92 protein-coding genes, 4 tRNA genes, 2 pseudogenes and 2 other annotated features are annotated in these 95,535 nt (G+C 48.6%); of the genes and pseudogenes, 24 read left to right on the forward strand and 74 right to left on the reverse strand.

Translation table 11 applies throughout. The annotated features are described in order from the left end of the window. Nucleotides 1-90 precede the first annotated feature (90 nt). From tnpA to DW769_RS11825, 7 genes and pseudogenes are all read right to left on the reverse strand, one after another. Nucleotides 91-519 carry an IS200/IS605 family transposase gene (gene tnpA / locus DW769_RS11795; protein ID WP_055226077.1) on the reverse strand — a complete coding sequence of 143 codons (429 nt, stop codon included), beginning with the start codon at nt 517-519 and terminating at the stop codon, nt 91-93. Between the two features lie 92 nt (nt 520-611). Beyond that, the gene (locus tag DW769_RS11800) at nt 612-1,316 is read right to left on the reverse strand and encodes a protein kinase domain-containing protein (RefSeq protein WP_118750414.1); all 705 of its coding nucleotides are present in this window, start codon (nt 1,314-1,316) and stop codon (nt 612-614) included. Nucleotides 1,317-1,432: 116 nt separating this feature from the next. Continuing rightward, nucleotides 1,433-1,804: a TnpV protein gene (locus DW769_RS11805; RefSeq protein ID WP_117801909.1), complete on the reverse strand. Its 372-nt coding sequence runs from the start codon at nt 1,802-1,804 to the stop codon at nt 1,433-1,435. Nucleotides 1,805-1,835: 31 nt separating this feature from the next. After that, nucleotides 1,836-2,141 (reverse strand): annotated as a pseudogene (locus DW769_RS11810) (23S rRNA (uracil(1939)-C(5))-methyltransferase RlmD); the annotation flags it as partial. A 143-nt stretch (nt 2,142-2,284) separates the two neighbouring features. Further along, nucleotides 2,285-2,926: a hypothetical protein gene (locus DW769_RS11815; protein WP_117801908.1), complete on the reverse strand. Its 642-nt coding sequence runs from the start codon at nt 2,924-2,926 to the stop codon at nt 2,285-2,287. Nucleotides 2,927-3,023: 97 nt separating this feature from the next. After that, nucleotides 3,024-4,328, reverse strand: a complete 1,305-nt coding sequence (locus DW769_RS11820) for a sensor histidine kinase (protein WP_117801907.1) — start codon at nt 4,326-4,328, stop codon at nt 3,024-3,026. Between the two features lie 139 nt (nt 4,329-4,467). Next, complete coding sequence (locus tag DW769_RS11825) at nt 4,468-5,133, reverse strand: response regulator transcription factor (RefSeq protein ID WP_117801906.1); 666 nt, start codon at nt 5,131-5,133, stop codon at nt 4,468-4,470. 365 nt (nt 5,134-5,498) lie between these two features. Here DW769_RS11825 and DW769_RS11830 point away from each other — a divergent pair, with 365 nt between their 5' ends. Beyond that, on the forward strand, nt 5,499-5,855 hold the full coding sequence (locus DW769_RS11830; protein ID WP_117801905.1) for a helix-turn-helix domain-containing protein: 357 nt from the start codon (nt 5,499-5,501) through the stop codon (nt 5,853-5,855). Nucleotides 5,856-6,129: 274 nt separating this feature from the next. Here DW769_RS11830 and DW769_RS11840 read toward each other — a convergent pair whose 3' ends face one another. Continuing rightward, nucleotides 6,130-7,542, reverse strand: a complete 1,413-nt coding sequence (locus DW769_RS11840; protein ID WP_118750415.1) for a relaxase/mobilization nuclease domain-containing protein — start codon at nt 7,540-7,542, stop codon at nt 6,130-6,132. 114 nt (nt 7,543-7,656) lie between these two features. Between DW769_RS11840 and DW769_RS11845 the strand changes: the two genes are divergently transcribed. Further along, complete coding sequence (locus tag DW769_RS11845) at nt 7,657-9,069, forward strand: ATP-binding protein (RefSeq protein WP_118750416.1); 1,413 nt, start codon at nt 7,657-7,659, stop codon at nt 9,067-9,069. Between the two features lie 71 nt (nt 9,070-9,140). On the opposite strand, the gene DW769_RS11850 is transcribed toward DW769_RS11845, so the two are convergent. The 9 genes and pseudogenes from DW769_RS11850 to DW769_RS11895 form a co-directional block, all read right to left on the reverse strand. Beyond that, entirely contained in the window at nt 9,141-9,440 is a 300-nt protein-coding gene (locus tag DW769_RS11850; protein WP_117802621.1) for a CD1845 family protein, read from the reverse strand. A 169-nt stretch (nt 9,441-9,609) separates the two neighbouring features. Beyond that, nucleotides 9,610-9,951, reverse strand: a pseudogene (locus tag DW769_RS11855) (ParA family protein); the annotation flags it as partial. A 119-nt stretch (nt 9,952-10,070) separates the two neighbouring features. Continuing rightward, nucleotides 10,071-12,056: a recombinase family protein gene (locus tag DW769_RS11860; protein ID WP_118750433.1), complete on the reverse strand. Its 1,986-nt coding sequence runs from the start codon at nt 12,054-12,056 to the stop codon at nt 10,071-10,073. Further along, the gene (locus tag DW769_RS11865) at nt 12,037-12,267 is read right to left on the reverse strand and encodes a helix-turn-helix domain-containing protein (protein ID WP_055303625.1); all 231 of its coding nucleotides are present in this window, start codon (nt 12,265-12,267) and stop codon (nt 12,037-12,039) included. Before DW769_RS11865 ends, DW769_RS11860 begins: the two co-directional genes overlap by 20 nt. Nucleotides 12,268-12,357: 90 nt before the next feature. Then, nucleotides 12,358-12,543 carry a hypothetical protein gene (locus DW769_RS11870; RefSeq protein ID WP_117802622.1) on the reverse strand — a complete coding sequence of 62 codons (186 nt, stop codon included), beginning with the start codon at nt 12,541-12,543 and terminating at the stop codon, nt 12,358-12,360. A 16-nt stretch (nt 12,544-12,559) separates the two neighbouring features. Then, nucleotides 12,560-13,849, reverse strand: coding sequence for a plasmid recombination protein (locus tag DW769_RS11875; RefSeq protein ID WP_055303623.1), 1,290 nt, complete (start codon nt 13,847-13,849; stop codon nt 12,560-12,562). Nucleotides 13,850-14,197: 348 nt separating this feature from the next. Beyond that, nucleotides 14,198-14,413, reverse strand: a complete 216-nt coding sequence (locus DW769_RS11885; protein WP_031473406.1) for a hypothetical protein — start codon at nt 14,411-14,413, stop codon at nt 14,198-14,200. Between the two features lie 400 nt (nt 14,414-14,813). Next, nucleotides 14,814-16,187 (reverse strand): DNA primase family protein, encoded by a 1,374-nt coding sequence (locus tag DW769_RS11890; RefSeq protein ID WP_070100996.1) that lies wholly within the window; start codon nt 16,185-16,187, stop codon nt 14,814-14,816. After that, nucleotides 16,162-16,782 (reverse strand): CHC2 zinc finger domain-containing protein, encoded by a 621-nt coding sequence (locus DW769_RS11895; RefSeq protein ID WP_117767770.1) that lies wholly within the window; start codon nt 16,780-16,782, stop codon nt 16,162-16,164. Before DW769_RS11895 ends, DW769_RS11890 begins: the two co-directional genes overlap by 26 nt. 222 nt (nt 16,783-17,004) lie before the next feature. Here DW769_RS11895 and DW769_RS11900 point away from each other — a divergent pair, with 222 nt between their 5' ends. From DW769_RS11900 to DW769_RS11930, 7 genes are all read left to right on the forward strand, one after another. Further along, nucleotides 17,005-18,108 (forward strand): DUF6076 domain-containing protein, encoded by a 1,104-nt coding sequence (locus tag DW769_RS11900; protein ID WP_055303620.1) that lies wholly within the window; start codon nt 17,005-17,007, stop codon nt 18,106-18,108. A 125-nt stretch (nt 18,109-18,233) separates the two neighbouring features. Beyond that, entirely contained in the window at nt 18,234-19,409 is a 1,176-nt protein-coding gene (locus tag DW769_RS11905; protein ID WP_117767771.1) for a hypothetical protein, read from the forward strand. 23 nt (nt 19,410-19,432) lie between these two features. Beyond that, nucleotides 19,433-20,116: a response regulator transcription factor gene (locus DW769_RS11910; protein ID WP_118750417.1), complete on the forward strand. Its 684-nt coding sequence runs from the start codon at nt 19,433-19,435 to the stop codon at nt 20,114-20,116. 67 nt (nt 20,117-20,183) lie between these two features. Further along, on the forward strand, nt 20,184-21,098 hold the full coding sequence (locus tag DW769_RS11915; RefSeq protein ID WP_055303617.1) for an ABC transporter ATP-binding protein: 915 nt from the start codon (nt 20,184-20,186) through the stop codon (nt 21,096-21,098). Then, the gene (locus tag DW769_RS11920) at nt 21,091-21,927 is read left to right on the forward strand and encodes an ABC transporter permease subunit (protein WP_158557451.1); all 837 of its coding nucleotides are present in this window, start codon (nt 21,091-21,093) and stop codon (nt 21,925-21,927) included. The genes DW769_RS11915 and DW769_RS11920 overlap by 8 nt, the downstream gene beginning before the upstream one ends. Before the next feature lie 12 nt (nt 21,928-21,939). Continuing rightward, complete coding sequence (locus DW769_RS11925) at nt 21,940-22,821, forward strand: sensor histidine kinase (protein ID WP_055303615.1); 882 nt, start codon at nt 21,940-21,942, stop codon at nt 22,819-22,821. A 38-nt stretch (nt 22,822-22,859) separates the two neighbouring features. Then, nucleotides 22,860-23,186: a hypothetical protein gene (locus tag DW769_RS11930; RefSeq protein WP_055303614.1), complete on the forward strand. Its 327-nt coding sequence runs from the start codon at nt 22,860-22,862 to the stop codon at nt 23,184-23,186. 157 nt (nt 23,187-23,343) lie between these two features. Here DW769_RS11930 and DW769_RS11935 read toward each other — a convergent pair whose 3' ends face one another. From DW769_RS11935 to DW769_RS12045, 24 genes are all read right to left on the reverse strand, one after another. Continuing rightward, nucleotides 23,344-23,577 carry a DUF6061 family protein gene (locus DW769_RS11935; RefSeq protein ID WP_055303613.1) on the reverse strand — a complete coding sequence of 78 codons (234 nt, stop codon included), beginning with the start codon at nt 23,575-23,577 and terminating at the stop codon, nt 23,344-23,346. Nucleotides 23,578-23,601: 24 nt separating this feature from the next. Beyond that, nucleotides 23,602-25,272 carry a 23S rRNA (uracil(1939)-C(5))-methyltransferase RlmD gene (gene rlmD / locus DW769_RS11940; RefSeq protein ID WP_118750418.1) on the reverse strand — a complete coding sequence of 557 codons (1,671 nt, stop codon included), beginning with the start codon at nt 25,270-25,272 and terminating at the stop codon, nt 23,602-23,604. Between the two features lie 84 nt (nt 25,273-25,356). Beyond that, nucleotides 25,357-25,587 (reverse strand): hypothetical protein, encoded by a 231-nt coding sequence (locus tag DW769_RS11945; protein ID WP_055227097.1) that lies wholly within the window; start codon nt 25,585-25,587, stop codon nt 25,357-25,359. Nucleotides 25,588-25,867: 280 nt separating this feature from the next. Then, nucleotides 25,868-26,476: a YdcF family protein gene (locus DW769_RS11950; protein ID WP_118595604.1), complete on the reverse strand. Its 609-nt coding sequence runs from the start codon at nt 26,474-26,476 to the stop codon at nt 25,868-25,870. A gap of 6 nt (nt 26,477-26,482) precedes the next feature. Then, nucleotides 26,483-27,616, reverse strand: coding sequence for a dTDP-4-amino-4,6-dideoxygalactose transaminase (gene rffA, locus DW769_RS11955; protein ID WP_117760542.1), 1,134 nt, complete (start codon nt 27,614-27,616; stop codon nt 26,483-26,485). A 189-nt stretch (nt 27,617-27,805) separates the two neighbouring features. Next, nucleotides 27,806-27,879: transfer RNA gene (locus DW769_RS11960), tRNA-Met, on the reverse strand. Between the two features lie 33 nt (nt 27,880-27,912). Continuing rightward, nucleotides 27,913-27,985 (reverse strand) — tRNA-Val (locus DW769_RS11965). Between the two features lie 91 nt (nt 27,986-28,076). Beyond that, a complete protein-coding gene (locus tag DW769_RS16460) occupies nt 28,077-28,238 on the reverse strand; it encodes a hypothetical protein (protein WP_022462017.1) in 162 nt (53 codons plus the stop codon). Nucleotides 28,239-28,417: 179 nt separating this feature from the next. Then, the gene (gene purD, locus DW769_RS11975; protein ID WP_118750419.1) at nt 28,418-29,689 is read right to left on the reverse strand and encodes a phosphoribosylamine--glycine ligase; all 1,272 of its coding nucleotides are present in this window, start codon (nt 29,687-29,689) and stop codon (nt 28,418-28,420) included. A 5-nt stretch (nt 29,690-29,694) separates the two neighbouring features. After that, a complete protein-coding gene (gene purN / locus DW769_RS11980; RefSeq protein WP_118750420.1) occupies nt 29,695-30,321 on the reverse strand; it encodes a phosphoribosylglycinamide formyltransferase in 627 nt (208 codons plus the stop codon). Then, on the reverse strand, nt 30,315-31,340 hold the full coding sequence (gene purM / locus DW769_RS11985; protein WP_118750421.1) for a phosphoribosylformylglycinamidine cyclo-ligase: 1,026 nt from the start codon (nt 31,338-31,340) through the stop codon (nt 30,315-30,317). The genes purN and purM overlap by 7 nt, the downstream gene beginning before the upstream one ends. 25 nt (nt 31,341-31,365) lie before the next feature. Next, on the reverse strand, nt 31,366-31,872 hold the full coding sequence (purE, locus tag DW769_RS11990; RefSeq protein ID WP_022462013.1) for a 5-(carboxyamino)imidazole ribonucleotide mutase: 507 nt from the start codon (nt 31,870-31,872) through the stop codon (nt 31,366-31,368). A 122-nt stretch (nt 31,873-31,994) separates the two neighbouring features. Then, nucleotides 31,995-34,016: an aminopeptidase gene (locus DW769_RS11995; RefSeq protein ID WP_117813269.1), complete on the reverse strand. Its 2,022-nt coding sequence runs from the start codon at nt 34,014-34,016 to the stop codon at nt 31,995-31,997. Nucleotides 34,017-34,083: 67 nt separating this feature from the next. Beyond that, nucleotides 34,084-34,695, reverse strand: coding sequence for an HD domain-containing protein (locus DW769_RS12000; RefSeq protein ID WP_118750422.1), 612 nt, complete (start codon nt 34,693-34,695; stop codon nt 34,084-34,086). 66 nt (nt 34,696-34,761) lie between these two features. Beyond that, on the reverse strand, nt 34,762-35,079 hold the full coding sequence (locus DW769_RS12005) for a hypothetical protein (RefSeq protein WP_022462010.1): 318 nt from the start codon (nt 35,077-35,079) through the stop codon (nt 34,762-34,764). Continuing rightward, nucleotides 35,060-35,536, reverse strand: a complete 477-nt coding sequence (locus tag DW769_RS12010) for a VanZ family protein (protein ID WP_055227152.1) — start codon at nt 35,534-35,536, stop codon at nt 35,060-35,062. Before DW769_RS12010 ends, DW769_RS12005 begins: the two co-directional genes overlap by 20 nt. Before the next feature lie 84 nt (nt 35,537-35,620). Beyond that, nucleotides 35,621-35,773, reverse strand: coding sequence for a hypothetical protein (locus DW769_RS16630; RefSeq protein ID WP_022462008.1), 153 nt, complete (start codon nt 35,771-35,773; stop codon nt 35,621-35,623). 34 nt (nt 35,774-35,807) lie between these two features. Further along, nucleotides 35,808-36,485, reverse strand: a complete 678-nt coding sequence (pyrE, locus tag DW769_RS12015) for an orotate phosphoribosyltransferase (RefSeq protein WP_022462007.1) — start codon at nt 36,483-36,485, stop codon at nt 35,808-35,810. Nucleotides 36,486-36,702: 217 nt separating this feature from the next. Next, nucleotides 36,703-37,920, reverse strand: a complete 1,218-nt coding sequence (locus tag DW769_RS12020) for an iron-containing alcohol dehydrogenase (RefSeq protein WP_055227104.1) — start codon at nt 37,918-37,920, stop codon at nt 36,703-36,705. A gap of 274 nt (nt 37,921-38,194) precedes the next feature. Beyond that, nucleotides 38,195-39,091 carry a C40 family peptidase gene (locus DW769_RS12025; RefSeq protein ID WP_117509730.1) on the reverse strand — a complete coding sequence of 299 codons (897 nt, stop codon included), beginning with the start codon at nt 39,089-39,091 and terminating at the stop codon, nt 38,195-38,197. 295 nt (nt 39,092-39,386) lie between these two features. Beyond that, nucleotides 39,387-40,289, reverse strand: a complete 903-nt coding sequence (locus tag DW769_RS12030; RefSeq protein WP_118750423.1) for a dihydroorotate dehydrogenase — start codon at nt 40,287-40,289, stop codon at nt 39,387-39,389. Nucleotides 40,290-40,313: 24 nt separating this feature from the next. After that, the gene (locus tag DW769_RS12035) at nt 40,314-41,084 is read right to left on the reverse strand and encodes a dihydroorotate dehydrogenase electron transfer subunit (protein ID WP_022461999.1); all 771 of its coding nucleotides are present in this window, start codon (nt 41,082-41,084) and stop codon (nt 40,314-40,316) included. Between the two features lie 107 nt (nt 41,085-41,191). Continuing rightward, a complete protein-coding gene (pyrF, locus tag DW769_RS12040) occupies nt 41,192-42,121 on the reverse strand; it encodes an orotidine-5'-phosphate decarboxylase (RefSeq protein ID WP_118750424.1) in 930 nt (309 codons plus the stop codon). 37 nt (nt 42,122-42,158) lie between these two features. Beyond that, nucleotides 42,159-43,439, reverse strand: coding sequence for a dihydroorotase (locus tag DW769_RS12045; RefSeq protein WP_117509731.1), 1,281 nt, complete (start codon nt 43,437-43,439; stop codon nt 42,159-42,161). Nucleotides 43,440-43,753: 314 nt separating this feature from the next. Here DW769_RS12045 and DW769_RS12050 point away from each other — a divergent pair, with 314 nt between their 5' ends. Continuing rightward, on the forward strand, nt 43,754-43,954 hold the full coding sequence (locus DW769_RS12050; protein WP_022461996.1) for a cold-shock protein: 201 nt from the start codon (nt 43,754-43,756) through the stop codon (nt 43,952-43,954). Between the two features lie 388 nt (nt 43,955-44,342). On the opposite strand, the gene DW769_RS12060 is transcribed toward DW769_RS12050, so the two are convergent. Both DW769_RS12060 and DW769_RS12065 read right to left on the reverse strand, forming a co-directional pair. After that, nucleotides 44,343-44,714, reverse strand: a complete 372-nt coding sequence (locus tag DW769_RS12060; protein WP_117509733.1) for a hypothetical protein — start codon at nt 44,712-44,714, stop codon at nt 44,343-44,345. A 97-nt stretch (nt 44,715-44,811) separates the two neighbouring features. Then, the gene (locus DW769_RS12065; RefSeq protein ID WP_118750434.1) at nt 44,812-45,651 is read right to left on the reverse strand and encodes a DegV family protein; all 840 of its coding nucleotides are present in this window, start codon (nt 45,649-45,651) and stop codon (nt 44,812-44,814) included. A 326-nt stretch (nt 45,652-45,977) separates the two neighbouring features. Here DW769_RS12065 and DW769_RS12070 point away from each other — a divergent pair, with 326 nt between their 5' ends. From DW769_RS12070 to DW769_RS12080, 3 genes are read left to right on the forward strand one after another with little or no spacing between them, the layout of a single operon-like run. After that, nucleotides 45,978-46,859, forward strand: coding sequence for a magnesium transporter CorA family protein (locus tag DW769_RS12070; RefSeq protein ID WP_118700602.1), 882 nt, complete (start codon nt 45,978-45,980; stop codon nt 46,857-46,859). A gap of 6 nt (nt 46,860-46,865) precedes the next feature. Next, nucleotides 46,866-47,372 (forward strand): DUF5721 family protein, encoded by a 507-nt coding sequence (locus DW769_RS12075; protein ID WP_055221274.1) that lies wholly within the window; start codon nt 46,866-46,868, stop codon nt 47,370-47,372. A gap of 34 nt (nt 47,373-47,406) precedes the next feature. Then, the gene (locus tag DW769_RS12080; protein WP_118750426.1) at nt 47,407-48,474 is read left to right on the forward strand and encodes an ethanolamine utilization protein EutH; all 1,068 of its coding nucleotides are present in this window, start codon (nt 47,407-47,409) and stop codon (nt 48,472-48,474) included. 88 nt (nt 48,475-48,562) lie between these two features. On the opposite strand, the gene DW769_RS12085 is transcribed toward DW769_RS12080, so the two are convergent. Next, a complete protein-coding gene (locus tag DW769_RS12085) occupies nt 48,563-50,542 on the reverse strand; it encodes an oleate hydratase (RefSeq protein WP_117509736.1) in 1,980 nt (659 codons plus the stop codon). Between the two features lie 219 nt (nt 50,543-50,761). Then, nucleotides 50,762-51,328: a TetR-like C-terminal domain-containing protein gene (locus tag DW769_RS12090; protein WP_022461989.1), complete on the reverse strand. Its 567-nt coding sequence runs from the start codon at nt 51,326-51,328 to the stop codon at nt 50,762-50,764. Between the two features lie 343 nt (nt 51,329-51,671). On the opposite strand from DW769_RS12090, the gene htpG reads away from it, so the two are divergent. The 4 genes from htpG to DW769_RS12110 all read left to right on the forward strand — a co-directional run bounded on the left by htpG (nt 51,672) and on the right by DW769_RS12110 (nt 56,541). Continuing rightward, nucleotides 51,672-53,747, forward strand: a complete 2,076-nt coding sequence (gene htpG / locus DW769_RS12095) for a molecular chaperone HtpG (protein ID WP_118666971.1) — start codon at nt 51,672-51,674, stop codon at nt 53,745-53,747. Nucleotides 53,748-53,829: 82 nt separating this feature from the next. Continuing rightward, a complete protein-coding gene (locus DW769_RS12100; protein ID WP_279220835.1) occupies nt 53,830-55,257 on the forward strand; it encodes a Na+/H+ antiporter NhaC family protein in 1,428 nt (475 codons plus the stop codon). Nucleotides 55,258-55,480: 223 nt separating this feature from the next. Further along, a complete protein-coding gene (locus DW769_RS12105) occupies nt 55,481-55,852 on the forward strand; it encodes a CidA/LrgA family protein (RefSeq protein WP_055221279.1) in 372 nt (123 codons plus the stop codon). After that, complete coding sequence (locus tag DW769_RS12110; RefSeq protein WP_117760554.1) at nt 55,849-56,541, forward strand: LrgB family protein; 693 nt, start codon at nt 55,849-55,851, stop codon at nt 56,539-56,541. Before DW769_RS12105 ends, DW769_RS12110 begins: the two co-directional genes overlap by 4 nt. A gap of 125 nt (nt 56,542-56,666) precedes the next feature. On the opposite strand, the gene DW769_RS16635 is transcribed toward DW769_RS12110, so the two are convergent. Genes DW769_RS16635 through ilvB form a run of 3 tightly spaced genes read right to left on the reverse strand, consistent with a single transcriptional unit; the run spans nt 56,667 to nt 59,129 of the window. After that, nucleotides 56,667-56,870 (reverse strand): hypothetical protein, encoded by a 204-nt coding sequence (locus tag DW769_RS16635; RefSeq protein ID WP_055227113.1) that lies wholly within the window; start codon nt 56,868-56,870, stop codon nt 56,667-56,669. 18 nt (nt 56,871-56,888) lie between these two features. Then, nucleotides 56,889-57,398, reverse strand: coding sequence for an acetolactate synthase small subunit (gene ilvN, locus DW769_RS12120; protein ID WP_117509738.1), 510 nt, complete (start codon nt 57,396-57,398; stop codon nt 56,889-56,891). A 12-nt stretch (nt 57,399-57,410) separates the two neighbouring features. Further along, nucleotides 57,411-59,129 carry a biosynthetic-type acetolactate synthase large subunit gene (gene ilvB / locus DW769_RS12125; RefSeq protein ID WP_117760555.1) on the reverse strand — a complete coding sequence of 573 codons (1,719 nt, stop codon included), beginning with the start codon at nt 59,127-59,129 and terminating at the stop codon, nt 57,411-57,413. Nucleotides 59,130-59,200: 71 nt separating this feature from the next. After that, nucleotides 59,201-59,476 (reverse strand) — a binding site (T-box leader). 144 nt (nt 59,477-59,620) lie between these two features. Here ilvB and DW769_RS12130 point away from each other — a divergent pair. Next, nucleotides 59,621-60,742, forward strand: a complete 1,122-nt coding sequence (locus DW769_RS12130) for a phosphotransferase enzyme family protein (RefSeq protein WP_022463090.1) — start codon at nt 59,621-59,623, stop codon at nt 60,740-60,742. Nucleotides 60,743-60,846: 104 nt separating this feature from the next. Here DW769_RS12130 and DW769_RS12135 read toward each other — a convergent pair whose 3' ends face one another. Further along, the gene (locus DW769_RS12135) at nt 60,847-62,862 is read right to left on the reverse strand and encodes a beta-galactosidase (RefSeq protein WP_118750427.1); all 2,016 of its coding nucleotides are present in this window, start codon (nt 62,860-62,862) and stop codon (nt 60,847-60,849) included. A 161-nt stretch (nt 62,863-63,023) separates the two neighbouring features. On the opposite strand from DW769_RS12135, the gene DW769_RS12140 reads away from it, so the two are divergent. After that, complete coding sequence (locus DW769_RS12140; RefSeq protein WP_118750428.1) at nt 63,024-63,845, forward strand: helix-turn-helix transcriptional regulator; 822 nt, start codon at nt 63,024-63,026, stop codon at nt 63,843-63,845. Between the two features lie 78 nt (nt 63,846-63,923). Here the strand turns inward: DW769_RS12140 and DW769_RS12145 are convergent, their stop codons facing one another. From DW769_RS12145 to DW769_RS12155, 3 genes are read right to left on the reverse strand one after another with little or no spacing between them, the layout of a single operon-like run. Beyond that, nucleotides 63,924-65,318: an NAD(P)/FAD-dependent oxidoreductase gene (locus DW769_RS12145; protein WP_022463087.1), complete on the reverse strand. Its 1,395-nt coding sequence runs from the start codon at nt 65,316-65,318 to the stop codon at nt 63,924-63,926. Nucleotides 65,319-65,342: 24 nt separating this feature from the next. Then, the gene (locus tag DW769_RS12150) at nt 65,343-65,606 is read right to left on the reverse strand and encodes a hypothetical protein (RefSeq protein WP_055221292.1); all 264 of its coding nucleotides are present in this window, start codon (nt 65,604-65,606) and stop codon (nt 65,343-65,345) included. A 23-nt stretch (nt 65,607-65,629) separates the two neighbouring features. Next, nucleotides 65,630-66,298: an HAD family hydrolase gene (locus DW769_RS12155; protein WP_055221324.1), complete on the reverse strand. Its 669-nt coding sequence runs from the start codon at nt 66,296-66,298 to the stop codon at nt 65,630-65,632. 173 nt (nt 66,299-66,471) lie between these two features. Between DW769_RS12155 and DW769_RS12160 the strand changes: the two genes are divergently transcribed. The 3 genes from DW769_RS12160 to pepF all read left to right on the forward strand — a co-directional run bounded on the left by DW769_RS12160 (nt 66,472) and on the right by pepF (nt 69,678). Continuing rightward, on the forward strand, nt 66,472-67,293 hold the full coding sequence (locus DW769_RS12160; RefSeq protein ID WP_158579822.1) for a Cof-type HAD-IIB family hydrolase: 822 nt from the start codon (nt 66,472-66,474) through the stop codon (nt 67,291-67,293). A 143-nt stretch (nt 67,294-67,436) separates the two neighbouring features. Continuing rightward, nucleotides 67,437-67,793 carry a hypothetical protein gene (locus DW769_RS12165; RefSeq protein ID WP_118601413.1) on the forward strand — a complete coding sequence of 119 codons (357 nt, stop codon included), beginning with the start codon at nt 67,437-67,439 and terminating at the stop codon, nt 67,791-67,793. Nucleotides 67,794-67,875: 82 nt separating this feature from the next. Then, entirely contained in the window at nt 67,876-69,678 is a 1,803-nt protein-coding gene (pepF, locus tag DW769_RS12170; protein ID WP_199688482.1) for an oligoendopeptidase F, read from the forward strand. A 97-nt stretch (nt 69,679-69,775) separates the two neighbouring features. On the opposite strand, the gene pdxR is transcribed toward pepF, so the two are convergent. The 3 genes from pdxR to DW769_RS12185 form a co-directional block, all read right to left on the reverse strand. Beyond that, on the reverse strand, nt 69,776-71,182 hold the full coding sequence (pdxR, locus tag DW769_RS12175) for a MocR-like pyridoxine biosynthesis transcription factor PdxR (protein ID WP_118750435.1): 1,407 nt from the start codon (nt 71,180-71,182) through the stop codon (nt 69,776-69,778). An 86-nt stretch (nt 71,183-71,268) separates the two neighbouring features. Beyond that, nucleotides 71,269-72,942, reverse strand: a complete 1,674-nt coding sequence (locus DW769_RS12180; protein WP_022463080.1) for a glutamine--tRNA ligase/YqeY domain fusion protein — start codon at nt 72,940-72,942, stop codon at nt 71,269-71,271. Nucleotides 72,943-73,093: 151 nt separating this feature from the next. Then, nucleotides 73,094-73,582 carry an Lrp/AsnC family transcriptional regulator gene (locus DW769_RS12185; protein WP_243105454.1) on the reverse strand — a complete coding sequence of 163 codons (489 nt, stop codon included), beginning with the start codon at nt 73,580-73,582 and terminating at the stop codon, nt 73,094-73,096. Between the two features lie 290 nt (nt 73,583-73,872). On the opposite strand from DW769_RS12185, the gene DW769_RS12190 reads away from it, so the two are divergent. Further along, complete coding sequence (locus DW769_RS12190; protein WP_055221302.1) at nt 73,873-75,285, forward strand: aspartate ammonia-lyase; 1,413 nt, start codon at nt 73,873-73,875, stop codon at nt 75,283-75,285. Between the two features lie 113 nt (nt 75,286-75,398). Here DW769_RS12190 and DW769_RS12195 read toward each other — a convergent pair whose 3' ends face one another. The 14 genes from DW769_RS12195 to mutY form a co-directional block, all read right to left on the reverse strand. Further along, on the reverse strand, nt 75,399-76,571 hold the full coding sequence (locus DW769_RS12195) for an NAD(P)-dependent malic enzyme (protein ID WP_055267479.1): 1,173 nt from the start codon (nt 76,569-76,571) through the stop codon (nt 75,399-75,401). A gap of 347 nt (nt 76,572-76,918) precedes the next feature. Further along, a complete protein-coding gene (locus tag DW769_RS12200) occupies nt 76,919-78,307 on the reverse strand; it encodes an MATE family efflux transporter (protein ID WP_117804325.1) in 1,389 nt (462 codons plus the stop codon). A gap of 347 nt (nt 78,308-78,654) precedes the next feature. Beyond that, a complete protein-coding gene (locus DW769_RS12210; protein WP_117760565.1) occupies nt 78,655-78,948 on the reverse strand; it encodes an AAA family ATPase in 294 nt (97 codons plus the stop codon). Then, the gene (locus tag DW769_RS12215; RefSeq protein WP_118666966.1) at nt 78,927-79,523 is read right to left on the reverse strand and encodes a chromate transporter; all 597 of its coding nucleotides are present in this window, start codon (nt 79,521-79,523) and stop codon (nt 78,927-78,929) included. The genes DW769_RS12210 and DW769_RS12215 overlap by 22 nt, the downstream gene beginning before the upstream one ends. Continuing rightward, complete coding sequence (locus tag DW769_RS12220; protein ID WP_117804329.1) at nt 79,520-80,086, reverse strand: chromate transporter; 567 nt, start codon at nt 80,084-80,086, stop codon at nt 79,520-79,522. The genes DW769_RS12215 and DW769_RS12220 overlap by 4 nt, the downstream gene beginning before the upstream one ends. Before the next feature lie 85 nt (nt 80,087-80,171). Continuing rightward, nucleotides 80,172-80,244, reverse strand: a tRNA-Thr gene (locus DW769_RS12225). Between the two features lie 170 nt (nt 80,245-80,414). Then, a complete protein-coding gene (gene sigH, locus DW769_RS12230) occupies nt 80,415-81,020 on the reverse strand; it encodes an RNA polymerase sporulation sigma factor SigH (protein WP_226906387.1) in 606 nt (201 codons plus the stop codon). Nucleotides 81,021-81,059: 39 nt separating this feature from the next. Further along, entirely contained in the window at nt 81,060-81,782 is a 723-nt protein-coding gene (gene rlmB / locus DW769_RS12235) for a 23S rRNA (guanosine(2251)-2'-O)-methyltransferase RlmB (RefSeq protein WP_055221331.1), read from the reverse strand. 243 nt (nt 81,783-82,025) lie between these two features. Then, a complete protein-coding gene (locus DW769_RS12240; protein WP_055221333.1) occupies nt 82,026-82,385 on the reverse strand; it encodes a Mini-ribonuclease 3 in 360 nt (119 codons plus the stop codon). Nucleotides 82,386-82,492: 107 nt separating this feature from the next. Beyond that, nucleotides 82,493-83,176, reverse strand: a complete 684-nt coding sequence (gene epsC, locus DW769_RS12245) for a serine O-acetyltransferase EpsC (protein ID WP_055227154.1) — start codon at nt 83,174-83,176, stop codon at nt 82,493-82,495. 102 nt (nt 83,177-83,278) lie between these two features. After that, nucleotides 83,279-83,513, reverse strand: a binding site (T-box leader). 42 nt (nt 83,514-83,555) lie between these two features. Next, nucleotides 83,556-86,183, reverse strand: a complete 2,628-nt coding sequence (locus DW769_RS12250) for a cation-translocating P-type ATPase (protein WP_118750436.1) — start codon at nt 86,181-86,183, stop codon at nt 83,556-83,558. Nucleotides 86,184-86,445: 262 nt separating this feature from the next. Further along, entirely contained in the window at nt 86,446-86,994 is a 549-nt protein-coding gene (gene ispF, locus DW769_RS12255) for a 2-C-methyl-D-erythritol 2,4-cyclodiphosphate synthase (RefSeq protein ID WP_022463066.1), read from the reverse strand. A gap of 26 nt (nt 86,995-87,020) precedes the next feature. Then, nucleotides 87,021-88,037 (reverse strand): glycosyltransferase family 2 protein, encoded by a 1,017-nt coding sequence (locus DW769_RS12260; RefSeq protein WP_055227139.1) that lies wholly within the window; start codon nt 88,035-88,037, stop codon nt 87,021-87,023. Between the two features lie 38 nt (nt 88,038-88,075). Further along, complete coding sequence (gene mutY, locus DW769_RS12265; RefSeq protein ID WP_118659412.1) at nt 88,076-89,143, reverse strand: A/G-specific adenine glycosylase; 1,068 nt, start codon at nt 89,141-89,143, stop codon at nt 88,076-88,078. 148 nt (nt 89,144-89,291) lie between these two features. Here mutY and DW769_RS12270 point away from each other — a divergent pair, with 148 nt between their 5' ends. Next, entirely contained in the window at nt 89,292-89,924 is a 633-nt protein-coding gene (locus DW769_RS12270) for an HAD family hydrolase (protein ID WP_242991146.1), read from the forward strand. Between the two features lie 86 nt (nt 89,925-90,010). Here DW769_RS12270 and DW769_RS12275 read toward each other — a convergent pair whose 3' ends face one another. The 5 genes from DW769_RS12275 to DW769_RS12295 all read right to left on the reverse strand — a co-directional run bounded on the left by DW769_RS12275 (nt 90,011) and on the right by DW769_RS12295 (nt 95,399). Next, nucleotides 90,011-92,527, reverse strand: coding sequence for a L,D-transpeptidase family protein (locus DW769_RS12275; protein WP_118750431.1), 2,517 nt, complete (start codon nt 92,525-92,527; stop codon nt 90,011-90,013). A 358-nt stretch (nt 92,528-92,885) separates the two neighbouring features. Beyond that, entirely contained in the window at nt 92,886-93,332 is a 447-nt protein-coding gene (locus DW769_RS12280) for a threonine/serine exporter family protein (protein ID WP_022463061.1), read from the reverse strand. A gap of 41 nt (nt 93,333-93,373) precedes the next feature. Then, the gene (locus DW769_RS12285) at nt 93,374-94,135 is read right to left on the reverse strand and encodes a threonine/serine exporter family protein (protein WP_118750432.1); all 762 of its coding nucleotides are present in this window, start codon (nt 94,133-94,135) and stop codon (nt 93,374-93,376) included. 390 nt (nt 94,136-94,525) lie between these two features. Further along, nucleotides 94,526-95,125 carry a DUF4230 domain-containing protein gene (locus DW769_RS12290; RefSeq protein WP_055268449.1) on the reverse strand — a complete coding sequence of 200 codons (600 nt, stop codon included), beginning with the start codon at nt 95,123-95,125 and terminating at the stop codon, nt 94,526-94,528. A gap of 203 nt (nt 95,126-95,328) precedes the next feature. Next, nucleotides 95,329-95,399 (reverse strand) — tRNA-Trp (locus DW769_RS12295). Between the last annotated feature and the right edge of the window lie 136 nt (nt 95,400-95,535).

Consider the following 95,535-nt stretch of genomic DNA (forward strand, 5'->3'; position numbering starts at 1 on the left):
GTTCAACTGGTGGTTTATTATTAGCCCTCCAAAGGGCTATTGTTACTGCTCGCCCCAAAGGGCGGTATCGCAAGCACTTTTGCTGGCCCGCTATAAAGCGGTACTACTCGAATCTTCTCGTCTCGATTCTTCTGCTTGCTCTTTTATATACTTTTGAACTGCTTCATCTGTTATATTGCCAATCGTTTCAACATAATATCCTCTAGCCCAAAACGCTTTATCCCATTTACTTTGCAGCTCAGGATGCCTGTCATAAATCATTAATGTGCTTTTTCCTTTCAGATACCCCATAAAATCTGATACTCTGAGTTTTGGTGGAATTGCTACGCTTAAATGTACATGATCTATACATACCGCTCCTGCAATTATCTCTACATTTTTATACTGGCATAAAGTTGCTATTATCTCTCGGACATCTCTGCGTATTCTCCCATACAATACCTTCTTTCGGTATTTAGGAATAAACACAATGTGATACTGGCATTTCCAACGAGTATGTGATAAACTTTTATTGTCCATTTGGACCGCCTCCTTTGATTTTGAGTTTGGCTTGCGACACCATTCTCATTCTATCACAGGAGGCTTTATTTTGTTATCCTCACCACTTCCGACTACTCTATTCTCCCCAGCATAGCTGGGGGATTAGACTTTTCATTTAATACATCCTGAAACTGTACTGCTAATGGAGGTTGCTGACCGGTAAAAAGGAAATAAATTACCGCACCAAGCGAATATAAATCACTTTTTTCAGTTGCATTTTCACTATGTTGATGAACTTCAGGAGCTGAGTAGGCATTAGTCCCTAGTTTATATACTGTTGCTGAATTGATCATATCATTGATTTTACATATGCCAAAATCAATTAACTTGACCTGTTTATCGTCGGTAAGCATGATATTATTAGGATTAATATCTCTATGGATAATCCCATTGGAATGTGATATTTCAATGGCATCTAATAATTGTTTTATTATTGAAAATCGCTCTTTTGCAGAAAAATTTTCAATAGATGATTTTCCTAATTCTATTCCGTTTATATATTCTAAATAAATTACTCCAACCTTTTCCTTGGTTGTTGATATAACTAAATAATCATCTCCCAATATATTAACAATATTCGAACATTTATTCAGTTTATACAAAGCACGCATTTCCCTTGTGAATACAGCTTGATACAAAGGCTGTTCGATTCCATATATTATTTTCCTAACAATTAAATCCCCTGTGCTTTTATTTTTCAATACATCCACTACAGAATTTGTATCCGCTCGATTCTTTAATCTCTTATATGCTTCCCAATCTCTAAATGTACTCATCGTTACGCTCCTTAAAAGAAAAATTATGAACATATTATATCACTTTCACTTATAATATCATATATTATAAAAGCTGAACAAGTCAGATTAGTCTCTGCACCTGTTCAGCTCTTTGTTTACCTGTAAATCAATTCTTTTAACACAATCTCTTCTGCAGCATTCCGGATATTATTTACCGCTCTGACCCATTCCATCTGATCACGAGCTTTCGATTCTTCCGTAATGCCCTGCCGCTCCATCATCTGACGCACCAGAATATTCGTTCTCTCCTGTGCTTTATCATCCACAGCATTCAGATGTTCTGTTAATCTGTCTTCCAACATATACAGAGAATACATTGCCGGACGATGCTCTTTCAGATACGTTTTCCGAATCATTCCATATTTCCCATAATGCGGTTCTTCATCTGTACTGACAAGATTCGGATAGTAAATTCCGTCTGCTCCCAGTGTGTAGGTTCCACCCATTTTTTCAAATGTGCTTTTCATGCATTATTCCTCCTTGAAATCAGCGATGTTCTTAGATCATCGCAAAGTATTTCAGGGCAGCCTTGATAGCTTCTTCCTTCTCTTTCGGGCATTGTGGAACTCTTGCATTTTCTGATTTTGGAAGATTATAGTTTTCTCCCACTTCAATTCCACATTTGCGTTTTACCTGAGAAATATATAAACTTGAAACCTTCAAGCCAAATTCTTTCAGCACATAATCTTTGATTTCCTGATAGGTTGCTTTCAACTCGGCACTGGTGGCATCCAGCTCGTCCAGGTCTAAGTCGATCTCTATCGTGTCATCTGGTTTTTGTTGGGACAAAAGAACAACCGTCTCCCTGCAAGTCGTCATAGATTTGTGCAAACGCAAAGAAACGGCGGCTCTGAAATCAAAGCCGCCGTTTCAAATGGGCGTGTCAAATTGTCTGCTCTACGACGGCTTTTTTTCTTTTGCCGTCGTCCGGCAGAATGGCTTAGTTATTATTTCTGAACGGAGTCTGCTTCTTCTTGTGTGAGTTGACCATTTTTAACTGCATCAGAAATGGCTTTGTCTAATTCCTCAACTGTGGAATAATCCCCAATGTGTACTGTTTTTCCGTTATCTTTTGTTACATCAACACTATAAGAGGAAACTACATCTTCAGTAGGTGGAATCATGGAGTAGGTATCGCCGTCACCGTCGTCTTTGGAATACAATACTCCCTTTTTGATACTTTCCAGAGTTTCTTTATAGCTGTCCATCATAGCATCTACGCTTTCCTGCGTAAATTCGCGGAATACGCCTTGCCCATCATACCAACCATCTCCGGTTCCAGTCAAAGATTCCATCTCTTTTTTCTGTTCGTTCATCCACGCCTCGTATTCATCAGCTGTCCACCACTGCACATCCGGTGCCGCATTGTTCTTCTCATAATCTGCCTCGGCAACCCAATTTTTACCGTCAACGCTGATTTGTCCACCGTCTGTATCCTGATAGAGAATATCTGCGCCGGATGTGTTTCCCGTTTCAGATGTTGAAACCTTTGGTGTGTCCGAAGCCGATGCGCTTGCATAAGTAACCCCTGCAATGCTTAAACAGATTGCTCCGCACAAGCCTATTGCCAAAATTTTTTTGTTCTTCATAGATAAGACCTCGCTTTCTAAAAATTATAGCTGCCCTCTTGAGGACAGCTATAATATAACAAAGCAACTTGGATATAGTTTGCATGGATTATGGATTTTAGATGGAGTTGTCTACCGGCTGCTTACAAGGCAATTCAAACCAAAACAGTACACCATTGTTTATATTTGAAATGCCGTAATTTGCTCGGTGCATTTCCATGACTTTGCGAACAATATAAAGCCCTAATCCGGTTCCGCCTGTATTGCGGTTACGAGATGTATCTGCTCGATAGAAGGCTTCAAACAAATGTGGAATAGCATCGTCAGGCACACGGACACCTGTGTTTTCAATTTCACCGCGAATCGTACCATGCGTTTCGGACAAAGATATACGAATCAATTCACCACTTGGAGAATAGCGAATTGCGTTTACCAATATATTTTGAATTGCCCGTTCCATCTGTGCTTGTTCCACTTCACAATAAAGGCGGGTAGGAATATTTGCTTCAAGGTGCTGTTTCTTTTCTTCCAATAAATCTGCTACTGTGGCAATCTGTACCCGAAGTATTTCCGCAAAATCAACGGTTTTATATTCAGTTTTTTGAGTTCCCTCCGCTTTGGAAAGATACAGCAGTTCTTTTACCAACTTCTCCATCCTATCAACAACGGCAAGCGAACGCTCCATGTACTCTATGTGATTTTCATAGCCGCTGACTCCGTTCAGCATCCCCGCCAAATGTCCTTTCAAAATGGTTAGTGGTGTTTTCAGTTCATGGGATGCTGCCGAGAAAAAGTCTACCCGCTGTCTTTCTAACTCCTGTTCCTTTTCAATATCTGTTTTGAGCTGTTGGTTGGCAGCTTGAAGGTCGTTCAATGCAGTAGATAGCGAAGCAGATAATGAATTTAGATTTTGCGCCAAGCAACCTAATTCATCTTCTCGTCCTGTACTACATTGACCGGAAAAATCCAGTTCTGCCATTCGCTTTGAAATCTTGCTCAGTCGCACAATAGGTCGAGTGATGTACCGTGTATAGAGCCATGCACAAAGGAGAGAAAGCAGAAAGACCATTAGGATGACATACGGAAGTATAGACAACAATACCTTTGTTGCCTGCTGTACAACGAACAAATCCGTTTGAACTGCCAATGTATAAGCAGTACCGTTTTTCAATGTGAACGGGTAAAAATTTGTCGTAGTTTTCCCAGATGGTTGCATATCTATGAGCGATTCATCTTCATCGAATGTAACTGTGTAATCTGCCGAAGTAGTAGAGGTTTCCATTGATGCCTCGTCGGGATATATCATACGACCGTTACTATCCTCAATCCAAAAAGCGGCATTTGTTTCCTTTGAAAAATTAGATATATCATTTTCGCAATCAGATATATTGTCAAAGGCTGTCATTTGCTCAACAAGGTGCATAGCGGCTTTCTCCGTAGCCGCATTTATCAGATTGGAATATGTCGTAGGTAACAGCTTTGAGATGAAGAGATATGTTCCGCTACAAGCTGCACCCAGTAGAAGAAGTGTAATTATAAAAATCTTGACGGATAACCGTTGTTTAATGTGCTTGGTCAATTCTGTATCCCACCCCTCTGATTGTTTTTATATAGTCAGCATTTAACTTTTTGCGAATGTTCTTTATGTGACTGTCAACGATCCGATCCTCGACCTCCAAATCGTCCGCCCACAATCGGTCAAGTAGCATTTGCCGAGTAAAAACCTTTCCCTGATTTTCAAGCATAAGCCTAAGAAGCGCAAACTCTTTGCTGGTCAAAACAACCTCGTTTCCGTCTTGATACACATGAAATCCATCAACATCCATATTCAACTCTTTATAAGTAAGCAGGGATGGATTTTGATTTTCCGCAGTCCTACGGCGAAGAATAGCCGCAATCTTGCATAGCAGGATTTTGGGCGAAAAGGGCTTTGGAATGTAATCGTCAATCTGCTGTTCAAAACCCCGCAACTGGTTTTCTTCATCCGAAAGCGCAGTAAGCATAATAATAGGGATTTGTGACCGCTTGCGAATGACCTCACATACACCATAGCCGTCGATTTTAGGGAGCATGATGTCTAACAGCACAAGATCGATTGTATCATCAAACATTGCAATTCCATTCACGCCATCAGACGCAACGGCAACTTCATAGCCTGCATCAATTAGATGGTTTTTCAATATATCCTGAATGTCAATATCATCTTCGACAATTAAAATCTTCTGCATTGTTCCACCTCCAATTTATAGGATAACATAGTTTTTTGAATTTATGATGAAGCGTATAATTTCCTATATATGTAAGAAAGTTCTGTCCAACAGCAACTGTTTTTCTTCATTTGACAAATTATCCAAATACCTCGTCGCTTCTCAAGATTGCTGATACGTTCACAAATACATTTGCGTTTTACTCTAAGAAGTGCTACTCTCCATTTCCTGTTTCCCTATTTATTATAGTTTCTTATCTCAAGCAATACAATGTTGTCTTCGTTCATCGCCTTGTAAAATCAGTATAATCATACCGCTTATCAGGCATAATAAGGTTATTCCTTTACACAAACCGGAACGATACAATATTATTAAGGTGAACGATTATGCCAATTGATGATTTAACTGCTTTAGGGCAAAAAATGCGGGAAGCCCGAAAGAATAAAGAACTGACACAACAGGAACTTTCTGATCTGAGCCATGTTTCTGTAAAGCAAATCGCCAATATCGAAAAGGGAAAAATGAATCCTTCCTATTTGATTTTAAGAGCATTGGCAAAGGTCCTGCACATCTCTTTAGATACGCTTATAAATCCAGATGTTTCTCTGGAAGATGAAGGTGTCAATCAGATGAAAATGCTTTATTCCAGCTGTCCGCCAGAAATGCGTGACACCCTGTTGCATCACATCCAAGAAACGTTGAAAGAACTGACAGAGTTGTCCGAGAAATTTGAAACGAATTGAGCCAGTGAGTGAAATTTAACGATTCTCTCACTGGCTCTTTTCATTTTCGGAGAAAAGAGGCAAGCAATGCCTGTGTTAATACACACAGGCCCGCAGAGAAGAAAATCCCTTTGTGATTTTCCTCTCCGCTTGCTTGTTGAGGGCAGCGCCCCCAAGCCCCTTTGAACACAGAATTTCATTCTGTGGCTGCGCGGTCTCCGTTCCACTCCGGTCGGCACTAAGCGGACATCCCCCGGATGTCCAGTGCCTGCGAACGCTTTTGACCAGGACCAGCTTACCGCTGGCCGTGGTCTTTTTCTTTTTCAACATCCTGTTCTACCTCCATTTTCAGCACTCGATCTACATTCACTTTTGCAGTCAAAAACTCCCTCATTTCTTCACGGGAGCGCCGATACTCGGAATAAGTCTTTTTCTTTTCTTCCAGCAATTTTGCGTACTCTGTCTGTAACTCTTTGACCTTGGGCAGCTTCTTGACGCCCATCTCATCAAAGGCATTCTTAGCAGCCTGGTGGAGCAGAATTTCTTCCTCATGTTCCTCCCGGAATTTCTTAGAGTAGCCCGCCTTGCGGTATGCCACATAGACCTCACGGGTCTTGGCATAATTTACGATGTAAGTACGCAGAACAGCAATCTCTGCCATGCGCTTTTCAGCCGCTTTGATCTGCGCCGAAAGTTCATTGTGATGTGCCGTGGCAGCCGCAGCCTTTTTTTCCAAAACCGCATACTCCAGCAGATTGTTCTCTGACAGGTAATTCATGGTCTGCGCCATTTGTTTCAGATTAAAAACTTTAGCCCATCGAGCATAGCCAGCACCTTTTCCAGCCTGCAATTTTGCCTGAATGTCCACCAGCAGATTGATCTTCGGCGTCTCTGCCTGTGTGACTGTTTTCTTTCGCGGGGTATGTGCTTTCTTCCCGGAGAGAACTGCCCGCAAATCTTCCAATCCATATCCTTCGCCCAGACTGTCCATGCGGGCGGCTTTTTCCCAACCAAAGAGCTTCAGTCGATACGATTTTCCGCGCTTTGAAACTTCACAACCATACTCTTGCAACAGCTTCAGCAGTTCTTCAAAGTCAGCAGGACTTTGTGATAATGCGTTGTCAATCGCCACACGAAGCAGCTCTCGGTGAGAGGGCTTTGCCTGATCGCCCAGCCATTTGTTATAGCTCTTTCCATGAGGTTTCGGATTCTCTACAATGGACAGTCCATTCTCAATACAGATGGTGTCACTTAGCCGACGAACCGCCTTGGTGCTGCCCCAAAAGTTTCGGAACTTCCGGTCATATTCTAAGCTGACCGATGACCAGATAATGTGATTATGAATGTGCGACTTGTCTATGTGCGTGCATACCACAAAAGCATGATTGCCTTTGGTAAAACGCCTTGCAAATTCTACGCCCAGCCGTTTTGCTTCTTCCGGGGTAATCTCACCGGGGCGGAAGGACTGGCGCACATGATAGGCAATCACATCATCCGCGCCACGCACTCGTCCGGTAGCGACAATGTACTGCCGCTTTGCCAGAAGAAACTCTGCATCCGCAGTCCGGCTGTCACACGCATAGCTGGTAATGAGCTTGCCGTTATCTGTTTTCTGTGGATTTGCTACATAGTCGATGATGTCACTGATCGCCCGACTCTCTGTGCGGCCTTTACCGACATGAATCGGCATGATTCTTGTAGTTGCCATAAAAAGCCCTCCTCTCAAAATATTTTCTCTGAACTCTTTGTGCCTATCGTTGAAATAAACTCTCCTTATGGGTATAATATAAAGAAACTACCAATACCTCAAAGGAGGGATTTTATGATAGAACAGCTCATTGCTGAAGCAACCGAATGTGATTTCAAAGTTGCACTTGAAATAAAGAAACCCAAAAGCTGGTTAAAAAGTGTCAGTTCCTTTTCTAATGGAATCGGCGGAACTCTGTTTTTCGGAATCTCTGATGACCGGAAGCCTATCGGCTTGTCCGATGTTCAAAAGGATGCTGAGGCGATCAGCCGCTTAATTAAAGAACGAATCACACCATTACCTCAGTTTATCTTAAAACCATTACAGGAAGATGGTAAAAATCTATTAGCTCTGGAGGTTTCTCCCGGCCGCAGCACCCCATATTATTACAAGGCAGACGGCGTGATGGAAGCATATATCCGTGTTGGAAATGAAAGCGTAATTGCCCCGGATTACATTGTAAATGAATTGATCTTAAAGGGAACCAATCAATCCTTTGATACCCTAACAACAGATGCGGTAAAAAAGGATTACAGCTTTACACTTCTGGAAGCAACCTATCTGGAACGGACTGGTCTCCGCTTTGAGCCATCAGATTATGTCTCCTTCGGTTTGGCTGACAAAAATGGGGTCTTGACCAATGCCGGAAAGCTCATGACCGATCAGCACACGGTTTATAACTCCCGTATGTTCTGTACCCGGTGGAATGGCTTGGAAAAAGGCTCTATCTTTGATGATGCGCTGGACGATAAAGAATACGAGGGAAATTTGATTTATTTACTGAACAGCGGCAGTGAATTTATTCGCAATAATTCCAAAGTCCGTTTTGTCAAAAAGGCACAGTATCGGGTAGACAAGCCGGATTATGCTGAACGAGCTGTGACAGAGGCTCTTGTCAATGCGCTTATCCATCGTGATTATATTGTGCTTGGCAGCGAAATCCATATTGATATGTTTGATGATCGGGTGGAAATCACATCTCCGGGCGGTATGTTTGGCGGCGGCTCAATTCAGGAATACGATATTTACAGTATCCGTTCCATGCGACGAAACCCTGTGATTGCTGACCTGTTCCACCGCATGAAGTACATGGAACGCCGTGGAAGTGGCCTGCGCAAAATCGTCAGTGAGACCGAAAAGCTGCCTGGATACACAGCGGCATATAAGCCTGAATTTTCCTCAACAGCGACAGATTTCAGAGTCATCTTGAAAAATGTAAACTACATCATGTGCGGTGCTTCCGCACATGATACAGCACATGATGCCGCACATGATACATCTGTGATCAGCAAGCAAAACTTGCTATTGGAATTTTGTGCAGACCCTAAAAGTCGAGATGAAATGCAAACATATATTGATGTTTCCAGCCGTTCTCACTTCAGCAAATATTACCTCAAGCCTTTATTATCTTCTGGTAAACTTGAAATGATGTTTCCAGACAAACCCAAAAGCAAAAACCAGAAATACACTACCGTTCATTCCAAATAACCAAGAAGCAGGGAACTGGGTCTCATCTCCCATTGTCCTGCTTCTTTTCATTCCAGATTTATTCACATCATTTACCCATACATCCAATCCTGGATCGCAAATTTCAAATCCTGCACCTTACCCAACAGCCAGATCGCCGCAAGCGGCAATCCCATCGGGCTAATCAAAAAAGCTATACCCAGCAAAATCACACCATTCTGCGGGGAATAGGTAATAATCACAGCCACACCAAGCAGAGCAATTATCGTGCTGAGCAGACCAAGCACCAGACCGGATATGTAGATCAGCCCCGTACAAAGCCAGACAAAAATCGTCAACACCAAAATGGCCGGTGCAGTTACAATCATCAGCAGGCATTTCAAAATCTTCATTCCAGTTCCTCCCTCCAACGCTCCAGATACCGTTTGCACAAGGCATCTGCTTGCCTCTCATCATCTTCCGTCAACTCCCGTCTGCCTTTGGTCAGTTCAATCTCCACATAAGTCCGGTAATCATCGGCTAAGAGGTCGAACAGTTCCTTTGGAGTATGGCACACCTCGCCAAGATAGTCTCACGACTCATAGCATTTACCAAGGATACTTCCATACCGGAAAGTTGAATGTCGGCGGGCATCAAGTCTACTCCCTCCGGGTGATGCAGGATACCCTCGCCGGAATGAATCGGCTCATCCATCAGGATATGCCCCATAGCATCCGACAGTGTAAATGGCAGCTTGTCCGGTTGCGGATTTCCCAAGCTGATTGTCAGGCTTCCTTGTGGGTCCCCGTCGATCAGAAGCACTTTCTTTCCGACCTGTGCCAGACCTATTCCCAAGTTCGCACAGGTTGTTGTTTTGCCAACGCCGCCTTTCTGGTTTGCGATGGCGATGATTTGTGTGTTCAAATAAACCTCCTCCTTCTACAAAAAATATCCCTATTCCGAAAAATAGGGATGAAAAAAGCCGCTTACTCAAATAAATGAATAAACGGCTATGTAAGAAATATTCGATTGTAAGTAAAGTTTTATATCACTGCAAAATACCGAAGTGCATCTTTGATTGCTTCTACCTTTTCTGGTGTCGGATGCTTCCTCGGCTGTTTCAATTCTTCTACCGCATTAGGCGCATCATACATTGGCAAGCCTAAATCTCTCTTTACCTCTGCGATATATGCGGTATGTACTTTGAAACCGTATTTCGCTTCTATGTACTCCTTAATCATTTTGTAGGTCACTTTTTCTTTGGGCTTGTACGCTTCGGCTCTTTTAGCAATACTATCTACCGGAATCTTGCCCTCGCCCTCTCCAAACTCCACATCAATGTGGATATAACTGTCGGCTTTTTTGTGGGATAAAAGAACTACCGTCTCGACAGTTGTTTCAGTTTCCAAGGGAAGTTCTTTCACTTCCTCGCCATCAACAGGCACAGGGAAGTTGAACACAATCTTTCTTATCCAGCTTCCGTCTTTCCTTTTCTCCGGGAACATCTCAATTCGCTCGATAAAGGCTTTCATAAACTCTTTCTGTTCCGCTTCTGTTGCGGAATGGTAGACTTCATCAAATGCCAGTAAGAGCCGATAGATATTGTTACCGGAGATTTTCTCCTGCTGAATGCTGCGGATTTGACCTTGCAATTCGCCAATCTGAACTTCGATATCCTCTATTGTATCATACTGCTCATCATAGCGGCGCTGCAAGTCCAAAATCTTTCTGTCATAGTGGGCATCGTTGATGTCCAAGGTGTCCATCTGACGCCCCAAGCGGCTTTTCGTTCCAAAGGCTTGCTTCAACTGTCCTTGCAGGACGGCGATCTGCTTTTCCATATCCTCTGTATCAACAGCCGAGCCGATTTTCGCCTGAATCGCTTCTACAAACCGGGGATTGTTGACCATAGCGGATATAATCTTAGCCACAAACTTGTTGATCTCCGTCTGCTCGATATTCAGTCGGAAGCTGCACTCATGTCCGGTAGGTGTTACCGTGTTTTTGCAGTAGTAATAATACCTCGTTTTCTTGTCCTTGCTGTGAGCCCTGGCGATATTGCCGTACATACTCTTTCCGCAGCATGGGCATTTCAGAATGCCGGACAGGATGTGTGCATGATCTGGATTGTTGACCTTTTCCCGCTTAAAGGAATTGATCTTACGCTTTTCCTGTGCCAGATACCAATCTTCTTCCGAAATGATGGCTTCGTGCTGTCCCTCATAAATCGGGAACTCCGACTGCTCAACTACGTGCATCTCATTTCTTGTGCCTTGCTTCTTTTCCGTCCTGCGTCTGCCATAGGCGATCTTTCCCATGTAAACGGGATTGTCCAATACATCCTGCACGAAGTTCCTTGAAAATCCGGGAATGGTATTGTTCTGCCGCAGTTTCTTGATAAAGCCGTTGCGGTTCAGATATTTAGCAACCCCGGCAACGCCCTCGTTGGTGTGAATGTAGCGGTCATAAATGACACGGATTACTTCCACTTCATCCTCCGCAATGACCAAATCTCCGTTTTCCAGTTTGTAGCCATAAGGAGCGAAACCACCGTTCCACTTGCCCTCACGAGCCTTTTGCTCACGTCCTGCCATTGTCTGGGTGCGGATATTCTCTCGCTCTATTTCTGCCACCGCAGACAGCACGGAAATCATCAGCTTTCCGGCATCCTTTGAACTGTCGATGCCATCCTCCACGCAGATCAGATTGACACCGAAATCCTGCATGAGCTGCAAAGAGTTCAGAACATCCGCCGCATTTCTGCCGAATCGGGACAGCTTAAAGACCAGCACATAGGAAACGCCGTCCTTGCAGTCCTGGATGTCATTCAGCATCCGTTGGAAGTCCTGCCGCCCTTGGATATTCTTTCCGGAAAATCCCTCGTCAGAATACTCCCCGGCAATAACCATATCTTCGTATGCCGCATACTTCCTCAGCTTGTCACGCTGGGCATCCAAGCTGTACCCGTCAACCTGCATAGAGGTGGACACTCTTGTATAAATATAGCATTTAAGTTGTTTCTTTTTCAGAATCTCCACCTCCCTCATTCATTTCCTTTACCATAAGTCCCTCGTTGCGGATATAATACTCCAAAAGCCACAGCACATAATCCGGTGCATGGCGGTTGTCCAATTCCCACTCGGTCATAGTCCGGTAAGGGATATGGACGAGCTTGCAAAAATCTTTCCGGTTCAGTCCTGTGCTTTCCCGCAACTTGATAATTCTGTTCTTACAATCCATCTGTCTTTTCTCCATAAAAAACAAAAATACACGTTGCGTAATCATTATAGCATAGCCGCAGTGAATACGCAACGTGTAAATTGTAAATTTTTACGCAGCCTTATTCGTCAAAGGCTGTGCTTGATTACTTTCCTTGGAATGCTCCACTTTCTGAGGGGCATCCTGTTCCAATTTATCCAAAACCTGATGTCCATATTTCTGGAGCATCTGGCTCATAACATCCATACAGCGGACAAATGCCGCATTATATTTTGCATCCTCATAATATTTCTTCAATAGGCAGTTACCTCCATCAAATTTCCATGTCCTGTCCACGCTTACGGGCAGGTGCTTTGTGTTCCTGTGTTTCCTTTCCTCTGGCGAGGATGGAATTGATAAAAGCCCGAACCTTTTCGGATGCAATTTCCAGTGCATCCAGGAAAGGCTGGGCTTTTTGCTTCAACTCTTGATATTTTTTATTCGCTTCTTCACATCGCTGCTTCCAAATGGATGCAGACTTTTGAGCAGATTCCAGTTTCCCTTTCAATCGCTCATTCTCTGCATGAAAGAGAATGCCGTTGGTGGCATAGCGTTTCAACGTGTCGCATTCATCCGGTGTCAGCGTGATATTGTTTCCGAACGTGGCTTTCTTGCCCATCGCTTCAATATCCTGCACCGTAAGTGCAATGGCCTTTGCTGCCTTGGTTTCCTTTTGCAGAGCTTCCAGTTTCTTTTTCTGCTTTTCCGTAGCAGCTTTAGCATCCTCCAAACTCTGTTCTGCCTGTGCCACCTGTCCTGTCACAGCTTCCAAACGCTGCTGTTCCGCCTGCACCTTAAACTGTGTCACCGTCAGATGTTCCTCGGTGCTGCCACGCTCTCCACGCTCCACATCGGTATATCCGGCAGCACGCATGAAATTAAAAAAGTCATCCTGCAACACGCTGTAGGATGACCTTAAAATCTTTTTTCCTTTTTCATTGAGCTTGGGATTTCCGTCCTCGTCAAGCACCGGTTTGGAGTCCCATTTCTTACTTCGGCTGACTTGTGTGATCGTTTCCTTTACCGTTCCCCGGAGAGCTTCATCCTTACATCGCTTCGACCAAAGGATCTGCTTTTCCACTACCGGAATATAAACCACATGGAGGTGATAGTGGTACACATCCTCGCCAAGAGCTTCGGACATTGCCCGGTTGTGCTCATCGGCGTGCATCACAGCAGAGAGGATATACTGCTCACCGCCTACGATCTCCACGGCGGCTTTATAGGCATCAGCATAAAACTGTTTTGCAAATTCATAGCCGCCGTGGTTGTAGAAATAAGCGGAGTTCACATCAAAAACCAACTCGCCGTATTTGATGGCATCCGGTTTCAGACCTCTGGTGGAGATCACGCCATCCTGTTCCATTTGCTCAAACATTTTCACATAATCATCGGTGGGAGTCTTGAAGTGAACATTCAGCGGAGTGCGTTCCGGCACAATGTCTTGATTGCTGTAACTGTCCTTTTCTCGCTCATTGTGTTCCTGTATTTTTGCCACATCGTCCGGTGTCGGTAAGTCCTGATTCCGGGCTACGGTGCGGTCTATTCCATCATTTCTTGCCATAGATTTTTTGTCCTTTCCTTAAAATTTGCAGACAGCGGGGAGCTGCGGAGAGGCACTTTTTCAAAGTGTAATAACCCACTATAACACTTTCATCCATACTGGCTGCAAAGTGCCGTGGGCTCTCCGAGGGCTCTCCCGAGGGGGAGTGCGGTTGCTGCGGCAACCTCTGCTGACCAATGCGAAAATGTCTGCAACTTTTCCCATGGTCAGCCCGTCTGCATGAAGCTGTTCCGGTGAACTTCTCTTTGCAGACGGCGGCAGCGAAAAGCGTATCTTTCACTGCCATCCATAGACAGCACTGCGGTGTGCCTATGGGGACGGGAACTACGAGGGGATGTTGCCGGGGCATCACTTCTCCCGTCTTTGCTGCCATACGATGTCGTATCCCAGCACATCGGCAAGCTCCAATACTTCCTTGTATCGGATGCTTTCCCGCTGTAATTTTGCGGACAGGTTGGAAACGCTGTCGCTCCAACCGTACTCGTCCGAGAGCAGGTCAACTACTTCCTGCATAGTCATTCCGGCACGGATGATCTGTGCCTTGATTTCGTTGCGTACATTCATATTGTAAATTCCTCCATATTTTTGATTTACAATTCGGTGCAAAGGCTACTCCCCAAAGCGGAGCAGATGCACCGAACAGTGAAAAATCTGCTTTCTCCAAAATCGCTTTCATTTTGTGAGTGCGATACTCTGTCCATACAGGCATATATCCCACTTTGCTGTTCCGTGGGATTTTGTCTGAAACAGTGAAAACACCCATTGTTTCGTAAACTGGGTGCATGGTTTGGAGAAGCACGATTTGGTGAAATGGTTTCGTCCTGCGGTCAAGAACTTTGCTGTTTCCATTACCATTGATTTTCAATGCCCGAAAACAGGTCAGTTCTGACAGCTGATTATTCCTATAAAAAAGGAAAACAGGTAAAACGCTGTGTACATACATACAGAAAACGAAAGACAGGAATCAGTCCTGCCATTCCTCCGGTACGTACGTACATGGCGAAACGTCGTAAAACCCGTTTATATTAGGTCGTGCCACAGCTTCCACACCCATAAATCCCCATACCCGCCGTCCGGCTGAGTTGGTGATGTTGTTGCAATGCTCCAAATTAAATTTCTTTGCATTGGCAACCATGGCATCGCTGAAGCTGCGGGATTTCAGAGGGGCAAGGGAGTTTTCCTCACACCACAGGCGATAGATAGCGTAAAAGTCCTTGGAACTGATGGACGCATCCGCCTTGCGCCGGATATATCCCTCGGAATCCATGAAGTCAAAAATGTTGTTATTGTCACGCTTGACCGCTTCCCGGTTTTCACGGATGCGGTCGCTCTCCGTAAACTTAAAGTTGTTGGCAACAAGCCGCTGCAAGCCTTCAAATGCCCAGAGGAAAATCCCCTCGGCTTCGGCTTTCATCTTCTCTGCAAGATCGGGATCGTCGGCTCTGTCCACGGGCTTTTCCTTGGTAGTCAGCACAAGCTGTCTACGGTAAAAACCATCGCTACGGTCATACAGGGCTTGCAGATCGCCATTGCTGAATGCCATCAACCGGGCGAACATCCAGCCCTGATAGCTCTGTTTACCTTTGCGTTCCAAATCCATCTTGCCCTGTGCGGTTACAATGGATTTTACATAGTTGGTCTGGCGCAGAGCTTCCATCCGCATATCATCATCCACGCACAGCAGGATGTGTTCCAGATCGGCACGGGCGAAGCGGTTTTCGGAAATTTTACCGATACTGCCGTCTTTCATATTCGTGCCGAATATGGTGGACAGCACTGCACCGATTTGAGATTTGCCCTCGCCGCCGTTGCCCTTAATCACCATCATGCGCTGCCCCTTGTTGGAGGGAATCAGGCAGTAGCCGATAAACTCCTGCAAGGTGGGAATATCTTCTTCATAGAGCAAACCGTCCAAAAAGTTCAGCCACAGAGCAGGTGCAGCAGCGTTTGGATTGTAGGAAACAGGCAAGCGGCTCTGTACGATTTCCTTTTTCCCCTCGATAAATCTTCCATCCAGCATGAGCGTTCCGTTGGCAACATGGATGCGGTCAGGCTGGGGAGGAAGATCCTCAACCATGGCTTCCAGTTTCAGCAATTCCATGATGTTTTTGATCTTCTGCGGTACGCTGCTGATGGTGTAGCTTTTCAGCTTTTCGTAGACCTCGCCCCGCAGGACAATATCATCCGTTACCCGTCCATTGGGCGTAAAGAAAGCCCTGTTTGCAAAGATGATTCTGCTCTCTTGCAGAAATTCTTCACAAAACAGAGCTTCATTGATATTCTGCCCATCAAACCAGACAGGCAAATTCATATCAGGCGTTTTCCGGTTCTTCGCCATGGTGTGCCACCTCCTTTTTCTTTCGTGCAGTGTACTCTTTCAGAAAGTCGATATACCCGTCCTTCATCAGTTTGTCCACAACAGCTACACGCTGTTCCAATTCGCCCACGGTCAGCACATCTGCCATATATTCGATATGGCAGTGCATCTGGCAGGCTTCCACAAAACGGTCATCATAAGGCTCGTCCGGTGTCTTTGGTGCATAGCGCACTTTCCAATCCTCCAACAGATGCAGATAATCCGTCAGCACCCGGAAACACAGCATTTCATCCTCCCGGAACTGACGGATATAGGGACGCTTTGGCTTGACCATAGCTGCGGCAGTGGGCGGTTTCGGGTCAAGCCCAAAGTCCGCAGCCAGCTTTTGCACTGCTTCATGGTTACTCAGATTGAACAGCTTTGCCACAAGGTCGATCACGTCTCCCTTGGCTCCGCAACCGAAGCAGAAGAAATAATCTTCATTCAGCTTCAAGCTCGGATGCCGGTCATTGTGGAATGGGCAGCAAGTCATACCGCTGCGGTTGACTTTCAGCCCATAGTGCTCGGCAGCTTGCTTCACGCTGATCGCCGCCTTGATGTTTTCATAGATTGTCATAGAAAAACCTCCGTTCATAATAGTCTGGAAAGCACGAAGCACCCGCCGTGATTGGCAGGTGCTTCGCCCTTTCTACTATGGTTATGACGGATTTGAAAAAAAGCAGGCTAAAAGCAGGACAACCTCATTTCAAAAAACAGGACAACTTATCTGATGATGTAGATTTCTTCACATTTGCATGGTATAATTAGAAAAGTGAAAAAACAGGACAGGAGGGCAAGCATGAATCAAGAACTGATGACATTGGATTTTTGGCAGGATACGGTCATATATGAGGGCAAAATATTTCCTATCGGTACTCTTGCCTGTGATGCGCTGAATGTTCCTGCGGATACCCTCGCAAGAATGAACGAGCAATGCGAGAAAATCAATCTACTGCTTGGAATGTTAAACGCCGGACAGGATGCTTCCGCACTCTTTCCTATGGCAAAGGAAGCTGTGCTGACAATGGTGGATATTCTCAGCGAAACGCCGCCGTTCTCCAATATGAATATTCCAAAACATAGAGAACGGATTGAAAAAGTCTTTACTGCGGACAATGCGCTGAAATATATGGAGTTTGCCATAAAAGCCGCAACTAATTCCTTGCAGTTTGAAGAAATCCCGAACTATGCCGATGCAATGATGCTCCAACGATATACTGCTGTATTCGGGCATCTGGCATACTCCCTTGGGGAATACCAAACCGCAATGCTTGATTTTGCGGAAAAATCAGACGGAAATGAAGCAGACCGTACCGCAGAGGGCTTCGCCAGAATGTTCGGCAGCTATTTCCCGCCGGAGTTCTCTATCACGGAGGGCAATGCCTGGATGTCTACCCTGAACAATTCCGTTCAGTATGTATCGGTCATCCGTCCCGGCGAAAAAGTTGCAAAGCTCGTCAAGCGAATCCATTATGTATCCTTTGTGGGGATGTTCCGGTCTGATCTCTTTGAGGGCTTGTGTGTCGGTCATGCACCGAAGAAATGTAAAATTTGCGGCAAATGGTTTCTGACAACCAACGCAAGGCACACCAAATACTGCGGCGGCTATGCGCCGGGGGACAAGCTACACCGCACCTGCCGACAGATCGGCAATCTGAAAGGCAGAGAACAACGGGAGCTTGCAGACGATCATCCTGTTATCCAGATATACGAAAAGCGGCTGAATACCATAAACCGCTATATCAAGCGTGGCAAACTGGATGAGGATTTAGCAGAGGTTATGAAGAAACTGGCGAAAGATAAGATGCTCCGGGCAAAAAGTAATGTCGCTTATGCCAAGGGAACTTATGAGAAAGAAATGGAACAGGTTGCTTTGAAGAAAGAAGCCCAAAAGTGCATTTGAATTTGTTAGGAGGAACAGTCAATGAAAATAGGATTTTTGTTTTTCTTGGTTTTCTGTATAATTGCAATTTTTGCGAGTAAGAAAAAGAAATAAATTTGAAATTGGACGTTGAAAGGAGGTGCGCTATGCTAAGTGATTTTACATGGAATATGACCGGATACATACCAAAATACGCTGTCAATCCGCACGGTGATGGTATCATTCCCTATATGGCAGAGCGCATCTTCCAACTGGAACCGGAGCCGCCAGCGGTGGGCAGTCTGAATGAATATATCCTGTCTGCCTTGCGGGAAAAGAATTTGATATATTTCTCGTTCTTCCTCCACCATTATGAGCCACAGCTCAATAAGCGCATCAAAGGCTTTTGGGGTGTGGATGGCGGCGATCTGTACGATACAGACCGTTTTATAGATATAAAGCTCTCCTGCAGGGAACAAATGCTCCAAAAGCTGATGGACTATGATCCTGCCAAGGGTGCGGAGTATGCTACATACATTTTCCCGTTCATCCGGGATGCTATGCTCCGCTTCCGCATGGGCGAAGAAAAATGGTCGGTATCCTCTCTGACCAATTATAAAATGGTGCGGTCAATGGCTTGGCTGTACCATAACACCAAGGATGCGGTCAGCGAGTTTTCCAAAAAGTATAACTGTGACTTTGCCCTTGCGGAAGAATATCTGAGAGTTGTTCGAGGTATCCGCAATCAGCAACCATTCTATGTGACAGATGAGGACGGCGAGGAAACGGGCGAAGATGTTGCTCTTGATGATACTTGGAACTACTCCGACATCCTCTGGAACGGCATACAGGCAGAAAAGGTGCAGCGAGCTTTTGATAAGCTGAACTACCGGGAACAGACCTTGCTTGAAAAGCGGCTGGCAATCTGCATGACCTGCGGGCATGTCGGCTCATGGAAAGGCCGTCCCACCTTTGAGGAACTGGCTGTAATGTTTGAGGGCAGCACTGCCAGCGGTGCGGAGCGAGCCTACCGCAGAGCAGTGGACAAACTGACAGAATTGTTGGTTGCCGAGGGCGCAATCCATGCTGTCCGCTTGAAACAGAAATCCAAGACCAAACGAAAAAAGAAAATCGCCACCGCAATCTACGAATACCAAGCAGACTGCGACGGCGAATGGGGCCAGATTTCATTTGATTTTGAGAACGGCACATCAGAAATAGTCCGACTTGCCGATTGGGATACAATGAAAACAAACCGCTTTGCGAACAAGGCAATAGCCTACCTTCTAAACTGCGAAAACGAGAAGTTGCCAAAGGAAACGATAGTAGCGTTTGAACTATAAAAGGAAATTGACGAGGAACGAGAATGAAAACAATCGCAATCATAGATGATGATATTCATATTGGAGATATGCTGAGAGAAGTGCTGGTGCAAGAGGGCTATTCTGTTCTTCGTGCATACTCCGGCACAGAAGCGTTATATCTTCTTTCACAAAACAAGCCCGATTTGGTGCTGCTGGATCTGATGTTGCCGGGATTGTCTGGCGAGGAAGTTCTGCCCCACATTGAGAACATTCCTGTTATCGTTCTCAGCGCAAAAGTAGATGTGCAAGACAAGGTAAATCTTCTGCTGGGCGGTGCGGCAGATTACATGACCAAGCCTTTTGATACAAAGGAGCTTCTTGCCCGTATCACTGTTCAGCTCCGCAAGGCAGAACAACATGGCGAAACCAAATCTCTTTCCGTTGGCGATTTGGTTTTGGATATGGTTTCCCTTTCTCTGACAGTACAGGAGCAGCCTGTGAAGCTGACCCGAACGGAGTATGCCATCTTAAAACTGCTGATGGAAAATCCCAAACAGGTAATTTCAAAGAGTGTCCTGCTTGACAGAATCAGTCTGGACACACCCGACTGCACCGAGCGTTCTTTGAAGCAGCACATCAGCAATCTTCGTAAAAAGATGCAGAATGTCAGCGGTGTAGACTATATCGAAACAGTCTGGGGAATTGGTTTCAAATTGGCAGAACAAAAAATCTTGACCAAATCTTGACGTTTTTCTTGACCACTTTCTTGACTTTTGTTTTGTAAACTTAGGTCAGCAAAGGAGGTAATACAATATGAACTATATTTTGCAAACAAACAGCCTGACAAAAAAGTATAAAAACTTTCAGGCATTGAATGGTCTTACTATGAATGTTCCCAAAGGTTCCATCTATGGCTTTGTGGGAAAGAACGGCGCTGGTAAGACAACCCTGATCCGCTTGATCTGCGGATTGCAGGAACCGACTTCCGGTAGCTTTTCTCTGTACGGCATCCGCAATGACAGCAAGGATATTATCAAATCCCGCCGTCGCATGGGTGCTGTGGTGGAAACACCGTCCATCTACATGGATATGACTGCGGAGGAAAATCTGAAGCACCAGTATCTCATTCTTGGTCTGCCATCATTTGATTGTATTCAGGAATTGTTGAAGCTGGTAGGTCTCGACAACACGGGAGAGAAAAAAGCGAAGAACTTCTCCCTCGGTATGAAGCAGCGTCTGGGCATCGCTATCGCATTAGCCGGTGATCCCGACTTTCTTGTTCTTGATGAGCCTGTAAATGGTCTCGACCCTCAGGGTATTGTGGAAATGCGAGAACTGATTTTGAAGTTGAACCGAGAAAAACAGATTACAGTTCTTATTTCCAGTCACATTCTGGATGAACTTTCCCGTCTGGCTACTCATTACGGTATCATTGATAATGGTCGCATGGTGAAGGAACTGAGTGCAGAAGAACTGGACACAGTTTGCCGCAAGTGTGTCCGCATGGAAGTGACCGATACTTCTACTCTGGCTCGTGTGCTGGATTCCATGAATCTGGAATATAAAATTATCTCCGCAACAACAGCCGATGTGTTCGCAAAGATCAATGTGACACAGCTGACCGTTGTACTGGCAAAGGAAAACTGCGAAGTGCTGTCTATGCAGGAAAAAGATGAAAGTTTGGAGAGTTATTACATCTCTCTGGTTGGAGGTGATAATAATGCGTAAACTTTTTCGAGCAGCCTTTTACCGTACAGAGAATAAAAAAATGATTCGAATAGAATTAGTGATTGCTGTATTGCTTTCCGCATTCATCATCCTCAACGGTTACTTCCAGACGAATTTGACTAATGCATACATCTATAAGCTGGTCGCCCGTTTTTTTGGATATTCACCCCTGATGGGACCATTTATCGCCGTATTTGCCGCATATTTGTGGGGAACAGACTATGAATATGGAACTCTGCGCAATAAACTAATCTGCGGACACACTCGTGAAGAAGTTTATTTTTCCAATCTTCTCCTGACCATATGTGCTGGACTGAGTACTGCACTAATCTGGTTGATAGTTAATGGGATGCTGGGTATTCCGCTACTGGGTACGGCAAGCCTGAACCTCTCTTTGGGAGAGATGGCATTTTATATTTTTTCAAGCCTTTTGATGGTCGTTGCACTCTCCAGCGTATGTTGTCTGTTGGCAAGTCTGGCGGAGAACAAAAACTCAGCGACACTTCTTTGTCTGGGAGCTGTAGCTGCAATGGTCATAATCGGGATGCTCCTTTATGATCGTTTTGCAGAACCAGAGTTATTGGATGGATGGATGTGGAGTGATACAGACCCAACTGTGCGATGGCATCCCCAAAATATCAAATTCATCGGTGGAACATTTCGTATCCTGCTGGAATTTCTTATCTGTCTGACACCTGGAGGACAAGGTGTAATTCTTTGCGAAGAAGGGGTGGAACACCTGATTTTTCTTCCATTGTGCTCTGCGTTTGTAATTTTTTCAACATCTCTTATAGGAAGTCGTTCCTTTAAGAAAAAGAACCTAAAGTAAGGAGGTAGAAAGATGTTCCCTTGGATTTTGTGTTGTATTTTGCTAATTGTTGTATTTTTTCTAATCACAAAGATTATTTTTATAGAAAAAAGTATTGATGAAATTCATACAGAATTCCAGGAACGTCTTTCCTCCGACACAAACACTCTGATTGATATTTCTTCCAGCGACCCTCATCTGAGAAAACTGGCTTCGGAGATTAATATCCAGCTTCGATTGCTCCGCAAGGAACGCCATCGTTACCAACAGGGCGATCTGGAACTGAAAGAAGCTATCACCAATATTTCCCATGACCTGAGAACTCCGCTTACGGCGATAAACGGTTATCTTGACCTATTGGAACGAGAGGAAAAAAGCGAAACGGTACACTGCTATCTTTCTCAAATCCAAAACAGAACAGATGTTTTAAAAAATCTAACCGAAGAACTATTCAGATATAGTGTGGTTACTTCTTTTCAGGAACTGAAACCAGAACGTATGGATGTTGTCCGGGCATTGGAGGAAAGTCTGCTGTCTTTCTATGCGGTCATGCAGGAAAAAGGCATCCAACCGGAAATCGAATTGCCGGAGGAACCGGTTTTCCGTGAACTGGATGCAGGTGCGGTCAACCGTATCTTTTCCAACATTATCAGCAATGCGCTGAAATACTCTGACGGCGATCTGTCCGTAGTCATGGATAAGAACGGCTGTGTTACATTCAGCAACACGGCGCACAATCTGAATTATGTGACGGTCGGCAGATTGTTTGACCGTTTCTATACAGTAGAAGCCAGTCGCAATTCAACCGGTTTGGGATTGTCCATCGCCAAGCTGCTGATTGAGCGTATGGGCGGAAGTATTGGAGCAATCTACAACAATGACAAACTGCAAATCAAGATAATCTTTGCAAAATGAAATAAAAAAGAGTTTATATGAACGGAGGTGTTTTGATTATGAAGAAATACTTGAAGGAGATACTAATACTCTTAATTCAATTATTTATGTTTTATGTATTTCCATTATTTGCAGGACCAACAGACGTTATGGGAATGATAGTTTTGCTTATTTTAGCAACATTATTGCTTTCAATTCTAATTGGCAGCATTTCAAATCTGAAAGTAAAGTACTTGTATCCAATAATCATAGCAATTACATTTGTGCCATCTGTGTTTATATACTATAACGAGACAGCATTGATACATTCGCTTTGGTATTTGGCAGTATCATCCTTTGGTTTGATAATCGGCATGGTCATTCATAAATTGATTCTTAAAAAGTAGAAAGAGCAAAACTTTCAAAGGCTACCCAGTCAAAAAGATTGGATAGCCTTTATTTATGTTTTCTAAAATTAAAGTTGAATATCTGCCTTAGCCAATAACTATGGGCTTAGAGGTTTAGTGAGCCAGGCAAATCGCTCCAATCGCCGTATCCACAGATTTATACTCTGTAACAGTTTTTCAAATAGGTTTTGGAATCTCCGTTCAATATCAAATCAGCATATCCAATCGGGTCATTGTAAATCAGATAATCCAGTTCCGACCTCTGATACATATTGTCGGCAACCTCGTTCTCAACCGCAATCGTATCAATCGCAATCATACTACCATCAAAGAATTTCAGTTCCACACAAGCGGTATCCATGTTAAACTTACAAGAAATCAATCTATCCATAAGAAACCTCCATTTTACGGGATGTTATATCATCCCAAAATATTTGAATGCTTCTCGGATTGCTTTCTCTTTTTCCGGTGGACACAGAGGCTGTCTGGAATCTTCGGACTTCGGCAGATTGTAGTTCTTACCAACCTCAATCCCACATTTCCGCTTAATCTGTGAGATATACAGGTTTGATACCTTTAATCCGCTATGTTCCAGTACATAGTCCTTGATCTGCGTGTAGGTTGCCCCATCTTGAAATTCGGACATATCCATATCTTCTAAAGAGAACTCAACCCGAATCTTTTTCGAGTCGACCTCACCCTTGGAAAGCAAAACAACCGTCTCGCAGTGCACCGTTCCCGGAAACATATCAACACAGCAGACTTTTTCTACACGGTATCCATATTTTGCAAACTCTACCAGATCCCTCGCAAGAGAAGTCGGCTTGCAGGAGATGTAAAGCATTTTTTCACACCTATATAAATCAACTATCTTCGGCAGAGCCTTCGGATGGATTCCTTCGCGCGGTGGATCAAGAACGATGAAGTCCGGTTTTTCTTCGATTTCATCGATCACCTTCAGCACGTCTCCGGCGAGGAAACTGCAGTTGGTAAGGCCGTTTGCCTCTGCGTTCTCTTTTGCAGCTGTAACAGCTTCTTCCACGATTTCCACGCCGATCACTTCTTTTGCGACCGGTGCAAGGATCTGGGCGATGGTTCCGGTTCCGCTGTAGAGGTCGAAGATCGTGCGGTCTTTCGTCTCGCCGACGAACTCGCGGGCGGTGCTGTAGAGAACTTCCGCGCCACGGGAATTGGTCTGGAAGAAGGAGAACGGGGTGATCTTGAATTTCAGTCCGAGGAGTTCTTCATAGAAGTAGTCCTGTCCGTAGAGCACTTTTGTCTCATCGCTCTTTACAATATCTGCCAGGGAATCATTTATGATATGGAGGAATCCGACAACCTTTCCTTCCAGCGGCAGACCAAGCACTTCCTGCACGAGCGGCATCAGATCCCACTCTTCCTGGCTTGTGGTGACGAGATTTACCAGGATTTCTCCGGTATTCTCGGCTCTTCGCACCAGCAGGTGGCGCAGGTAACCCTCGTGGCTTATCTTGTGGTAGTAACTTGCGTTCCGCTCTTTAAAGTACGCCAGCACGCAGGTCAGAATCTTTGTGAAATCCTCATGTACGATTTTGCAGTCGCACGCGGTCAGGACATCGTAGGTGCTTCCCTTTTTATGAAGTCCGAGAGACAACGGGCCGTCCTTGTATTCATCGCCGAAGGAAAACTCCATTTTATTCCGGTATGCAAACTCCTTCGGACTTCCCTTGATTCCAAGGAACGGATAATCGGCCTCCCCCGCCTCATTGACCTGGCCGGCCTCCACGAGGGCATCGTCGAGCAGTTTTTTCACCTGACCGGCCTTCATTGCAAGCTGATCCTCATAACTCATCGTCTGGTACATGCATCCGCCGCAGGACGGGAAAATACTGCAGACCGGATCGCGCTTTTCCATCGGGGATTTTTCTGTTACTTCGAGCAGGCGGCCCTCCATGCGGTTCTTTCTTTTTTTGTTGATCTGAAAGCGGATCTTCTGTCCCGGAATTGCATTTTTCACGGTAACCGTCTCGCCCTCCACATGTACACGTCCTTTATTCGGGAAATCGATTCTTTCCACGACTCCCTCGTAAATTTCTCCTTTTTTCATTCTCTTCTCCTTCTATGTCAAACTGATTTCCGGACAGAAAAACTCCGGTACCACGTTCCGGCACCGGAGTTTCTTTTTTCCATCCTACTTATCTTCGTCTTCATCCTCGAAGTAATCGTCGAAATCGTCATCGAAATCATCTTCGAAGTCTTCCAGATAATCCGGAGTTACAAACCGGTATACTGCGTATGCGATTCCTGCAACTGCCGCTACCGCTCCGACAATGGCAAGGACCCATAAAATCACGTTTTTCGGTTTTTCGCTCTCACGTTCTCTCTGTTTTAAAAGCTCTAATACTTCATCAATCTTATTCATACTGTCCACCAACCTTTGCTTTAGATTAGAAACTTAACTTAACGATAGTATACCATACGAGCCGCAATTTTACCACAATTTCCGCTCTTTTTTATAAATCTTTTCGTTTCAACTTACAGTCGGTATTTTCACGGAGTCTGACATGTCGAGAATAGTTCGACTGTGACTTTCCTCATGTCAGTGGAGGATACCGATTTCTCTCCGCCTACCACTGCCGTTATGTTTCTTTTAACAATTCATCCCACCGCTTTAGAAGCGGGGGACTTCTTGTCTACTGGTGTTAAAATTCAGAATCCGCCGGCAGTTCCCGCAGAATCTTGTGGAACTGACCGCCGCAGCGCTCCATTTCTCCTAACACCTGGTCGATCCATTCACCCTTTGTATGCCAGTTTTCTCTGGTGAACTCAATATCCGAAGGACAGACAAAAAACTCTGTCTCCGGGTAGACAAGCTGGTAATACAGAATACACCGTCTCGCATGGAGATTCCGGCAGCAGAGGATCGCTTTTTTTACCTCGATGCCCGCCGCATCTGTCACTTCCCGTGACCGCAGTGCATTTTCATACGTATACGTCGCCTGGTCTTCGCGCAGAATCGCTTTCTCCGGCACGCCGTTTTTCTGCAGTACCGTCCGCAGAAACTCCCACTCGGTTTCATAGTTCCCGCCGTACTGCTCCGCAAGATCCTGTACACCGGCGAAATGTCCGAGCACAGTACTGTATCTTCCCGACGGAAGCACATACGGCGCAAATCCTTCTTTCCAGAGTTCTGCCGCGTGCGCCGCCATCTGCGGATATCCGTTTCCCGGCACAAAAATCACATCGGCTTTCTGCGGCTCATCCTTCACGAAAATATAGTCCGTAAAGTAGTTTAAAAACTTCTCATACATGAAATGTTACCACTCTTTAAAGTCCATGAGGCACTCTACGACATATGCCATATCCTGTTCAGACAGGCTGTAGAACATCGGCAGACGCATCAGGCGCTCGCTCTCTTTTGTTGTGTATTTGTCCTCTCCGTGGAAAACACCGAACTTCTGTCCGGCCGGGGAGGTATGGAGCGGAACGTAATGGAAGACACACATCACACCGCGCTCTTTCATATAGTTGATCAGTTTTGTACGCACTTCCAGATTTCTTGCCTTGATGAAGTACATATGTGCATTATGTACACAGCCTTCCGGCACAACCGGCTGCTCGATCTTTCCAGCCTCAGCCAGCGGACGGAGCTGCTCATGGTAATAGTTGTAGATGGCCATCCGCTTTCTGTCGATTTTCTCATGTTCCTCGAGTTCTGCAAGCAGGTAAGCCGCATTCATATCGCTCGGCAGATAGGAGGAACCGTAGTCGATCCAGGTATATTTGTCGATCTGTCCGCGGAAAAACTTGCTGCGGTTCGTTCCCTTTTCACGAAGGATCTCTGCTTTTTCCAGATAATTCTCATCCTGGAACAGCAGCGCGCCGCCCTCTCCCATCGTATAGTTTTTCGTCTCATGGAAGCTGTAGCAGCCAAAATCGCCGATCGTTCCAAGGGCTTTTCCCTTGTAGTACGCGCTCACGCCCTGTGCCGCATCCTCTACAACCTTCAGGTTATGGCGTTTTGCAATATCCATGATGGTATCCATTTCACAGGCAACGCCCGCATAGTGAACCGGAACAATCGCTTTTGTTTTTTCGGTGATAGCATCCTCAATCTTGGTCTCGTCGATGTTCATCGTATCCGGACGGATATCCACGTAGACGATTTTTGCTCCGCGCAGAACAAAGGCATCTGCAGTGGAAACAAACGTGTAGGACGGCATGATCACTTCGTCGCCCGGCCGAATCTCAGACAGGTAAGCTGCCATTTCCAGTGCATGGGTGCAGGATGTCGTAAGCATCGCATGTTTTACGTTGAAATTGTCCTGCATCCAGGCAGAACATTTCTTCGTAAAAGGACCGTCGCCGCACAGCTTGTTGTTTTCCTCTGCCGCCTGGCGGATGTATTCCAGTTCTGTTCCAATAAAAGGTGGTTTATTAAACTCTATCATTGTTTTTTCCTTATCTTTCTTCTATCCATTACTGTTTTATTTACTTTCAGAGCCCAAAACAAGCTCTTAGGTAGTCTTATTTTCTCACAAATCCCTGTGGATTTCAAGACACGATTTTGACATGACAGCCATATCATCATACTGTCCATAAAGCCAAAAGAACCCTTGATTTCTCAAGGGTTCCATAAGTAGCGAGAGGGGGATTCGAACCCTCGACACCGCGGGTATGAACCGCGTGCTCTAGCCAACTGAGCTATCTCGCCATATTCATTTTCAACACCGTTTTTCATAAAATATGGGGCCTATAGGGCTCGAACCTATGACCCTCTGCTTGTAAGGCAGATGCTCTCCCAGCTGAGCTAAGACCCCACATCAGTGTTTTGTCTGTCGGCTTTTTATCTGTATCACCAACCGACTTCGTTAGTATAGCATTCCACCCGCCAAATGTCAACACTAATTTTCAAATTTTTTCGATTTTTTTCAACTTTTTCTCCCGCCACTCTTTCAGGTACTGCTCCTGTTCCAGATCTTCCCGTTCTTTCTCCCATCCTGCCGCCCGGCAGAGCGTCCATGCAAGCAGAAGAAATACGGCAAAAATCCCCGCCAGACAAACGATTCCCATCTTTTCCGACCGCCTTTCCTGTTCTGATTCTGCTAAAAAGCAAAGGATCTCCTTACTATTGTATCCGGAACGGCGGCGCTTTATTCCCTTTTCTGAATAAAAAGACAAAGCCGCCAGATTTCCCTTTCACCGGGATTCTGGCGGCTCCATTTTACTCAAAATTAAAATTCACATTCACGTTACGCTTCGTCAATCGCTTTTCCAATATCATGGCGGTAATATTTATTGTCAAAGTCAACCCATTCAACAGCCTTATATGCATTCGCACGTGCCTCTTTCAGGGTATCGCCAAGTGCTGTCACGCCGAGTACACGGCCTCCGTTCGTCACGATCTCGCCGTCCTTGAACTTCGTTCCGGCGTGGAAGCAGTAGTAGCCCTCATGCTCTTTGAATGTCGCAAGCCCACGGATCGGGAATCCCTTCTCGTAGGAAACCGGGTAACCGTTCGAAGCCAGTACAACGCAGACACACGCATTGTCTGCAAACTGCAGATCAATCTGGTCAAGCGTTCCATCGATGCAGGCTTCAAATACATCGATGATATCTGTTTTCATACGAGGAAGCACAACCTGTGCCTCCGGATCGCCAAAGCGGGCATTGTACTCCAGCACCTTCGGTCCATCCGGTGTCAGCATCAGTCCGAAGAAGATCACGCCTTTAAACGGTCTTCCCTCTGCTGCCATCGCATCTACTGTCGGCTGATAAATATATTTCTTACAGAAATCATCCACCTCTTTTGTGTAGAACGGGCTCGGAGAGAAGTTTCCCATGCCGCCGGTGTTAAGACCGGTATCGCCGTCTCCTGCTCTCTTGTGATCCTGCGCAGAACTCATCGTCTTGATCGTCTTTCCATCGACAAAAGAGAGCACGGAAACTTCGCGTCCCGTCATAAATTCCTCGATGACCATCTCATTTCCGGCACTGCCGAATTTCTTGTCGAGCATGATCGTCTTAACGCCCTCTTTTGCTTCCTCTAAGGTGTTGCAGATCAGAACGCCTTTTCCAAGCGCCAGACCGTCGGCTTTCAGTACGATCGGGAATTTTGCGGTTTCCAGATACTTCTCTGCCGCCTCCGGATCGGAGAACGTCTCGTACGCTGCCGTCGGAATGTTATATTTTTTCATCAGGTCTTTGGAGAACGCTTTGGATCCTTCCAGAATCGCCGCATTCTTTCTTGGTCCGAATACACGCAGCCCCTCTGCCTCAAACGCATCAACCACACCGCCGACCAGCGGATCATCCATACCGATCACGGTCAGATCAATTTCTTTTTCTTTTGCAAAAGCAACGAGTTTGTCAAACTCCATCGCTCCAATCGCAACGCACTCTGCGTATTCCGCAATTCCTGCATTTCCCGGAGCGCAGTAAATCTTGTCCACCTTCGGGCTCTGTGCCACTTTCCAGGCAATGGCATGCTCTCTTCCGCCGCTTCCTACAATCAGTACTTTCATCGCTCTTACTCCTTTATCTTTACGTGTCCGTCTTCTACCGTTACTTTTCCATTTGCAATCAGATCGATCGCACGCGGCATGATAACCCACTCGGCCTCCTCCATGACGCGCTGCTGAAGCACTTTCGGTGTATCACCCTCGTGTACTTCGACCGCCTTCTGCAGAATAATCGGGCCGGTATCTGTTCCGCCGTCCACAAAGTGAACCGTCGCTCCCGTCACTTTAACGCCGCGGGAAAGAACACCCTCGTGTACCTTCAGTCCGTAGTAGCCTGTTCCGCAGAAGGACGGAATGAGGGACGGATGAATGTTGATGATTTTGTTCGGGTACGCATCCACAATACTCTGCGGAATGACAACAAGGCATCCCGCCAGCACAACGAGATCTACGTTGTAAGACTGCAGTTTTGCAAGCAGCGCCTCGTTAAATGCTTCTCTTGATACAAACGTTTTCGGGGAGAGGCAGACGGCATCAATCCCTTTGTTTTTCGCGCGTTCCAGCGCGTATGCACCTGCATTGTTGCTGATGACAACGGAAACCTCTGCGTTTGTGATGGTTCCCGCGTCAATCGCATCCAGAATTGCCTGCAGGTTCGTGCCGCCTCCGGAAACAAGAACTGCCAGCTTTAGCATAACTGTACTCCTTTTTCTCCGTTTTCAATATGTCCGATCACATACGGAGTATCGCCGGTGGAACGGATGGCTTTCATGGCTGCATCTACATCCTCCGGATCAACGGCCAGTACCATTCCGATACCCATGTTGAAGGTGTTGTACATCATCTGCTCGTCAATATTGCCCTTCTTTGCCATCAGATCGAAGATCGGCGGTACGGTGTAGCTGTCTTTCTGTACAACGGCTACGGTATTGTCTTTCAGCATACGCGGAATATTCTCGTAGAAGCCGCCTCCGGTGATGTGGCTGCACGCTTTTACGGTTACGCCGGCATCTTTGACCGCACGGAGTGCTTTTACATAGATCCGGGTCGGTGCAAGCAGGGTCTCCCCGAGCGTTGCGCCGAGCTCATCATAGTATGTATTCAAAGAATCTTTTGTCATATCAAAGACCTTGCGGACAAGAGAAAATCCATTGCTGTGAACGCCTGTGGAAGCCATTCCGATCAGCACGTCTCCGGCTGCCAGATTTTCGCCGGTAATCATATCTTTCTTGTCGCAGACACCGACAGCAAAGCCTGCCAGATCGTACTCATCCTCCGGCATCAGGCCCGGATGCTCTGCGGTCTCGCCGCCGATCAGTGCCGCATCGGACTGCAGACAGCCTTCTGCAACGCCTTTTACGATCGAAGCGATTTTCTCCGGATAGTTCTTTCCGCATGCGATGTAGTCGAGGAAGAACAGCGGTTCTCCGCCGGCACATGCGATATCATTCACACACATGGCAACAGCATCGATGCCGATGGTGTCGTGTTTGTCAAGAATCATGGCGAGCTTCACCTTGGTTCCGCATCCGTCTGTACCGGAAAGCAGCACCGGCTCTTCCATTTCTTTGATTTTTGCCAGGGAAAAAGCGCCGGAAAAACCGCCAAGGCCGCCTAATACCTCCGGGCGCATGGTTTTCTTTACATGCTCTTTCATTAATTCTACTGATTTGTATCCAGCTTCAATATCTACTCCTGCGTTCTTGTAATCCATGGTGAACCTCCCTTGTCCTTTGTTTTTATTTACTGTAGTTACGGTATCCTGTTTCCTGCAGTTTTGCGTCTTTTGCCTCAACCTGCTCTTTCATTTCCTGTGTATATGCTTTCAGTTTTGCAAGCAGTTCCGGATCGGAAGTTGCAAGAATCTTTGCTGCCAGGATTCCGGCATTGGCACCGCCATTGATGGCAACGGTTGCTACCGGAATGCCGCTCGGCATCTGTACGATGGAGTACAGGGAATCACGACCTCCAAGCGATGTGGTATGCATCGGAATTCCGATGACCGGCATTGGGAAAATAGCTGCGCACATACCCGGCAGATGAGCTGCCATACCTGCGCCTGCAATGATAACCTTGAAGCCTTTCTCCTCTGCGGTTTTTGCATATTCGAAAAATACATCCGGCTCGCGGTGTGCGGAGATGATTTTCATCTCGTACTCAATTCCAAATTTTTCCAGCATGTCGGCTGCTTTGCTCATTACCGGCATATCAGAGTCGCTGCCCATCACAATTCCTACTTTAGCCATGTTGTTCTCCTTTTCTGATTAACTGTTCTAAGCGTTATTCATTAGTTATGCTTATATTTATGTTTTAATCATTCAGTTCTGCTTATAATATACTAAGCAGGCGCAGAAATGTCAACCCATAATCAGCCAAAAGGTTCATTTAATTCTTCCGTTCCCGGCAGGACGAAGCGTCCGTCCTCAATGAGAGGGATCGTCGTTCCGTCTGCTTTTTCGACCGCAACCGACTGCAGTTCGCGGTACGGAATCGTGATGTCCGTGTGGCATCCGAAGTATGCTTTCGACGGATCTTCTTTCCGTTTTGCCGAAACCTCGTTCTCGCGCGCGATTACTTCTTTTCCGTCCGGGTTGTACATCGGGCTGTCCTCCGCCCAGGCGTAGCAGGTGTCGCCCATCGCAAAATGCGGGCCCATCTTCTCTGCAATCAGGATCGGCAGTTTTCCGGCGATGCCGTACTGCTCTGCCATCACGTACGCCGTCGTGTTCGTTCCGATGGCAAACTCACCGATCGGCAGCGTCCTGTGGTGATACAGCAGGTTTTCTTCTATATAAGTACGATTGTCCTCTTCTTTTTCGAAGTTTGCGCAGTCATACGCGGTGATCATGCCGTCGGTCAGCGTCAGGCAGAGATCGCGGTAATACAGCTCGTTCAGGTAGACCCCCGTCACATGGAGCACGCCTGTCGTGCCGGTAAGACTCGGGGAAGTAAAGACCTCTCCGACCGGAATATTGCAGTCGGCAACACAGTTCTCAAAATTCGTCTCTTTCGCAGGATCGTTCAGATGATGCAGCATCACGCGCAGATCCGTTCTGTTCTCTCCTTTTCCAAGCACATGCACGGAAACACCCTCGTCGAGCGCATCGATCAGGTACTGCTGGATGCGCTGGTATTTTTCGTAATCGAGCGTGTTGATCTTTACGATCTCACGGAAAATTTTTTCGTAGCGCGGATCGATCTCCGGCATCGGGTAGGCGATGATCGTGTAGCCGTACTCGTCATCCTTGATATAGCGGTTTACAATCTGGCCCGCCTCGTTCTGGAAACCGACACGGAGCTTTTGCTGGCGCTCGTTTAAGTGCAGTGCCTGTTTTTTATTTACTGGCTCAAACGGAACTTCGCCGAAGGTTTCCACCACGGCAGGGCCGGCATAGCCGTCCGCCAGTTCTTTGTACTCGTCGTATTTCACCTGCATCGCGCGGAGCCGTCTCTTCACGAGATCCTCGTTGAGATACAGCGCCTCATCGTTCCGGTGATCGTAGTCATACTGCTTATTCGCAGACGCACCGGCAACCCACGTTCTCCGCGCGCCGCGGGAAATCACCGGCTCGAGTCCCATCTCGCGGAACTGTAATATTGCCGCACGGATCATGCGCTCAAAACCGATGTGGAAGCGGATGCTGACTGTCTTCTTTTTCGACAGATCTTTTCGCGCCACGAGAAAGCACTTGCGGAAGCCTTCTGTGTAGGTGCGTGCCATCGCGTCGATTTCTTCCTGGCTGAACGTATTTAAAAAGCGGGCTGTACCCTTCTCATTTTCGGTGATATATTCGCCGTACTGGTACAGATACCGCAGATCCGTCAGATCAGATTCCATCACAATATCCTTCACAAAGTGCAGCGACGGGTCGACGATTTCGCGCACCTGGTATTCCTGGCGCTCCTCGGCGTAATCGCTCACATACCAGTAAATGCTCTCTTTTACATACTGCGCGGACGGCAGCGTCTCCTCCTCGAACATCGCATACAACTCGAGATACAGCTCCATCGCCGCAGTCAGCTCCAGCAGGCGGTCCTCATAGACCCAGACAACAGCATTTCCCAGCTCCCGGTACAGGCAGCAGAGGCTCCTTCCATGCGTTTCACCAAGTGCCCGCACGGCAAACGCCGGGTTTCCGTAGGAGGTCTCATACCGCTCCCCGATCACATCTTCATACGGCTCGCGGTTAAAAACAGCCAGCTCTTCCTCGGATGCTGTTTTTAGATATCCTTCTGCGATTCTGCTCCGGATCTGGTCCATTTTGCAGAGGTACTGTGCCATCTGTGCAAAAAAATCGCGGTACGGCTGCGGAACGCTTTTTTCCGCCGGAATCTGGCGGATCCGCTCAATTGCAAGCGCATACCGCTCGTTTAATAATTCATCCGTCATAAAAAAATCCCTTTCTGTTTCTCTTTAACTGTTACGAGGGGCAGATCTGCCCCTCATTCTTCTTAACTTATTCCTGTTTTTCTTCCCGGTCGTCAATAATTTTTCCATCCCGGATACTCTGTTCGAGAATCTCTTCCATATAACTCCAGATCTCCTCGGAGCCGGTCGCAGTCTTCTCGTTTCGTTTTAACGGCTGGGAAATCCGCACATTGTGGCGGGTCCAGTCTTTTCCATCGTTCTCATGATTTAAAAGCAGCGGCTGGAAATTGTCCATCACATGGGCAAAGCGCGCTTCCGGTGTCTCATACGCTTCGAACTCGAGCCAGAGATCCATCAACATTCTTCCCTGATCCTCCGGCAGCAGGCCGTAGATGCGCTCGGCCGCTTTGTGTTCTCTCTCGTCTTTTGTTTTGTTTGCCTCCGCGTCGTACGCATACGTGTCGCCTGCATCAATCTCCACGAGGTCGTGAATCAGCAGCATGAGCATCGTTCTGCCGATGTCGATTTTCTCACTCGAATATTCCTGCAGCAGAAATGCCATCACCGCCATGTGCCATGCGTGCTCCGCGTCGTCCTCCTGGCGCGAATAGCCGCGGATGTGCGTCTGGCGCAGGATCTGTTTTTCTTTATCAATCTCCAGAATAAAATTCAGCTGTTTTTCAAAACGTTCGCGATCCATCTTTTTCCCCTTTTCTTTTATATGTACTCCCGGAGTCTTTCTGTGCTTGATTTTACGAGAGTACATTTATCTCACACCGATCAGAAACAGTGCCAGCCATGCGACCAGCATGCCGCCGCTCGTAATCGAGCCGAGAACCGACATTCTGTGGCTGACCTGTTCTTCTTTAAAGCTCTTCATTCCCACATAGAAGCCGTATCCCGACAGAAGGAATGAGAACAGTCCCGCTGCTCCGAGAAAAATGCCTCCGTTTCCGCGGAATGCAAACGATACGACCGAAGCCAGCAGAAACAGAAAGACCGAAGCACCTGCCATATAGAGAGCTTCCTTTCCGCCTTCCGACGGCTTCCGGACAAAATTGTAATTATACTTCTTCCTCGCCATATTTCCATCTCCTGAATTTATTGCAGATCAGGAATGCGCCGCAGCCGATCATGGCTCCAAGCGTATTCAGGATCAGATCATCTACATCAAAGCAGCCCACCTTCGTGATGAGCTGAATCGTCTCCACGCAGAGGCTGAACATAAAACCAAGAAGCGATACTTTCCAGAAACTCTCCATTTTTTTGTGCATCACCGGAACGATAAAGCCGAACGGCAGAAAACCGATCACATTGCCCGCCAGATTTAAAAATGCGGCAAGGAATCCCACCTTTTCGCGGTAAATCCAGAAACGTCTGATTTCCTGAAACGGCACCAGATTGTAACGGTAATCCAGTTCAAAAAAGTTTCTTCTCCCGTATTCTTCTGCAAAAAACAGAAAATAAACGAGCGCAAGAAGATACACCAGAAATAAAATCCGTCCCACAACGCGGATTCTGGCTTTCGTCTCCTGCTTCATCTTTGTTTCCCCTTTCTGCGTGGTATCAGAAACGCCGGAATACCTCTTCGGCGCATGCGCTTCCAAAATATTCCGGCATTTTTCTTAAAACATAATTTCCCCGCGTCGTTTCAGCAGACCTGCTCCGCTTACGATCATCAGGACACCGGTTGCTACCCCTGCCACAACCAGTACTGCGCCCATGGCGATATTTCCGCCGCCGACACGTCCCATGGTTTTATAGATTTTTTCATTCATCGTGCAAAACTCCTTTTTTCAAGTGTACCACGTCTTATTTGACACCGTACTCCTCATAATAAGCATCAATGGCAGCCTTCATCTTGTCATCGATCTGGATTTTGCCCTGGCATGGACGGTTGTACAGATAGGTGATGACATCCTCCATGGTTACAATGGCATTTGCCGGGAAGCCATAGGTTTCCTGGATTTCCTCAAGTGCGCTCTTGTCGCCTTTTCCGCGCTCCATACGGTTTAAGGATACCATCAGACCTTTGATCTCCACATTGCCCTGTGCCTGGATGATCGGGAACGTCTCCTCGATGGATTTTCCGGAGGTGGTAACATCCTCGATGATGACAACGCGGTCGCCGTCTTTAATTTTGCTTCCAAGCAGCAGTCCTGCATCTCCGCCGTGGTCTTTTGCTTCTTTCCGGTTGGAGCAGTAACGTACTTCCACACCGTAGAGATCATGAATCGCAATGGCGGTTACAACGCTGAGCGGGATTCCTTTGTAGGCCGGTCCAAACAGAACGTCGAAATCCAGTCCATAATTGTCATGGATTGCTTTTGCATAATACTCGCCGAGACGTTTTAACTGGCTTCCGGTTACGTAAGCGCCCGCATTCATGAAGAACGGGGATTTTCTTCCGCTTTTCAGAGTAAACTCTCCAAATTTTAATACCTGGCTCTCGACCATGAACTCGATAAACTCCTGCTTGTACTGTTCCATCTTTTTTCCTCCATATTTTCAGGGGAAGGCATCTTTTTTCGCAATGCCGCCCGTTTTTACTTCTATTCTTTTCTATACTACCATAAACGCCTCTGTTTTTCCAGTCCAGACACAGGATTTCGCATAAAAAACATAAAATCCACACAAATAAATTTCATTCTCTGACGCAAAAAATCCCTCCGCCCAGAGAACGGAGGGATTTCGATATGTTTTCTTTTTAGAAATCTACTTCTGTATCATAGTAGCAGCATTTCAGCAGTTTTTCCATCTCTTCAACAGATGGCTGTCTCGGGTTGGATCCGGTGCAGGCATCGGCGATGGCATTTACAGCGATGTCGTGCAGTCTCTCCAGGAATACGTCTTCCGGAACGAAGCCCTGCTCGGTCGGATAGCTGTCTTTTCCGTAGTTCTTGATGCAGTGCGGAATGTTCAGTTTGTCGTTCATGCCGCGCAGATAGTCAATGAGGAGTTTTACTTTCTCTTCCGTTGTCTCGCCGCCAAGTTTCATCTCGTCAGCGATCACTGCATAACGTTTTGCTGCAGTCTCGTCTTTTGCGTTGAACGCGATAACCTTCGGCAGGTACATAGCGTTTGCTGCGCCGTGGATCAGGTGAGCGCCGTAATCAGCGAATGCTGCGCCTGTTTTATGTGCCATGGAGTGAACAATACCAAGAAGTGCATTGGAGAATGCCATACCAGCGAGGCACTGTGCGTTGTGCATGCTGTCACGTTTTGCCATATCTCCGTTGTAGGAATCTACCAGGTCTGCCTGAATCATCTTGATTGCATACAGTGCCAGCGGATCGGTGAAGTCACAGTTCGCGGTGGAAACGTATGCCTCGATTGCATGGGTCATAGCGTCCATACCGGTGTGAGCAACTAACTTTTGCGGCATCGTCTCTGCCAGATCCGGATCTACGATTGCAACGTCCGGCGTGATTTCGAAGTCTGCCAGCGGGTATTTGATACCTTTTTCATAGTCTGTGATAACTGCGAACGCGGTTACCTCGGTTGCTGTTCCGGATGTAGAAGAAATTGCACAGAAATGAGCTTTTCTGCGGAGTTTCGGCATTCCGAATACCTTGCACATTTCTTCGAAGGTGATGTCTGGATACTCGTATTTGATCCACATTGCTTTTGCTGCGTCGATCGGAGATCCGCCGCCCATTGCTACGATCCAGTCCGGCTGGAACTCTTCCATCGCTTTTGCTCCGCGCATAACAGTCTCGACTGACGGGTCAGACTCGATTCCCTCAAAAAGCTGTACTTCCATGCCGGCTTCTTTCAGGTAGTCTACTGCGCGATCCAGGAAACCGAAACGTTTCATGGAGCCGCCGCCTACACAGACGATTGCACGTTTTCCTTCGAATGTTTTCAGTGCCTCTAAAGCACCCTTTCCGTGGTATAAATCTCTTGGTAATGTAAATCTTGCCATTGTTCAGAACCCCTTTCTTGTTTTGCTTCTGATGGACAGCTCCGGCAGATCAGATCAGCAGAATTTCTGTTTTTCCTACTCTCTGTTTGAGCCGCCTTTTGTCTTTTGTTTTCGACTTTGTTATTATTATAACAAACTTTTTCAGGGATTTCCAATACAAAAATGATATTTCCTGATGTCAATTATATATGTCTTATTTACTCCCGTGCCGCCCGCGATGCCTGTTTTTCACGGTACATCGCTCTTTTCCTCCAGCTTTCCGCTTCCAGATATTTCACGAAAAAACACTCCCAACCACTTTCAGCGCCTCCGCCAGATCCTTCCGAAAATCCTCATCCCCTCTCCGCAGACTATTCACCCTGCACCCAAACACCCTCTCATGCCCCGTACAGTGCAGATACCTGCCGTCCCCCAGATACATCCCCACATGCCCCCTCCAGAACAGCAGATCCCCGGCCTTCGCCCGTTCCTCCACCAGACACATCTCCTCCCCTTCTCTCCAGATCGCTTTCATCGGATACCCTTCCCTGATATCCGAATCCCGCCAAATCAAAACCCCATTCATCAAATACACCATAAACACCACACCCGAACAGTCAATCCCATCCGCCGCCTTCCCGCCCCATCGGTACTGGCATCCAAGATACCCCTTCGCACACTCCACAACCTTCCTCCGAAACTTCTCTTCCGACCACCCCTTCGGAATCCCCTGCTCCACAAAAAACCTCTCTTCCGATTTTCCCCACAAAAACCGATCCGAATCCAGTCTTTTTCTTAATGCCACCTCCGGCACAAACCCACTGATCTCATTCGCCAGCTTCACCCTGCAATACCCATTCTCCGTCTCCTCCATTTTCTCCACAAAACACCCCCGTCCCAGCGTCTCCAACATCCGCGCCTGCACCCGCGCTCCTCTCATCACATCCGCAAACCCGCGTGTCACCACATACGTATTCCCTGCCTTTTCCCTCTCCTCCATCCACTCCCTGCTTTTCTCCTCAATCAAATTCCTCTCCATCCACCCCCGATACCCATAATGCGTCCAAACCTCAATCCACTCCCCCTCATCTTCCCACATCACGCTCCATCCAAAAAACACCTCATCCACCACATCAACCCCATTCTCCTCATACAAAAACGCCCGCTTCACTTTAATGATCCCATACTTCATCTCACATACCACCTTCCATTTTCTATATACTATGCACCCACCACAACACTCTCACGCCGATCCGCCCCCGGCGGATCCAGACCTACTTCGTTTCAGCTCCACACAACCAGACCTCACTGGAATTTGCGCCTGCCGTGTGGCGGGCATAGAAAAAGAGGGCAGAAACTGTGAGCCCGGAACAGGTGCAGGAAAATGGGATGGTTCCCGTTTCCCTGTGCCCATTCTGAGCCACAGTTCCGCCCTCTTTTTCTCGCCCGCCGCACCGCAGATGCGAAGCCGCTCGAGGCCGTCCGTCTTATCTCACCGCCCCGATCAGCGAATTAATATCGTCAACCTTATGCCTTCTCATATACTCTTCGATACCGCGAACCGTTTCAACAGTCGCATACGGATTAAAGAAATTCGCCGTCCCAATCGAAACCGCCGTAGCCCCCGCCAGAATAAACTCCAGCACATCCTCCGCCGACGCAATACCGCCCATACCAATAATCGGCACTTTCACTGCCTGCGCCACCTGATACACCATCCGCACCGCAATCGGCTTCACCGCCGGCCCCGACATACCGCCAGTCTTATTCGCAATCGCAAACTTCTGCCGTTCAATATCAATCTTCATCCCAGTAAGCGTATTGATCAGCGACAGCACATCCGCCCCGCCGGCTTCCGCAGCCCGCGCCATCTCCGTAATATCCGTCACATTCGGGCTCAATTTCATAATAATCGGCTGCTTCGCATATTTTTTAACTTCTCTGGTGATCGCCTCCACCGCCTTCGGATCCTGTCCAAACGCAATACCGCCCTCCTTCACATTCGGGCACGAAATATTAATCTCCAGCAGATCCACCGGCTCCGAAGTCAATCGCTCCACAACCTCACAGTAATCCTCCGTCGTCCGTCCACACACATTCACCACAATCTTCGTGTCAAACTGTTTCAAAAACGGAATATCCCTCTCACAGAACACATCAATACCAGGATTCTGCAGTCCGATCGCATTCAGCATTCCGCCGTAAACCTCCGCAATACGCGGCGTCGGATTCCCCGGCCACGGCACATTCGCAACACCCTTCGTCACAACCGCGCCAAGCTCCTTCAAATCCACAAACTCACTGTACTCCGCGCCGGAGCCAAACGTACCAGATGCCGTCATAACCGGATTCTTCAGTTCCACACCCGCCAGATTCACACTTGTCTTCATCGCTTTTTCTCCTCCTCGCGTCACTTACAGCTCAATTTCCGTACTTAAAAAGACCGGTCCGTCCTTGCAGATCCGCTTGTTGTGCACATGTGAATGACCATCCACCTCAGTCGACTGGCAGACACACGCAAGACATGCGCCAACGCCGCACGCCATCTTCTCTTCCATCGAAATCCAGCATGGAATTCCCTTTTCCAGACCGTACGCCTTAATCGCACGCAGCATCGGAGCCGGACCGCAGGCAAAAATTACATCTGCTTCCAGATGATCCTCGCGCACCGCATCCATCACATTGCCCTTCACACCGGCACTTCCGTCCTCCGTTGCAATATGAAGATCGCCTGCCGCAGCAAACTCCTCATTTAAGAACAACTCATCGCGGTAACCACAGCAGATGATCGTGTCCGTTCCAAGATCCTTCGCCGTCTGCAGCATCGGCGGAACACCGATACCGCCGCCCATCAGCATCACACGTTTTCCCTTACCTTCCTCGATCGGGAATCCATTTCCAAGCGGCCCTAAAATATCAACCTCATCCCCCGCTTTCAGATGCGAAAACTCCTCCGTTCCTGCACCTGCCACACGGTAGACAATCCGAAGTCTTCCTCCCTCTCGGTCGATCTCACAAAGAGAAATCGGACGCGGCAGAAGACGGCTGCCGTCCTTCGAAAACAGAGAAATAAACTGGCCGGCCTTCGCCTCTTTCGCAATCACTTTCGTGGAAATCCACATGCTGTAAATTCCTTTTGCAATGCACTCCTGACTTTCCACAGTACAGCATTCCTTGATTTTCATAAGCTGAACACTCCTTTTATTTTCTTGAATCGGCGAAAAGCCCAAAATTTCCTCCGGCGGACATAACATCTACCCGGCAGACCTTCTGAGCTTTTCACCCTGTATTCTTATTTTGCAGCAGCAAGCGCCCCGCTGATATCCTCAACCATATCCTTTACAGCTGCTCTCGAAGCATCCGCAAAGTTCTCAGTGCCAAACTCGGCATATTTTTCCTGTTTGTAAGCAGCGATAATACCTCTCGAAGAGTTTACGATTGCACCCAGTCCGTCCTCATTGAAGAAGTGAACGAGGTCTTTTCCTTTTCCGCCCTGTGCACCGTAGCCCGGTACCAGGATGTAGGATTTCGGCATTACCTTACGCAGCACCTTGCCCATCTCCGGGTACGTAGCGCCGACAACAGCTCCCACATAGCTGTAATCATCGCCCATGTGCTCCTCGCCCCACGCGGCAACCTGCTCGCCGACCCACTCATACAGCGGACATCCGTCGATGATGCGGTCCTGGAACTCGCCGCTGGACGGGTTCGAGGTTTTTACCAGAACAAAGATACCTTTTTTCTCCTCTTTGCAGACCTTGATGAACGGTTTTACGCCGTCAGATCCAAGATACGGATTGACAGTTGCAAAATCCTCATGGAATCCGGCGTAGGATTTGCTTCCCACCTGCACGTGGCCGAGGTGGCCGACTGCATACGCCTCAGAAGTAGAACCGATATCGCCTCGTTTGATATCGCCGATGACAACGAGACCCTTTTCCTGGCAGTAGGAAACGGTCTTCTCATACGCTGCCATTCCCGGAACGCCGAACTGCTCATACATGGCAACCTGCGGTTTTACAGCCGGAATCAGATCGTATGTTGCATCGACAATCGCTTTATTGAACTGCCAAACGGCCTCTGCAGCTCCTTCGAGTGTCTCTCCGTACTCGGCAAATGCCTTTTTCTGTACGTGCTCCGGCACATAGTTCAGCATCGGGTCCAGACCTACGACGATCGGTGCATTTGTTTTTTTAATGTTTGCAATCAGTTTGTTAATCATCTGCTTACTCTCCCTCTTCTGTTTTTTCTTATAGAAATTACTCAGCTTCGTATACAATCTTGCCGCCGCATACGGTAGCCATAACTTTTCCTTTGACTTTCTTGCCGCCGAACGGAGTGTTTTTGCCCTTGGAAACAAACTCCTTCGGATCGATCACATACTCCGCTTCCGGATCGATGATAACCACATCGGCGTCCATGCCGGGTGCAAGAGAACCTTTCTTGTCCAGGTGCAGGATTTTTGCCGGATTGTAGCTCATCTTCTCCGCCATCTGCATCGGGGTGATGATCTCGGTATCCACAAGTTCGGTGATGGTAAGAGCCACGCTCGTCTCCAGTCCGACGATGCCGAACGGAGCTTTCTTGAAGGACTCCTGTTTCTCTGTCAGCGCATGCGGCGCATGATCGGTGCTGATGACATCGAAGACATCGTCTTTCAGACCCTGGCGCAGTGCCTCGAGATCCTCTTTCGTACGGAGCGGCGGATTCATCTTATAGTTGGTGTCGCCCTTTACGATGTCGTCGCTGCAGAGGGTAAAGTGATGCGGGCAGACCTCGGCGGAAATCGAAACGCCGGCCTTTCTCGCCTCACGCACCATATCCACGCTCTCTTTGGTCGAGCAGTGACACAGATGCAGGTGTGCACCTGTCTCTGCGGCAAGTACGATATCTCTTGCAACAATCGTGTTCTCTACGGAGTTTGTGATGCCCGGCAGATGCCACTCTCTCGAGTTTGCATCCTCATTCATGCAGCCGCCGTTTACGAGGTTCTTGTCCTCGCAGTGAGCCAGCACCGGAATGTTTTTCTCTGCGGCAATCTCCATGGCCTCTTTGTAGAGCAGCGCGTTCATAACGGATTTTCCGTCCTCGCTGATCGCCGGGATGCCGGCTTTTACCATGCCCTCGATATCGGCGAGCTCTTCACCCTTCTGTCCTACTGTGATGGCGCCTGCCTGCAGTACATTAATCGGAGAAAAACGGTCTGCTTTGATCGTTACATAGTTGACGCGGTCCGGGCTGTCGATGACCGGTTTTGTATTCGGCATCGCTACCAGCGTTGTCACGCCTCCTTTTGCTGCTGCTTTCGAACCGCTTTCAATATCTTCTTTATATGTCTGCCCCGGGTCGCGGAGATGTACATGCATATCGATGATGCCAGGCATTACATAGCAGCCTTTTGCATCTATTACCTGCGCATCTTTTACGCGGATTCCTTTTTCAACCCGTGTAATAACGCCGTTTTCGATCAGAACATCACTGATTTCGTCTTTTTGGGTGGCCGGGTCGATGACCTGTCCATTTTTGATTAAGATACTCATCTTACGTTCTCTGATCCTTTCTTTTCTTCTGGCCGTCGTCCGACCATTTATTCCTTTTTATAATACACGAAATCTTTCCTGAAATAAAGAGTTTTTTCTTGACTTTTTTGATTTGCAAGATTATAATGGTCTCAATCGAGAAGATGTTGAGATGTAATACGTGGTCACTAGCTATTAGAGATTATATTAGCATTCACCTTCAATATAATCTGTAATAGCTAGTGAATTTTTTTATCAAAAGTTCACTCGCTTATGGGGGAACATATGCATTCCCACATCATGCTTATTTTTTAATTTTATGGAGGTAACTCACAATGAACAAGGGAACAGTGAAATGGTTTAACGCAGAGAAGGGCTATGGCTTCATCACAGGCGAAGACGGAAACGATGTATTCGTACATTTCTCCGCTATCCAGGGTGAAGGATTCAAAACTCTTGACGAAGGTCAGGCGGTTACTTACGATCTTACCGAGGGTGCTCGCGGAATGCAGGCTTCCAACGTTGTTAAATGCTAATTAACCATAAGCGAAAGGCCGGAGGATGTATGTCCTCCGGTTTTTTAATTTACGCGGACAACGAGCCAAAGTCCGTGCCTGCACGAGACCTTGGCGACTGCCGCGATAACTTAAGAAACTCGTGGAGCGTGTTTCTTATAGTTTTTTCTATAGCAAGACCCGAAAATAATGCAAAAAAGGCAGTGCTGCAGAGCGCGAATTGCAAGGAACAGATTTGAAGGCGTACCGGGGTACGACGAAAATCTGTGACGCAGTAATTCACGCTCTGCGGTGCTGAATTTTTTGCATTATTTTCGGGGATTGCTATAAATCTCTATAACAAAAGCGCTTATCACTCCGGGATTTTCCCGTCTGTGGTAAGCGCTTTTACTTTCTTTAACAATTCTGCTTATTCCGCTGTACTTTCGCTGATGGAATCTGCTGTGCTGTCACTTGCCGTATCTGCTGTGCTGTCCGAAGATGTATCGGAAGCATCAGAGCTGTCGCTGGTGTCATCTGCACTGCTGTCGCTGGATGTGTTGGTCTCGCTCAGATAATTCTGAATATCCGTCACGTTCATCGTTGTGGTTTCTGTCGTGCGGTTCGCCTTTTTCTCTGCTACCGAGTTCTGGTAAACAGCAACGGAGAACCAGCCGATCAGGGTAGCCAGAACAACGACGAAAGCGGTAACTTCCAGTCTCGTGATCCATCTTTCACGTCTCATGATTTTCTCACGGTTCGCTTTTTCCTTTTTATAGCGGTCAACTTTTTCCTGACTCATGGTTCTACTTCTCCTTTGATTTCTAAAAAGTGCTCGGCGGCACTTTCAAACATGTTGAAAATTATACTACATTTTCAACAAAAAGGGAAGAGAAAAGTTATAATGCAATGATAATTCCGCCGTCATTTGCATACATACTGCTGACGCCCTGGGTATCGAGTACGAAGACATCCTGTACCGCAAGGCGCTCCAGAAGGGCTTCTTTTACCATCTCGGCGCGCTCCGGGCAGTTGCAATGAGAGATGGCAAGCGTTTTGTTTTCTACATGCTGTGCGTCATTTACAATGGCATCGACCATTTTCATCAGTGCTTTGTTGATGCCGCGCGCCTGATCGAGCTGTACGATATCGCCCTCCGATGTGGCTCCCATAACCGGTTTGATCTTAAGCGCGGATGCAACAAGTGCTTTTGTTTTGGAAAGGCGGCCGTTTTTCCGCAGAGTTTCGAGATTTTCCAGCACGAAATAGGTGTTCTGTGTGCTGATATAGAGTTCTACTGTCTCTACGACGCGCTCAAAGCTCATGCCGGCTTCCTCGCACTCCACGATTTTTTTCACGATCAGGGTCTCTCCTATCGATGCGCTTCTGGAATTGAATACGTGAATCTTCAGATCCTCGTTCTCCTCCTGCGCCAGGTTTGCACCGAGCACTGCGCTGTTATAGGAACCGCTGAGCTGTGCGGAAAGTGTGACCGCGTAGCACCGTTCTGCTCCGTTCAGAAAAGATTTCCGGAAATAATCCGGCGACGGGCAGGCGGATTTCGGGCACTCCGGGCATTCCGCTACTCTCTTTAAAAAATATTTCTGGTCAAATGTCTCGTCATCCAGAATGGATTCTCCGCCGACTTCCAGGGTCAGCGGTGCAATTTCAATATTTCCTCTTTTTTTCATATCTGCTGTCAGTTCACAGCAGCTGTCTGCAACAATGTGAAAACTCATATATTTTATCCCTCCAAACTTGATTCCGCTTTTTCTCACTGCGGACGTTTCGTATTTCCAATCACCGCTCTTTTTCAAACCTTCCTGAACTAGGGACGAATTCGACACAGTGAATTTTTTGATATTTTGTCATGTAGTTTTGATAACTACATTTTATCATAACACACTTAGTGCTCCATTGCAAAAAGTTTTTTCCCAATAAAAGTTTTTCCGTTAAAAGTTTTTTCCTTTTCTTGTCGCACTCCCCTTTTTGCGGTATACTACGGTCATACGGCTTTTTTGTTTATGGATATTTTTCCATTGCTTATTTTCAGGAGGTGGTACGTATGGAATGGACTTTTTCGGATTCGGTCCGGCTTTCCCTGCTTTCGTTTTCGGAAGCTTCCAAAGCCTGCGCGGCGCTGCCCGGATTTTCTCTTTTCCGGCGCAGTCTGCAGCCGGAGCGCATCGAATACTGCCGCGCAGAGCTGCTGCCTGACTGCCTGGTCGGATCGCTTGCCGTCCCGGACAAGACGCATCCGCTTCACCTTGCATTCTCGCTTGCGTTTTATCTCGACCGGGGGCAGCTTATTCTGGCAGCCGACGAACAGACACTTCCGGCTTTGCAGAGCCTCCTCTTCCCGGAAGAACCGCTCGATACTTCCGATGTCTTCCACCTGTTTTTCTCGTTTCTGGAATCGCTGATCCAGGAGGATATGCTCTATCTGCAGAATTTTGAGAAGCGCCTCGCGACAATCGAGGAGTCTCTTCTCGACACTCTGCCAAAAGAGCTGCAGCGGACCCTGATCACGATCCGTCGGGAGCTGCTCGTGTTCCATGCCTATTACCAGCAGCTTCTCGACATGTGCGAAATACTCTCCGAGGACGAAAATCACTTTCTTCCCCCGAAATGCGCCCGTCAGTTTTCGCGCCTTGGAAACCGCGTGGACCGTTTGTACGACCACACCCAGATGCTGCGGGAGTACGCCCTGCAGATCCGCGAGATGCAGCAGGCGCAGATCGACCTGCATCAGAACGATACGATGCGGATTCTGACGGTCGTCTCGACGATCTTTTTCCCGCTTTCCCTGATCGCCGGCTGGTACGGCATGAATTTTACGCATATGCCTGAGCTTTCTGCCCCGTATGCGTACTTCATCCTGATCGGCGTCTGTATTCTCATTGTTGCTGTTGAAATTTGGTATTTTAAAAAGAAAGGCTGGTTTTAACTACGGATGATTATCCTGCAGATTACACAGTTAAAGAATTTTATGAACACCCTGCTCCGTCTCGAGACATTTGACCGCTTTCCCGTCTCCGAGGCGTCGATCACAACGTTTACGACGTTCTCCATCGACGGCAGTCTTCACACGGACTTTTTCGATCCCGATGACGCGCAGCTCTTAAAAGAAAAAGGGCGGACGCGGCTTCTCTGGAAAGATGTGAAATCGTTCTGCTATTCCGTCATCAAAGGAAAACGGACACCCCTGCAGTTCAAATTTGTGTTTCAGCTTCCGCAGGCGGCGTGCGAAAAAATGATCGCGGACCATGCGCTGCCGCTGGAAATAGAGAACGTGTTTGGATGCTTTCTGAATTTTCAGTATAAGGATGGAAAACTCTTACTTACCACCGGAACTTCCCTCAAAATCTTTACGATGGACAAGTCGCTCGACCGCGTCTTCGATGAGGAAGTCCGCCAGTTTCTGCTGAAAAATGAAATTGCATTTGAGGAACAGATATAAAGACAAAATACTTATTTAGAAAGGTTCTCTTTTTATGAATCAGATTATTATGTGGATCATGGCAGTCGGCGCGGTACTCGGCGGTGTCGACCGGATCGCTGGCAATCGCTTCGGATTTGGAAAACGGTTTGAGGAGGGCTTTATGCTGCTTGGACCGACGGCACTTTCCATGTCGGGCATCATCTGCCTCACCCCGCTGCTCTCCCGCTTTCTCCGTTTCGCCCTCGTTCCCATCTGGAACTTTTTTGGGCTGGATGCGGGACTTCTCGCCGGCATTCTCGCCATTGACATGGGCGGCTACCAGCTCGCCGGAGAGCTTTCGGCATCGCAGGAGATGGTGCGCTACGCAGGACTTGTGATTGCGGCGACGCTTGGCTGTACCATCACCTTTACGATTCCGGTCGGCATGGGAATGCTGAAAAGCGGCGACCGCCTCTTTTTCTCCCGCGGCATGCTGATCGGCACGGGCACGCTTCCCGTCACGATGATCGTCGGCGGACTGCTCTCAGGACTCTCTTTTCTGCAGATCGTACTTCAGTCGCTCCCGGTGCTCCTCTTCTGCTTTCTGCTGATGTTCGGCATCTGGCGTTTTCCGGAGCAGACCGTGCGCGCGTTCACGGTATTTGCAGATGTGATCCGGCTTCTGACGACGATCGGCCTCATCGCGGGCGCGTTCTGCTATATGACCGGCTTTTCGCTGCTCCCGGACCTTGCGCCGCTGGAGGACGCGATGGCGGTCGTCTCGTCCATCGGCATTGTACTGCTCGGCAGCCTTCCGACGGCGGAGCTTTTACAGCGGGTGCTCAAAAAGCCGCTCTCTTTTATTGGAAGAAAAACCGGCATGAACGACAGCAGTGCCGCCGGCCTTCTGATGGGCATTGTCAGCCCTGTTCCGGCGATCACAATGATGGAAAAAATGGACGAGCGCGGAAAGATTGTAAACGCAACTTTCCTCGTCTCCGCCGCATCGACCATCGCCGCACATATGGGATTTACGTTCGGCACCGATCCTGATTTTGTCGTGCCGCTTCTCGTTGCAAAGCTCGCTGGAGGCATCGCCGCCGTCTGTGCCGCGCTGTTTTTCACGAAGAACTCTGCTTAATTGTTTGAGAGCATGCATAGAAACGCAATAAGACCTGCGCCGTTTGAAAGCGCAGGTCTTATTGCATTTCTTACTTATTTTCTATTTCTTATTTCACCATATCCTCTTTGATAATTCCATGCTCTTTTAAGAGATCTCCAACTACATTTCCATCTACCAGTTTCAGCAGAGGTTTTTTCAGCAGGTTGAGCGGTCCAGGAAGCTCGATTTCCAGCGGGGATTTTCCATCCATCAGTTTCACGGAGCTGTCCAGCAGGTCGCGGATATCGTAAACGCTGCCCCATACTTCCGGCACGCCGCGGTCTACGCCGAGGAGTCCGTAAACAGCTTCCATTGCGGTACGAACGGAATACTCTGTCGTGAAGATGGTATCTCTTGGTGTCTCAGCGAACTGTCCGAGGAATGCGAAGTTGACGCAGCCATCCGGGATGACATCCGGGCGGTCGCCCTTTCTTCTTGGCATAAAGAATGCGGTGATGTACGGCATCATGGTCGGTACGCAGACAGCGCTGTTCTCTGCCAGCTCCGGAATCTGGTCAACCGGCACGCCGAGGTGGTACAGCCACTCTTCGGTGATCTCTTTACCAGTGCACTCTTTCATCGGTTTCTTCACATAGTCGCCAGGTACATCGGTGAACAGGCTGTAAACCCATACGCATACCTTATCTTTATCCTGCTCTTTGAACTGTCCCTGACGGTTAATGGTCCAGCTTAAAAGCCACTTGGAATCCTGGCAGCTTACGATACCGCCGGTAACAACCTTTCCGGTTCTCGGATCACGTTTGCAGATATTGGTGATATACGGAATGATCTTATTGTCGAGAGTGGTAATTGTTGCGGATTCCCAGTTTGTCTTTGCAATATCGGAACAGAATTTCTCCGGATGTCCAAAGGACGGATCCTGTTTTGCAATGTTTTTCCACAGGCTCCAGCAGCCGCTCGTGCGGACCTCTGCATCACCGTTCGGTGCATGGTTCTGATCGCCGTAGATCGTGCCTTCGGTGCAGCTTCCGTTGGTAACGAAGACGAGGTCATTCTCGGTGAGAACGATGCCTTTCTCGACGCCGTTTACTTTGCACTCGATGGCTTTTGCTACTTTCTTTCCATCGTTGATTTCAAAGATAACGTTGGTTACTTCGGTATTGAACTGGAAGTCTACGCCGGCATCCTCGAGGTATTTCTTCATCGGAAGAATCAGGGATTCATACTGGTTGTACTTCGTGAATTTCAGTGCGGAGAAGTCCGGCAGTCCGCCGATGTGGTGAATAAACCGCTGGAAGTACAGCTTCATCTCCAGTGCACTGTGCCAGTTTTCGAATGCGAACATCGTTCTCCAGTACAGCCAGAAGGTGGAATTGAAGACTTCATCATCGAAAACATCCTCGATCGTCTTGTCGTACAGATCCTCGTCTCTTGTCATGAAGAGTTTCATGATCTCCATGCAGCCTTTCTGGCTCAGGTTGAACTTGCCGTCGGTATGGGCATCCTCGCCGCGGTTCTTCGTTGCACGGCACAGGGAGTAGTTCGGGTCTTTTTTGTTCAGCCAGTAATACTCATCAAGAACGGATACACCAGGTGTCTCAATTGACGGGATGCTGTGGAACAGATCCCACAGGCACTCGAAGTGGTTTTCCATCTCACGGCCGCCTCTCATGATGTAGCCGCGGGTCGGATCGTAGATACCGTCGCAGGCACCGCCGGCGATGTCCATGGCTTCCAGAATGTGGATGTGATCGCCTTTCATCTGGCCGTCTCTTACAAGGAAGCACGCTGCTGCGAGGGCTGCGAGGCCGCTTCCTACGAGGTATGCGCTCTTCTCATCGACGCCTTCCGGTTTTTCCGGTCTTGCGAAGGCTTCGTAGTTTCCGTTGGTGTAATAAATGCCTTTGCTGTTTTTCTTATCTTTTCCGCGCTCGGTGTTGCGGTAATCATTCTTTGGTTCTGATGTTACAGTGGTTGTCTCCGCTGCTTTTTTTGCTTCACTCTTGTTTTTTGCCTGCAGCACTGCTGCTCCAGCTCCGATGACTGCTGCTGATGCGATTCCGAATTTTAATCCTTTTTTTGACATAGACGTTCATCCTTTCTTTTCTAAATACGACTGCCGGAATGTTTTTTCGAATTTCCGGTTCGTATAGGTTATGCTGCTTTCTTTGTTTTACAAGTTTCTATTTGTGTTGCCATTGTCTGTTGACAATTTGAATCTTACTTCATTTTTCCCCGCTTTTCCATTTACAAAACAGGGCGGATGATTAAATTTTTATCATCCGCCCTGTTTTGTAAAGTGTAACTATATTTTATTTCTTTTTTCAAAATTTCGGATGGAATTGACGACATTTCCTTCCATCGTGCGGTGCATTTTTTCCGCAATCATATGGTAATCCACTTTCATTCCGTCTTTGATCCAGTCGAGCATGACACCGGTAAAGCTATACTTATAGAAATCTGCGATAAAACTCTGATCCGCCTCGGAGATGCCGGTTCCCTTTGCTTTTTCCTGTACGACACCGTACAGCAGATCGTGCGTCAGATGAAAGAGATATGTTTCGATCTGCTCACGGCTTACAGAGTGATAGACATTCATAATAAATGGTTTATTCTCGAGCACTGCCTCAAAAATCTGCTGCAGGCCTTCCTGCCATGTCTCATACGTTTTCTTCCCCTGCAGCGCCTGCGTCGCATCCTCCAGGCACGACCATTCGACAAGATCGTAGATATCCTTAAAATGATAATAAAACGCCATCCGGCTGATGCCGCAGTCTGTCGTCAGATCGTTGATCGTAATTTTGTCCAGCGGCTTTTTCAAAAGCAGCTTTTTTAACGACGCTTCCAGCGCCGCCTTTGTCGCATTTGTCATGTATTTCCTCCATTTTTCTTTTATGTACCCTCGGAATCTTTCTGTTCGAAACGCTTCTATGCTTTTTCATTGTAGCATATCCATTCTCCAGAAACAACTGCGCAGCCCTTCTGATCAGACTTTACAAAAAGTTTAGAAAGTACCGTAATACCAGTAAATTCAATACTTTCCGTCGTTCTGTTAGCACTCTTTTTTCTCGAGTGCTAATTTCCCCTTGACTTTTCCCTGTGCCAGTATTACTATAACTATCAGAGCAGTAAAAAAGCTGCAGACATCTAAAAAAGCATGATATTCCCGCTTTGCTGGATCAAAATATTTTTATAAGAAAAGGAGTGTGTTTCTCATGAGTGCGAAACATGGAAATCTTTCAATCAACAGCGACAATATTTTCCCGATTATCAAAAAATGGATGTATTCCGACCACGATATCTTCGTCCGCGAGCTCGTTTCCAACGGCTGCGATGCCATCACCAAACTGAAAAAACTGGACGGCATGGGTGAATATGCACTTCCGGATGACTACAAAGCAGCCATTCAGGTGATTGTAAACCCGGATGAGAAAACCTTAAAATTCATCGATAACGGTATCGGTATGACCGCAGACGAAGTCGAAGAATATATTACCCAGATCGCCTTCTCCGGCGCTACCGAATTCCTGGAGAAATACAAAGACAAAACGAATTCAGATCAGATGATCGGCCACTTCGGTCTTGGTTTCTACTCTGCTTTCATGGTAGCAGATGAAGTTCACATCGATTCTCTTTCCTATAAAGAAGGATCCACCCCGGTACACTGGACCTGTGACGGAAGCACCGAGTACGATATGTCCGAGGGCAGCAAGACAACTGTTGGTACCGAAATCACTCTGTTCCTGAACGAGGACTGCCTGGAATTCGCAAACGAATACCGTGTCCGCGAAGTTCTGGAAAAATACTGCTCCTTCATGCCGGTTGAAATTTTCCTGTCCAAAGCAAACGCACCGCAGGAATACGAGACCATCGAGGAAGGCGAATTAAAAGAGGACGATGTTGTTGTTGAGCATATCCATGAAGATGCAAAATACGAAGAGAAAGAAAAAGAAGACGGAACCAAAGAGCAGGTTGAGGTTTCTCCGGCAAAAGAGAAAGTAAAAATCAACAAACGCCCGGTTTCCATCAGTGATATCCACCCGCTGTGGACCAAACATCCAAACGAGTGCAGCGATGAGGATTATAAAGAATTCTACCGCAAAGTCTTCAACGACTACCGCGAGCCGCTGTTCTGGATCCACCTGAACATGGACTATCCGTTCAACCTCAAAGGTATCCTCTACTTCCCGCGTATCAACACCGAGTACGATTCCATCGAGGGAACCATCAAGCTGTACAACAACCAGGTATTTATTGCCGACAACATCAAAGAAGTCATTCCGGAATACCTGATGCTCTTAAAAGGCGTCATCGACTGCCCGGATCTGCCGCTGAACGTATCCCGAAGCGCACTGCAGAACGACGGATTTGTCAAGAAGATCTCCGAGTACATCTCCAAGAAATTCGCTGACAAGCTCTCCGGCATGTGCAAAACCGACCGTGAGAATTACGAGAAATACTGGGATGATATCAACCCATTCATCAAATACGGATGCATCAAGGACGAGAAATTCTCCAAGAAGATGATGGACTATATTCTGTTCAAGAACATCGACGGAAAATATCTGACTCTTGAGGACTGCATCAACGAGAATAAGAAAGAAGAAGCTCCTGCAGAGAACACCGAAGAGAAGGCTGAAACTATGGAGAATACCGAAAATACGGAAAACGCTGACGAGAAGAAAGAGCCGGAAAAAACGACTGTTTACTACGTCACCGACGAAGTTCAGCAGAGCCAGTATATCAACATGTTCCGCAGTCAGGGCATGGATGCTGTCATCCTGAAACACAACATCGACTCCGCTTTCATCACCCATGCAGAGCGTTACAACGAGCATGTAACTTTCCAGCGCATCGATGCAGATCTGACCAACGATATGAAAGACGAGTCCGGTGAGGATCTGACCGACGCTACAAATACTCTGACCGATCTCTTCCGCAAAGTCCTCGACAAGAAAGATCTGAACGTCAAAGTTGAGAACCTGAAAGACGAAAATGTATCCTCCATGGTAACGCTTTCCGAGGAGAGCCGCCGGATGCAGGATATGATGAAGATGTACGGCATGACCGGCATGGATCCGTCCATGTTCGGCGGACAGGAAACCCTGATCCTGAATGCAAAACATCCGCTTGTTCAGTACATTCTGGAGAATGGCGAGAACGGCAACACATCCCTGTTCTGCGAGCAGCTGTATGATCTGGCAATGATCAGCCACAAACCGCTCTCTCCGGACGAGATGACAAAATTCGTAAGCAGAAGTAATCAGATTATGATGCTCCTCGCAAAATAATAAAGCACAGGCACAGCAAAACGCACCTCTTATAAAAAACGCCGGATTTCTGGAATTTACCAGATGTCCGGCGTGTTTTTTCCTGCTTTTTTACTTTACGATTTCTGATCCAGATGATAGAATAATTCTATTCGCCCTATTAAAAAATAAGGAAAATCACACGAAAGGTCTGGTATTTATTTCTATGAAAAAAGGAAAGCCATCCGCCCTGCTCCCGATCGCCGTTTTTCTGGTGTTTTATCTGGGGTTCGGCATTTATTCCGAGTATATTTTAAAAATTCCGATGGGCTTCTACAACATCCCCATCGTCGTCTCGTTTCTGACAGCGATCCTCGTCGCCTGTCTGCAGAACCGCAGTGTCCCGTTTGAAGAAAAGCTCGCCCTCATGGGACAGGGCATCGGGGACAAAAACATCATCACAATGCTGCTGATCTTCCTCGCCGCAGGCACGTTTGTCGGCGTTGTCGGAAGGAGCAGTGCAGAGAGCGTTGCCTATTTCATGCTCTCCTGGATTCCGGCAAAATATGCCGTCGCTGTGCTCTTTGTCGTTGCCTGCTTCGTCTCCACGGCCATGGGAACCTCCGTCGGAACGATCACGCTTCTCGTGCCGATCGCCGCTGCTGTTGCCGAGACCTCCGGCTTTTCGCTGGCGCTCTGCGTCGCCTCCGTCATGGGCGGATCCATGTTCGGCGACAACCTCTCCTTCATCTCCGACACGACAATCGCCGCCTGCAACGGACAGGGCTGCGAGATGAAAGACAAGTTCCGCGAAAACTTCTGGATCGCTCTCCCGGCTGCTCTTGCCACGCTGGCGCTGATCCTTGTAATCTCCTTCCGACAGGCGCCGGGCACACCGATCGTCCACGAATACCATCTGCTGCAGATGGTTCCGTACCTGCTCGTGCTGATCGGCGGCATCGCGGGCATTCAGGTGTTTGTCGTACTCCTTATCGGTATTGCTTCCGGTGCCGTTATCATGCTCGGTACGGGACAGACGACGCTCTTGGATATGCTCTCCAGCATGGGAAGCGGCACTTCGGGTATGTTTGAGACATGTATGGTTGCGATTCTTGTCGCTGCGATGTGCGCGCTGATCCGGGAAAACGGCGGCTTTACTGTCCTGCTTCGTGCCATTCACAAAATCTTCCGCGGAAAAAAGGGCGGCCAGCTCGGTGTCGGCATTCTCGTCGCGCTGCTCGACATTGCGACCGCAAACAACACCGTCGCGATCGTCATGGCAAACCCGATCGCAAAGCAGATGTCCGAGGACTACGGCATCACCCCACGGAAAACGGCATCGCTCCTCGATACCTTCTCCTGCATCTCACAGGGCATCCTGCCGTACGGCGCGCAGATGCTCGTGGCGATTTCCGCGGTGCATGAACTGGAATATGAGCTCTCCGCCTTTGAAATCATGGCAAACCTCTTCTATCCGGGCATGCTGCTTGTCAGTTCGCTGATCTTTATCTTCGTTCTGCCGGATCGGAAAAATGCCGAAAGCAATGCTTAAAAAGTTCCGTATCGGATCAACTCAAAAAATCATGTTAAAATGCCCACCGATTTCACTTTTTCGTTTGATTGGCGGGCATTTTTTTGCTTTTTTTGGCAAAAATCGCCAAAATTGCAGTAACATTTACGGTTGAAATTCTTTTATGCGGGTAGTATAATCGGGGTCGTGACATTGAGAAGGAGTGATGTTATGTGGGTTATGGGGAGAAAGGACAACAGAAAAAGTGAAATTATTAAGACAGTTCCTTGTAATTATGGCGGTTTCGTTCGTCGGAGAAATCCTGCACGCCGTGCTGCCGCTTCCGATTCCGGCAAGTATCTACGGCCTTGTGCTGATGCTGGCGCTTCTGATGACGGGGGCATTAAAACTTGATGCCGTCGAGGACGCAGGCAAGTTTATGATTGAGATCATGCCGGTCATGTTCATTCCGGCGGGCGTCGGCCTGATGGAATCCTGGGGTGAATTAAAAGCCGTTCTCGTTCCGGTTCTCGTGATTACGCTCGTCAGCACCATCGTCGTTATGGTTGTGTCCGGACGCGTGACACAGGCGGTCATCCGGCTGGAAAAGAAACACAAAGGAGGGGACGCAAAATGACAAATATGTTCTGTGAATCTGCATTTTTCGGCGTTGTCATCAGCCTTCTGGCGTATGAGCTCGGCATGCTGTTAAAGAAAAAATTTGGGCTTCCGATTTTCAATCCGCTGCTGATTTCCATTGCAGTCGTCATTGTATTCCTTGCTGTTTTCGATATCGATTATCAGAATTATAATGACGGTGCAAAATACTTGAGCTATCTGCTGACTCCTGCAACGGTCTGCCTTGCGATTCCGCTGTATGAGCAGATGGAGGCATTGAAAAAGAATATCAAAGCCATCCTCGCCGGTATTCTCTCCGGCGTGCTGACGAGCCTTACCGTGGTTCTCGCGCTGGCGCTGATCTTCAATCTGAATCATAAAATGTATGTAACACTGCTGCCGAAATCCATCACAACGGCCATCGGCATGGGTGTTTCGGAAGAGCTCGGCGGTGCGGTGACGATCACGGTTGCCGTTATCATCATCACGGGTGTGCTGGGAAATATGCTGGCGGAGACGCTCTGCAAGCTGTTTCACATTGAGGAGCCGATTGCAAAGGGCATCAGTATCGGATCGGCCTCCCATGCGATCGGTACGGCGAAGGCCATGGAGATGGGCGATGTCGAGGGCGCGATGAGCAGCCTTTCGATTGCAGTTGCAGGTATTCTGACTGTGGTCGGAGCGTCGATTTATGCGATGTTTATCTAAAAACGAACACTGATAAAAAGCAGAAAAAATCCGGGAATGGAAAGCAATGTAAAACTTTCCGTTCCCGGATTTTCTATCCCTGAAATTCTATAACTAAAAATTAAAATTCCGACTGCAGAAACTCTTCAATAAAAAGAAGCGCAGTAGCACTCCGGCCCTTCCGGGTCGATGCAGATATGCTCGAGCGTTCCGCTGTGCATCGAAAGCCCCATCGTCAGATCCTGCACAATCTGCTGCTTCGCCGTCTGGCGGTGCTCATAGATGTACTGATACACACTTTTCTTATTAATCTTTTTTAACGTAATTGTGGTAATACTCTTTTCGTTCACGCAAAAACGTCCTCTCTTTTACCGCTCCATCACATTGATTGACTCGATACCGACGCTTCCGCCGCGCACGACTTCGATCTTGCTGAATTCCTCTTTCATCAGCTTCACAACTGCATCGTTTTTCGTCGCCGTCTGGACAAACTCGAGCAGCAGGCTGTCTTTTCCGTAGTCGATGACCTTCGCCTTGAACGTCTCAGCGATCTGGAACAGCTCGACTTTGTCAGCTGCGCTGCAGTTGAATACCTTGATATACAGAATCTCTTTCATGCGCACAAACACGTCGGTGAAGTCGATGACTTTGATGACCTCGACCATGCGGTTCAGCTGTTTTTTGATCTGCTCAAACGTCTCATCGTCACTGACCGTGGCGATCGTCATACGCGATACGGTCGGGTCCTCGGTCGTTCCGACGGTCAGGCTGTCCAGGTTATAGCTTTTTGCGGAAAAAAGCCCGGAAATCTTGGAAAGGACACCAACCTGGTTTTCTACGTACAGTGAAATCCATCTTTTTTTCATTCCCTTATTCATCGCGCTCTCCTCCTAACAGTCCATAATCATATCTTCGAGCGTTCCGCCCGGCTTGATCATCGGGTAAACCATCTCCTCCGGATCGATGATAAATTCGATGATTGTCGGAGTCTTGGTGTTTTTCTTCGCCTCTTCAAACGCTGCGGCGATATCCTCTTTCTTCATGACGCGGATGCCTTTTGCGCCGTAACTCTCAGCCAATTTGATAAAATTCGGCGTGTATTCCGGGTACTCTTCTCCGTCTGTTCTGCGGGAAAGTGCACCGGCGCGCAGGTTTGTCATGCTGTACCGTTTGCCGTAAAACAGCTTCTGCCACTGGCGTACCATGCCGAGGTATTCATTATTGAAGATACACAGGATGACCGGCAGCTCCTCGAGAACGGCAGTTGCCAGCTCCTGAATATTCATCTGCATACCGCCGTCACCGGAAATCGCGATGACCGGTTTGTCCGGGTTGCCGATTTTTGCTCCGATCGCGCCCGGAAGGCCGTATCCCATCGTTCCAAGGCCGCCGGACATGATGATCTGGCGGTTTTCGGTAATGTCGACGTACTGACTTGTCAGCATCTGGTGCTGTCCGACGTCGGTGACGATAATCGCATCGTCAAACTGCTCGTTGATCGCGTTGAAAATATCGAGCGGTCCCATCACGCCGTTCGGGCGCATCGTCAGCGGATGCTCGTTCTTCCAGGCATCGATCTGGGCAAGCCATTTCGATGTGGAGCATGGCTCTACGTACTCTGCCATCTTCGTGATCGCCTCTTTTGCATCGGCTACGATCGGGATATCGACATGGATGTTTCGAGAGATCGAAGCGGTGTCTATGTCGATGTGGACGATCTGCGCGTGCGGGGCAAATTCATGCAGCTTTCCGGTGATACGGTCATTGAAACGTGTTCCGATCGAGAACAGCAGATCGCACTCGCTGACTGCCATATTCGCCGCATACGCGCCGTGCATGCCAAGATTTCCGATGAACAGCGGATGTTTCGTAGAGATCGCGCCGCGTCCCATAACGGTTGTGACAACCGGCACCTGTGTTTTCTCGACCACTTCGCGGAACACTTCCTGCGCATGTGCGATGTTGACGCCGCCGCCGGCAAGGAACAGCGGGCGTTTTGCTTTCGAAAGCATCTTTAACGCACGTTTTAACTGGCCGATGTGAACGCTGGTGTTCGGTTTGTAGCCGCGGATATTGACGTTTTTCGGATACTCTGCGCTGCCGAACTCTGCCATGACATCTTTTGGAAGGTCAATGAGAACCGGGCCCGGTTTTCCGGTGCGTGCGATGTAGAATGCCTCTTTGATGATGCGTCCGAGATCTTCACGGTTTCTTACCGTCACGCCGTATTTCGTGATGCTGCGGGTGATGCCGACAATATCAACCTCCTGGAATGCATCGTTTCCGATGAGGTGGCGGGCTACCTGTCCGGTGAAGCAGACAAGCGGAACGCTGTCGTAGTTTGCCGTTGCAAGACCGGTGACCAGGTTGGTTGCACCAGGGCCACTGGTAACGAGGCATACGCCGACTTTTCCTGTCGTTCTCGCATAGGCATCCGCCTCATGCACCAGCGCCTGCTCGTGGCGCGGCAGAACGATTTTGATTTCATCCTGTTTGTAAAGCTCATCGCTGATATCAATGGTACAGGCTCCCGGATAACCGAAGAGATACTCGACACCCTCCTCCTTCAGAGCCTTTACCAGAAGTTTGTTTCCTGTAATCTGTTTCATATGAAAACCTCCTGTTCTAAATTTGCTGCATAAAAAATCCCCGAACATAAAACACCTTTTCTGTGCCTTACGTTCAGGGAGAATGTTTCCATCCACGGTACCACCTGAATTCCAGAAGAATACACTTCTGCTCATTCCGTACAGGATTTAACTTTTTTCATCCGATACGGCATCCCGGTAACGTGGGAACTACGTTGGAGCCTACTTGGAAAACATTGCTGTCCGCTTTTTCTGTTCAGTCCACTGCTCGAGGGCTACTTCCGCAGGCACGCTCACGGAGATTCTCACCAGCCATCTCCTCTCTTTGCTTTGCGCCGCCAGGTACTCCTCCCTGTCACTGCATTTTAGGTTTTGTTTTTTCTTAAATTACTGTCTATTATAGTCGGAAATGCCGCTCGTTGTCAATCGTTTCGCGCCCTTTTCTTGACTTTTCGCCCTGCGTGTGCTTTACTTAATCAGGTTTTTCTAATTAAAATAAGGAGTTTATACCCATGATGATTACATACACACAGGAAGAACTCTCTTCCATTGTCCACGCATTTGCTTTCCCGGGAACGATTACAGACTGGACGCCGCACGGGAACGGCCATATCAACGATACGTTTCTGGTGCGCTCTACCGAAAACGGCGTCCTCCGCAAATCGATTCTGCAGCGCATGAACCGCACCGTTTTCCACAATCCAACGGAGCTGATGCAGAATATTGCACAGGTAACATCATTTCTGCGAAAAAAAATCACAGCCGCAGGAGGAGATCCATTCCGCGAGACGCTGAACCTGATTCCGACGACAGACGATGCCTGGTTTTTCGTCGATGAGCGCGGAGAATTCTGGCGCGCATTTCTCTTTATTTCCGATGCGTCCTGCTATGATGCCGTGACAGATCCAAAGCTGTTTTACGAGACCGGTAATGCTTTCGGCCGCTTCCAGCAGATGCTCTCCGATTTTCCGTCAGCCTCTCTTTTCGAGACGATCCCGGATTTCCACAACACACCGCTCCGCTACCAGGCGCTTTTACAGGCGGCACAGGCGGATCCGAAAGGACGGCTGAAAAACGTTTCGGATGAGATGGCGTTTTTCCTCGACCACGCAGACGATTACGGCGTAGCCGAGCGCATGAAGGCCTCGGGCGAGCTGCCGCTCCGCGTAACGCACAACGATACGAAGCTGAACAACATTATGATTGATGACAAAACCGGCGAGGGCATCTGCGTCATCGACCTAGACACCATTATGCCGGGACTGTCGATCTTTGACTTCGGCGATTCCATCCGCTTCGGCGCGAATACGGCCGCTGAGGACGAACAGGATGTCTCGAAGGTGTCTCTTTCCCTTCCTCTCTTTGAGAGCTATACAAAAGGCTTTCTCGCAGGCTGCGCAGGCTCTTTGACCCGCGCGGAAGTCGAAATGCTGCCGATGGGTGCAAAATTAATGACCCTCGAATGCGGCATCCGTTTTCTCGCCGATTACCTGATGGGCGATACCTACTTCAAAACCGCTTACCCGGAGCACAACCTCGTACGTGCGCGGACACAGATTGCGCTTGTAGCGGATATGGAGGAGAAATGGGGCGAGATGGAGAACATCGTCGCACGGGCTTCGTTTTCCCACTAAGCACCCGCATAAATTCACAGCATCAAAAAGACACAGCTGGAAGTATCTTTCTGCCTCCTGCTGTGTCTTTTTTGTTATCTTTCTACTATACAATATGTTTTATATTATGCTCTCGGAACGCTGACAATCCGCAGATCGTATTTCTTCAGCATCTCGCCGCCCTGTACTTTCTCGCCGGTCAGGATATCTTCTTTTCCGTCGAAGACTACCGGAAGCGGAATCTCCTCATCTTTGAAGTTGATGATAAAGTACAGATCCTCGCCGTCTGCCTGGCGTTTTGTGATCTCGAGTGCTGTTGCTTCTCCAATCACCGGCTGGATGGCTGCGCCGTCTGCTGCCATAGCAAGAACTTTTGCAAGGCCGCTCTCAGAAAGGTCGGTTCCGACATAATATACGGTTCCTTTTCCGAACTGATTTTTTGCAACAGCAGTCATGCCTGCATAGAAATCGCTCTCATACTGTGCGATTTCTTCAGCTCCTTCGAGGTGCATCAGGTCGCATACGAGACGGCACTCTTCCTCGGTTCCGTCTGCGAAACGGATCTTGTTTCTCTGCTCCGGTGCAAGAGCGTCGATCTCTTCTACCCATACGCCTGCCATTTTTCTGAGCGGTCCCGGGTATCCGCCGAGATGAACGTTGTCCGACTGTCCGACGATACCGCTCATGTAGGTGGTGATGAGAGTTCCGCCTGCCTGTACATAAGCCTCCAGGCTCTCTGCCACACCGTCTTTTACCATGTAAAGAACCGGTGCTGCAACGAGGTCATATTTGGAGAAGTCCGCGTCGATCGGGATCATATCGACAGCGATGTTCTTGTTATAGAAGTAATTGTACATCTGCTCGATCTGGTCTACGTAACGTAAATCGCGGTTCGGTCCGCTGGTGTACTCCAGTGCCCAGTAATTTTCCCAGTCGAAGATGATGCCGACTTTTGCGTGGTTCTCGGAGCCCATCACACGGCTTCCGATTTTCTCCAGTTCTTTTCCGAGCTGGGTTACCTCACGGAAGACACGGGTATCTGCGGTTCCTGCGTGTGCGATAACAGCACCATGGAATTTCTCGCATCCGCCGACGCTTCTTCTCAGCTGGAAGAACTGAATCGTGTCTGCGCCGTGTGCAACGGTCTGATAGCTCTGTGCGCGCATCTGGCCCGGTTTCTTTAAGGAGTTGTACGGCTGCCAGTTCTGCTGGCTCGGAGTCTGCTCCATCAGCATGAACGGTGCGTCTTTGAGGCCGCGCATCAGGTCGTGGGTCATAGCTACGTGGCTCCATGGTGTATTGTAGCTCGGGTAGTTGTCCCAGGATACGATATCCATTTCTTTTGCCCACTTGAAGTAGTCGAGACCTTTGTACGTTCCCATCAGGTTTGTGGTGATCGGTGTTTCTTTGTCGTATTTGCGGATCGCGTCACGCTCCATTTTGTAGTTGTTCAGCATGCCGTCGGAGTTGAAACGCATGTAGTCGAGGGACATTCCTGCAAATGCAGTGCCGCTTCCCCATGGCATTCCGTCTCCCAGATCGTTCGGCGGTACAATCTCGTCCCAGTCGTAGATGGTGTGGCCCCAGAACTCCATGTTCCATGCCTTGTTGACTTCATCGAGTGTTTTGTATTTGTCTTTCAGCCATACGCGGAACGCTTTTGCACAGTTCTCGCAGTAGCACTCGCCGCCGTACTCATTGCTGATGTGCCAGCAGACGATGTTTTTGTTGTCGCCGTAACGCTCTGCCAGTTTTTCTGCCAGGCGTTTTGCATATTTCTGGAAAACCGGGCTGTTCGGGCAGGCATTGTGGCGATGACCGAATTTGTGATGGCGTCCTTCGAAATCGGTTCTTGCCACTTCCGGATAACGGTGTACCATCCATGCCGGGAGTGCGCCGGTGGATGTTGCCATGACGATCTGGACGTCCTCTTTTGTCAGGGTGTCTACGATCTCATCGAGCTCTGTAAAGTCGTACTCATTCTCGGACGGCTGGATTTTTGCCCAGGAAAATACGTTGATCGTGGTGCTGTTGATGCCGGCCTGATGGAAAAGTTTCATATCCTCATCCCAGATCTCTTTTGGCCACTGGTTTGGGTTGTAGTCTCCTCCGTATAACATTTTTTTGAATTTTGGCTGCATTTTTTTGATTCCTCCTGTGTTTGGATATCTCGTTTTGATGGCTCTATTATATACTGGTCTTTGTGAGAAAAGTATGATATGCTTGTCTAAAAAGTATGAATTTTCGAAACTCATTCCGGAATCTTATTTTAGACTTTTCTTTCAGAAAGGAACTGACTGTTATGCCTATTTTTTTTAAACCATCCGCCTCTGATTTTTCCCTCTCCGCTGACAGCATCGGCAACCGCTGGCTGCAGGAGCCCGTTGTGCGCCCGAACGGATTCCCCTTATATCACTGGATTCAGACGGAACGCAGCGAAGGGCTGCTGACCCTCGAAGGTCAGGAACTTTTGCTGAAACCAGGTGATGGTGTTCTGATTGCTCCGCATGTGCCGCATGAATACCGCGAAAACGACGGCAGCGGGATGTGGTTTACATCCTTTCTGACCTTTGACGGAAAGCTCTCCGATGATCTCTATAAAATCTGTGCCGTCTCGCCGTATCTTTTCGTTCCGGCCTCAGAGGGCGCGTGGTTTCAGGAATGGATTGACCGCATAATCGACTCACATTTTCTGAAAAATGACATCGACGATGCTGCGCTCTCCGTCGGATGCTTTGAGTTCCTGACACGCCTTTCCCAGCTCCGCACCGGCCTTTCCCGGACGGAGCATCCGCTGTATCTCCAGTATGTCCGCCCGGCAATGCAGGAAATCGAAAGTCATCTTTCCAACCCGCTCAATGTGGATGATCTCGCGGAACAGCTCCATATCACACCGCAGTATCTGACACGCCTGTTCCAGCGTTTTGTCGGCAGCTCTGTCCGCTCGTACATCAGCGTTCTGCGCATCAGCCGCGCCAAGGAGCTTCTCATCAGCCGTCCCTACACTACGCTCGACGGCATCGCCGCTCTCTGCGGCTACCGCGATGTCAGCTACTTTATCTCGGTTTTCCGCCAGCAGACCGGGACAACGCCGAAGCAGTTCCGGAAGCTGTACGGCATATAATCTGAAACACCCCTCTTTCCGGCGCAAAAAAGATCCTCCGTCTCATTTCACAGACGAAGGATCTTTTTTCGTTCTCTCTTATTTCATGCTTTTCAGAATGCTTCTCGCAACCGACAGTCCGTTTGCGCTTGCCTGCTGGAGGCCGCGGGTTACGGATGCGCCGTCGCCGATGGCGCGGAGGCCTTTGACGCTGGTGCAGAAGTCTTTGTCTACGACAACTTTGTTGGAATAGAATTTGACTTCTACGCCGTACAGCAGTGTCTCATCGCTGGCGATACCCGGTGTTACTTTGTCGAGGGCTTCGATCATCTCGGCAATGTCGACCATGATACGGTGCGGGAATACCAGGGAAAGGTCGCCCGGAACGGCATCTTTTAAGGTCGGGATCAGGTTATTGCGGCAGAGACGCTCTTCTGTCGTTCTTCTTCCGCGTTTGAAATCGCCGTACGTCTGAACGAGGATCTTGCCGTCGCAGAGCATGTTGGAAAGCTGTGCGATCTGTTTGCCGTACTCGATCGGGGTTTTAAATGGTTTCGTAAAGTTCTTGGATACCAGGAGGGCAAAGTTCGTGTTGTTTGTCTTGAACTCCTGGGATTTGTAGGCGTGACCGTTTACAACTGCCAGACCGTTTTCATAATACTCAGTTGCCACCTCACCGGACGGGTTCGTACAGAAGGTACGCACTTTGTCGTCAAAAGTCGGGGTATAGTAAACGAGTTTTGCCTCGTACAGGTTCTTGTTCAGGAACTCCATGACCTCGTCGCGGACTTCCACGCGGACACCGATATCGACGGTTCCGACCTCGGTCTCGATGCCGTGGCCGTTGCAGATATGTGAGAACCAGTCGGCTCCCTCGCGGCCTACTGCGGAGACAATCTCATCTGCCTCGTAAACCGTTCCGTCCTCAAGTGTTACAGCTGTCGCACGGCCGTCCTCGATCGTAATATCATTGACCATCGTGTTGAATTTCATTTCCACGCCGATCTCTTTTAAGTGATCCTCGAGGCGGCTGTAAATCTTGTAGCCCTCCTCAGTTCCGAGATGGCGGATTGGACATTCGATCAGCTTCAGGTTGGCGTTGATCGCTCTGCGGCGGATCTCACGGATCTCTTTTTCTTTATCGACACCGTAAACATTCTTGTCTGCGCCGAAATCCAGATAGATCTGGTCGGACTCATGGATCAGCTCAACCGTCTTTTCATATCCTAAAATCTCCGGCAGATTTCCACCGACATCCGGGGAAAGAGAAAGCTTTCCGTCGGAGAATGCGCCTGCTCCGGCAAATCCCGTTGTGATCGAGCACGGTTTGCAGTTCACGCATTTTTTCGTTTTTCTCTTTGGACACTGACGGCTCTCGATCGAACGTCCTTTTTCGATCATCAGCACCTTCAGATCCGGTTTTTCTTTCAGCAGTTCATAGGCACAGAAAATACCTGACGGGCCTGCGCCGATAATAATGACATCATATTTCATTCTTTTTTAATTTCCTCTCGTTTTTTATCCCATCACGATCAGATACTGGCCGTCCGGCAGGGCAAAGACTTCGCTCTGCTCTTCTAATTCTGCATCCGACATTTCTTCCACGTCCATGCCCTCTTCTTCCATGTAGGCGCGCACGTCGTCCAGATTGTCGGCAACGACTGCAAGGCAGTCCTCCAGAAAGGCCTCTGCCTCATCGTAATTTTCAGCCACCGGCTCGTCGAATAACTGGCCCTGATTCATTAAAAATGTGTTGATGCATTCTTCAGTATATTCTCCCATTCTGGTTTTCTCCTCTGTTCGTTTTATTTTTCCTGATTCTTTCTGTGAAAAAGCGTTAAGATTTCCTCCGGCCGGTCGAGCAGCTCCATCGCATGGTTGTCGATCAGCTCCTGGCGCGGGCGGAATCCCCACGTCACACCAACGGTAAACATGCCTGCGGCGTTTCCGGTCTGCATATCCGTATTGGTATCGCCAAAGTACAGGCACTCTTCCGGTCTGGCGCCGAGTGCGTCTGCAATCGCGAGCGCACCGATCGGAGACGGCTTTCTCGGGATTTCTGCGGTCTGCCCCTGAATCCGGTTGAAAAAGCCCGGTCCGTACACGCTCTCCACGACGTGGATGGCCGCCTCGTGCGGCTTGTTGGAACATACGGCAATCGGAACTTCTTCCCGCAGCGCGGTCAGGGTTTCCCGCATATTAGGATACGGTTTTACGTGATACAGCGGGTCCTCGTTGAACCACGCGCGGCCAAGGCGGATGCCCTCCTGCAGATAGTTGAGTTCTGCATCTCCGGCGTCTTTTAAAGCGCGCTCCACTGCCAGATCGAAACCGTCTCCGGCGTAAAAGTTGAAGGCTTCTACCGGGCGCGGCACAAGTCCAAAATGTTCCAGAACGCGGTTGACTGCGTGCGCAATCGACTCTACAGTGTCTGCGATGGTGCCGTCCAGGTCAAAGATACAAGCTTTTATCATATTCTGACTTCCCTTCATTGTCTCTTTTGTTCTTCGATTTTCTTTCTTCTCTCTCTTCTTGTCCGCAATCATTATATCCTGTATTTTCTCCCTGCGCAACCATATTTTCTTTTCCTGCACTTTGTGATAAAATGAAGCTGTTTTTCAGATTCTTGGAAAGGAAAATAGAGAATATGAATCAGACTGTGAAAATATTTTTTACCGATATGGACGATACCCTGCTGAATTCCGAAAAGCAGGTGACAAAAGAAAACATGGATGCCATTTCAGAGGCACTTGCCGCCGGCCACAAAATTGTGTTCAACACCGGCCGCCCGCTCTCCGGCTTTCTGCCGATCTTAAAAGAGCTCGGACTCGACCGCGAAGGCTGCTATGCCATCGCATTCAACGGCGGACTGATTTACGACTGCGCGGCAAAGAAAACGCTGTACCGCCGCACGATTCCGCTCGAATATGCACGCGTGATCTTTGAAAAAACGCAGGAGGCAGGCCTCTACTGCCACACCTACTCCGACACCTCTCTTCTCTGCCGCCATGCGGGCGAGGAAACGCGTATTTACACGCAGGCAATCCACATTCCCGTTGTGGAGGATCCGCTTCTGCCGGAACACCTCGCCAAGGAGCCGTGCAAGATGATCGTGATTGATCTCCACGACCGTGCAAAAATGGACGCTTACCGCGCTGCCATGGAGCCGTGGGCAAAAGGAAAAATTTCGATGTTCTACTCCAGCCCGCATTATCTCGAGCATGTCCCGGAACACGTTTCCAAGGGCCATGCCGTGAAAAAACTCTGCGAGCTTCTTCAGATTCCGCTTGCCAACACCGTGGCTGCCGGAGATCAGGAAAATGATATTTCGATGATCGAGGCAGCTGCCGTCGGTGCCGCCATGAAAAATGCGACCGATGCCGTAAAGGCGAGTGCCGATTATATCACGGAAAACGACTGCAATCACAGCGGCGTGGCGGAGATTCTTCGTAAGTTTATCCTTGCCTGATTCTGTTTCTGTGTCAGGAAACCTTCTTTTTCTTGTTTTCTTTGGCACTTTTTCCGAATTCTGTAAGATTTTACTTTCTTTTTTATTGAAACTGTATTACAATAGTTTCAAAGGACGGCATTTGAAAGGAGACTTGAATCGAGATGTCACGGAAATCAAAACGTATTCTGCTTACTCTGGCTTCTGCCGCTGTCGGCGCAGCCTGCGGTGCGGCAGTCTATTTTATCCGGAAAGGAAAAGCAGATCTTGAAACAGATTTTGACGATTTTAAAGACGAATTTGAAGAGGAAGAGCCTGCTCCTGCTGAACGTACTTATACGACCCTTCCGAAAACGAAAGGTGCGGAGGATGCTGCACCGGATCTGGAATCTGGCGATGATGAAGCGGATTCTTGCGAGGAAGAAACAACAGAAGAAACTGCAGGCGCCGCAGAAGAAACACCGTCTGCTGCGGATCGTGAAGTTTCTCCGCAGGAAGAAAGCGAAGTAACCGCAGAATAAAACCCAAAAACAGAATATAGAAACATAAGGAAGTAATTCCTGGGGAGGGAAACCTCCCCTTTTTTATGGAAAGGAGATTGTTATGGAACTTGCAAAACGCGATGACGTTCCTGTAGAACTTACCTGGGACCTGTCTTTAATTTATCCAACCGAGGAGGCCATGCTGGCTGATGCGCAGAAAATGAAAGAATTAAGTCTTTCTATGGAAGCATCCTACAAAGGAAACCTCACCGATGCAGCCACGATCAACCACTGCCTCGACGATTACCAGGAGGTCTACCGTCTGATCACACTGACCGCCAACTACTGCGATCTCGCCGTTTCTGTCGACTATTACAACAGTGCAAACCAGACGCGCAACGACCGCATCAACAGCCTGATCTCTGAGATTTTCAGCCGTCTCACCTTTATCGAGAGCGAGCTTTCCGAACAGTCCGAGGATGTTTTGAACGAGGCCATGCAGCAGTCAGATACGAACCGCTGCTATCTCGCCGAGATTCTCCGCAACAAGGCACACCGCCTGAGCCCGGAAACCGAGCGTGCCATTTCCGCTCTGTCCCAGACCTTCTCGGCTCCGTACCAGATCTACAACATGGCAAAGCTTGCCGATATGAAATTTGATTCTTTCACCGTAAACGGAAAAGAATATCCGCTCGGCTACTCCCTGTTTGAGGATAATTACGAGTACGAAAAAGACACCGATATCCGCCGCAGTGCATTCTCCGCCTTTTCTGCAAAAATCAGACAGTACGAAAATGTAACGGCAGCTGCTTACAATGCCCAGCTGCAGACAGAAAAGACCATGGCCACGCTGCGCGGCTTCGATTCCGTCATCGATTCTCTGCTGTTCCCGCAGCAGGTCAGCCGTGAGCTGTACAACCGCCAGATCGATCTCATCACCACCCGCCTGGCTCCGCATATGCGCAAATATGCCCGCCTGCTGAAAAAGGTCCACAACCTTGACCGCATGACCTTCGCCGATCTGAAAATCGCCGTCGACCCGGAGTACGATCCGTCTGTCACGATCGAGGAATCAAAACAGTACATCGAAAAAGGTCTTGCCATTCTCGGTGATGATTACGTTTCCATGATTCAGGAGGCCTACAAAAAACGCTGGGTTGACTTTGCACAGAACCAGGGAAAATCCACCGGCGGCTTCTGTGCCAGCCCGTACGGAAAAGGTTCCTTTATTCTCTTAAGCTGGAATAACCGCATGGCAGATGTTTTCACGCTGGCGCATGAACTCGGCCACGCCGGCCATTTCCGTCTCTGCAACGGCGCACAGGCGATTCTCGATACCGAGGTTTCCTCTTATTTTGTCGAGGCGCCGTCTACCATGAACGAGCTTCTTATGGCTCATTATCTGCTGAAAACGACCCCGGACAAACGGTTCCGCCGCTGGGTTTTAAGCTGTATGATCAGCAACACATATTATCATAACTTCGTCACTCATCTGATGGAGGCTGCTTACCAGCGCGAGGTTTACAAGCTCATCGATGCCGGCGACAGCGTACAGGCTGAGACGTTAAGCAGCATTATGAAAGAGACCCTGCAGAAATTCTGGGGCGATGATGTGGAAATTTCCGATGACGCAGCGCTCACCTGGATGCGCCAGCCGCATTACTATATGGGACTTTACTCCTACACCTACAGCGCCGGACTGACCGTTGCCACACAGGTCTGCAAGCGCATCGAAGCCGAAGGCCAGACCGCTGTCGATGACTGGAAAAAGGTACTGACCGCCGGAAGCACGAAGACACCGGAAGAGCTGGCAAAAATGGCCGGCGTTGATATCTCGACGGATGCACCGCTTCTCGATACGATCGAGACGATTGGATCGATCATCGATGAGATCTGCGAGCTGACCGAAGAGCTGGGCTGCTGATCCTGTCCGCATTGTAACTCTCTATCAAACAGTAAAAACGGATTGTTCCGTCAGCTTTTGTTACTGGCGAAGCAATCCGTTTTTTTCATATCTTTTTTCACGCATTCCAGCACTTTTTCAGAATCGCAGCTGCCTCTGCAATCTCCTCCTCAGAAAGCCCGGCGTACCCAAGCAGCACTGTGCCGCCCTGTGCGGGATCTGCGGCAGCGCCGATGCAGTACCGTTCCAGCCCGTACACGCGCACGCCATCCTCTTTTGCCCGCTGCACCGCCTCCGCTTCGGAAAGTCCTCTCGGCAGGTGGACCAGCACATGGACTCCCGCATTCTCGCCGGACACCGTGTACTCCCGCCCAAACTCCTTCAGAAGCCGGATCAGCAGGTCGTGTTTCCCTTTATACTGTGCACGCATCCGGTTCAGATGGCGCTCGAACGCGCCGCTCCGCATAAACTCTTCCAGAATCTTCTGGTCCGTCTTCGAAACTGTCGCGGAAAAGCATCTTCCGTTCTCCTCGTAGGCAGGCAGCAGCGTCTCCGGCAGCACCATGTAGCTGATGCGGATGGACGGCGCAATCGCCCGCGAAAACGTTCCAAGATAGATCACTTTTCCCTCTGTGTCATTGCCCTGCAGTGCCGGGATCGGGCGGCCCTTGTAGCGGAATTCACTGTCGTAATCATCCTCAATCAGATACCGCCCATTTTCCCTCGATGCCCACGCAAGGAGCTGCATCCGCCGCTTCATCGGCATGACCATGCCCATTGGGAACTGGTGCGACGGCATGATGTACGCCAGATCCGCCCCGCTTTTTTCCAGCTCCGCCGGCCGCATGCCCGCTTCGTCCATCGAAATCGTACACATCGCATAGCCGAGCTTCGCAAAACAGCGGTAGGCACTGATGTAGGTCGGATTTTCCATCGCCACTTTATGGCCACGCCCTAAGATCACCGAAAGCAGCATCAGCAGATAATCATTTCCCGCTCCGACGATGATCTGCTCTGTGCGGCAGTTCACGCCGCGTGCGTGGTGCAGATAGTCGCGGATTGCCTCCCGAAGACCGTGCTCGCCCTTCGCATCCCCGAGCTGGAACAGGCTGTCATCTGCGTCCAGCAGGACTTCTTTCGAGATCTTCTTCCAGCTGTTCTGCGGAAATCCGCCCGGCGCCGTGCCGGTCACGGCAAAATCGTAGTGGAACGGCATCTGTTCCGCGGCATCATCCTCCTTTGTCTCCTCTTTCTTTTCATCGAGGCGGTACAGCCCCTCAATCTCACAGACAAAGTAGCCTTTGCACGGCACACTCTCCAGATACCCTTCGGATACCAGCTGCTCATACGCCAGATCCACGGTACTCCGGCTCACCGACAGATAGCCCGAAAGCGCCCGCGCCGACGGCAGCCGCTCCCCTGCACGGATCCGTCCGCCGCGGATTTCCTCGCGGATAAAACCGTAGATCTGCTCATAGAGCGGTGTCTTCCGATGCGGATCCAGCGAAATCGTCAATTCATTCATCTTCCCATCTCCCTGACAAAAAGAACAGCCGCTTGGGATGTCGGTTTCATCCAGGCGGCTGCTCTGTTCCATTTCAAAATTCTTATTTATTTCGCTGCCGGCAGCTTGAAAGAGCTCTTCAGAGATACGATACGGTTGAACACCAGCGCATCCTCTTTGGAATCTTTTGCGTCTACACAGAAGAATCCGTTTCTGACAAACTGGAAGCTGTCATATGCTTTCGCATCTTTTAAAGACGGCTCCAGATAGCACTCTTTTAATACGGTCAGGGAATTCGGATTCAGGTTCATGGAACCATCCTCGTTGTAAACGCCCTTCTCCTCGTCGATCAGGTTTTCGTACAGACGGCACTCTGCTTTGACAGCGGTCTTTGCTGCTACCCAGTGGATTGTTCCTTTTACTTTTCTTCCGTCCGGGGAATTTCCTCCCTTGGACTCCGGATCGTACGTTCCATGGATTACGGTAATATTTCCGTTCTCGTCTTTCTCGCATCCGGTGCAGGTGACGAAGTATGCGTTCATCAGGCGGACTTCATTGCCCGGGAACATACGGAAGTATTTGCGGACCGGCTCCTCCATGAAGTCTTCGCGCTCGATGTACAGTTCTCTTCCGAACGGTACCTGACGGCTGCCAAGCTCCGGATTCTCGAGGTTATTCTGTACTTCCAGCATCTCAATCTGGTCTTCCGGATAGTTGTCGATGACAAGTTTCACCGGATTTAAGACTGCCATGGTACGGGCTTTTTTCAGCTTCAGATCCTCGCGGATGCAGTACTCCAGCATCGCATAGTCAACGGAGCTGTTTGCTTTTGATACACCGCACAGATCTACGAATTTCTTGATGGACTCCGGTGTAAAGCCTCTGCGGCGGAGTGCTGCGATGGATACGAGACGCGGGTCATCCCAGCCGTCTACCACGCCGTCCTCTACCAGCTTTTTGATGTAACGTTTTCCGGTAACCACGTTGGTCAGATACAGCTTTGCAAACTCAATCTGGCGCGGCGGCATCGGATATTCCAGCTCGCGTACAACCCAGTCGTACAGCGGACGGTGGTCCTCAAACTCCAGCGTACAGATAGAATGGGTAATGCCTTCGATGGCGTCCTCGATCGGATGCGCGAAGTCGTACATCGGGTAGATGCACCAGGTATCGCCGGTTCTGTGGTGATGCATATGGGCTACACGGTAGATAACCGGGTCTCTCATGTTGATGTTCGGTGATGCCATATCGATTTTCGCACGGAGTACTTTGCTTCCGTCCTCGAACTCGCCGTTTTTCATGCGCTCGAACAGGTCCAGGTTTTCCTCTACGGAACGATTGCGGTACGGGCTCTCTTTTCCAGGCTCGGTTAAGGTTCCGCGGTACTCACGGATCTCCTCTGCGGACAGATCGCAGACGAATGCTTTTCCTTTTTTGATCAGTTTTACGGCTGCCTCATACATCTGTGGGAAATAATCGGATGCGTAGTACAGATGATCTTTCCAGTCTGCACCAAGCCACTGGATATCGGCTTTAATGGAATCAACAAACTCGGTTTTCTCTTTCGTCGGGTTTGTATCATCGAAACGCATGTGGAACTCTCCGTTGTACTCCTGTGATAAACCGTAGTTTAACAGGATGGATTTTGCATGTCCGATATGAAGATAGCCGTTTGGCTCCGGCGGGAATCGTGTGCAGACATGGTCGTAAACGCCCTCTGCCAGATCTTTGTCAATCGCAAGCTCGATAAAATTTTTGGAAACAACTTCTTTTTCTTCCATAATAAGGTCAGGCCTCCCTCGAATCTTTTCGTTTGGAGCACTGCCCCGAAAAGGGCGCAAAATGCTCTGTGTATTCTATCACTATAACACAAAAGCATTCTCCTGCAAAGCATTTTTTTCGGTACACAAAGCCGCCGGAGCGGACCGGTGCCTATTCTTCTGCCTCGTGTGCGGTCACCTGGCGGTGCTCCACGGAGGTCGAGAACACGATCTGCGTCCGCGTCCGTCCAAAATGCTGCAGCTCGCCGATAAACTGGTCGAGCTCAATGGTACTAACAAAAAGGCCCTCAATGAGCATGGAGTAATCACCGGTAACGCAATTACATTCCACGACATTGTGGACCTTTTCAATATAGGGATAAAATTCTTTTTTCTGAACCGGCTCAACCTCGAGGTTGATGAACGCTTTGATCGGATATCCCAAAAGCGCCGGATTTAATTTGACCTGATATCCTGTAATGTAGCCTTCCTTCTCCAGCCGCTCAATTCTGGCGGAAACTGCCGGGGAGGATAAAAATACGTGTTCCGCGATTTCTTTCAGCGGCATCCTGGCATTTTCCCGAAGGAGATTCAAGATTTTTGCATCGATGTGATCGAGCTCATGGCGCATCGCATCGTTTCTGCTTTTTTCATGTTTCATACGCTGCTCTCCTGTTTTTTTCACTTTTATACTGTTCAGCATATCACGTTCGCCGTTTTTTGTCTACGAAAACGTGTCCTCGCGGAAACTGCTTTCGAAAAATAAGTAAAAGTGCCTCTTTCCCTTGGTATTTAAAATCAAATGCAAAAATAAATAAGATTCCACAATTCTTCGGCGGCGGTATTTACAAATTTCTGCCCTGGTGTTATTCTTCCGGTATCGAAAGGCAAAGCAAGAATTGTTTCAGACAATATACACAACTCAATGCGTGCAGAAAGAAGGAGATTATTATGAAAACAAGAATTGAAGCAGATTCCATTGGTTCCCTTGAAGTCCCATCCGACGCCTACTACGGGGTACAGTCCCTGCGGGCAAAACGGAATTTCCCCATCACGGGAACGCCGATCCACCCGGTCATGATCCAGAATCTGGCGAAAATTAAAAAGGCAGCTGCCATCTCCAACCGCGAAGCACAGAGACTTCCGGAAGAAAAAGCGGCTGCCATTATCTATGCCTGTGATGAAATCATTGCCGGCAAATTAAAAGACCAGTTCATCGTTGACGGCATCCAGGGCGGCGCCGGAACGAGTGCTAATATGAACGCAAACGAAGTCATCGCAAACCGCGCCATCGAAATCCTGGGCGGCACCAAGGGTGATTATACCATTGTCCACCCGAATGACCACGTCAACATGGCACAGTCCACAAACGACGTTATCCCAAGTGCAGGAAAACTGACCGTGCTCGATCTGCTCCCGGATCTTCTGCATGCGCTCGAGTCACTCCACGCAGCACTGCTCGATAAGTCCCAGGAATTTGACCACATTTTAAAGATGGGAAGAACCCAGCTTGAGGACGCTGTTCCGATGCGTCTCGGCCAGAGCTTCCACGCTTACGCAACGATGATCGAGCGTGATATCCGCCGGATCGAACGCGCCAGAAAAGAGCTGTTCACCCTGAACCTCGGCGGAACAGCCATCGGTACGACGATCAATGCTTCCGATTACTATCTCCACCACATCGTGCCGACCCTCGCTGCTGTGACAGGCTATCCGCTGATGCAGGCGGACGATCTGTTTGACGCGACGGAGAACCTCGACGGATTTGTGACGATCTCCAACACGTTAAAGACCTGCGCCGTCAACCTCTCCAAGATGTGCAACGACCTGCGCCTGCTGTCCAGCGGACCGCGAACCGGATTCGGCGAGATCAACCTGCCGCCGATGCAGAACGGATCCTCGATTATGCCGGGCAAGATCAACCCGGTTATCCCGGAGGTTGTGACACAGGTTGCCTTCCATGTCATCGGAAACGACACCACAATCACGATGGCGGCTGAGGCTGGCCAGATGGAGTTGAACGCGTTTGAACCGGTTGTCTTCTACTCCCTGTTCTCTTCCATCACCTCGATGACAGGCGCTGTGAATACGCTTGTGAAGAACTGTATTCTCGGCATTACCGCAAATGAGAAACGGTGCGAGGATCTCGTTTCGAAGAGTGTCGGCATCACAACGGCGCTCTGCCCGTATATCGGATACCAGAAAGCGGCCTCGATTGCAAAGAAATCGCTGAAGACGGGCGAGAGTGTTACTTCTCTGGTTCTGAAAGACGAACTGCTGACACAGAAACAGCTCGACGACATTCTCGATCCGTACGCTCTGACCGGACCGGAACTGCCGGCAGAAGACGATCTGGCTGGCTGAATGTAACTGCTGCTTTCCTTCATAATTTCTTAATGATACGCAAAAAGGCTTCCCGGATTTTCTTGCTGTCCGGGAAGCCTTTTTCTGTCGTTTTCTTTTATATCAAACTCTGTTTAAATTCTCGCTACGCCGCTCTTTCTTGCTGCCTCTGCAACGGCTGCTGCCACCGCATCTTTGACACGCGGATCAAAGGCTGCCGGGAGGATATAGTCTGCATTCAGTTCCTCGTCGCTTACCAGACCGGCAATTGCGTAAGCTGCTGCGACCTTCATTTCGTCGTTGATATCAGATGCTCTCACATCGAGCGCTCCGCGGAAGATGCCCGGGAAGCAGAGTACGTTGTTGACCTGGTTCGGGTAATCGCTTCTTCCTGTGCTGACAACGGCTGCTCCTGCTGCTTTCGCCTCGTCCGGGAAAATCTCCGGCGTCGGATTTGCGCAGGCAAAGATGATCGGATCTTTTGCCATCGTACGTACCATATCGGGAGTGAGCGTACCCGGCGCAGAAACGCCAATAAAAATATCGGCTCCTTTGATTACCTCTGCAAGCGTGCCCTTCTCATGGTTGTAGTTTGTGATCTTCGCCATCTCCTCTTTGATCGGGTTGAGGCCGTCGCGTCCCTCGTAAATCGCACCTTTGCGGTCTGTCATGATGACGTTTTTGAGACCCATCGAAATCAGCAGGCGGATAATGGCGATTCCGGCTGCACCGGCTCCTGAGGTAACAATTTTGACTTCATCCAGTTTCTTTCCAACCAGTTTCAGCGCATTGATGACACCGGCCAGTGTGATCACGGCTGTTCCATGCTGATCATCGTGGAAAATCGGAATATCACAGCATTCCTTTAATTTCTTCTCGATCTCAAAACATCTCGGTGCGGAGATGTCCTCCAGGTTGACACCGCCGAAGCTTCCTGCGAGAAGACGCACGGTATTGACAATATCATCCACATCCTTGCTGCGCACGCAGAGCGGGATTGCATCGACACCACCGAATTCTTTAAACAGCACGCATTTTCCTTCCATGACCGGCATGCCGGCCTCCGGGCCGATATCTCCAAGTCCGAGAACTGCGGTTCCATCTGTAACAACAGCTACCGTGTTCCATCTTCTGGTCAGCTCGTAGCTCTTGTTGACATCTTTCTGAATTTCCAGGCACGGCGCCGCCACACCCGGTGTATAGGCAAGACTCAAGGCATCTTTTGTATCTACGGCCGCCCGGGAAGTGACCTCAAGCTTTCCGCGTAATTCATAGTGCATTTTTAATGATTCTTTTGCGTAATCCATCGCTTTTTTCCTCCATTTCATGTGTGACTGCGTCTCATTAATAATAGGAAGAGAGATTCACGCGTCACACGGGATGTCTGTTCGCTGCACCCCTATTATAACAAGCGTTCTCTAAATTTCAACCGGTGTTTTGATTAATGAAAAAATTTCTACTTTTCCGCCAAAAACGGCTGCTTCATTTGCGAAATTTTATCAAAAATACTCTTTTTCTTTCTCTCAGCCGCAGTCCGATCCTGCCCGGAGGGCTTTTTTTGCTTTACAGTAAAATTCAACAAAGTTTTTTATAAAGCAAAAAATCTGCCCGCCTCCCATCCTTTTCAGACTGGAAAACAGACAGATTTTTTTCTTTACTCCGCCACAATATTCTGCAGCCAGACTCCTTTCTTGACAAGGACAAATCCAATCACGCACTTGATCAGGTCAACCGACATAACCATAAAGTAGATTGCGTAGATCGAAAGTCCGGTAAAACGGCTCAGGCAGAAAGCCACCGGCACACTGACAACCCAGATGAATACGCTGTCGAACAGGAACGTGATGATCGTTTTTCCACCGGAGCGCAGGGTAAAGTAGCTTGCATGCAGGAATGCATTGACCGGCATGAACATGGCCACTTCCACGATGAAGATTGCCGCCATGTGGCGTACTTCGTCCGTCGTGTTGTAGAGGCGTGGGAAGAGCGGAGCCACGAGCGCCATCAGCGCGCCGATCACAATACAGAGTAATACAGAAAACGTGATCAGCTTCGTATCGGTATCCTTTGCCTCTTCCATCCTTCCGGCTCCGAGGAGCTGTCCGACGATGATGGCAACGGAATCGCCGAGTGCGATGAAAACGACGTTGAACAGGTTCGAGATCGTGTTGGAGATATTCATCGCGGCTACGACATTCAGTCCACGCACGGAGTAACACTGCATCAGGATCGCAACGCCGCCGGCCCAGAACGTTTCGTTCAGCATCAGCGGTGTTCCTTTGATGAGGATCTGTTTCGTCAAAGCCGCCGGAACACGGATCGTGCGGTACAGATGCTTCGTAAAACGATATTTTTCTTTGTTTCCATGCGTGCGGATCAGCACAATCGCCATCTCCACGTAACGGGACAGCACCGTTGCGGCTGCCGCGCCGACAACGCCGAGCTGCGGTGCACCGAATTTTCCGTAGATTAAAATGTAGTTAAAAACCAGATTAACGAAGACAGCGGTAATACCGGCCTTCATCGGAAGCATTGTCTCGCCGCATTCGCGCAGCGTGCTGGCATAAAGCTGCACAAACAGGAACGGCGGGAGTCCTACCAGCATGACCTTCATATAAGAAATGCCATAGGCTAATGTCGCATTCATGTCCTGGCTTCCCTGATCGCCTGTCAGGTAGAGACGAATCAGAGGCTCGTGCGCACCAAGGAAAATAGTGATTGCCGCTGCCGTCAGGATCACGCCGATCCAGAGCTTGAAGCGGAAGGTGTTTCGCACACCCTCGTCGTTGCCCTGTCCGAAATACTGCGCAGTGAAGATTCCTGCGCCAGACACGCCTCCAAAGATACAGAGGTTATAGATAAAAAGAAGCTGATTGACGATCGCAACACCGGACATCTGCTCGGTGCCGACCTGTCCTACCATGATGTTGTCGAGAAGGCTGACAAAGTTGGTGATACCGTTCTGAATCATAATCGGCATCGCAACGCCAAGCACCATCAGGTAAAACCGTTTGTTCCCAATAAATTTTCTGTGTTTCTGCATGGTTTCCCCCTTTTCTTGCTGTATAAAATAAATGACATAAATCGGAGCCTTTCTGGATTTCTCCAGGCAGGCCCCGAACAGTAATGTTTATTATACACGATTCATGTTTAGAAAGAAAGATCCTTTTTATCTTTTTTCTGGCTTTTTTTGACATCTTAATTTCAGAGCATTAAACAGCCTCAACAATAAGATAAACATAACTCCCCATATTACCCATGCCGCAAAGCACCCAATTCCCTGATAGCGGATATCTACCATTATTCCAATAATAAAAGGAAGTGACATAAACATAATTACTGCCATTATAAAATCAAAAATAATGTATAACACTATGTTTACCTTCCCTATTAAGAATCTGCTGTTTGATATTCATCCTGTATTTTCTGATTTGCCGCCTGACCAATATTAAGCTTTTCAAACATTTCTTCTGTATCCAGACTTCTGCTGTAGTACGCAGTCATCATATCCGCTGTGATCGATTTTCCAAATCTTCTGGGGCGGCTGTTGCAGATAAACTTCGATGTTGTGTCAATCACACTGTTGGTGTATTCCAGCAATCCTGTTTTATCGATATATATTTTTGAGTTTAATACGTCCTGAAAAGCATTCACCTTTGAATTTAAAAAATCGTCCCACAGCATGCCGCAAATTTTTCCACCAGCGCCACTGCCACCTTCATCACCCCGGCCAGTACCATCACAAAGATTGGGTTCTTTTTGCCTTTCTGCAGCAGGATGAGGCTGATGATAAAGATCACGACAAGACTCCAGTTCGTCTGCGCCAGCCGGATCACGGTATCTCCTTCACTGCTCCAAAACGCCGTGACCAGAATTGAAATCCCTGCGGAACCGATCATCGCCACAACCGCCGGGCGGAGGGAGCGGAGGATGCCCTGGAGCATTGCCATTTCACGGTATTTTAAATAGAGTTTCGCAAGCAATGTGACAAGAATACACGACGGCAGAATACAGCCAAACGTTGCCGCAAGTGCGCCCGGAACACCAGCGATTTTAATTCCGACGAACGTAGCCGAATTGACTGCGATCGGCCCCGGCGTCATCTGGGAGATGGTAATCAGATCCGTAAACTCCGACATCGACAGCCAGCCGTGTCCCTGCACCACCTGCCCCTGAATCAACGGCATGGCGGCATAGCCTCCGCCGAAGCTGAACAGGCCGATCTGGAAAAAGCTTAAAAATAACTGAAGATAGATCATTTCGCACCCCTCCGTTTCGCCAGAATCGTCCGCACCGCACCGATGGCACCGCAGACCAGTACAATATAAATCACGTTGACCTTGAAAAAACAGGCTGCTGCAAACGCACAGACAAGAATCACCAGCGACAGTGGATCTTTTTCTTTCACAACCCCGGCTCCCATCTCATACGTCACGGATGCAATCACGGCTCCGACGCCTGCCTGCATTCCTTCGAGCATCTGGCTCACGAAAAAATTATCCCGGAACGCCTGATAGCAGACCGAAATCACAGAGATAATCAGAAACGGCGGAATAATCGTTCCAATAATCGAAACCAGCACACCAATCATCCCCGCCAGCTTATACCCGACGACAATCGCTCCGTTTACCGCAATCGGCCCCGGCGACGACTGTGCAATCGCTACCAGGTCCAGCATCTCATTTTCCTCAATCCAGTGGTACTCATCCACGAACTTTTTCTTCATCAGCGTCACAATCACATACCCGCCTCCGAACGTAAACGCGCTCAGATACAGCGTGGAAAGGAACAGCTTCTGCAGTACCTTACGTTTTGACTCCATTCTTTTCACCTCGTTTTTTCCGATCTGTCTCCCGTTGTTTTTATATAATGAAAAAATCCCGGTTTCCCGGGATCTTTCTTAAGTAAGCTGATGACGGGAATCGAACCCGTGACCTCCGCCTTACCAAGGCGACGCTCTACCGACTGAGCCACATCAGCATTCGCAAGTTGTTTTGTTTTTTTGTTAGCTCCTTGCTACATTTGGTATTCTATCAAAACTATAGTGAATTGTCAACAGTTTTTTCTACAAATTTGAAAATTTTTATTTGTTCACAGATTTTCCTGCACTTTTGACAATTCACCGTAATTTTTTCGGTCGTTTTTCCATCTCACGAACAGACCTCCCGCACTTTACTGCGGATTCTCTGCAGTGCATTGTCGATTGCCTTCGGCTGCTTTCCAAGTTTTTCTGCAATCTGCGTATAATCGTACCCTTTCAGATACAATTCCAGCACCTGGTACTCAAATTTGCTGAGCCGTTCTTTGATCCGCTCATGCATGCCGATTACGTTTTCCCGGCTGATCATGATCTCCTCCGGTGTCTCCTCGTCCACCAGGCGCAGCTCCTGCTCGGAAACCGGTTCACTTAACGAGACGAAGCTGTTCAGCGGCTGATGCTTCTGGCGCTGGGACGATGCCACTGCCGAATACATCTGACGGTCGATGCACAGGCCGGCGAAGGTGGCAAACGATGCCTCCTTCCCCGGTTTGTAGTCACGCACTGCCTTAAAAAGTCCGAGCATGCCCTCCTGGATCAGATCCTCGTGATCTCCGCCCACCAGGTACAGCGCCCTCGCCCTGGTCCGCACCAGCGATTTGTATTTGTCGATCAGATAATCGGTAATCTCGCGTTCTCCTGCCCGCAGACGCGCAATCAGCTCCTCATCCGTACAGGTATCGTAATCTTTCACCATCATATCTCTTGTATCCTTCATCTTTCTTCCGCCGGAGCGTAATGTGATTTTCCGCAATTTCTAGCAGCTTCTCTGTCTTACAATCTCATAAGCGAGCACGCCGGCTGCCACGGAAGCGTTCAGAGAGTCGATATCGCCTTTCATCGGAATTGTGGCTGTGAAGTCGCAGTTTTCTCTCACCAGACGGCTGACACCCTCTCCCTCATTTCCGATTACAAGGCCGATCGGTCCTTTGAGGTCGAGATCATACATTCTCTGTCCGTTCATGTCCGCGCAGACAAACCAGATGCCCTTTTCTTTCAGCATTTCCATGGTCTGCACCAGATTCGTCACCTTTGCCACCGGTGTGTAATTTAATGCACCTGCCGACGTTTTGGCAACGGTTGCTGTCAGGCCGACTGCGCGGTGCTTCGGCACGATGACACCATGTGCGCCTGCCAGGTTTGCGGTACGGATGATCGCACCGAGGTTATGCGGATCCTCAATGCCGTCCAGCAGAAGGATAAATGGCGGCTCTCCTTTCTCCTCTGCGCGCGCGAGGATGTCCTCAACGGTTGCATAACTGTAGGAAGCCACCTGTGCAATGACACCCTGATGCTTTCCGGTGGTGGACAGCTCGTCAAGACGTTCTTTTTCTACATAATTGATGATGGTATCGTGTTTTTTCGCCTCACGGATGATCGTGCGGATCGGGCCGTCCTGGCTGCTTGCAAGGACGAACAGCTTGTCCACGGTCTTGCCGGAGCGGAACGCCTCGATGACAGCGTTTCTTCCCTCTACCATGCCGCCTGTAAACTCCTCATCCGCCTGCTGTACTTCCTGTTTTCTGTCTCTGTCACGGTAATCTCGTTTCCCCTTAAAGTCACGTTTTTTTCCGTCTCTTCTCTCAAAGTTTCTCTTGTCGTTTCTGTTGTTTTCTCTCATATCATTCCTGTTCCGCGGTCCCAAAAGCAGTGGGAACTTTTGCTTTTTCAAAAGCCCCACTGCCCTGCCGCTTCTTTTTTATTTTCTGAATCTTATCTGCTCTCACACTTCGCCAAGTCCTGCCCGGATCAGGTCGATCATCCGCTTGTAATCCCCTTTCAGGTACAGATACCCCATCACGGCCTCAAACCCGGTTGCCCGGCGGTAGTCGATCGTGGACGCATTTTTTGCCTTGGTATAGGATTTCGCATTTCTGCCTCTTTTATAAATCTGTTTTTCCTCTTCGGTAAACAGCGGCTCCAGAATTTCAATCATCGCCGACTGTTTCTCCGCCTTTACAAGCCCTGCCGCATGGCGGTGCAGCTTGTTGACCTGCATATTTGCTTTCCGCACCAGAATCGTGCGGATGACGATCTCATACGCAGCATCCCCGATGTAGGCCAGCGTAAGCGGCGAATACATGCGGATGTCATGCTGTTCCAGTCCGAATACCTCCGAAAGATAATCCTTCTCCCCGAAAACCGCCTCTGGAAAAAGCTCCTCGTTTTCTGTCTCTTTGCCCACTTCCGTCACTTCTGTTCTGTCCTTTCTTTTTTCCTCATCTGACGCAGCTCGCCCTCCAGCTCGAGCACACGGTTCGTAAGCTCCGTATTCTCCTGCTGCAGTACTTTGATATCCTCGAAAATCGGGTCCGGCAGATGAATGTGATCCATGCTTTTTCTCGGAATCCGCACATCATTCTGCTTCACAATGTGCCCCGGCACGCCGACGACGGTACAGTTCGGCGGAACCTCCTCGATCACAACCGATCCGGCTCCGATTTTGGAGTTTTCCCCGATCGTAAACGATCCGATGATCTTCGCACCGGCGCTGACCATAACATTGTCCTTCAGCGTCGGATGACGTTTCCCGGTCTCCTTACCATTACCGCCAAGCGTCACGCCCTGATACAGCGTCACGTTGTCTCCGATAATGGCTGTTTCTCCGATAATCACACCAGAACCATGATCAATAAACAATCCCTTTCCGATCGTCGCACCCGGATGGATTTCGATACCGGTTTTTCTCGCTGCCCGCTGTGAAATCCACCTGGCCAGAAAGTAATGGCCTTTCAGATATAGCTTGTGCGCCCGTCTGTACTTCAGCATAACACGAAATGAAGGATACAGCAAGACTTCCATGGGAGAATGTATCGCCGGATCCCGCTCCTGAATCACCTGAAATTCCTCTTTAAAATACGCGAAAAAACTCATCTTTCCTCTCCTTGCCTCCTGCCAGGACTTTTTCAGATTTTTATTTCTTACCACCTTTTTTGCCCGAAGGGCAATATTCAAAAACGGAGCTGTTTCATCTCCGATAAAGACGAAATAGCTCCGTGGTTCCACTTTACTTTAAGGGCACACCTGCCCTCTTCTTTTCTTCTGCATAACGTGCAGGACCCGTGCCGGACTACCCACTTTTTCCGCTTCACCCGGCCAGCTTCCGGACGCACTTCAAAAACCCTCGTTTCAGGCAGCTTCCAGCCCCATTTGTCTGCCATTCTCTGTGAAACAATTCTGATTTTCTACTTTTTCCGTTCCAAGCCTTTTTCTGTTTCCGTTTGTTCTAGTTTATGCAAATTTTTCTCGTTTGTCAAGCAAATTTCCGCCGGATCCACTTGCTGATTTCGACCGCCGGAATGACAAGCAGTCCAAGGCCGATCGCCACATCATATTCCAACGCGCTGATCCGCTCAAAACCGAACGCACTCGACAGTACCGGGATGTAAATCACGGCGGATGTGAGGACAAATGAGAGTGCCATCGCGCCCCACAGATACTTGTTCTGATGCTTCATGTGGAAAATAGAACCTTTCCGTGATCTCATATTGAAGGAATGGAAAATTTCCACCATAGAGAGTGTCAGAAACGCCATCGACATGCCGTCCGGGCTGTTGACGATTTCCCAGCGGCCGGCTTCCAGATAGTGGCCGATGAAGTAGGACGCCAGCGTCAGCACCGTAATCACGATGCCCTGAAACGCAACATCAAAGCCGAGGCCGTCCGCAAAAATACCGTCATCCGCATTTCTCGGCGGGCGTTTCATGATGTCTGCCTCACCGTCCTCCATACCGAGCGCCAGCGCCGGGAAGCAGTCCGTAATCAGGTTGATCCAGAGCAGATGCACCGGATTTAAAATCGTAAAGCCCATCAGCGTCGCGCAGAAAATCGACAGCACCTCGGCAAGGTTCGATGCCAGAAGGAACTGAATTGCCTTGCGGATATTATCGTAGATTCGTCTTCCTTCCTCAACCGCTACGATGATCGTCGCAAAGTTGTCGTCCGCGAGCACCATATCTGCCACGTTTTTCGTCACATCCGTTCCCGTGATGCCCATTCCGATGCCGATATCCGCACGCTTGATCGACGGCGCATCGTTGACTCCGTCTCCTGTCATCGCGGTGATTCTGCCTTTCCGCTTCCACGCATCGACGATCCGCACTTTATGCTCCGGCTGGACGCGTGCGTAAACAGCATATTCCTCGATTCTCCGGTCAAGCTCCTCATCGCTTAACTGGTCAATCTCGGCTCCCGTTACCGCTTTCCAGCCCGCCTCCAGAATACCCAGCTCTTTTGCAATAGCAACCGCTGTGTCTTTGTGGTCACCCGTAATCATCACCGGACGGATGCCTGCCCCGCGGCATTCCCGGATCGCATCGACTACTTCCGGCCGCACCGGATCAATCATACCGCAAAGTCCTAAAAAGCAGAGATCCTGCTCCAGAAAGTCCGGCTCCTGGGAGGACGGCATCTGGTTCCACGCTCTTCCTGCTGCCGCTAGCACGCGGAGTGCCTGGTCTGCCATCGCCTTGTTCTGCGACAGGATTTCCTGCCGGAATGCTTCTGTCATCGGCTGTTTTCTGCCGTCACGCCAAACGGAGGTACACCGCTTCAGAATCTCATCCGGTGCGCCTTTTGTGCAGGAAAAATACGTTCCGTCGTTTGCGCGGTGGATCGTTGTCATGCGTTTCCGCATCGAATCAAACGGCGCTTCCCCGACACGCGGATACTGGACGGACAGGCTCTTCTTCGGGCATCCCTCTTTCTGCGCATCGTTGACCAACGCACATTCCGTCGGTTCTCCGACTGCCTCGCCGTTTTCGTCCGGCTCCGCATCGGAGCAGAGTGCCATAACGGATACGAGACGTTTTATATCGCTTCCCTCATGTTTTACCACGGTCATCTTATTCTGGGTCAGCGTTCCTGTCTTATCCGAGCAGATCACCTGCGTACAGCCGAGCGTCTCGACAGCCGTCAGTTTCCGGATCACCGCATTCCGCTTTGACATTTTGGTCACACCGATGGAAAGCACGATTGTGACAACTGCTGCAAGTCCTTCCGGAATTGCCGCTACGGCAAGGCTGACGGCTACCATAAAGGTATTTAAGATGTTCTGCGGCGTCACGCCCTCTTTTAAAATACCGACAATGAAAATCACGGCACAGATGGCGAGCACCATCACGCTTAAGATTTTGCTGAGCTGGTTCAGCCGCTTCTGCAACGGTGTGCTCTCATCCGCCGACTGCGTCAGAACATGGGCGATTTTTCCCATCTCGGTTTTCATACCCGTTCCGGTGATAACAGCGCGGCCGCGGCCATAGACAACGGTGCTTCCCATATAGACCATGTTTTTCCGGTCCCCGAGCGGAACCTCGCTGGCTGCGCCGGCGTTCAGAACATCCGCTGTTTTATTGACCGGGACAGATTCTCCGGTCAGCGCTGCTTCCTCGATTTTCATGCTGGCGCTCTCTAAAATACGGCCATCCGCCGGAACAGCATCGCCCGCTTCGAGAATTACAATATCACCGGGTACGAGCTCCTCGCTCTTTTTCACTTCCATTTTCCCGCCGCGCATCACCTTCGACGTGGCTGCCGCGATCTCCTGCAGAGCTTCAATCGCTTTCTCTGCCTTGCTCTCCTGCAGAACACCGAGCACCGCATTAATGATGACAACGGTGAGAATAATGACCACATCAGCGTACGATTCGCCTTCATACGCCGATGTGATGCCGGAAATCAGCGCTGCGGCGAGCAGGATCAGGATCATCGGGTCTTTCAGCTCTTCGAAAAACCGCTGCAGATTGCTCTTCTTTTTTCCCGCCGCCAGCCGGTTCGGTCCGTGTTCGGAAAGCCGCCGCGCAGCTTCCGCCTCGGAAAGTCCCTGCTCCGTTGTCTGTAACTCATCAAGAATCTTCGAACTTTTTTCCAGATACTCTTTCATTTCCATCCGTCCTTTCTTCTGAAAACGCTTTTTGCGTTCCTGTGATAAGTTCCCACTGGTACACCGGTCTCTTTCTATATAGAAAAAGACCTATCCGCACCATATTTGTTGATACAGATAAGTCTTGTCATTTCATACAAAGCCAGAAGAAATGCTTTTTCTTCGGTTGTTGGCCTTATAGCGTCACGTATGCCGCCGACTACTCCCTTATTCTTCTTCCAGTCTACCACATCTTCCGGCCTTGTGCAATCGCATTTCTCTTTTATTCTTCTGCGTTCTTTGCGCATCCTGGGCAGCCGCTGCATCCGCCTGCGATCCGGTCGTCCGGCATCAGGTCGAGTGCCTTGGAAATGCAGCAGATCGCCTGTGCGGAAATTCCCTCTTTCTTTCCGGTAAAGCCAAGTCCTTCCTCGGTCGTTGCCTTGATATTGACCTGATCCTCTTCGAGATGAAGCGCCTCCGCCACATTTTTCACCATCGTGTCGATGTATGGCAGGAGCTTCGGCTTCTGTGCAATAACGGTTGCATCGATATTTTCAATCAGATACATCCGCTCCTCGAGCATCTCACCCACTTTTTTCAGCAGTTCGATGCTGTCTGCGCCCTCATACGCCGGATCATTGTCCGGAAAATGGCGTCCGATGTCCCGCAGTGCTGCAGCGCCGAGAAGCGCATCCATAATGGCATGGACCAGCACATCTGCATCGGAATGTCCCAGAAGGCCATATTCATACGGGATTTCCACACCGCCCAGAATCAGTTTCCGGTTTTCCACCAGTTTATGCACATCGTAACCCATTCCTACTCGCATTGTTCGTTCCTCCGCTTCGTTACTTTCTAGTTAAATCCATACAGCTTCTGCGCTACCTTGTAAGCATAGACTGCAATTTTCTGTCCCGGTTTTGATTTGCTGCTCATAACAGTTCCGAAAATGCCGTGGCGGATGCGGAAGTAATCGGCTGCATCCTCCTGCTTCAGGTATCTCCACAGATCGTTCTTTTTCTCGAGATTTTCTTCCGTTCCGGAGCGCATCATCATCACGGAAGAAACCGTCATAATAATGGTCAGATAGCTGATCATATATTTCCGCAGGTACTTCGACAGCCCTTTCTGTTCACCAAGGTAATCGATCATCAGCTTGTTGACACGGATCTGCTGGTCAATTCTGCCGATCATGACTTTCTCGTTAACCGACTGGTCGGCTCTTCCAATAAAGTAGCGGTAGAAATTGACATCGAGATAATACATCGTTTTGACGTACGGAAGCGGAATAAACGCAACCAGATTATCCACATAGAAGGTGTGCTCCGGTAGCTTCATGCCGCACTCTCTTAAAAGAGAAGTCCGGTAAATCAGCGAATGCATCAGCAGATAATGTGTTTTGCCGAGAGCTTTCGCCTCATCCCATCCGAAAAAGCGGCCTTCCGGCAGCGATTTCGCATAGCGCATCACACGTTTTCTCTTGGCGCCCTCTTTTTCATACACATAGTTACTGATCAGAAGGTCGAGTGTTTTCGGTCCGCGTACGACTTCTGCCAGAACATTTAAAATCTTCTGGTATGCCTCTGGGTTTACCCAGTCATCACTGTCCACAACTTTAAAGTACAGACCCGTCGCATTTTCCACACCCGTGTTGACTGCTCCGCCGTGGCCCTTGTTTTCCTGATGAATCGCTTTTACAATCGTCGGATATTTTTCCTGATAGCGGTCTGCAATCTCTGTGGTTCCGTCCTTGGAACCATCGTCCACGATCAGAATTTCTACTTCTTCTCCGCCGACCAGCAGCGAATCGATACATTTCTCCATATATGCTTCTGAATTATAGCATGGTACTGCAATTGATAAAATCTTCATCTTTTTTTCTCCCTGCTCTTTTTTGCTCTTCTGCCGTTTCAGGCACGTTCCAGATCTGTATATTTTGCGTATTCCGCAAACGCAGACGGAATGGCATATCTTTCAGCCGCGGTTTTCGCATCCGCAAAAATCAATCCGGCTTTTTCTTCCCCTTCCTGCTCCACATCGTTTCCTGCAATTTTAATGGCGTATCCTGTGATATGCCACTCGACATGGGAAAAAATGTGCTTGTACGGCGGCAATGCCTGAATATGAAGCGGCGTCACGCCGAATTTTTCTGCCTCTTCAAGTGCTTCCTGTTCGGAGAGCACGCCATCGAAGTTCGGGAACTCGTAAAGTCCCGCCAGAAGTCCTTTTTTCGGCCGTTTCCGCACTGCTGTGTGCGCACCGTCCAGAAATAACAGAACGGTTCTGTCTTCGATTCTGCGCGGCTTTGCGCTCTTTTTAAACGGATATTCCGTCCAGGTCTGATGCCGTCCCGCCAGACACTGGTCAAAAAGCGGACAGACTTCACATTTTGGTGCTCCGTTCGGCAGACAGACCATTGCGCCGAGATCCATCATCGCCTGATTGAAGGCTCCCGGATCTTCTGCCGGCATGATTTCGGTCAATTCCGCTTCCACGCGGTTTTTCACGGACTGCTTTAAAATGTCCTCACCGTCCTCCCGGAGGCGTGCCATCACACGAAGCACATTTCCGTCCACCGCCGGCACCGGAATGCAAAACGCGATCGATGCAACGGCTCCCGCTGTGTAATTTCCAATTCCCGGAAGTCCTTTTAAGGCTTCGTAATCTGCCGGAAATACACCGTCATACACTTCCATAATTTTCTGTGCGGCCTTCTGCATATTCCGCACACGGTTATAGTAACCAAGGCCTTCCCAGAGCTTCAAAAGCTTTTCCTCGGGACAGACCGCAAGTGCTGCGACATTGGGCAGTTCACGCATAAACCGCTCATAAAACGGCTTGACCGCCTCCACCCTCGTCTGCTGGAGCATAATCTCGGAAACCCAGATTTCATACGGGTTCTTTTTTTCTCTCCACGGCAGCACTCTTTTATTTTCGCCATACCATTTCAATAATGGCTTTGTGATTGTGTCCTGCATAGTAATCTCCTGTTAATATATCATTCTTATTTTGCCACATTTTCCTCCAAAATGCAAAATAAACATTGCGCTCTCACGTGTTTTTGATTAAAATTAATAAATACTTTAAAAGAATAACCAAAACCCTTAAGATATGGAGGAAAAACTCTTGATCGACAGTATTATTTTTGATGTTGACGGCACCCTGTGGGACTCCACAGACGTTGTTGCCGACGCATGGAATCAGATTATGGAAAAAGAAACTGATATGACACCAAACCTCACCGGAGCCGTGTTAAAAGGCCTGTTCGGCCGCCTGCTCCCGGATATCGCCGCCGTCATTTTCCACGAATATCCAAAGGAGCGCCAGTTAGAACTGATCGAGGCATGCTGTGCCAAAGAGCATGAGGCACTTCTTGCGACACCGGCTCCTGTTTATCCGGGACTTGTCGATGCACTTTCTATTCTTTCCAGACATTACCCGCTTTATATCGTAAGCAACTGCCAGGCGGGCTATATCGAAGTTTTTCTGGAAGCCACAGGCCTCGGTCACTATTTCAAAGGCCATCTCTGTCCTGGCGATACCGGAAAGGCAAAGGCAGACAACATCCGTACAATCATCGAACAGAACCATCTGCAGCACGCGGTCTATGTCGGCGATACCGACGGCGACTACAAGGCGACACACGAGGCCGGAATCCCGTTTGTCCATGCCGCATACGGTTTTGGTCAGACCGAAAACCCGGACTACACCATCACTTCCCCGATGGATCTTGTCACACTGTTCGTACCGGAAAATTAATTTTTAACAGTTTCTTTCTCATAAAAAATACGCATTCCTGTTTTGATAACGGAATGCGTATTTTTTATGTTCTATTTCTTCTTTTCTCAGCTCTCGCCCTTGCCTGGGTAATCATCGTCACCCGTATGGTCTCCCTGATCCGGTGCGCTCGGCTCCTGGGTCGGTTCCGGTGTGGACGGGGTCTCGGTCGGTGCTACGGTCGGCTCCGGCGTAGACGGGATCTCGGTCGGTGCTGCGGTCGGTTCCGGCGTAGACGGGGTTGATGGAGTTGATGGGGTTGATGGAGTTGATGGGGTTGATGGAGTTGACGGCGTGTAATCATCGTACGTGTAGGATGGCGTTCTCGTCGGCGTTACTGTCGTGGTATTCGTCGTATCATCGACATTTTCGTCATCTGCTTCCGGTGCCTGTGTCACAGTAAGCGTGTCTTCACTTACCTCATAAGCTTCGGAATAATAAATGATAACCGGTGTTCCGTCATCGACATTGTCATATAATGCCTGTGCCACTGCAGTCGGAAGTGCAACAGATCCTGTCGTCGATCCTGCAGTCAGATACAGGTTTCCGCCGAAACTACTTCTCCAGGAAGCATCGTAGAAACCAATCTCTCCGTTGAACGGAATCCAGGAATCCACATCTCTTTCCCAGGAATAGCTGCCGTCTGCCTGAAGCTCTCCGTGCAGTTTTTTCTGGCTTTCTTTTGCTGCGGTTGTGTAGATACCCGGCTTCGTGTAGCTGCTCTGCTCCATCAGACCGGTTACACAGTCACCGTCGACAACCAGATTTCCATCTTTGTAGAGCCAGATATGCTGACGGCTGGCATCAACCTCAACATACGTCTTGCCGAATCCGTTGTTCTCTGTGGAAGCAGCAAACTCTCTCTGCGCATACTGCGGCTCTCTTGCATCTGCTGCGTGAGCATCTACTTCTTCTGCGATCTTTGCTATCTCCTGCTCCTGATCCACTTTCCATCCGTAGCCTTCCTGGCTGATGGTCACGCCGCCTTCGATACCGGTTGCCGGGAAGGTGTGATCCTTGCCATCGGTATCAATCGCTGCCGCAAGATTTGCCACATATTCTTTTACTCTTTCATTCCACTGGTTTTCATCTTTGGAATAATTTCCATCCGCATCGACTGCCAGCCAGTCTTTCATGGTATTTCCGTCAAGAACCTGTGTTGTTCCATCCGGCATACTGTATGTGATGCTTGCGCGTACCAGTTCATTTAACTGATCCTTCTGTGCATTCAGTGTTTCGTCATCTGCTGTTACCAAGGTTCCGTCGTAAACGCCTGCTTTTTCAAGATCCACTTCGGTATCCGCATTGATCAGCGCGTTTTCGATGCACTGTTTTGCAAGGGTAAGATCCATTCCCTCACCCATAACAGCATCCACAATCTCAAACTCATTGTTCTGGAAGGTAATGTAGGCGCTGGCCGGTGCATTCTCACCGTCTGCGGACTGGAATTCGTCAAATCCATCAATCACCGCATCCAGTTTTTCCTGACTGTACTGCATGGTGACCTGGGAATCTTTCTCTTTTCCGCCATTTCCCAGGAACCAGAGGAAACTGTTCTGTTTCTTTAACACGCTCTCCACGCTGCCGTCTCCGGCGTAGGTGTAGTCGATGTCTTTTCCGCTGACACTCTTCGTATCATTGTCTTTGAATTTTACATTTAAGGTATAGCTTGCAGCCTGCTCTTTGATTTTCGTTTCTGCCTCTTTGGCCGTCATATCCGAGCAGTCTACTCCGTTGATGGTTGTTCCGTTGAAAAAATAATTCTGGTAATGGAACATTTTGCTTCCATAGAAAAAGCCTCCCACAGCAATAACAGCAACGGCGGCAACGGCGATAACCGCACCGCCTTTTCCCTTTTTCTTCTGCGGTTTTGCGCCATGCGGAATGTACTCTTCGTCGTCATCCTCATAATCGTCGTAGTCATCATCCTCATCGTCTATTTCCGGCATTGGGATATGGCCTACCGTGTCGCTGACGAGGCGCTCCATTGCGGCTTCCACCTGATCACCAAGCACTTCTTTCTCCGAACCCTTGGTCTCTGTCTTCTCTTCTCCCAGCAGATCATCCTCATCTGCGAATGGATCGTTGATGATCAGATCATCATCCACCATCACTTCTTCCGGTTCCGATTCTGTTTTTGTCTCCGCCGGATCGTCATCAAAATCAACGAGACCTTCCAGTTTTTCGGTTGTCTGGCTTACACGTGAGACTTTCTTCGGTGTCTCAGCCGGCGTCTCTTCGATTTCTTCTTCCTCTTCTGTAAATTCCGGAATCTCGATGTCCTGCGTCACAGGCTCCACTTTGGTCTGCTTCATTTTCTGCTTCATTTTCTGCTTCGCTTCTTCGTCTTTTGCACGCTCAGTTGCCTCAAGGACACTTCGCAGATTACTTAAATTTGCAGTCTCATCCGGGATGTGATCTTCGCTTTTTGTTTCTTTGCTTTCAAATTCAATGGAGTCTTCGATGTCTGCCAGTTCTTCCTGGAATGTTTCACCGCTCTCCTTTTCCGCCAGGTCACGGTCAATCTCTTTTTGCAGGGCAGCCCAAAGTTTACCGTCCTTTAAATCATCATCTTCAAACTTCATATTTTTTGCTCCTCATAGTTCTGTGTCTGCACTTTACTTACTTCTCTTCTTTTTTCCTTGTTTCAACTCACAGTCGGTATTTTCACGGAGTCTGACATGTCGAAAATAGTTCGACTGTGACTTGCCTCATGTCTGTGGAGGATACCGATTTCTCTCCGCCCGCCACTGCCGTTATGTTTCTTTTAACAATTCATCCCACCACTTTAGAAGCGGGGGACTTCTTGTCTACTGATGTTAAAAATGCCCCTATAGATTTCTTCTTTCGTCCAAGGGCATATACACTGTTAAGTATATCATAAAATCCGACAAAAAAAAGCAAAAAATTTGGTTTTGGCAAATTTCTCACTTTTTTCGTAAATCACCTATGGAATTCGTAAAAAAATACCTTCTGCAGCGCTTCTCCGAGGAAAATTCCAAGGGCAATTGCGCCTGCCGCGGTCGCTGTCTCTAAAAGATACGTTCCAACCATGTTTTCCGGCCCCATAACGATCGAGTAGACGATGCGGTACATACCGGCTCCCGGCACCATCGGAAGAATGCCCGGGATCACGAAAAGGATCACCGGCGCTTTGAAATGACGCGCCATTGCCTGGGAAACCAGGGCGACGGCAACGGCGGCAAGAAAGTTCTTCATCAGAATGCCGTCGTTGAATACTTCCACGATCAGATAGACCGCCCAGCCGATCATACCGACACCGGCCGTGTAGCATTCCAGCTTTTTTGGTGCGTTCAACAGTCTTGAAAATCCCCAGATTGCAACCCAGGCTCCAAGGGATTTCAGGATGATTTCACCTGCTATTCTCATATTTTTGCTTTAACCTCATCTTTTTTCTGTATCGGTTTTCTCTACCGCACCAGTGGACGGAGCAGCAGCATGCCAAGTCCCACGCCGATTGCGATGGCCGCAGCGGTTACAAACGCCTCAAGCATCCGTGCCGCACCGGAAATGTAGTCGCCGTGCAGGGTATCATACACCGCATTCGTGATCGCCACACCCGGTACGAGGGGCATGATCGATGCAATGATAATGACGTTCAGATCCATGGTCCCCGGCAGGTAATGAACACAGAGAATCGATGTGACCGCCAGCAAAAATGACCCGATACAGTTCACAAGAAACGACTGCATCCCGGCTTTTTTTCCTCCGTAAACACCGATTCCTGATATAAAACCTGCAAGTGCAGATGCCATCACTTCGTAGAACCCGGCTCCGAACATGATTGCAAAGCCTGCGGTCGTCGCCATCATCGCGAGCAGATTTTTTTTAATTTCCGACTTAGCACGATAGATATCCCGCACCCGGTGGAACAGCGCATCCAGGTCGATATTTCCTTCGCAGAAATCGCGGGAAAGCTGATTGACCGCATGGATCCGGTTCAGATCCGTTGCACGGCTCTCTACGCTGCGCATAACAGTCATGGAATCCATCGCCGGGTCGTCGAGCGTTACCACAAAGCCGGTCGTCAGCGCCAGTACATCCGCAGTTTTCAGGCCGGACATGCGCAGCATCCGCAGCATGGTATCCTCCACCCGCCACGTCTCCGCCCCGCTTTCCAGCAGGATTTCTCCCGCCATGACCGCGGTGTCCAGCAGCAGTTTATAGTCCATAGTTTTTGTCCTCTCAAATGTAACTCATATTTCACACATGCCAAACGATTGTACCATGAAGCAGTGTTCACTTTCAAGTTAATTCTATGCAAATTCGGCGATATCCGGGCGTTGGGATGTTCCGATGTTCACCCGCGCCATTCACAAATCTTTTCAAAGTTTCTTCAAACTCCATTCACACTTTCCTCACATATGACAACTATACTAAACGTATCAAAACAAAGGGACAACAAATCATCTTCCTCTATCTTTCAACCGTTGTCCCAACCTAATATTCTTTCCAATTTATATAGATTTTTCTTTTTCATAATGCCGGTGTTTCTGCCAGAAGAAATACCGGCCCTCCTTTTTTTATCCCCCAAAAAGAAGTGCCGACATCCCGTCTATGTACTATTCTTCAAATTTTACAACCAATGTCTTGTCCCCGACCGTCTCGGACAGCATTCCGGTAATCAGTGTTTTCGCCTGTTCCTGTGCCATCGTTTCCAGGTCATCCATTTCTTTCGTCTGCTGCTCTACATCCTCCTTCGCACTCGCGATTGCATCCATCGCATCTTCCTTCCGCTCCCAGTTCAGAAGCGCTGCCTTCTCATCGTAATACTGGATGGAATCATTGTCGATGGAAATATCAAAAATCTCCACTGCCGGAAGTGTAACTGTTACTTCTGAATCCGTCACCTCCGTATTCGCCTTCGCGAGATTCACACCCGCACGTACCTCTGCACGGTATGTCATATTAAACGCCTTCTGCGTCAGAAACGGAATCGACCCGTCCGAGTAATGAATCAGCCCGTTATAAATCATCTTCGCCGACGTCAGCTCCCCCGCCGCCTCCAGCTTGCTGTCAATAAACGTCCCCGTAATCTCCGGCTCCCGGTCCCGCCGCAGCGACTGCGTCAGATAAACAACCATTCCAGCAAGGATTACTACGATCAGAAGATAAATGACAGCTTTTACCGTGCCGCGGCTTCCATTCTTTTCTCTGCTCACGTTACACCCACTCCCTTCTCATGTTTCATTTTTCATTATTTTTGAATATGTTCTGTGGCTCTATTGTACCTTATTTACACCATAAAAAACAGTCCTGCTTTACAAAAATATCTTAAAATTCTGTAAATCCTGTTCTGTTAGACTTTTCTTTTAAACAATACGAAAAAAGAGTGAAGATTTTGTATCTTCACTCTTTCCTAATACAGGGGATGAGAGAATCGAACTCCCACCAAAGGTTTTGGAGACCCCTATCATACCATTTGACCAATCCCCTACGCTAGATATACCTTCAAAACCGCATACACTTAACATCTATACATCATACCATACTTTCTTTCCGAACACAACCATTTTCTACAAAACTTTTGTTTTGCATTTCAGGTCAAGCCCTCGACCGATTAGTAACAGTC

The sequence above is a fragment of the Blautia sp. AM29-29 genome (genome assembly GCF_003480555.1).
GTDB lineage: Bacteria > Bacillota > Clostridia > Lachnospirales > Lachnospiraceae > Fusicatenibacter > Fusicatenibacter saccharivorans.

Excerpts from the sequence above, each read along its gene's own strand:
- tnpA (WP_055226077.1), bottom strand. The coding sequence starts at position 519 with ATGGACAATAAAAGTTTATCACATACTCGTTGGAAATGCCAGTATCAC.
- DW769_RS11800 (WP_118750414.1), bottom strand. The coding sequence starts at position 1,316 with ATGAGTACATTTAGAGATTGGGAAGCATATAAGAGATTAAAGAATCGA.
- DW769_RS11805 (WP_117801909.1), bottom strand. The coding sequence starts at position 1,804 with ATGAAAAGCACATTTGAAAAAATGGGTGGAACCTACACACTGGGAGCA.
- DW769_RS11815 (WP_117801908.1), bottom strand. The coding sequence starts at position 2,926 with ATGAAGAACAAAAAAATTTTGGCAATAGGCTTGTGCGGAGCAATCTGT.
- DW769_RS11820 (WP_117801907.1), bottom strand. The coding sequence starts at position 4,328 with ATGCACCTTGTTGAGCAAATGACAGCCTTTGACAATATATCTGATTGC.
- DW769_RS11825 (WP_117801906.1), bottom strand. The coding sequence starts at position 5,133 with ATGCAGAAGATTTTAATTGTCGAAGATGATATTGACATTCAGGATATA.
- DW769_RS11830 (WP_117801905.1), top strand. The coding sequence starts at position 5,499 with ATGCCAATTGATGATTTAACTGCTTTAGGGCAAAAAATGCGGGAAGCC.
- DW769_RS11840 (WP_118750415.1), bottom strand. The coding sequence starts at position 7,542 with ATGGCAACTACAAGAATCATGCCGATTCATGTCGGTAAAGGCCGCACA.
- DW769_RS11845 (WP_118750416.1), top strand. The coding sequence starts at position 7,657 with ATGATAGAACAGCTCATTGCTGAAGCAACCGAATGTGATTTCAAAGTT.
- DW769_RS11850 (WP_117802621.1), bottom strand. The coding sequence starts at position 9,440 with ATGAAGATTTTGAAATGCCTGCTGATGATTGTAACTGCACCGGCCATT.
- DW769_RS11865 (WP_055303625.1), bottom strand. The coding sequence starts at position 12,267 with ATGGATTGTAAGAACAGAATTATCAAGTTGCGGGAAAGCACAGGACTG.
- DW769_RS11875 (WP_055303623.1), bottom strand. The coding sequence starts at position 13,849 with ATGGCAAGAAATGATGGAATAGACCGCACCGTAGCCCGGAATCAGGAC.
- DW769_RS11885 (WP_031473406.1), bottom strand. The coding sequence starts at position 14,413 with ATGAATGTACGCAACGAAATCAAGGCACAGATCATCCGTGCCGGAATG.
- DW769_RS11890 (WP_070100996.1), bottom strand. The coding sequence starts at position 16,187 with ATGGCGAAGAACCGGAAAACGCCTGATATGAATTTGCCTGTCTGGTTT.
- DW769_RS11895 (WP_117767770.1), bottom strand. The coding sequence starts at position 16,782 with ATGACAATCTATGAAAACATCAAGGCGGCGATCAGCGTGAAGCAAGCT.
- DW769_RS11900 (WP_055303620.1), top strand. The coding sequence starts at position 17,005 with ATGAATCAAGAACTGATGACATTGGATTTTTGGCAGGATACGGTCATA.
- DW769_RS11905 (WP_117767771.1), top strand. The coding sequence starts at position 18,234 with ATGCTAAGTGATTTTACATGGAATATGACCGGATACATACCAAAATAC.
- DW769_RS11910 (WP_118750417.1), top strand. The coding sequence starts at position 19,433 with ATGAAAACAATCGCAATCATAGATGATGATATTCATATTGGAGATATG.
- DW769_RS11915 (WP_055303617.1), top strand. The coding sequence starts at position 20,184 with ATGAACTATATTTTGCAAACAAACAGCCTGACAAAAAAGTATAAAAAC.
- DW769_RS11920 (WP_158557451.1), top strand. The coding sequence starts at position 21,091 with ATGCGTAAACTTTTTCGAGCAGCCTTTTACCGTACAGAGAATAAAAAA.
- DW769_RS11925 (WP_055303615.1), top strand. The coding sequence starts at position 21,940 with ATGTTCCCTTGGATTTTGTGTTGTATTTTGCTAATTGTTGTATTTTTT.
- DW769_RS11930 (WP_055303614.1), top strand. The coding sequence starts at position 22,860 with ATGAAGAAATACTTGAAGGAGATACTAATACTCTTAATTCAATTATTT.
- DW769_RS11935 (WP_055303613.1), bottom strand. The coding sequence starts at position 23,577 with ATGGATAGATTGATTTCTTGTAAGTTTAACATGGATACCGCTTGTGTG.
- rlmD (WP_118750418.1), bottom strand. The coding sequence starts at position 25,272 with ATGAAAAAAGGAGAAATTTACGAGGGAGTCGTGGAAAGAATCGATTTC.
- DW769_RS11945 (WP_055227097.1), bottom strand. The coding sequence starts at position 25,587 with ATGAATAAGATTGATGAAGTATTAGAGCTTTTAAAACAGAGAGAACGT.
- DW769_RS11950 (WP_118595604.1), bottom strand. The coding sequence starts at position 26,476 with ATGTATGAGAAGTTTTTAAACTACTTTACGGACTATATTTTCGTGAAG.
- rffA (WP_117760542.1), bottom strand. The coding sequence starts at position 27,616 with ATGATAGAGTTTAATAAACCACCTTTTATTGGAACAGAACTGGAATAC.
- DW769_RS16460 (WP_022462017.1), bottom strand. The coding sequence starts at position 28,238 with ATGGGAATCGTTTGTCTGGCGGGGATTTTTGCCGTATTTCTTCTGCTT.
- purD (WP_118750419.1), bottom strand. The coding sequence starts at position 29,689 with ATGAAAGTACTGATTGTAGGAAGCGGCGGAAGAGAGCATGCCATTGCC.
- purN (WP_118750420.1), bottom strand. The coding sequence starts at position 30,321 with ATGCTAAAGCTGGCAGTTCTTGTTTCCGGAGGCGGCACGAACCTGCAG.
- purM (WP_118750421.1), bottom strand. The coding sequence starts at position 31,340 with ATGGATTACAAGAACGCAGGAGTAGATATTGAAGCTGGATACAAATCA.
- purE (WP_022462013.1), bottom strand. The coding sequence starts at position 31,872 with ATGGCTAAAGTAGGAATTGTGATGGGCAGCGACTCTGATATGCCGGTA.
- DW769_RS11995 (WP_117813269.1), bottom strand. The coding sequence starts at position 34,016 with ATGACGGATGAATTATTAAACGAGCGGTATGCGCTTGCAATTGAGCGG.
- DW769_RS12000 (WP_118750422.1), bottom strand. The coding sequence starts at position 34,695 with ATGGATCGCGAACGTTTTGAAAAACAGCTGAATTTTATTCTGGAGATT.
- DW769_RS12005 (WP_022462010.1), bottom strand. The coding sequence starts at position 35,079 with ATGGCGAGGAAGAAGTATAATTACAATTTTGTCCGGAAGCCGTCGGAA.
- DW769_RS12010 (WP_055227152.1), bottom strand. The coding sequence starts at position 35,536 with ATGAAGCAGGAGACGAAAGCCAGAATCCGCGTTGTGGGACGGATTTTA.
- DW769_RS16630 (WP_022462008.1), bottom strand. The coding sequence starts at position 35,773 with ATGAATGAAAAAATCTATAAAACCATGGGACGTGTCGGCGGCGGAAAT.
- pyrE (WP_022462007.1), bottom strand. The coding sequence starts at position 36,485 with ATGGAACAGTACAAGCAGGAGTTTATCGAGTTCATGGTCGAGAGCCAG.
- DW769_RS12020 (WP_055227104.1), bottom strand. The coding sequence starts at position 37,920 with ATGGCAAGATTTACATTACCAAGAGATTTATACCACGGAAAGGGTGCT.
- DW769_RS12025 (WP_117509730.1), bottom strand. The coding sequence starts at position 39,091 with ATGAAGTATGGGATCATTAAAGTGAAGCGGGCGTTTTTGTATGAGGAG.
- DW769_RS12030 (WP_118750423.1), bottom strand. The coding sequence starts at position 40,289 with ATGAAGACAAGTGTGAATCTGGCGGGTGTGGAACTGAAGAATCCGGTT.
- DW769_RS12035 (WP_022461999.1), bottom strand. The coding sequence starts at position 41,084 with ATGAAAATCAAGGAATGCTGTACTGTGGAAAGTCAGGAGTGCATTGCA.
- pyrF (WP_118750424.1), bottom strand. The coding sequence starts at position 42,121 with ATGATTAACAAACTGATTGCAAACATTAAAAAAACAAATGCACCGATC.
- DW769_RS12045 (WP_117509731.1), bottom strand. The coding sequence starts at position 43,439 with ATGAGTATCTTAATCAAAAATGGACAGGTCATCGACCCGGCCACCCAA.
- DW769_RS12050 (WP_022461996.1), top strand. The coding sequence starts at position 43,754 with ATGAACAAGGGAACAGTGAAATGGTTTAACGCAGAGAAGGGCTATGGC.
- DW769_RS12060 (WP_117509733.1), bottom strand. The coding sequence starts at position 44,714 with ATGAGTCAGGAAAAAGTTGACCGCTATAAAAAGGAAAAAGCGAACCGT.
- DW769_RS12065 (WP_118750434.1), bottom strand. The coding sequence starts at position 45,651 with ATGAGTTTTCACATTGTTGCAGACAGCTGCTGTGAACTGACAGCAGAT.
- DW769_RS12070 (WP_118700602.1), top strand. The coding sequence starts at position 45,978 with ATGGAATGGACTTTTTCGGATTCGGTCCGGCTTTCCCTGCTTTCGTTT.
- DW769_RS12075 (WP_055221274.1), top strand. The coding sequence starts at position 46,866 with ATGATTATCCTGCAGATTACACAGTTAAAGAATTTTATGAACACCCTG.
- DW769_RS12080 (WP_118750426.1), top strand. The coding sequence starts at position 47,407 with ATGAATCAGATTATTATGTGGATCATGGCAGTCGGCGCGGTACTCGGC.
- DW769_RS12085 (WP_117509736.1), bottom strand. The coding sequence starts at position 50,542 with ATGTCAAAAAAAGGATTAAAATTCGGAATCGCATCAGCAGCAGTCATC.
- DW769_RS12090 (WP_022461989.1), bottom strand. The coding sequence starts at position 51,328 with ATGACAAATGCGACAAAGGCGGCGCTGGAAGCGTCGTTAAAAAAGCTG.
- htpG (WP_118666971.1), top strand. The coding sequence starts at position 51,672 with ATGAGTGCGAAACATGGAAATCTTTCAATCAACAGCGACAATATTTTC.
- DW769_RS12110 (WP_117760554.1), top strand. The coding sequence starts at position 55,849 with ATGACAAATATGTTCTGTGAATCTGCATTTTTCGGCGTTGTCATCAGC.
- ilvN (WP_117509738.1), bottom strand. The coding sequence starts at position 57,398 with ATGAATAAGGGAATGAAAAAAAGATGGATTTCACTGTACGTAGAAAAC.
- ilvB (WP_117760555.1), bottom strand. The coding sequence starts at position 59,129 with ATGAAACAGATTACAGGAAACAAACTTCTGGTAAAGGCTCTGAAGGAG.
- DW769_RS12130 (WP_022463090.1), top strand. The coding sequence starts at position 59,621 with ATGATGATTACATACACACAGGAAGAACTCTCTTCCATTGTCCACGCA.
- DW769_RS12135 (WP_118750427.1), bottom strand. The coding sequence starts at position 62,862 with ATGCAGCCAAAATTCAAAAAAATGTTATACGGAGGAGACTACAACCCA.
- DW769_RS12140 (WP_118750428.1), top strand. The coding sequence starts at position 63,024 with ATGCCTATTTTTTTTAAACCATCCGCCTCTGATTTTTCCCTCTCCGCT.
- DW769_RS12145 (WP_022463087.1), bottom strand. The coding sequence starts at position 65,318 with ATGAAATATGATGTCATTATTATCGGCGCAGGCCCGTCAGGTATTTTC.
- DW769_RS12150 (WP_055221292.1), bottom strand. The coding sequence starts at position 65,606 with ATGGGAGAATATACTGAAGAATGCATCAACACATTTTTAATGAATCAG.
- DW769_RS12155 (WP_055221324.1), bottom strand. The coding sequence starts at position 66,298 with ATGATAAAAGCTTGTATCTTTGACCTGGACGGCACCATCGCAGACACT.
- DW769_RS12160 (WP_158579822.1), top strand. The coding sequence starts at position 66,472 with ATGAATCAGACTGTGAAAATATTTTTTACCGATATGGACGATACCCTG.
- DW769_RS12165 (WP_118601413.1), top strand. The coding sequence starts at position 67,437 with ATGTCACGGAAATCAAAACGTATTCTGCTTACTCTGGCTTCTGCCGCT.
- pepF (WP_199688482.1), top strand. The coding sequence starts at position 67,876 with ATGGAACTTGCAAAACGCGATGACGTTCCTGTAGAACTTACCTGGGAC.
- pdxR (WP_118750435.1), bottom strand. The coding sequence starts at position 71,182 with ATGAATGAATTGACGATTTCGCTGGATCCGCATCGGAAGACACCGCTC.
- DW769_RS12180 (WP_022463080.1), bottom strand. The coding sequence starts at position 72,942 with ATGGAAGAAAAAGAAGTTGTTTCCAAAAATTTTATCGAGCTTGCGATT.
- DW769_RS12185 (WP_243105454.1), bottom strand. The coding sequence starts at position 73,582 with ATGAAACATGAAAAAAGCAGAAACGATGCGATGCGCCATGAGCTCGAT.
- DW769_RS12190 (WP_055221302.1), top strand. The coding sequence starts at position 73,873 with ATGAAAACAAGAATTGAAGCAGATTCCATTGGTTCCCTTGAAGTCCCA.
- DW769_RS12195 (WP_055267479.1), bottom strand. The coding sequence starts at position 76,571 with ATGGATTACGCAAAAGAATCATTAAAAATGCACTATGAATTACGCGGA.
- DW769_RS12200 (WP_117804325.1), bottom strand. The coding sequence starts at position 78,307 with ATGCAGAAACACAGAAAATTTATTGGGAACAAACGGTTTTACCTGATG.
- DW769_RS12210 (WP_117760565.1), bottom strand. The coding sequence starts at position 78,948 with ATGCTGTGGGACGATTTTTTAAATTCAAAGGTGAATGCTTTTCAGGAC.
- DW769_RS12215 (WP_118666966.1), bottom strand. The coding sequence starts at position 79,523 with ATGATCTATCTTCAGTTATTTTTAAGCTTTTTCCAGATCGGCCTGTTC.
- DW769_RS12220 (WP_117804329.1), bottom strand. The coding sequence starts at position 80,086 with ATGGAGTCAAAACGTAAGGTACTGCAGAAGCTGTTCCTTTCCACGCTG.
- sigH (WP_226906387.1), bottom strand. The coding sequence starts at position 81,020 with ATGAAGGATACAAGAGATATGATGGTGAAAGATTACGATACCTGTACG.
- rlmB (WP_055221331.1), bottom strand. The coding sequence starts at position 81,782 with ATGGTAGAGGGAAGAAACGCTGTCATCGAGGCGTTCCGCTCCGGCAAG.
- DW769_RS12240 (WP_055221333.1), bottom strand. The coding sequence starts at position 82,385 with ATGTATTCGCCGCTTACGCTGGCCTACATCGGGGATGCTGCGTATGAG.
- epsC (WP_055227154.1), bottom strand. The coding sequence starts at position 83,176 with ATGAGTTTTTTCGCGTATTTTAAAGAGGAATTTCAGGTGATTCAGGAG.
- DW769_RS12250 (WP_118750436.1), bottom strand. The coding sequence starts at position 86,183 with ATGAAAGAGTATCTGGAAAAAAGTTCGAAGATTCTTGATGAGTTACAG.
- ispF (WP_022463066.1), bottom strand. The coding sequence starts at position 86,994 with ATGCGAGTAGGAATGGGTTACGATGTGCATAAACTGGTGGAAAACCGG.
- DW769_RS12260 (WP_055227139.1), bottom strand. The coding sequence starts at position 88,037 with ATGAAGATTTTATCAATTGCAGTACCATGCTATAATTCAGAAGCATAT.
- mutY (WP_118659412.1), bottom strand. The coding sequence starts at position 89,143 with ATGCAGGACACAATCACAAAGCCATTATTGAAATGGTATGGCGAAAAT.
- DW769_RS12275 (WP_118750431.1), bottom strand. The coding sequence starts at position 92,527 with ATGAAGTTTGAAGATGATGATTTAAAGGACGGTAAACTTTGGGCTGCC.
- DW769_RS12280 (WP_022463061.1), bottom strand. The coding sequence starts at position 93,332 with ATGAGAATAGCAGGTGAAATCATCCTGAAATCCCTTGGAGCCTGGGTT.
- DW769_RS12285 (WP_118750432.1), bottom strand. The coding sequence starts at position 94,135 with ATGGACTATAAACTGCTGCTGGACACCGCGGTCATGGCGGGAGAAATC.